79 protein-coding genes, 4 tRNA genes, 6 pseudogenes and 1 riboswitch (1 of these 90 only partly in view) are annotated in these 115,343 nt (G+C 38.8%); of the genes and pseudogenes, 30 read left to right on the forward strand and 59 right to left on the reverse strand.

Features of this window, described 5'->3' with window-relative positions; all coding sequences use genetic code 11:
• Window positions 1-306: 306 nt before the first annotated feature.
• The 6 genes and pseudogenes from AB2N10_RS05685 to dndE all read left to right on the forward strand — a co-directional run bounded on the left by AB2N10_RS05685 (window position 307) and on the right by dndE (window position 7,784).
• Window positions 307-741, forward strand: coding sequence for a hypothetical protein (locus tag AB2N10_RS05685; protein ID WP_369434470.1), 435 nt, complete (start codon window positions 307-309; stop codon window positions 739-741).
• 158 nt (window positions 742-899) lie between these two features.
• Window positions 900-2,346 (forward strand): annotated as a pseudogene (locus AB2N10_RS05690) (DNA phosphorothioation-associated putative methyltransferase).
• Window positions 2,347-2,565: 219 nt separating this feature from the next.
• Window positions 2,566-3,657: a DNA sulfur modification protein DndB gene (gene dndB / locus AB2N10_RS05695; protein WP_354625266.1), complete on the forward strand. Its 1,092-nt coding sequence runs from the start codon at window positions 2,566-2,568 to the stop codon at window positions 3,655-3,657.
• Between the two features lies 1 nt (window position 3,658).
• Window positions 3,659-5,425: a DNA phosphorothioation system sulfurtransferase DndC gene (gene dndC, locus AB2N10_RS05700; RefSeq protein WP_354625265.1), complete on the forward strand. Its 1,767-nt coding sequence runs from the start codon at window positions 3,659-3,661 to the stop codon at window positions 5,423-5,425.
• Window position 5,426: 1 nt separating this feature from the next.
• A complete protein-coding gene (gene dndD / locus AB2N10_RS05705; protein ID WP_369434471.1) occupies window positions 5,427-7,427 on the forward strand; it encodes a DNA sulfur modification protein DndD in 2,001 nt (666 codons plus the stop codon).
• Window positions 7,428-7,433: 6 nt separating this feature from the next.
• Window positions 7,434-7,784, forward strand: coding sequence for a DNA sulfur modification protein DndE (gene dndE, locus AB2N10_RS05710; protein WP_354625263.1), 351 nt, complete (start codon window positions 7,434-7,436; stop codon window positions 7,782-7,784).
• Between the two features lie 4 nt (window positions 7,785-7,788).
• Here dndE and AB2N10_RS05715 read toward each other — a convergent pair whose 3' ends face one another.
• From AB2N10_RS05715 to zipA, 16 genes are all read right to left on the reverse strand, one after another.
• A complete protein-coding gene (locus AB2N10_RS05715; protein ID WP_369434472.1) occupies window positions 7,789-9,036 on the reverse strand; it encodes a hypothetical protein in 1,248 nt (415 codons plus the stop codon).
• Window positions 9,037-11,100, reverse strand: a complete 2,064-nt coding sequence (locus tag AB2N10_RS05720; RefSeq protein ID WP_354625261.1) for a hypothetical protein — start codon at window positions 11,098-11,100, stop codon at window positions 9,037-9,039.
• A gap of 99 nt (window positions 11,101-11,199) precedes the next feature.
• Window positions 11,200-12,333 carry a PIN domain-containing protein gene (locus AB2N10_RS05725; RefSeq protein WP_354625260.1) on the reverse strand — a complete coding sequence of 378 codons (1,134 nt, stop codon included), beginning with the start codon at window positions 12,331-12,333 and terminating at the stop codon, window positions 11,200-11,202.
• Complete coding sequence (gene dptH / locus AB2N10_RS05730; protein WP_354625259.1) at window positions 12,330-17,453, reverse strand: DNA phosphorothioation-dependent restriction protein DptH; 5,124 nt, start codon at window positions 17,451-17,453, stop codon at window positions 12,330-12,332. The genes AB2N10_RS05725 and dptH overlap by 4 nt, the downstream gene beginning before the upstream one ends.
• Window positions 17,434-17,823: a DNA phosphorothioation-dependent restriction protein DptG gene (gene dptG, locus AB2N10_RS05735; RefSeq protein ID WP_369434473.1), complete on the reverse strand. Its 390-nt coding sequence runs from the start codon at window positions 17,821-17,823 to the stop codon at window positions 17,434-17,436. The genes dptH and dptG (AB2N10_RS05735) overlap by 20 nt, the downstream gene beginning before the upstream one ends.
• A 64-nt stretch (window positions 17,824-17,887) precedes the next feature.
• Complete coding sequence (gene dptG / locus AB2N10_RS05740; RefSeq protein WP_369434474.1) at window positions 17,888-18,427, reverse strand: DNA phosphorothioation-dependent restriction protein DptG; 540 nt, start codon at window positions 18,425-18,427, stop codon at window positions 17,888-17,890.
• A complete protein-coding gene (locus AB2N10_RS05745; RefSeq protein WP_369434475.1) occupies window positions 18,393-18,848 on the reverse strand; it encodes a hypothetical protein in 456 nt (151 codons plus the stop codon). Before AB2N10_RS05745 ends, dptG (AB2N10_RS05740) begins: the two co-directional genes overlap by 35 nt.
• Window positions 18,845-20,182, reverse strand: a complete 1,338-nt coding sequence (gene dptF / locus AB2N10_RS05750; RefSeq protein ID WP_369434476.1) for a DNA phosphorothioation-dependent restriction protein DptF — start codon at window positions 20,180-20,182, stop codon at window positions 18,845-18,847. Before dptF ends, AB2N10_RS05745 begins: the two co-directional genes overlap by 4 nt.
• 29 nt (window positions 20,183-20,211) lie before the next feature.
• Entirely contained in the window at window positions 20,212-20,442 is a 231-nt protein-coding gene (locus tag AB2N10_RS05755; RefSeq protein ID WP_369434477.1) for a hypothetical protein, read from the reverse strand.
• A 642-nt stretch (window positions 20,443-21,084) separates the two neighbouring features.
• Window positions 21,085-21,161: transfer RNA gene (locus AB2N10_RS05760), tRNA-Met, on the reverse strand.
• 45 nt (window positions 21,162-21,206) lie between these two features.
• Window positions 21,207-21,283 (reverse strand) — tRNA-Met (locus tag AB2N10_RS05765).
• 45 nt (window positions 21,284-21,328) lie between these two features.
• Window positions 21,329-21,405, reverse strand: a tRNA-Met gene (locus AB2N10_RS05770).
• Between the two features lie 45 nt (window positions 21,406-21,450).
• A tRNA-Met gene (locus AB2N10_RS05775) sits at window positions 21,451-21,527 on the reverse strand.
• A 205-nt stretch (window positions 21,528-21,732) separates the two neighbouring features.
• Window positions 21,733-21,993, reverse strand: a complete 261-nt coding sequence (locus tag AB2N10_RS05780) for a DUF5062 family protein (protein ID WP_354625256.1) — start codon at window positions 21,991-21,993, stop codon at window positions 21,733-21,735.
• 61 nt (window positions 21,994-22,054) lie between these two features.
• Window positions 22,055-24,064: an NAD-dependent DNA ligase LigA gene (gene ligA, locus AB2N10_RS05785; RefSeq protein ID WP_369434478.1), complete on the reverse strand. Its 2,010-nt coding sequence runs from the start codon at window positions 24,062-24,064 to the stop codon at window positions 22,055-22,057.
• A 296-nt stretch (window positions 24,065-24,360) separates the two neighbouring features.
• Window positions 24,361-25,200: a cell division protein ZipA gene (gene zipA / locus AB2N10_RS05790; protein WP_354625255.1), complete on the reverse strand. Its 840-nt coding sequence runs from the start codon at window positions 25,198-25,200 to the stop codon at window positions 24,361-24,363.
• Window positions 25,201-25,634: 434 nt separating this feature from the next.
• Between zipA and cysZ the strand changes: the two genes are divergently transcribed.
• Window positions 25,635-26,399, forward strand: a complete 765-nt coding sequence (cysZ, locus tag AB2N10_RS05795) for a sulfate transporter CysZ (protein WP_354625254.1) — start codon at window positions 25,635-25,637, stop codon at window positions 26,397-26,399.
• A gap of 106 nt (window positions 26,400-26,505) precedes the next feature.
• Here cysZ and AB2N10_RS05800 read toward each other — a convergent pair whose 3' ends face one another.
• Window positions 26,506-27,921 carry an SLC13 family permease gene (locus AB2N10_RS05800; RefSeq protein WP_354625253.1) on the reverse strand — a complete coding sequence of 472 codons (1,416 nt, stop codon included), beginning with the start codon at window positions 27,919-27,921 and terminating at the stop codon, window positions 26,506-26,508.
• A gap of 140 nt (window positions 27,922-28,061) precedes the next feature.
• Complete coding sequence (locus AB2N10_RS05805) at window positions 28,062-28,538, reverse strand: response regulator (RefSeq protein ID WP_354625252.1); 477 nt, start codon at window positions 28,536-28,538, stop codon at window positions 28,062-28,064.
• Between the two features lie 559 nt (window positions 28,539-29,097).
• Here AB2N10_RS05805 and AB2N10_RS05810 point away from each other — a divergent pair.
• Together AB2N10_RS05810 and AB2N10_RS05815 are read left to right on the forward strand one after the other, a co-directional pair.
• Window positions 29,098-30,129, forward strand: a complete 1,032-nt coding sequence (locus tag AB2N10_RS05810) for a spermidine/putrescine ABC transporter substrate-binding protein (RefSeq protein WP_354625251.1) — start codon at window positions 29,098-29,100, stop codon at window positions 30,127-30,129.
• Between the two features lie 7 nt (window positions 30,130-30,136).
• Entirely contained in the window at window positions 30,137-32,521 is a 2,385-nt protein-coding gene (locus AB2N10_RS05815) for an EAL domain-containing protein (protein WP_354625250.1), read from the forward strand.
• Window positions 32,522-32,526: 5 nt separating this feature from the next.
• On the opposite strand, the gene AB2N10_RS05820 is transcribed toward AB2N10_RS05815, so the two are convergent.
• A complete protein-coding gene (locus tag AB2N10_RS05820) occupies window positions 32,527-36,372 on the reverse strand; it encodes a translocation/assembly module TamB domain-containing protein (protein ID WP_369434479.1) in 3,846 nt (1,281 codons plus the stop codon).
• Window positions 36,369-38,078, reverse strand: a complete 1,710-nt coding sequence (locus tag AB2N10_RS05825; RefSeq protein ID WP_369434480.1) for an autotransporter assembly complex family protein — start codon at window positions 38,076-38,078, stop codon at window positions 36,369-36,371. The genes AB2N10_RS05820 and AB2N10_RS05825 overlap by 4 nt, the downstream gene beginning before the upstream one ends.
• Before the next feature lie 265 nt (window positions 38,079-38,343).
• On the opposite strand from AB2N10_RS05825, the gene AB2N10_RS05830 reads away from it, so the two are divergent.
• A complete protein-coding gene (locus AB2N10_RS05830; protein WP_354625245.1) occupies window positions 38,344-38,625 on the forward strand; it encodes a peptidylprolyl isomerase in 282 nt (93 codons plus the stop codon).
• A 66-nt stretch (window positions 38,626-38,691) separates the two neighbouring features.
• Here AB2N10_RS05830 and AB2N10_RS05835 read toward each other — a convergent pair whose 3' ends face one another.
• From AB2N10_RS05835 to AB2N10_RS05850, 4 genes are all read right to left on the reverse strand, one after another.
• Window positions 38,692-39,459 carry an amino acid ABC transporter ATP-binding protein gene (locus AB2N10_RS05835; RefSeq protein ID WP_354625244.1) on the reverse strand — a complete coding sequence of 256 codons (768 nt, stop codon included), beginning with the start codon at window positions 39,457-39,459 and terminating at the stop codon, window positions 38,692-38,694.
• On the reverse strand, window positions 39,459-40,130 hold the full coding sequence (locus AB2N10_RS05840; protein WP_354625243.1) for an amino acid ABC transporter permease: 672 nt from the start codon (window positions 40,128-40,130) through the stop codon (window positions 39,459-39,461). Before AB2N10_RS05840 ends, AB2N10_RS05835 begins: the two co-directional genes overlap by 1 nt.
• A 130-nt stretch (window positions 40,131-40,260) precedes the next feature.
• Window positions 40,261-41,019 (reverse strand): amino acid ABC transporter substrate-binding protein, encoded by a 759-nt coding sequence (locus AB2N10_RS05845; RefSeq protein ID WP_369434481.1) that lies wholly within the window; start codon window positions 41,017-41,019, stop codon window positions 40,261-40,263.
• Window positions 41,020-41,324: 305 nt separating this feature from the next.
• A complete protein-coding gene (locus tag AB2N10_RS05850; RefSeq protein WP_354625241.1) occupies window positions 41,325-41,855 on the reverse strand; it encodes an SCP2 sterol-binding domain-containing protein in 531 nt (176 codons plus the stop codon).
• 172 nt (window positions 41,856-42,027) lie between these two features.
• On the opposite strand from AB2N10_RS05850, the gene AB2N10_RS05855 reads away from it, so the two are divergent.
• From AB2N10_RS05855 to AB2N10_RS05905, 11 genes are all read left to right on the forward strand, one after another.
• Window positions 42,028-43,023 (forward strand): peptidase U32 family protein, encoded by a 996-nt coding sequence (locus tag AB2N10_RS05855; RefSeq protein WP_354625240.1) that lies wholly within the window; start codon window positions 42,028-42,030, stop codon window positions 43,021-43,023.
• 16 nt (window positions 43,024-43,039) lie between these two features.
• Window positions 43,040-43,918 (forward strand): U32 family peptidase, encoded by an 879-nt coding sequence (locus AB2N10_RS05860; RefSeq protein ID WP_354625239.1) that lies wholly within the window; start codon window positions 43,040-43,042, stop codon window positions 43,916-43,918.
• A gap of 240 nt (window positions 43,919-44,158) precedes the next feature.
• Window positions 44,159-44,797, forward strand: a complete 639-nt coding sequence (locus AB2N10_RS05865; protein WP_354625238.1) for a DUF2057 family protein — start codon at window positions 44,159-44,161, stop codon at window positions 44,795-44,797.
• Between the two features lie 455 nt (window positions 44,798-45,252).
• Window positions 45,253-45,510: an HPr family phosphocarrier protein gene (locus AB2N10_RS05870; RefSeq protein ID WP_354625237.1), complete on the forward strand. Its 258-nt coding sequence runs from the start codon at window positions 45,253-45,255 to the stop codon at window positions 45,508-45,510.
• Window positions 45,511-45,569: 59 nt separating this feature from the next.
• Complete coding sequence (gene ptsI, locus AB2N10_RS05875) at window positions 45,570-47,291, forward strand: phosphoenolpyruvate-protein phosphotransferase PtsI (RefSeq protein WP_354625236.1); 1,722 nt, start codon at window positions 45,570-45,572, stop codon at window positions 47,289-47,291.
• Window positions 47,292-47,370: 79 nt separating this feature from the next.
• The gene (crr, locus tag AB2N10_RS05880) at window positions 47,371-47,880 is read left to right on the forward strand and encodes a PTS glucose transporter subunit IIA (RefSeq protein ID WP_354625235.1); all 510 of its coding nucleotides are present in this window, start codon (window positions 47,371-47,373) and stop codon (window positions 47,878-47,880) included.
• A 173-nt stretch (window positions 47,881-48,053) separates the two neighbouring features.
• Window positions 48,054-48,404: an ArsC family reductase gene (locus AB2N10_RS05885; protein ID WP_354625234.1), complete on the forward strand. Its 351-nt coding sequence runs from the start codon at window positions 48,054-48,056 to the stop codon at window positions 48,402-48,404.
• A gap of 9 nt (window positions 48,405-48,413) precedes the next feature.
• A complete protein-coding gene (dapE, locus tag AB2N10_RS05890; protein WP_354625233.1) occupies window positions 48,414-49,547 on the forward strand; it encodes a succinyl-diaminopimelate desuccinylase in 1,134 nt (377 codons plus the stop codon).
• On the forward strand, window positions 49,544-50,221 hold the full coding sequence (locus AB2N10_RS05895) for a M15 family metallopeptidase (RefSeq protein WP_369434482.1): 678 nt from the start codon (window positions 49,544-49,546) through the stop codon (window positions 50,219-50,221). Before dapE ends, AB2N10_RS05895 begins: the two co-directional genes overlap by 4 nt.
• Window positions 50,222-50,223: 2 nt before the next feature.
• Window positions 50,224-50,595, forward strand: a complete 372-nt coding sequence (locus AB2N10_RS05900) for a PilZ domain-containing protein (protein WP_354625231.1) — start codon at window positions 50,224-50,226, stop codon at window positions 50,593-50,595.
• A gap of 32 nt (window positions 50,596-50,627) precedes the next feature.
• On the forward strand, window positions 50,628-52,769 hold the full coding sequence (locus AB2N10_RS05905; RefSeq protein ID WP_369434483.1) for a PilZ domain-containing protein: 2,142 nt from the start codon (window positions 50,628-50,630) through the stop codon (window positions 52,767-52,769).
• A 255-nt stretch (window positions 52,770-53,024) separates the two neighbouring features.
• Here the strand turns inward: AB2N10_RS05905 and glgX are convergent, their stop codons facing one another.
• From glgX to malQ, 3 genes and pseudogenes are all read right to left on the reverse strand, one after another.
• Window positions 53,025-55,133, reverse strand: a complete 2,109-nt coding sequence (gene glgX, locus AB2N10_RS05910) for a glycogen debranching protein GlgX (protein WP_354625229.1) — start codon at window positions 55,131-55,133, stop codon at window positions 53,025-53,027.
• A gap of 4 nt (window positions 55,134-55,137) precedes the next feature.
• Window positions 55,138-57,494, reverse strand: a pseudogene (glgB, locus tag AB2N10_RS05915) (1,4-alpha-glucan branching protein GlgB).
• A 77-nt stretch (window positions 57,495-57,571) separates the two neighbouring features.
• Window positions 57,572-59,763: pseudogene (gene malQ / locus AB2N10_RS05920) on the reverse strand (4-alpha-glucanotransferase).
• Window positions 59,764-60,313: 550 nt separating this feature from the next.
• Between malQ and AB2N10_RS05925 the strand changes: the two are divergent.
• The gene (locus AB2N10_RS05925) at window positions 60,314-61,225 is read left to right on the forward strand and encodes a D-hexose-6-phosphate mutarotase (protein WP_354625227.1); all 912 of its coding nucleotides are present in this window, start codon (window positions 60,314-60,316) and stop codon (window positions 61,223-61,225) included.
• Window positions 61,226-61,290: 65 nt separating this feature from the next.
• Here the strand turns inward: AB2N10_RS05925 and phoU are convergent, their stop codons facing one another.
• The 7 genes from phoU to AB2N10_RS05960 all read right to left on the reverse strand — a co-directional run bounded on the left by phoU (window position 61,291) and on the right by AB2N10_RS05960 (window position 69,594).
• Window positions 61,291-62,010, reverse strand: coding sequence for a phosphate signaling complex protein PhoU (gene phoU, locus AB2N10_RS05930; RefSeq protein WP_354625226.1), 720 nt, complete (start codon window positions 62,008-62,010; stop codon window positions 61,291-61,293).
• A gap of 25 nt (window positions 62,011-62,035) precedes the next feature.
• Window positions 62,036-62,863 carry a phosphate ABC transporter ATP-binding protein PstB gene (gene pstB, locus AB2N10_RS05935; RefSeq protein WP_369434484.1) on the reverse strand — a complete coding sequence of 276 codons (828 nt, stop codon included), beginning with the start codon at window positions 62,861-62,863 and terminating at the stop codon, window positions 62,036-62,038.
• 38 nt (window positions 62,864-62,901) lie between these two features.
• The gene (pstA, locus tag AB2N10_RS05940) at window positions 62,902-64,242 is read right to left on the reverse strand and encodes a phosphate ABC transporter permease PstA (RefSeq protein WP_354625224.1); all 1,341 of its coding nucleotides are present in this window, start codon (window positions 64,240-64,242) and stop codon (window positions 62,902-62,904) included.
• Window positions 64,235-65,623, reverse strand: a complete 1,389-nt coding sequence (gene pstC, locus AB2N10_RS05945) for a phosphate ABC transporter permease subunit PstC (protein WP_354625223.1) — start codon at window positions 65,621-65,623, stop codon at window positions 64,235-64,237. Before pstC ends, pstA begins: the two co-directional genes overlap by 8 nt.
• Before the next feature lie 74 nt (window positions 65,624-65,697).
• Window positions 65,698-66,747, reverse strand: coding sequence for a PstS family phosphate ABC transporter substrate-binding protein (locus tag AB2N10_RS05950; RefSeq protein ID WP_354625222.1), 1,050 nt, complete (start codon window positions 66,745-66,747; stop codon window positions 65,698-65,700).
• A 338-nt stretch (window positions 66,748-67,085) separates the two neighbouring features.
• Window positions 67,086-68,885: an ATP-binding protein gene (locus AB2N10_RS05955; protein ID WP_354625221.1), complete on the reverse strand. Its 1,800-nt coding sequence runs from the start codon at window positions 68,883-68,885 to the stop codon at window positions 67,086-67,088.
• 4 nt (window positions 68,886-68,889) lie between these two features.
• The gene (locus AB2N10_RS05960) at window positions 68,890-69,594 is read right to left on the reverse strand and encodes a response regulator (RefSeq protein WP_354625220.1); all 705 of its coding nucleotides are present in this window, start codon (window positions 69,592-69,594) and stop codon (window positions 68,890-68,892) included.
• A 162-nt stretch (window positions 69,595-69,756) separates the two neighbouring features.
• On the opposite strand from AB2N10_RS05960, the gene AB2N10_RS05965 reads away from it, so the two are divergent.
• Window positions 69,757-70,650, forward strand: coding sequence for a pyridoxal-phosphate dependent enzyme (locus AB2N10_RS05965; protein ID WP_354625319.1), 894 nt, complete (start codon window positions 69,757-69,759; stop codon window positions 70,648-70,650).
• Between the two features lie 84 nt (window positions 70,651-70,734).
• The gene (locus AB2N10_RS05970) at window positions 70,735-71,841 is read left to right on the forward strand and encodes an AI-2E family transporter (protein WP_354625219.1); all 1,107 of its coding nucleotides are present in this window, start codon (window positions 70,735-70,737) and stop codon (window positions 71,839-71,841) included.
• 69 nt (window positions 71,842-71,910) lie between these two features.
• Here AB2N10_RS05970 and AB2N10_RS05975 read toward each other — a convergent pair whose 3' ends face one another.
• Complete coding sequence (locus AB2N10_RS05975) at window positions 71,911-72,768, reverse strand: DnaJ C-terminal domain-containing protein (protein ID WP_354625218.1); 858 nt, start codon at window positions 72,766-72,768, stop codon at window positions 71,911-71,913.
• 41 nt (window positions 72,769-72,809) lie between these two features.
• Window positions 72,810-73,736, reverse strand: a complete 927-nt coding sequence (locus AB2N10_RS05980; protein ID WP_354625217.1) for a M14 family metallocarboxypeptidase — start codon at window positions 73,734-73,736, stop codon at window positions 72,810-72,812.
• A 114-nt stretch (window positions 73,737-73,850) separates the two neighbouring features.
• Between AB2N10_RS05980 and AB2N10_RS05985 the strand changes: the two genes are divergently transcribed.
• Window positions 73,851-74,327, forward strand: a complete 477-nt coding sequence (locus tag AB2N10_RS05985) for an acyl-CoA thioesterase (RefSeq protein WP_354625216.1) — start codon at window positions 73,851-73,853, stop codon at window positions 74,325-74,327.
• Between the two features lie 122 nt (window positions 74,328-74,449).
• On the opposite strand, the gene thiQ is transcribed toward AB2N10_RS05985, so the two are convergent.
• From thiQ to AB2N10_RS06005, 4 genes and pseudogenes are all read right to left on the reverse strand, one after another.
• Window positions 74,450-75,151 carry a thiamine ABC transporter ATP-binding protein gene (gene thiQ, locus AB2N10_RS05990; protein ID WP_354625215.1) on the reverse strand — a complete coding sequence of 234 codons (702 nt, stop codon included), beginning with the start codon at window positions 75,149-75,151 and terminating at the stop codon, window positions 74,450-74,452.
• Between the two features lie 42 nt (window positions 75,152-75,193).
• The gene (thiP, locus tag AB2N10_RS05995; protein WP_369434653.1) at window positions 75,194-76,795 is read right to left on the reverse strand and encodes a thiamine/thiamine pyrophosphate ABC transporter permease ThiP; all 1,602 of its coding nucleotides are present in this window, start codon (window positions 76,793-76,795) and stop codon (window positions 75,194-75,196) included.
• On the reverse strand, window positions 76,791-77,777 hold the full coding sequence (gene thiB / locus AB2N10_RS06000; protein WP_354625214.1) for a thiamine ABC transporter substrate binding subunit: 987 nt from the start codon (window positions 77,775-77,777) through the stop codon (window positions 76,791-76,793). The genes thiP and thiB overlap by 5 nt, the downstream gene beginning before the upstream one ends.
• A gap of 66 nt (window positions 77,778-77,843) precedes the next feature.
• Window positions 77,844-77,949, reverse strand: a riboswitch (TPP riboswitch).
• 63 nt (window positions 77,950-78,012) lie between these two features.
• Window positions 78,013-79,117 (reverse strand): annotated as a pseudogene (locus tag AB2N10_RS06005) (site-2 protease family protein).
• 270 nt (window positions 79,118-79,387) lie between these two features.
• On the opposite strand from AB2N10_RS06005, the gene AB2N10_RS06010 reads away from it, so the two are divergent.
• Both AB2N10_RS06010 and AB2N10_RS06015 read left to right on the forward strand, forming a co-directional pair.
• Complete coding sequence (locus tag AB2N10_RS06010; RefSeq protein ID WP_354625212.1) at window positions 79,388-81,856, forward strand: hypothetical protein; 2,469 nt, start codon at window positions 79,388-79,390, stop codon at window positions 81,854-81,856.
• A 450-nt stretch (window positions 81,857-82,306) separates the two neighbouring features.
• A complete protein-coding gene (locus tag AB2N10_RS06015) occupies window positions 82,307-82,561 on the forward strand; it encodes a hypothetical protein (RefSeq protein ID WP_354625211.1) in 255 nt (84 codons plus the stop codon).
• Between the two features lie 296 nt (window positions 82,562-82,857).
• Here AB2N10_RS06015 and AB2N10_RS06020 read toward each other — a convergent pair whose 3' ends face one another.
• The 4 genes and pseudogenes from AB2N10_RS06020 to AB2N10_RS06035 form a co-directional block, all read right to left on the reverse strand.
• A complete protein-coding gene (locus AB2N10_RS06020) occupies window positions 82,858-83,847 on the reverse strand; it encodes a bile acid:sodium symporter family protein (RefSeq protein ID WP_354625210.1) in 990 nt (329 codons plus the stop codon).
• 346 nt (window positions 83,848-84,193) lie between these two features.
• Window positions 84,194-85,189, reverse strand: a complete 996-nt coding sequence (locus AB2N10_RS06025) for a hypothetical protein (RefSeq protein ID WP_354625209.1) — start codon at window positions 85,187-85,189, stop codon at window positions 84,194-84,196.
• Window positions 85,190-85,281: 92 nt separating this feature from the next.
• Window positions 85,282-85,494: pseudogene (locus tag AB2N10_RS06030) on the reverse strand (hypothetical protein); the annotation flags it as partial.
• 91 nt (window positions 85,495-85,585) lie between these two features.
• The gene (locus tag AB2N10_RS06035; RefSeq protein WP_354625208.1) at window positions 85,586-85,972 is read right to left on the reverse strand and encodes a transposase; all 387 of its coding nucleotides are present in this window, start codon (window positions 85,970-85,972) and stop codon (window positions 85,586-85,588) included.
• Window positions 85,973-86,061: 89 nt separating this feature from the next.
• Here AB2N10_RS06035 and AB2N10_RS06040 point away from each other — a divergent pair, with 89 nt between their 5' ends.
• Both AB2N10_RS06040 and AB2N10_RS06045 read left to right on the forward strand, forming a co-directional pair.
• Entirely contained in the window at window positions 86,062-86,373 is a 312-nt protein-coding gene (locus AB2N10_RS06040) for a tyrosine-type recombinase/integrase (protein WP_354625317.1), read from the forward strand.
• Entirely contained in the window at window positions 86,370-87,419 is a 1,050-nt protein-coding gene (locus AB2N10_RS06045) for a transposase (RefSeq protein WP_354624507.1), read from the forward strand. Before AB2N10_RS06040 ends, AB2N10_RS06045 begins: the two co-directional genes overlap by 4 nt.
• A 271-nt stretch (window positions 87,420-87,690) precedes the next feature.
• Here the strand turns inward: AB2N10_RS06045 and AB2N10_RS06050 are convergent, their stop codons facing one another.
• Both AB2N10_RS06050 and AB2N10_RS06055 read right to left on the reverse strand, forming a co-directional pair.
• Window positions 87,691-87,993, reverse strand: coding sequence for a hypothetical protein (locus tag AB2N10_RS06050; protein ID WP_354625207.1), 303 nt, complete (start codon window positions 87,991-87,993; stop codon window positions 87,691-87,693).
• A gap of 196 nt (window positions 87,994-88,189) precedes the next feature.
• Window positions 88,190-89,722 carry a transposase gene (locus AB2N10_RS06055; protein ID WP_354623034.1) on the reverse strand — a complete coding sequence of 511 codons (1,533 nt, stop codon included), beginning with the start codon at window positions 89,720-89,722 and terminating at the stop codon, window positions 88,190-88,192.
• Window positions 89,723-90,369: 647 nt separating this feature from the next.
• On the opposite strand from AB2N10_RS06055, the gene AB2N10_RS06060 reads away from it, so the two are divergent.
• Window positions 90,370-91,353 (forward strand): integron integrase, encoded by a 984-nt coding sequence (locus AB2N10_RS06060; RefSeq protein WP_369434485.1) that lies wholly within the window; start codon window positions 90,370-90,372, stop codon window positions 91,351-91,353.
• Window positions 91,354-91,355: 2 nt separating this feature from the next.
• Here the strand turns inward: AB2N10_RS06060 and AB2N10_RS06065 are convergent, their stop codons facing one another.
• The 13 genes and pseudogenes from AB2N10_RS06065 to AB2N10_RS06125 all read right to left on the reverse strand — a co-directional run.
• Window positions 91,356-91,991 carry a DUF1294 domain-containing protein gene (locus AB2N10_RS06065; RefSeq protein ID WP_369434486.1) on the reverse strand — a complete coding sequence of 212 codons (636 nt, stop codon included), beginning with the start codon at window positions 91,989-91,991 and terminating at the stop codon, window positions 91,356-91,358.
• A 5-nt stretch (window positions 91,992-91,996) separates the two neighbouring features.
• Entirely contained in the window at window positions 91,997-92,434 is a 438-nt protein-coding gene (locus AB2N10_RS06070) for a VF530 family protein (RefSeq protein WP_354625331.1), read from the reverse strand.
• A gap of 8 nt (window positions 92,435-92,442) precedes the next feature.
• Window positions 92,443-94,056, reverse strand: a complete 1,614-nt coding sequence (locus AB2N10_RS06075; protein ID WP_354625332.1) for a PfaD family polyunsaturated fatty acid/polyketide biosynthesis protein — start codon at window positions 94,054-94,056, stop codon at window positions 92,443-92,445.
• A 24-nt stretch (window positions 94,057-94,080) separates the two neighbouring features.
• Window positions 94,081-99,880 (reverse strand): annotated as a pseudogene (locus AB2N10_RS06080) (beta-ketoacyl synthase N-terminal-like domain-containing protein).
• Window positions 99,881-99,889: 9 nt separating this feature from the next.
• A complete protein-coding gene (locus AB2N10_RS06085; RefSeq protein WP_354625335.1) occupies window positions 99,890-102,307 on the reverse strand; it encodes a PfaB family protein in 2,418 nt (805 codons plus the stop codon).
• Window positions 102,297-103,322 (reverse strand): polyketide synthase dehydratase domain-containing protein, encoded by a 1,026-nt coding sequence (locus tag AB2N10_RS06090; RefSeq protein ID WP_369434487.1) that lies wholly within the window; start codon window positions 103,320-103,322, stop codon window positions 102,297-102,299. The genes AB2N10_RS06085 and AB2N10_RS06090 overlap by 11 nt, the downstream gene beginning before the upstream one ends.
• Window positions 103,282-109,815, reverse strand: coding sequence for an SDR family NAD(P)-dependent oxidoreductase (locus AB2N10_RS06095; RefSeq protein WP_369434488.1), 6,534 nt, complete (start codon window positions 109,813-109,815; stop codon window positions 103,282-103,284). Before AB2N10_RS06095 ends, AB2N10_RS06090 begins: the two co-directional genes overlap by 41 nt.
• 93 nt (window positions 109,816-109,908) lie before the next feature.
• Window positions 109,909-110,727, reverse strand: a complete 819-nt coding sequence (locus AB2N10_RS06100; RefSeq protein ID WP_354625338.1) for a helix-turn-helix domain-containing protein — start codon at window positions 110,725-110,727, stop codon at window positions 109,909-109,911.
• A 213-nt stretch (window positions 110,728-110,940) separates the two neighbouring features.
• On the reverse strand, window positions 110,941-111,201 hold the full coding sequence (locus AB2N10_RS06105; RefSeq protein WP_354625339.1) for a Txe/YoeB family addiction module toxin: 261 nt from the start codon (window positions 111,199-111,201) through the stop codon (window positions 110,941-110,943).
• Window positions 111,198-111,449 (reverse strand): type II toxin-antitoxin system prevent-host-death family antitoxin, encoded by a 252-nt coding sequence (locus AB2N10_RS06110; RefSeq protein WP_354625340.1) that lies wholly within the window; start codon window positions 111,447-111,449, stop codon window positions 111,198-111,200. Before AB2N10_RS06110 ends, AB2N10_RS06105 begins: the two co-directional genes overlap by 4 nt.
• Before the next feature lie 199 nt (window positions 111,450-111,648).
• Window positions 111,649-113,364 (reverse strand): ATP-dependent endonuclease, encoded by a 1,716-nt coding sequence (locus AB2N10_RS06115; protein WP_369434489.1) that lies wholly within the window; start codon window positions 113,362-113,364, stop codon window positions 111,649-111,651.
• Between the two features lie 245 nt (window positions 113,365-113,609).
• Window positions 113,610-114,737 carry a hypothetical protein gene (locus tag AB2N10_RS06120; RefSeq protein ID WP_369434490.1) on the reverse strand — a complete coding sequence of 376 codons (1,128 nt, stop codon included), beginning with the start codon at window positions 114,735-114,737 and terminating at the stop codon, window positions 113,610-113,612.
• Between the two features lie 248 nt (window positions 114,738-114,985).
• A protein-coding gene (locus AB2N10_RS06125; RefSeq protein WP_369434491.1) for a hypothetical protein crosses the window boundary here: on the reverse strand, window positions 114,986-115,343 show its 3' portion. The gene runs 119 nt beyond the window's last position; 358 of the gene's 477 nt are visible here — the last part of the coding sequence; its start codon lies off the right edge, out of view; its stop codon occupies window positions 114,986-114,988.

Consider the following 115,343-nt stretch of genomic DNA (forward strand, 5'->3'; position numbering starts at 1 on the left):
TAACGGAATTGCTAAAACAAACAGAACCGCAAGCGATATTTTCGTTAAGGTGTTGGTAATACCAATTACAGTAAATAGCTGCTCTATAGCACATACTTAATGTAATTGGTATAACCAGATGCACATCATTGCACAATAGGTTATTAATGAGTTACGTTTGCTAACTGTTATTTTTATGGTCGAAACTACCCTATTCGCATCCCCTTTGGAGCAGATAATAAAGGTGATGAAGACGGAAAGTCTTAAAAAGGCGCAACGGGTGATAAAGCAATTGTCTAACGACGAGACTCAATTTATAGGTGACACATGGACGCAAAGCTATTTGCAAAATTAGTTAAAGAGATAAAAACAGGTAAACAATTACCCGATGCACTCTACCTGCATAAAGACGCGTTCTCCGAACTGCCTAACACGTTAAAGGGCTTTATTCCCGCCGTTGCTAAAGCCTTAAGCATCGATGAAAACGATTGGCATTTAGTAAAGTTATTTAAAAAAGACTTTCGCTTATCACTGCTCAGTTATCCCGGGTTTTACACTGATTCCTATCCTGCACTGCACAAAAGTATTAACGTTGATTTAGGTAAGTTGTCTCATCGCATTACCGACTATACAAAATCTGACAATCCACCCATTTTGCATCGTAAAGAAACCATGGTCTTAGAAGATAACCCTCATTACGAACATTTTATTCAATTAACCAACGAGGGGGAAAATGCGGGTTATATGAAAACACGCGCATAATCGGTTTCAAACAATCATGGCTTAACTTAATTAACCGCCATGGTTATGAGCTCGTTGATGGCAGGTTATTTCGTTGTTCCGCAGTTGCACAAACAGAAAGTGAAAACAGTATTGATTGCCACAAAACCGCGATTGTTCGCCATGAACTCTCAGCCCCCATGAAAACGCTCGCTAAAAGTGGATTTTTAGCTGGTGATCACACCGTATTTGATTACGGTTGTGGCCGTGGTGACGACTTAAGAGAGCTAGAAGCACACGGTTTAGATGCAATGGGGTGGGACCCAAACTTTCAGCCAGATAACGACAAAGTCACTTCTGATATTGTAAATATTGGTTTTGTACTCAATGTGATCGAAGATCAAGATGAACGGTTGGCCGCTTTACTCGGCGCTTGGGAGCTAACCGAGCAGTTTTTAGTGGTTTCGGTGATGCTGGCGAACGAAACCTATATAAACCAATTTACCCCCTACAAAGATGGCGTGATCACCTCTGAACACCTTCCAAAAATATTACGCACAAAGTGAAATAAAAAGTTACATCGAGCGCCACTTAGATGAAATGGCTGTGACCGTAGCCCCCGGTATCTTTTATATATTCAAAGACAAAATTGCAGAGCAAAATTACTTACAGAGCCGATATAAACGCCATCACAGTTGGAAACAACTCACCGGACCAGCGCCCGTTGATACACGCCTATTACAAAAAGACAAAGCCAAACTACTAATCACCCAAAACCAAGCGCTTTATAATGACTTTTGGCAACGCTGTTTACAGCTTGGGCGCATTCCAGCGAATGAAGAGTTTATACAAGCAGAACAAGTAAAAGCATTAACAGGCTCATTCAAAAAGACCTTTTCACTGCTTGAAGAGCTTTACGACACTTCAGAATTTGAACAAGCTCAGCATAAACGCAAAGAAGATTTACTCGCCTACTTTGCTATCAGTTTGTTTGAAAAACGCAAACCCTACACCCAACAACCAGAAAACCTAAAGCGCGATATAAAAGCATTGTTTGGCGAATACAAAACGGCAATAAACCTTGCAACAGAGCTACTGTTTGCCATTTCCGATATTGAGTTGATTGAACAGCAATGTATTAAAGCGCACCAAAGCCTACCAGCAAGTGTGATGAACCAAGGCCACTCACTCATATTACACAAACAGTTTTTAAGCGAGTTACCTCTCTTATTACGTGTTTATGTTGATGCAGCATTACAAATGTACGGTGAATTAGATGACGATATCGACCTAGTTAAAATCCATATCACATCAGGTAAAGTCACTCTCACAGGTTATGACGACTTTCAAAACAAAGCAGTTCCCTTCCTAAAAGAGCGCATCAAAATCAAAATGGCTGATCAAGATATCGATTTTTTTGATTACATTAATGAAAATAGAAGACCACCACTGCTTAACAAAGGTGCTTATATTGATGAGAGCTTTGATAATTACAAAAAACAGCTGAGTTTTGATAAGCGGTTAGCCAAATTACTTGGCTTTGAACAAAACGTCGATATTTTAATTTCAAGAGGGACTTTTGAAAACCAATTAGCGATTATAAATAGAACAATTGCAGGATATACTATTAAACAGGGAGCTGTATAAAAACCCACCACGCAACCACATAACGTAACCAAACGGCAGATTTAACGTTTCACTTGACATTTTAATGTCAAATCTTGACGAAAACAGTGCTTTCATCCTTATTTTTTTATAGAATATCTAACTTTCCAGTTATACCAATAACATCTAAACAGCAATTAGTACGTTAAATATAACGCGCTATACTTATTATTACGTCAAACTTAACGTAGGAGGTATATTATGAATAACTCTCAAGATGGTTACTGTTTTTCTTTCCCTGCTGTAAGTGGTATGCAAGCTGGCAAGCCTTTCTACCTTGCGACCTGTCCGTTAAACACTATTCCCAAAATTTTTGTATTCGATGAAGAAGAAGTACCGCCTGAACTACGCGCTCAACGTACTCTGAATAAATCACGTATTCCCGAAATGGCACGTTATCTTGCAGAAAATCGAGATGATTATGTTTTTTCAGCGATTACCGCTTCTGTAGCGTCCTCTATTAAATTCACAGAGGTAGGTCTCTCTGGGTTAGGTACGTTAAGTATTCCAATGGATGCACAAATACTTATCAATGATGGGCAACACAGACGAGCAGCCATAGAAGCCGCTTTAAAAGAAAATCCAGATTTAGGTCACGACAACATTGCGGTTGTCTTTTTTGTTGATGAAGGCTTAAAACGTAGTCAGCAGATGTTTGCAGACTTGAACAAACATGCAGTGAAACCAAGCCCATCACTCGGTGCTTTATATGATCTACGTGATGAAAGTGCTGATTTAGCAAGGTACCAAGCGCAACATATAAAACCCTTCGTTGGTTTTACCGAGATGGAAAAATCTAGCGTTAGCTCTAAAAGTAGCAAGCTGTTTACGCTAAGTAGCTTAAAACAGGCCAACAGAGCGCTAATGGGTAAAGGTATGAAAGATGGTTTCAGTGAAGAAGAGAAAGAGCTATCTAATGAATACTGGCAAGCAGTATTTGATGCGACACCAGAATGGCAGATGGTATTAAACAAAGAGATTTCCCCATCTCAATTCCGTCAGGAGTATGTGCACGCGCATGGCGTAGGTTTGCATGCTTTAGGCTCTCTTGGTTGCGCATTATTAACGGCTAAACCGAATGACTGGCAACAAACAATTAAAAAACTTAAAGACGTTGATTGGCGTAAGTCTAACCCGCAGTGGGCACAACGTAGCATGTTGCATGGCAGACTTAGCAAAGCCTCAACCAATATAATACTCACCACCAATGCGCTAAAAACGGCATTAGGTTTGGCGTTAACGCCCGATGAGCGCACCTTAGAAAACAAACATATAACAAAAACAGAGGCATAACATGGCTGATCTATTTAGAGCCGATGGCCTAGACGAAGAGCAAGTTGACTATATTGAAAACGAATTCTTTGCTGGTTTTAAACGCTATAACAATCACAACTCATTACCAGAGCAGTTAAATCAATATAATGCGCTTGAAGATAATTTAAAAAATACAGTAAGCGCCAACCTATGTAGAGAGTTATTACGTGAAGAGAAAAACCATGATGGCTTTACCTTAAAACACTTTATCAAAGATGTGCAAAACGTCTATTGTGCAGACAACCGCCCGTGGGTGATTGGTTACAGTGGCGGTAAAGACTCATCAGCCGTGGTGACATTAATCTATTTAGCATTATTGGCGCTGGATGAAGATAAACGTACAAAAGAGATTTACGTCGTTGCCTCTGACACATTAGTTGAAACACCACTAGTTATCGACCATGTAAACAAATCATTAGAGAGCATTGCTAATCAAGCTCGACGTGATAACTTACCGATCACTACCCATAAAGTATTACCAAAACCAGATAAAACCTTTTGGGCGTGTTTATTGGGTAAAGGTTACCCAGCGCCAACGCAGAGTTTCCGTTGGTGTACAGAGCGAATGAAGATTGATCCAGTGAGTGACTTTATCACTGATAAAGTCGCAAAATACGATGAAGTGATAGTGGTATTAGGATCTCGTAGTCAAGAAAGTGCCTCACGTGCTCAGGTGATTGCAAAACATAAAATTGAAAATACACGGTTAGCTCGTCATACCACCTTAGCGAATGCATTTATCTATACACCAATCGATACTTGGAGCATGGATGATGTTTGGAAAATCTTACGTGCCTGTAGTTTAGAGGTAACGATCTCCCCTATGGGCATTGGTAAAAAGTGGTTAAATAAATACGATCTAGAGTGGGAAAATCCGTGGGGCTCAAAAAACATGACCCTATGGAATCTATACAAAGATTCATCAGACCAAGGTGAGTGCCCAATGGTCATTGATGATAGCACCCCCTCTTGCGGTAACTCTCGTTTTGGTTGTTGGACATGTACGGTAGTGAACAAAGACCGAGCAATGGAAAGCTTGATTCAAAATGGCGAAGAGTGGATGCGTCCATTACTTGATTTTAGAAACATGCTTTCTGAAACAGGTATTCCTGAGAACAAATCTAAATACCGTAACTTCAAAAGACGTACGGGTAAAGTAAGCTATCAACGTGCTAAGAGTGACGAAGAGTTAACGATTGACCGTGCTCATATTCCTGGCCCATATATGATGAAGTTCCGTAAAGAATGGTTAGCACATCTATTAACCCAAGAGAAACAATTCAACGAAGATGGTTACAAAGTTACCTTAATCACCCAACCTGAACTACATGCAATTCGCCAAGAGTGGTTAAACGACCCCAATGAACCAGATTGGGCTGATTCACTGCCTAAAATCTACCGTAGTATTTATGGTAAAGACTTAGATTGGATAATCAACGACAATAACAACTTTGGTGAAATTGAAGCGCAGATTCTGCATGAATTAGGTGCTGAACATGATGTTTCTGCAGAGATGATTCAAAAGCTACTCGACCTTGAAATCTCATTAGAAGGATTAAGTCGCCGTACTGGTGTGTTTGATAAAATCGGCACCCTACTAAAACAAGACTGGGGCACGCTGGAAGAGATTAAAGAGAAGCATCATAACCTGCAAAGTAAATCAGACTTTGATGTACATAAAGATCAAATCAGCCAATACGAAGCAGAGCTTGCTAAATTAGAACAACAAAGCAAGGTGGATATTTAATATGATCATCAAGAGCCTTATTGTAAATAACTTTCGCGTATTTCGTGGCGTTCACGAAATCGACCTTGCACCACGTACAGAAAAAAAAATAGAATCAGCAAAGCCAATCATTCTGTTTGGTGGTTTAAACGGTGCAGGTAAAACCTCCATATTAAGTGCTGTACGTGTTGCATTGTATGGTCGTATCGCCTTTGGCCGTGGTTTATCGACACCTGAATACCAAAAAGAGCTAGATGCTCTCATTCATCGCGGTGTGGGCGTTTCTGATAACAAATCATCTATCGAGTTAGTATTCAACCATAGCCATAATGGTATTGAAAGCGAATACAAAGTAACCCGCGCTTGGGAGCGCGGTAAAAGAGATAAACTGACGCTTGAACAGAACAGCAAAGAGCTTACCCAATTAAATTACGACCAATGCCAAAGCTTTTTAACCGAGCTTATTCCAACGGGCATTGCAGACCTGTTCTTCTTTGATGGCGAGAAAATTGCAGAGTTAGCAGAAGATGAATCGGGTCAAGTATTACAAACAGCAGTAAGACGTTTACTCGGTATTGATGTGGTTGAGCGTTTACGTAGTGACTTAGCCATTTACCTAAAACGTCATCATGCTGCAGCGATGCCAGCAAATATTCAAACACAAATTGCCAAGCTAGATAAAGCACGATTAAATGCTGAACATGAAGCAGTGGAACTCACTAATCAAGCCTCATTAAGCCGTGCAAAAATAGATTTAGTCGCTAAAGAGATTGATAACGCAGAATCTGAACTGTCATCTCGTGGTGGTGCTTGGGCAAGTAGCCGAGAGCAAGAGAAAGCTAAACAACTAACGCTAGATGCTGAACGCAAACAGCTTGAGAAAACAGTGCGCAGTGAAATAGAGGGTGACCTGCCCTTCTCCTTTGCACCTAAAACACTACAAAAGCTGTTAACGCAACTTAATGAAGAGAAAGCAACTAAACAAGCAAATAGCTTTAACAAAGAGCTAACAGCGTTTATGACCGAGTTAACTTGGAAGCTGAACGCTGAAATGAGTGATGCAACAACTGCTATCGAAACGATTGGAAAATGTTTGCATGATTGGGAATCAAATCAGCATAATACCGAGATAAAACTCGACATCTCAGACCGTGAATTGAGCCAAATAGAAGCGCAAATCAATGTGCAATCTCCCGTTTCGTTTAATCGCTTTGATAAAGCACGCCAACGTTTAGCAGAAGTTGAAGAGGATATTGCAGCCCTGTCAGTCAACATTGCTCGAGCACCAGAGCAAGAGCAACTTGAGATACAGTTGAATAACGTTAAAGCGTTAACTAGCAAACGTACTAAAGCGATTTTAGAGCATAAAGAGAAAACAGAAGCAGCAAAACGTAAATACCGTGAAGCAATTGAACTCGCACGTAAAATTCAGAAACTACACGATAAACACAAAGTTGCCTTTAATGCTGAAGCCTCGTTAAGCAATGCACAAAATGCGCACATCATGTTGGCTGACTTTAGTGAAAAACTTACTGCAGTCCGTGTTAAACAGCTAGAAGCTGAGTTTATCAAAAGCTATCAGAAACTAGCCCGCAAAGACGATTTAAAGCTTTCTGCACGTATTAACACAACAACCTTTGATGTTGAACTGATTGATGACAAAAAGCATGCCATTAGCCGTAAAGCGCTATCAGCGGGTGAAAAGCAGATTTATGCGATTTCTATTCTTGAGGCGCTAGGTAAAACATCGGGTAAAAAACTACCGATTATTATCGATACACCATTAGGTCGTTTAGACTCAAAACACCGAGATAAACTGATTGAGCATTACTTCCCAGAGGCAAGTCATCAGGTGATTATTCTATCAACTGATACCGAGATTGATGAAAGCTACTTTAATAACACCCTCTTTAAAAATGAAATTTCTCACGCCTTTGAAATTCAGTTTGATGGTGCAACCAAATCATCAAGCCTGAAGAGGGGTATTTCTGGGAACAGAAATCAAAAGCTGCATTGGAGGTAAATTAAGATGCTACCCAATAGAATGAACCTAAATAGAACCACTGAAGAGCAGCTAAAGAAACTGAAGCAGTTTACGGGTATTTCACCGAATGTCTCTTCACGTATCGCCTTTTACCGCTCTATCGAGTCTGACTTTAGATACTCAGTGGAATCTGCGAAAAAGCTAGACGGTAGCTTGGTATTAGATAAAGTGACGTGGTTGGGTGATACCCAATTAGTAACTGAGCTGACGTTAAAACTCACCTACCCTGAGTTAGATGAAAAAGAGAAGATGGCCGCCTGGGCGGCACATGTTGAAGATGGGATTGCTTCGTTGAGAAATCATAAAAATTTTGTTCATTTAGCATTAGCTATTTAAAAAATCATAATGTTGAATCTTTTGTTACAGTTAACAAAAGGTTCTCCGTAAATACATTTTTCAATTCCTCACTTACGTTAAAACTACAAAACTCTATCAACTTATCAATAATAACATTCCAATTGTTGTGAACTTGATTACATTCAACTTCAATAGCAGTAATAAACTGCAAAATATTCAATTCTATATCTTCTATTATTTCTAAATTAAAACGTACATCACCATGTGTCAAAATAAAATTATTTCGTAAATTAATTAACCCCTCCAGATACATAGTTAAATTTGATGGTATATTTGAAAATTCTGATGTGTTAATTATTTTTGCCCATTTCCCTCCGAACCCAGGTATGAAGCTACCATTTACTAATAAGGCATCAGGTCTTTTTAATTCCCCTTTTTTATTATAATAGTCATTAATTTCGCCTAAACCAGCATAAATTAGAAAACCATCACAATAAGTTTCTAGATATTTAAAGAAATACATAAATGAGCTAGATATAAAGCCTAAATTTTTCTTTATTTTGGCACATTCAAACAAATAGGATGAGTACAATTTATATACAACTGGATACCCATTTATAAGCTGAATTGAATTTGAATTACTTGGTCTTACAGCATTTACCAAATTAAAGAAATCTAGTTTTTTAATCTTAAAGGTTTCTGAAATAACTATCTGAGATTCAAACATTTCTCTGTATTTTTTCTCCCCTTCGACGAACTCTTTCAAACAAATATTATCAAAACACGTATCATTTTCTCTGTTATGTATTTCTGCTTTATTAAGAAAACTCCCCTTATACATTAACTGCATATTCAGGTTTGCAATATTTTCTAGAGAGTTTAAACATCTAATAATTACTTCCCCAATTTCTATAGGGGCATTCAACCTCCTTATCATCTCCTTGAAATCAGTAAAACAAGATAAAAACTCCATGAAATGTAACTCTTCACCTTCAAGACATCTATTCGAAATTGATGAAAATTCACTCAAAACAGGCATACTGTTTTCATTAATGATATAAACATCCCTAGATATTTCAAACAAACAATATAATATCTCCAGTGAACTCAGTTCTAAATCAGAAGTAATAAATGCAAAGGCATTGCAACCTTCAAGTTTCAAAGTTGAGCGAATGTGCTCAATCTCACTGAAATTTTTAACAATTACATGAAGGTCTTTATAAATAGTGGAAACAATATAAAGTTCAGCAATTGATGATTCCCTTGCATCAAAAAGATATACACAGCTCAATTACTCTTCCTCTGAGCCATTCACAATATAAATTATTTCACTTTCTTTTTGATTTAGGCTGTTTGCAAGCGATTTATCGGCGAATTCCAATTCTTCAGACAGTATTTCAAGCACCAATGCATCAAACTCTTTAGATGCGTCAATCTTGCTTGCACTATCTTTTGCATTCTTCAAATTATTATCTCGTTTTTCTTCTGCAATTAATAGACGCTCCCTTTCAAAACTAGGTATTGAAAAATTAGATTTATATGACTTAACAAAACTATTCTTTTTCTCAATAATCATTTTTTGATAATAAGTACTTAACTCTTTAATACCTAATTTATGTAATACATCTACTATTTCTTCAGAATTTCCCTCAACATTAAAAACTTCACAACAAACTTCATGAGCAGATAAAAATGAAAGCATTAAACGTGACAGTTGCTTTTTACATTCCCTAGTGACTTTTATCCGATTCCCATCAAAAATAGTTCCCTGTACATGAGATTTATTTAAATCAAATAATTTAGCGTTATCTTCTAACGTTTTCTCTAACAACAGAATTAATATGTCAGTTACTTTATTTACTTGCACCCCCCTAGGAATCAATACCTCAAGTAATTTGTACCACGACTCAATAATCGACTTTTGGAAAATTGTTTTTCTTGCAATGCTTGGTAAAACTTTGTTTCTTTTCTCAGAATACGTTTCTTTATATCTAGCTAATAATGCTTTAGCTGATTTTTCTTCACTACTAATTGGATCATTAAATAACAAATGATTTTTTACTAATTCAGCCGATTCCGATAGAGGATCTCTACTTGCAATAACCTTCTCGATCACTGTATCTAAAGTTGACTTAAATAACTCAAAAGATTCCTTATACTGCTTAGTTTCAAAAAATATTTTTATCAATGAATTGGTAATTGTTTCATTCACCAAGCCAGTCAATTTTTTCTTATGCTGAAGCGAAAAATCTCTCCATGGAAAATCTTTAGGCATAGGGTTAATTTGTTCATACTCATCCACCCCAAAATCAAAATTATTGATAGTAGACTTGAGACCAATAACTTCGGCAATTAGGCGAATTCCAGATTGAGATTTAAAAGACTCTTCGAAAGCAGAATTAATAACACCAATACTAGTGATTGTGTGGTCTCTAGTGATTGTTAACGATTCTTTATGGTTTTTTGTATTCCACTCAATGAGAGCAAGCGCATCTTTACCAAGGGTTGTGGACGTTAAAACTTCATTGCAAAAGTCTCTACAAATTATTGAACCTAGAGTATTATCTTGTAATAGTGTTAAAAAATGTCCACTCACTCTTTCAACAGTTGAATTTACATCAACAAATAAACTTCTCATAAAAGTTGATATAGTTGGAGGCGTTGCATCTGAAATAGTTAAAGACTTACATGAATGAGAAGAAAATATTAAGCAAACTGGCAATACAATATTTTTTACTTTGCTGTATTCATGGATTCTTAAATGTTCTAAAGCAAACAATCTATGCTGACCATCTATAACGACTAATTTACCACCTTTAATTTTCTTTTTGGTTAAATTAATCTCAACTTTCGCTTGCCCAAAATCTATATTAGCCTTACTTTTACCCGTTACAACAGTATTAAATTCAATTTCATTTCCTGTATTTGCACCAAAATTAGTGACCTTAAATAAGCCAGGCCACTCTCGAGTTATAACATCTCCAAATTCATCTTTATGCGTAGTTAATTTACTATCTGGGTAATAAGGTAGTAAATCGTTGCTACTATCAGTTTCAACTACTGATACCAATAATGGAGGAAGAAATACAATTTCTTTTTGCGGCGCCCCATCCACAGAAGTTATATACCTACTAATTTCACTTAAAGCTCGTTCCTGATCAATATCTCTTTGTATTAAGTAATCGAAATTTAGACTAGAGCTAACATCTCTAGCTAAAGATATATGTGGAATTTCATCAATCGAAAAAGTTGTCATTAAGTACTCAACAGGTACAGAACCATTACTCTCAAAAACGCCAAAAGCTCCAGACCTTTTAAAATCATAACTATATTCATCTTTATTTATTCTTCTCATGTATATCTCTTTATTTAGTTTTCGTGCATGAAATTAATATTTAGTAGTATTAACACTATAATTTTTTCAATATTGGTCAATAAACACAACCGTAATAAATTACGTATTCTTATTTCTCATTTTATACATACCACTGTCTAGCTTCTCAAAATAGTCATTCTTACCAAGATATGCCACAACATCAGAGCAATGATTGTAAATTGTTCGACGAATTATTACTTCCCAACTAGGAGGGAAATTTCTATCAGAGTTTTCATATATGTATTCATATATTTCTTTAAGAGTTAACGCTCGCTCAAAATGGGAAAATGCGTCAAAGATATCACCTAACCAACTTTTATTATCATTTTTTGTTAACTCTTTAATCTGTATTGTAGTTTGCTTAGAGAGCTGAAGTGTTAACTTATCTTTAAAATGACGCTGAAAATCTTCAAGCTTTAATACGTAAAAATCTTGTCCTGTTTTTAATCTAAATTCAGTTATCAGCTCAGGCCTAACTCTAGAAAACTCTTTAGATACCCAGTCTGGTTTTGCATCTCCTGTTACTAGAATAACGGTTAATTCATCTCGAATGGCTTGATCTATTAACTGATTCCAAAGTATCAAATCACCATATTTACTAGATATTTTGATGCCCGAATAACTACTTACTTGCTCTTTTTGTTCATCTTCAAAACCAGGTGGAATGCCGTATTTATATCTATACAAACCTTCTTCTTCAATACCTTCCATTTCACTCTTTGAGTAAGGGGCACCAACAATTCCATCAAATAACTCATATACATCTTTTATTACACTGTCTGTTTTAAAATTATTTTTTTTGACAGGTAGATGCGCAGTGATAATATTATTAATTTCATCAAACTTCTCACCTAACTCCTCCCTAAGAGGCTGTATTTCACTATTCTGCCCACCAATTTTTGCCAACCCATCGATTTCTTTCTTAAACGATTTAAACTTACTCACCACTTGAGAGTGTATTTTACTAGAGTTTTGAATCGTTACTTTCCTATTCGAATTAAACTCTAAAGCGACTTGATGTGGTAACCAAAGTTTAAAGTAATCGTTCTGTTTAAGGGATTTGAATTGAGATAAAACTTCCTTTACAACTGTAGCTTCGTATCTGTATAAGTTTAAAAGTATATTCGTATCAAAAGCTACTAGCACTTTTTTACTTGTTAATACATTGTTTTCGAGATAATCATCAATGTAGCCAGGGAAGTTATTTTTCATTTAACTAACTCCCAAAACGCTTTGTCTTTAATTTTTGTTATCTTCTTATCACCATCCACGTACAAGCTGTAATGCTTTTCTAATTCGCGGATAGACTTCATTAGGTTTTCTTGTTCTTGCTTATCATCTTTATTAAAAATCGATTTAATATCCTGATTTTTAATCTGTGAAACACGATGTACGATCCAGCTTAAAACATAAGTTGAATAATCATTCTCACTGGTCTTAAAATGGGTGATATCTTGTGTTGATAAAATCACTCCCACCCCATATTCACGCCCCTCTTTTAGAATCTTGCGTAAACTTGGGAAGTTCTGCGACATAAAGTTATCGGCTTCATCCACCAGCACGAGTTTAGTCACTTGGCGGAAGTCCCCCTGCACTTCAGGTTTACCCTTCTTCTGCATTTGCGAATAGAAAAGATCTAGCGTTAACGCCACCACTAGGTTTTGTACCTCTGAAGGATACCCCGCTAATTCAACGATGGTTACACCATCAACGAGTTCATACAAACTTGTGCATTTACTGACATCATCTTCAAATATTTCTAGCTCATTTAAGCTTTCTAACGCTGCATAAAGTGAGTCTTCAGTCGGTTCACTCTCTTCAAACAATGCCCACACATCGGCAATGGTTGGTGCTGATTGTTTCCACGTTGAAGGGTCTGCTTTGTGGATACCAGCAAGTTCATAAGCTTCGCTGATTAACTTACGTAATTTAAGCTGTTGTTTTTGCCCTAAACCAAAGGCTTTTCCCATGGTTTCAGCAAAACCTCGTGCGGTGTGCACAGGCAACATGGGCGTATCACCAAACAAACTTAACGGGTTATAAGGTAATTTATGTAGATTGAATTTTTTACCCTGAGTGGCATCAATAAACTTGTCATCTACATAGTCTGATTTGTAATCAAAAATAAGAATGCCAATCGGTTTGCCATCTACATTTTTATGCTGGTCACGATATAGCTGGGTTACCACCGCTTTGGTACACTGTGTTTTACCCGTGCCCATGGTGCCAATAATACCCGAGTTGGTATTCATGAATTTGGCAGTATTTGTAGGCTCCCAAAAAACAGATTGATCATCACGTACGTTATGGCCAACCAACACCTTCAAGTTACCATTTGGATCATATGTGCCCTTAACCTCTGCGACTTTATCTAACTCATTTTCTAATACAGGCTCAGGTTTTTTGGTGTTGTCATTGGTTATTGAGTCATCTACAAATTCTGTTTTAGTATTCTCATTTTCTTCAGAGTTGCTTGTTTTGGCTTTCACACTGGTAGATTCAGCTAACAGATATTGCTCAGGTATTTTACTTAAGGTATCTGAGCAAGCTTCCGCCATTAATGTAGTTAATGGCGTACTAACTAGGTGATTTAAATTAGCAGTTGGTAGCTGAATTTTAAGAATGTTTTGTACCTCTTCAAAGCTTGCTTCAAAGAAGGTGTCATTCTCTACCATCGCCACTAAAAACCCTTCGGGGTAGTCTTGCAGTTCAGCTAATTGATAATCGCCCTGTAACCACCACTCACGCAGTTCTAATATCGGCTCAAAGTAATCGGCTTGGTACAGGTTATAAAGTTTGTATTTATCTATCTGCATTAATATCTGACGTATAAACAAACCGCGATATAAGTGGCCCGCTAAATCATCTCGCCCTAGAATATCCTGCGTTAAATAGCGTTTTAACTCTTTAGCTTGCTCTACCCCTTTTTTATGGGTTTGTTTAAGCCCAGCTTTTACTTCGAGCGGCAATAGGTAGAGTTGATTCTCTTTAAAACCGACAAACAACACATCATCTGAAATCGCGCCCGATTTATAACCGTGTACATTACGCGAGAAATCACTGTCGTTCATTTTTAAACCGATATTACCTGCAACACGCACCATCTCTGCGACTGACAACGGCACCCAGGTAATATCTGATTTTGCTAATAAGCAGTTAACATATTTATAAGCACCAATTATGCCTTTTTTCTCTTTCCGCTCATTAGTACCAGCGGTGATCATTTTTAGCAACCACTCTCCGTTAAAGGCATTAAACTCTTCAATAATGCCCCCTTGATCTTGCTCTAATACTTTTTTGTACAGGTCAGTCTGTTTGGTTACGGTGATAGCATCGTAGTTGGTTGAGTTAGTGTAGTTATCGGAGTAATGGATCAACACCATATCTTTTGCACTTTCAAAAAAGTCTAAGGTGACCTTGGGGTCAATAATGGTGGTCCAAATAGAGTTATCGTAAGAGCGCTCAAGCAATGTTTTAAAATCATCGCTCACTGCTAGCGCTAACGAGTTTGCCCGCCCATGTTGCACATTGGCTTTACGTGCTGGTTTAATCAAACCATTAAGGCGTTGCGCCATGCTAAGATGTGCATTATGTTCTGTTTCAACATTCTTTAAACCAAAGGCAGTGAAATAACTTTCCTCTTTACTATCAGCAGCTTCACCCGCTAATAAACCATGACAAACCACGCCACTGAGCTCTTCTAATACGTTCACATCTGTTGGCTCTACTTTATGATGATTTCTGAAAAAACTTAGGTGTGCATAGGCTTGAGGGTTGGTTTCACACTCATCGTTACGGAACTTGCTATAGGTTAAACGCGTGCGTAACAGATCGATAATCGTATCGACTTGTTCTTTCAGCGCACCTTTATCTAAACCATAGTGTGATTTTAACTCGTCATAACTGGCTGTTTCTGCAAAGCGGTCAAATTCACAACGTGTTTCTTTATCATCATATAAATTCACATGAATGTGGCAGACTTTGTCTTTTTGCGTTTTAACGTAATCCACCAGCCCCATAAACAGTTCTACATTTTTATGGTTATTGACTGAGTTGATAATCAATGTCGCTTTGCTACCCGCTGTAAACAGAGAGCTAAAAGCATCTTTAAACTCTGTGACTTTATCTTTCACCAGTTTGCGCACGTAGCTATAACTTGTTTCTTGATGAGGGACTAACGCTAACCACATGCAGTTGTCTTTTTCTAACTTGGTAAAAGCAAACTCATGTTTAGGATGGTATACAAATGGTAATAAACCACGTGCATTTAAACGGTCTAACGTTACTTTAGGTAATGTTTTAAAACTGCTGTTATCGTTACAGTTATCGTCAACTATGGCCGTTGCTAGACCCAAATGATAAGCCAATATTAGCGGATGAAATGGCGTTATATATTCATGGCACTCTTCGTTTTCTTGGTATTGCGCGTAACCAATATTAACGAGTAGTTTTTCCGCTTTTGTTAGCATCACATCATAACCAATGGCCGCTATCGCTTGGTTATAATTGGTAACTAATTCAGAGACGATTTCTCTAAACTCATCCCCCCAGCTAGATAGACTTGGCAGTGTTTTATTGCTTGTGCAGTATTCAAATAACTGCAGGTATGCGAGATAAACCTCTGGGTAATCTGCTTCAATCGCTTTTAGATCTACACTCCGTTGAGGTTCAACGTGTTGGTTTAATAATTGTTTATCTAAAAAGTCTGCTTCGCGTTGCAACAGTGTTAAACGTCGCCCTTTCGGCGCGACCTCTTTATTGTCTAACAACACTTTATTTTTATTGCGGTTAAAACACGCGAAGTAATCATCTTTAAATAGCTGAACAAAACGGCCTGTATCTAACATAAGTGGTAAAGAGAGTGAATCTGATGCAACAGCCCCTTCGACATTAAAGGTTAAGCTTCCCGTTGGGCTCGTCACCTCAAAAATTACATCGTTTGATTCATTTGCTAGCGTTTCAAAATCGATCTCTTGGATATCTTCGTTATTAAAGACTTCCCCCGTTTGCGTTAACTTGGCTTTATTGCCCTGCTCAGCAATCACAAAGCTGTTATCTTCAATTTGTAGGGTGATACGTTGTTTATTAGGCTCAACTAAAAAGATATTCTCAAACGCTGGTAGGTAGAAGCTCTCTGCTGTTAATACCAATACACGGAACTTATAACACTCAGTCGTTTTATCTCGTTTTAATACCAAACTGAAGTAGGTTGGCTCGCCAGCAAAAGCACCAGTGACCGTTACTTTACTACGCTTACCACCACTATTATTAGGTTGCTGAATTTCAATACTTGGATCTTTGGTGTGTTGCAGTTTAAGTTGGTTTTTCTCTATTTTTCCACCTATGAAGGTTAATGACAAATCAAAGCTCTGCTGCCCTGGTTGTAGGGGTAAAATAATATGCTGTTCGCGTTTACCCGCATTGTTTTCTGATTTACTTTTCTTAGCAAGTTTATCAACTTGCTGCGAGTCAATTGACTCTAGCTCTAACACATTGCTGACATTACGCTTTTTCTCTTCTAAACAATCGGCAAATGTTAGCTCTGTTTTCCAGTTATCTAATTTTTCATCGGCGAAATGTTTTGCGACAAATTTGTCACTGAAATCATTCTCGGCAAACTTCTCTTCAAGCTCAGTTGAGAAACGTTCAGTTACCGTATTAATGCGATCAAAAAGCTTTTTGTTTTCTTCTAACCGTTTGTTGATTTGCTCTGGTTTTCCGCTCCAATTTAATATTTCAGGATCATCTAATAACCCCAATTCATGGAACTGTAAATCACCATCTAAAATTGCTTTGTAAAGCTCTTCAAAACCAAACATAGTTGCACCATCTTCCACTATCTGTGCAAAACGGTGGTCCAACAAACATTCAGAAACTTTACGATCTTTGGCGTGAGGATCAATCAAGTCTTTCAACGCATCTTTAATTTTTTCAGGGTGCCAAACACTGCCATCTTGAGCGATATCTTCAGCAGAATTAATTAACGTGTCCAACATACTGTTATGAATAACTAATAATGCACAGCCTTTAAAGTCACTTTGCTGACCAGCAACTTTATCACGCAGGTGTGAAATAAAATTCTCTGAATAACCATTGCCATTTTCACTATGCAAAACGGGTAATAGTTTTGTATTGCCACAGGTTAATACATTAATGGTGGTGCCTTTAATGATTATTTGATCATCACTTTTTGCAGTGAATGCATCGTATAAACGTTGGCTATTTTTGTTATCTGGCGATTGGAACTGATAACGGTAACCATGCTGTAGCTTTGTCTCGTTTAACTTTAAAAATTGCTCAGTTAAAAAGAACTCAAATTGTTTTTCTGACATAGACTGCATCTCCACTATCACTCATACGTTCAACATTACCAATACGCTCAAAAAAACAGATTAAGGCTTGTTGGCTCTGTTTATCAAAAAATACGCCTCTTGATTGAAAGGATTTAATTAACTCGTGGAAACGAACTTTTTCTTGCTCACCAATGGCTAAGTTGGTTAATAACAATAGGTAGTCTTGGTTAAAGACCAACACACGACCAGCTCGTCCGCGAGACTGCGCAAAGTGACTGCAGAATTCAGACTCAGTGGCTTTAACGTAGAGTTTGTTTATCTCATGACGTGATTCTTTTGCACCAAACTGCATTCGGCTGAGTTTAAGTAGATCTGCTAACACATCTTGTGGATTTTCACTTCCACTCAAGGTTAGATTTAACTCTCGGCTCTCTTTAAATGCCTGCGCATAGTTTTTGAGTAGAATTGCTGAGCTAGGGGTTTGCTGCAGGTTTTTCTGCTAATACCCATAAAGGTTGAATGGTATTCACTGCATTATCAATTTTTTTCGATTGCAAACTTTCATTCATTGATAGGTAAGGAAAGATATTCCATAACGCCTGATACATCTGATTATAGCCATAGTCTTTTACTAAATAACGCTCATCACTGGCTTTCTCACTGTCTAAAATGTAATAACTTAATTGTGCTTCCGGTTCCCCTTTTTGCCAGCCTTTCAAATTTAAGGCTAACTGTGCCGTGTAGAGATGTGCGTATAAGCGTAAAAACTCTTTGAAAATTGAAAGCAAATATTTAGGCCTTTTGCCTAAGAAACGCAGATCTTGCTGTAGGTGTTTTGCCATAAATGGCAGGTATGGCTCTTCGCTCGCTTCAGAAATAGTAAGCTTACCTTCTATTACCTCTTTGCTTAGCTTCATTAATTTTAATAATTCAGAATAAAGTTCATTCTCTAAGAAGTTGAATTTGTTATTTGGTTTTTTATCGAAGTAGAAGTTTCTGCAGTTGGTTAGCAAACATGCCACCTAAACTTGCATCTCTCGCACTGCCTTTTTCTTTAATGGTTTTGAACAGTAGAAACTCTGGCGATATTTTATAAAGTTGATCATTTTCAAAATACATTTTTTCTAAAACTGGCCAAAATTCACTTTCATCTAACTTAGTTTTGAAGCTCTTTTCACAGCTTGTTTTAAACTTTTCCAGTGCAATTTTAGATTCACTTGTTTCGTCATCTTTTACTGCTTGTTTTTCTTCATCGCTTAGCTTTTCAAGGTGTAGCTCTTTTCGAAATGATGTTTTAACTACATAACCTAGTACACTGTCCCAGTTAAAAATGTCTTTTCTATCTTTGGTATTGATTGGGAAATAGGTTGTTAAGGTATTATTTTTTACCTGCTCTTTAGTCTGAGGTAAATCAGCTCTTAGCATTAAACTCATAATCCACTTACCTCAAAATCTTCATTATCTACATTGGTTATTTTGTATTGTTTGTTACCTTTGCCAACTATGTACAGGGTATCAGAGCTGTTTGCGATCTCTGCAATTTTATCAACCAATTCATCAAGCAACACAACGGTGTTTTTGTCGTGTTTATTAGGACGATATCCCGCAACAATCCGCTGCATTAAATTCAGCAAGTTTATATTTACCTTCAACGCTAAGGTGTTATCACCAGCACGGAAATTAGCAGTAAAGAAAGAGCTGTCTTTTTCGTAGGTGTTATTTATCGCTTTTACATCGACCTTTAGTTCAAGTGATGACGCTAAGAAATAACCATTATGCTCCGAGATAAAGAACTCCCCTTTGGCTAATTTAGGGGCATTACGGTTGTTATATTTATGAATGGCAGTGATTGCCGTTCGACGATAAAACTGACGCAACTTATCCTTTTGCTCTGATGAGTTATCGAAACTAGTATGCAAGTGCCAAACTTGTGAATAATTGTCTATCAGGTGCTCATCAAAATCACCAGCAAACTGTTTATGGTATTCATTGCCGTAGTCAGATTTTCTTAGCATATAAAACAAACGCAAATAGGAGTCTGCATTTGGCACCCTTCGTATACCAAGATCAGTTAATGCTATTTTGTAATCATCAAAATCAGCATCAGGTAGTTGCAAAGAATGAGACAAAATGAATTTATCGATTTTTTGAGTACGTTTAATCGCTGGGTCAAAGTCCGAAATAATATGACTTAGCTCGTTGTCCCCTTTTTTAAATAAGTTATCAAACAGGTAATCAGGGCCAGCGAGCAAATGAAAAATGAAATCTAATAAGGCACGTGCTGTTAAAAATTGGTCTTTCATTAAACGCGCTTTAAATAGAAGGTCAATAATAACGTCTTGCACTTCTTCACGCGCTAGCAATTGATAGTTCGCACAAAGCTTTTTATCTGGGTTTTGTTTTTGTCTCTCGACATCAAAGTATTGACGAATTAAGTTAGCTTCTTGGGCTGTTATTTTCTTTAATAAGTCTTTTGCAAACTTGGAGGTATGACCATCAATCTCTAAAGTAAATTTGGGGTAGTTTTCAAAGTCTAAATAACAATGATTTTCTGGTATATCATCTTTATCATTAGCTAAAAAAGCTTTGATCGACTCAGTAATCTCTGAAATAGCCCCTTCTTCTGCATAATTACCTAACATACCTGTGTTAATGCCGATCACTAGTGGTTTGTTGGTATTTTCAAAATCAGTAAAGAGTTTATTTAGTGTTTCAATAGCTGAATCTTTAGGATGAAAGCTGTGGGTAGCATCTAAGTGGAATTTCACACGTCTAGCGTAGTCTTTGCTGTATTTTGTCAGAATCTTGATTTACCATCGCCACTACTACCACATAAGAAAATTATCTTCTTATCGGTTGAGGATAAGCCAGTTAATTGCTTTACAAAATCCGTTTCAATATCCGTTTTAATATAAAGGTATTTTTTTACTTCATCCAAGTCAGTTGATAACGCAGCCTCTCGTTCTGTTGAGACAGCGTATGGTGATGATTTAGACATCACACTAAGGGCAGTTCGAAAATTAATCAAATGATTTAGTTCCTGTAAGGCGTTATTGTTAGGGATTATATGTTTAGATGATTTTTATGATGGTAACAGATTGATAAATGGCATGATAACGGTAAGTTCAAATTAATGGAATATTAATACCAATTCTATAATTATCTGTTCATTAATCCCTGTTAAAATGAATGCTAGCTTTGTTATTGATTTTGTAATTATACCAATCGGAGTAAATAGCTGATCTATTTTGCTGGTTAAAATAACTTACTTTTATATTATAAGTTTCGTAAAGGGAGCAACTAGTTACTTAAATCAATCCTCGCTAAATAGATCACATCATTAAAGGAATCGTGAAGAAGCTCTCTTGATAGCTATAAGATAGCGCTTTTCATGGCCTACTGGCGACAGTAGATAAATGACTTCGTGATTTTAAAATGAGCTGTGACCGACTATATTGGCGGGGGTGAAAACATTTACGGTAAAATTGGTTGCGAGAGCAGGATTTGAACCTACGACCTTCGCTTGTTTATAAAGAGCGGGCCAGACGATTTATCAATCTACCAATCTACAAATGGCAATAAGCCAAAAGTATATCTATGTCTATTGGTAGTTTTTCTTGGAGGCGTTTTTTGAGGTTTTTCTTGGAAGTGTTTTTAATCATAATTAAGTTGGTTGCGAGAGCAGGATTTGAACCTACGACCTTCGGGTTATGAGCCCGACGAGCTACCAAGCTGCTCCATCTCGCGTCCGTAATTTTTATTGCAACACACTTTTATTGTGTGTAAAAGTGTTGGTTGCGAGAGCAGGATTTGAACCTACGACCTTCGGGTTATGAGCCCGACGAGCTACCAAGCTGCTCCATCTCGCGTCCGTAATTTTTATTGCAACACACTTTTATTGTGTGTAAAAGTGTTGGTTGCGAGAGCAGGATTTGAACCTACGACCTTCGGGTTATGAGCCCGACGAGCTACCAAGCTGCTCCATCTCGCGTCCGTGATTTTTGTTGCAATACACTTTTATTGTGTATAAAAGTGTTGGTTGCGAGAGCAGGATTTGAACCTACGACCTTCGGGTTATGAGCCCGACGAGCTACCAAGCTGCTCCATCTCGCGTCCGTTAATCTTAGCTAGTGACGGGTGCCCCTGTCTAAGTGCGGCAAATGATATAGTGATCACATTATCTTAGCAAGTACTATTTTTAATAATAAATCCATCAGCTTAAATAACAAACAGCATCAGCTTATATTGTTTTAAAATAGAACAAACTGTGTGATTTATCTGCTCATTACTTCATACATAATAAGCTATAATCAATCGCTTATTTTAATAATGAATGATCTTCAGGAAGATGTTTACTAATCCAAAGTACTAATTTGTGTCGGATGTTAGCAGCATCTTCTTGATCTTTTGCCAAGGGCGTTATGAGCTTATCTTGCACTAACAACCTGTATATACACTCATTTTTATCTTTGGCAGAGGTTGTTGCGTCAAAACCAACATATTTACGTTGCAGTGCATAGGCGCTGCCTAATTTGATAGCATGCTGTAGTAGTTGCGATTCATTTTTTATTTTTTTCATACTTACCTCGCGAAATATTTTAGTAATTAGCCACTCTGCATAATGACGCTAATGGCCAATATTATTGGTTAAGTAAAGAAAGCAATGCTGCTTCATCCATAATATGAATGCCTAACTCTTCTGCTTTGGTTAATTTAGAACCCGCAGCCTCTCCGGCAATCACTGTTGTTGTTTTTTTAGAAACACTTCCTGCCACTTTTGCTCCTAATGTTTGTAGTGCACTTTTAATGTCAGCGCGAGATAATTTATTAAACGATCCGGTAATGACAAATGTTTGCCCTAATAATGAAAGTTCACTTTCTTCAACGGTGGCAATCTCAGGCCAATGAATCCCCTGCGTAAGTAGCTGCTCGATCACTTCAATATTATGTTCTTGTCGGAAAAAATAATAAATATGTTTGGCGACTATGTCACCGACATCGGAAACGCGCTGTAAATCTTCAATACTAGCCTCTTGTATTGCTGTGATCGTTTTATAATGGTTGGCTAAATTATTGGCTGTTGCCTCCCCTACTTCTCGTATTCCTAAGGAGTATAAGAATCTGGATAAGGTTGTTTTTTTACTGACTTGTAGGCTGTTGATTAATTTTTTAGCTGAAATATCGCCCATTCTCGGTAATGAAGCTATTTGCTGTTCGCTAAGGGAGAATAGTTGAGCTGGATTTTTCACCATGTTGTGATCAACGAGTAAATCGACGACTTTACTGCCAAGTCCATCAACATTTAATGCTTTACGCGATGCAAAATGTTTAATAGCTTGTTTGCGTTGCGCAGCACAATATAAACCACCAGTGCAGCGGATGGTTGCTTCTCCCTCAATACGCTCTAAGGCGCTTTCACAAACAGGGCAATGTGATGGAAATTTAATGGGTTTACAATTTTCAACCTGGCGTTTTTCAAGTATAACTCGTGCAACTTGTGGAATAACATCTCCCGCACGCCGCACAACAACATGATCACCAATATGTATATCTAAACGGGCAATTTCATCTTTATTGTGCAGCGTCGCATTTGAGATAGTGACGCCACCGACAAATACAGGGGCGAGTTTAGCAACAGGCGTAATTGCACCAGTACGGCCAACTTGAAACTCTACATTTTCAATAACGGTTAACGCCTCTTCCGCGGGAAATTTATAAGCCGTTGCCCAACGTGGCGCTCTTGCCACAAAACCTAATTTGTCCTGTATTGCGATATCATCAACCTTGTAGACAACACCATCAATTTCATAGGGAAGTTGAGTGCGCTTTTGCAAAATGTCATCATAATATTTTTGACATGCAGAAACACCGATGACACGTTGCACTTCACTGGAAACGGGCAAGCCCCACTCCTTTAGCTGTTGCATCCGTTGATATTGGCTATTGGCTAAATCGCCAGAAAACACCCCAACCGAATAACAATAAAAGGATAATGGACGACTTGCAGCTATTTTAGAATCTAGCTGACGTAAACTACCTGCGGCAGCATTACGCGGATTGACGAAGCTTTTTTCTTGTGCCGCTTGCAAACGTGCATTGAGTTTTTCAAAACCGGCCTTAGGCATAAATACCTCACCGCGAACCTCTAAATAAGCAGGAATATTATTACCACGCAATTTCAGTGGTATATTAGCAATCGTACGCACATTTTCCGTTACATTTTCGCCGGTTTGACCATCGCCGCGTGTTGCCGCTTGTATAAATATGCCATCTTCATAAATAATACTCACCGCGAGACCATCGAGTTTAGGCTCAATACAAAAGGCAATATCATTTGTCGCTGACTTTTCTATTGCACGATCAATAAAATCCGAGAGTCCCTGTTCAGTAAAAGTATTATCTAAACTCAGCATGGGCTGTTGATGTGTTACTTGGTCAAACTTGCTAAGTGCAACACCACCGACCTTTTGTGTTGGGGAATTACTTGATATGTATTGTGGGTGTTCATTCTCGAGTTTTTGCAGCTGTTGAAATACACGGTCATATTCACTGTCTGGAACCGTAGGGTTATCAAGTACATAATATTGATAGTTATAATCTTCTAATAATGTGCTTAATGTTGTGATTTCTGTTTTTATAGTCATGCTCATACCAGTTACGACTACCTGTTACTATTTTCATGCGCTAGATGCAATGCCGAATGATACCAATGGGAATAAATAGCTGATCTATTTTACTGGTTAAAATAACTTACTTTTATGTTGTAAGTTTCGCAAAAGGAACAACCATTTGCGTCAACTTACGCCTCAAATTAAGCCATTTTTCCTGCGCAAAATTTAGATCACATGCTTAATCCGATTGGTATAAGTCGTTAAAATAATAACGGGGATCTCTATTTTTTCATAAAAAAACCTCGTTAAACGAGGTTATCAGGGCTTAACGTTTGTTACATATAACGCATTAATCGTTTATGGTAATCTCGAAATTGCTGTTCCGTCATTAATTCTCTATCCGCATTTAACACGATACAATCAAACTCATCGGTCATTTGCTGTACAGCGACTAACATCATGTCGAATGCTTCTTTAATATTGATTTCATCGTTGGGAGCAGTTAAAAAGAAAGAGACTCCCTCTGAATGTAATTGCTTCATTTTGACCGGATCAAAAACACCAGGGGCAACCATATTAGCAATACTAAATAAGATAGGTCCTTTGCCATCAGATTGTAGGTGACGATGAAATATGTTCATTTTACCAAAACGGAAACCAGAGGTTAAGAAAAACTGTAATAGCGTGTGGCCCCGTAAATAGGCATCTTCTTTAGGCACAACATTGAAAATAAAAATATCTTGTATCGCCTCATCGGCATGAACCGCCCCCGGCTGTAGAGAGGGGATTGGTAAGGTATCATCTTCATTAAATACTGGCTGTTGCTCTTCAAGCTTCACATCCGTTGGCTCTTCGCTATCCACTTGCAGCGAATAATGGTCTTTATCAGCGTCTAAATCATTAATAATAAAATCATCCGTGCTGAAGTCGTCATCACCTATATTAACTTTAATTTCTTTCTCGTCTATATCGGGATCATTATCTAAATCAAGTGACACCATCACGTCACCCTCTTCATTAATGGTCTCCCGATTATTTTTTGATAACTGCGCTGCATCCTCACGTCCCTGTTGCAGTAAAGCTTTATCTTTACGATTAAGAAGATAGCCATGAATGAGTACTGCTGCTATTGCAAGCACGCCAATGACTATTAATATAGGTTGAAAATATTGCATTGTTGTTTCTCTTTATTATGGTGTAATTTATATCCATGCTACTTCAACCAGCAAAGTCAGCTAGGACAAAAGTGCCGATATGTTAGGCATAAAATAGCAGTATCGTTATTCAACATAGCGATTATAGAGCAAAGCAGATGGGTGCTATTTTCCTTGCCCGACTGGGCGCTAGCTCAACAAACCGCCCTGCGTTGTCACACTCAAAAAGTGAATAACAATTACTTCATGTTACATCTTACTTTGCTATCAGAGCTCGCGCCTGACAAAGGTTCTGGAAGTAACATGGGTATATAAAGTACCTTGAAACGATCAAAGCGTCTATATTTACAAGTTTATTTTCTTTAAAATGTTAGCTATTTACGCAAAGATCGCTTTTTATACGATAAATTTATTATAACAGAGCTCCATAACTCAATTGCAAAAGGGATATTATATTGAATAAACAAATAATTACGCAGCCACTCTCCGGTATAGAGTACTTGTTAAAAGGCGCTAAATTACTAAGTCATCGCAAATTACGTTTGTTTGTCTTGTTGCCATTAACCATTAATATCTTTATTTTTGCTAGTGCCTTTTGGTTTTTATTTAGCAGTATTACACAATGGGTTGATAGTTACATATCCGGACTCCCTGATTTTTTAAGTTGGTTATCCTATCTATTTTGGCCATTTTTAATTTTTTCAATTTTGTTCGCCTTCTCATTTATTTTTGCCACCATTGCAAATTTAATTGCAGCCCCTTTTAATGGCTTACTGGCTGAAAAAACTGAAATGCTATTGACCAATTCAACGGTAAACGATGATGGTTTAGTAGATGTTATTAAAGATTTACCAAGAATATTTAAACGTGAACTACAGAAACTCGCCTACTTCCTACCGCGAATGCTATTGTGCGCGTTGTTATTCTTTATTCCCGTTGCAGGACAGCTGGTTGCTCCCTTTGTTTGGTTTTTATTTATGGGTTGGATGATGGCTATTCAATATGCTGACTTTCCCTTCGATAATCATAAAATTCCATTTAAAACAATGAAATTAACATTACGAAAACGACTTGCGAAGAATTTAACTTTTGGTATGTTGATTAGTTTTTTTACAACGATTCCGATACTTAATTTTATTATTATGCCTATTGCTGTTTGTGGTGCTACTGCATTTTGGGTCGATGTCTATAAAAAAGAGCTGACTAATATAGATAAATAACTTCCCCCCCTTATGTAACTTCGCTTATTCCTCATTAAGCCTAAGTCTAACGATGGAATGCCACGCCAATAAAGTGGCATTCCATCGTAATAACCTGCTATCACTGCTATAAAAAAGCAAACCATTTCATGATGAATAACATGGCGAACGTAACTAATAACCCAATGCCACCAATAGTTACCCCCACTTTAAGCATTTGCTTATTATCGATTTGACCAGAGGCATACGCCAAAGCATTGGGAGGGGTACTAATAGGTAATGACATCCCTAATGATGCTGCAAATGTCACTGCAATAATCAGCGCCACTTCACCACCAAAAGGTAATAATGAATGCATTGAAGCGCCTAACGCAGCTACCAAGGGTAGTAATAAGTTGGCAGCGGCAGTATGCGACATAAAATTAGCCATCAGTAAACAGGTGCCAGCAGCTCCAACAATAAGTGCTAACGGATGAAATTTCACAAACGGTATCACCGCAATTGCATTCGCAGCCAAGCCCGTTTTATCAATAGCAACACCCAATGCAATACCACCAGAAACAAGCCATAATACATCCCAAGAAATATTTTTTAGATCCTCCTTGGTAATAATCTTAAACATCGAGAAAATAGCAACAGGTAGCATTGCAACGACATAGGAGCTCATACCATGTAAGCTACCGAGCAACCATAATAATATGGTACTTGCAAAAGTAACATAGACCAAAATCGCCTTAGGTGTTTTTAGAAATCGTCCCGAAATATCCAATTTTATGGTTTGCCGTGAAGCTGGGAAAAGAACAATTAATACAAACCAAGCAATGATTAACATAACGACTACAAATGGTACGCCAAAGGACATCCACTTAGCGAAACTAATACTGTTATCTCCGACTAAATACTTGAGTGCAACCGCATTGGGTGGCGTACCAATTGGGGTGCCAATTCCCCCTATATTTGCAGCAACAGGAACAGATAAAGCGAAGGCAACTCGTGCTAAATCCTTTCTTTCAAACAAAGCTAAGACGGGAGTCAGGATAGATAGCATCATTGCAGTAGTCGCAGTATTGCTCATAAACATCGAAAAAATAGCAGTGATCATCATTATGCCAAACATCACATATTTAGGTCGTTCACCGAATGGACGTAATAAAACGCGGGCAAGGTTAATATCTAATCGATATTTGGTCGCTGCCATTGCCAAAAAGAATCCCCCCAAAAATAACATAATAATGGGTGAAGCAAAGGTGGCCATTATTGTATTTTGACTAATAAGTTTTCCCAATACAGCTGGGTCGCCTGAAGTGGCAAACCATAAACCATGATCAGAGACGAGTAGTAATTCTAATACAATGATCAAAACAGATGTCGCGTAAATAGGAATAGGCTCTAAAATCCAACAAAGTGCAGCCATAACAAAAATGGCAAGCACACGTTGTTCTACGAGTGTAAATCCCTCTATAGCAAAGCTATCAGAGGGTAAAAGTAATATTATGAGGGGTAGTATGATAGGTAAAATATACTTTAAATTTTGTTGTATCATGGATAAGCTCCTATACCTAGATAGGAGTTTATTTTCCAATATCAAATAATTATTTTAGTGTTGTAGATCATATGCTTTAACATTACTTCTGATAAATATTCAGAAAGAGTTGATAGATCACGAAATAATTGAAAACAAATCTAATTATTTATTAAACGATATAAGGTAGGCGCATCTAAATTATCACTATAAGGTTCATAATCAATCCCTTTTTCAATTATATACTCGGTTAACAACTCCTTAATTGTTTGGATTAACTCTTCCGGTTGCCAAACTTTCTCTAAAAAATTATCAATTTTGGCATTATTGATCGCTTTTATTGTATCATCCTGTGTTGCTAAACCTGTCAACAGTAACTTTTTCGTCCCCAAAAAGCGCCTATCAGCAGCGACTTTGGTTAACAGCTCGACTCCAGACATCTCAGGCATAACCTGATCTGAGATAATTACCCCTACATATTCCTGTTGAGCATCAAATTCTTCTAACAGTTCCAGACATTCATAGGCAGACTCACACTCTTCAATATTAAAAAGAGATTCGAAAACCTCAAGGTCTCGTCTAACGGCATCTAATACTTCGCGCTCATCATCGACACATATTATGTTAATTTTATCCATATCCACCTTCTGAAATCATTTACAAAATTCTTAAAATTATTTTAGACAATATGGGCTATTTAAGCATTTAAATAATTACCTATCTAAGTGATCAGCACGACAAAAAAGTGTATGCATAGGGCTAAAATCAGAATAAACATCAACACAAAGGCAAGCAAATATAAACTCAAAATGACAATCGTTATTTATGGCCATTTCTATGAGTTCATTACATAGGTGGTCTTATTGGCAACAAAAACAACAAGTAAGCGCTTGCATAAAATACAAAAACCAACACAGAGCAATAGATAAAAAACATTTAGATCAAAAGGATAAAAGATTCGACTAAATATACTCCAATAATCAAGAAAGCGATTACTAACCGTTAATAGTTCACGAAAACATGCACAAAATACAACCTTATTAATCGATACGCTAACAAAGTAAATAAACAGTTCTATGAGAGTGTTAAATAAGAGAAAATTATCTATAGTTGAACATACATCTATATCATTAACTTACTCTCTATCAATATCTTAATTCTATAATTTATATAAACCTTCACAAGGAAGGACAACAAATGAAACATTGCTTAGTCACTCTGCTAACACTATTTTTAGGCTTTCCTGTATTAGCACAAGAGATAAAAATTTACACGTGGGACGCTTTTTTATCTGAAAATGTTGTTAATCAATTTACCAAAAAAACGGGGCATACCGTTACACAGTATTTTTTCGATAATGAGATTGAGCGGAATGCGATATTAATGAGTGGTCAGGGCGATAAGTTTGATCTTATATTAATGGATCATTTACGAGCACAAGAATACGGTAAATTAAATAAGCTCAGATCACTATCCAACTTAAATATTGCTAATCAACAATACAACAGTATTCAGTCACGTAACTCCTGTGGTCAGTATGGTATCCCCTACGCACAGGGCGTAATGGGGATAGTCCATCGTAAGTCGGTCTCGCTTAAACAAATTGACTCTTGGAATGATTTATTAAACCCAGCTCCCGAGCATGTTGGTGGTACAATCATGCATAAAGATGACATTGATACAACCGCCATAGCCCTCATTGCATTAGGGTTAGATCCCTTTACCGAGGATAAAGCTGATTTAAAAAAAGCTTATGATTTACTAACTAAACAATCCGATAAAATCGAACAGTATGCCTACCCCATTAGTTATCTAACTAATGCGACTTCTACAGCGAAGCTTTCTCTTTCATTTGCCTACTCTGGTGACCTTTTTAATATTAAAAAATTGAGTGGCTATGATGACTGGGAATTTGTCATTCCAAAAGAAGGAACAGTACTATTTGTCGACTGTTTTTCATTACCCAAGCTAATGGCAGTCAAAGATGCAACTTTGGCATTTATCTCGTATATCAACAGCCCAGAAATCGCCGCAAAAAATGCCCAAGAAATGTGGTTTGCAACCACGAATGAAGGAGCCCTGCCACTGCTCAGTGATGAGTATAAAAATGATAAAGAACTGATCCAAAATCCTAATCAAATGAGTAAAACATATCAATATAAATCAACATCTAACCCTGCATATATATTACGTAACAAAATGATTTCGATGTTACATACCAAGGAGTAAGGTGCGCATGAAATTAAATAAAAAAATTAAGTATATTATCTTACCAGTGCTAACCTTGCTTTCTATTTTTCTATCGACAATATTTTATATCGCTAATAAACAGTATATTATCGATAATGAAATCGCTTCATTAAACGCACATATTGATCAGTTACTATTGCGTTCGGAATACAAATTTAAATATACAAAGGATTACTTAAGACAAAAAATCGAAAGCAAAGAAGCAACACTTATTTTAAACAGCGTCGAAAACAAACAAGAAATACCGCATACTTATATCGCACAATTTCTAGAACTGTTTCTCAATAACGACTTATCATCGACTCATAGCCTTAACATCATCAATGACTTTTCAATTTATAAAAAAAATAATGAACTTGTTGTACACATCAATACTGAGGACCCGTTTGCTGAGCCCGTATTAAAAACACAGACAAAGCAAATTCTATATAGTGCGAGATCCGATAAGCAACTTTCGCAATATTATTATTTTACTGAAATGTCTCATAATGACGCTGACATTAAATTTTATATGGTACAAATTTTCTCGCCCTATCAACTTATTAGCACCACGCGCTATAATGTTGATGACTCTCTCTATCTGATGCAAACTGTACTCAATACTGATTATCTTACCGATGAACTTAATACAATTGAAAATGATTACCAAGGATTTTTTAGCTATAAGCTAACAACTGAAAAAGCAATTATCGATACATTGTCATTTTCAACAAAAAACTTTACACAGCATAATAAAGGTTCATACCAAGGATCATTCGCTACCCCCCTATTCAATTTCACCTTAACCTTAGATAAAAATTATTTTTCGCAAACGTTAAACGTACTCATATTAACCATCGTTATAGTCAATATCTTCATTCTGATTATTATCTACCTGTTGTTAATGCTGCTTATCAATAAACAGATAATCAAACCAATTACTTCCCTAGCAGAGGCAATAAAAGGGATAGAGAACGTGCACGAGATAGATCTTAAGCCTCTGCACAGTAAGGATGAAGTTGCCGATCTTAATGCAAGTTACATATCGTTAATGCATAAAATTAATACCCTAGCGAACTATGATTCACTAACAGGCCTTCTAAATAGAAGCTCTTTTAACAAAGAGTTGAACACATTATTGGCCAATCAACCAAATCAAGACTGCCTTACTGCACTTTTTTATATCGACTTAGATAATTTTAAGTATGTAAATGATAATTTTGGCCATGAAGTCGGCGATAAATTACTCAATGTATTCAGTTTACGGTTATCGAAAACGCTCAGAATTGCCACTCGTGACCACAGCGTAAGTAAGACCATTATTGCACGATTCGGCGGGGATGAATTTGTTGTTGTGATAACAGAACTTCCCTCTATCGCTGTGATCAAATCAATAGGTAAACGTATTTGTGGTCTTTTTATCGATGGATTTACGATAGGTGAAGACAACTTTGATGTGCATGCGAGTATTGGTATTTCTTATAGCTCAACACATAATCAATCACCCAAAGTGCTTTTAAACCAAGCAGATGTAGCCATGTATATTGCGAAAAAGGAGGGTAAAAATAAATTCACACTGTATTCTCAAGCGATACAAGAGAGGATACAGTTTGAGAAAAACATTGAAGCCTCACTCGTTGAAAGTCTAATTGAAAAAAACTTTTTATTATTATTTATGCCCGCATTTAGTACAGGTAGTTTAAAACTCGAAGGCTATGAGCTACTGATCCGTTGTCCCATGCTAGAAAAATTAAAAATAGGTCCGGATACCTTCATTACGATTGCGGAGAAATCGGATCTGATATTAAAAATTGATTTATGGGTGGTAGAACAAGCATTAAAAATGCTCAGTGAGATTATTCGCGATTATGCTTTTAAAGGCTTTTTTTCTATTAATGTTTCATCAAAATCATTGCGTGATGATTATTTTTATAATTACTTAAAAAAGTTGATTAAAACTTACGATGTGAATGTAAAACAATTGGAAATAGAACTCACGGAAACGTGTCTATTACCCAATGACAAAAAGGCGATTGCAAGTTTAACACAGCTAAAATCGCTCGGTATACGCATCGCATTGGATGATTTCGGTACAGGCTACACTTCATTTAGCCAGCTAGTAAATTACCCTCTAGATACTTTGAAAATAGACCGGTCATTTGTGCAAGCCTTAAATCATGATAATCGCGACGGTAAAAAACCGACTCTCAATATCATCTTTGAGCTTGCAAAGGCCTATGAATTAGATGTCATTGTTGAGGGTATTGAAACCGAAGCTGACTTTAATTACGTACAAAAATTAGGCTGTGATAGTGCGCAGGGGTACTATTTCACTAAACCGATGAGCTGGGATGCAATGCTTGCAAAGCACCATAAATTACAAGATGTTTAAGGTGCCTAATCCCAATCAAATTCATAGTATGCATCGATTGCCTGATACAGCCCACTCGATGCCTCCACAAAAAAACGTTCAAACATTTCATAACGTAGGGCGACCACACTAAAGCTATCAAATACGCCAACACCATAACTGAGTTGAATGTCATCTGTGATATAGCCACTTACATCAACGGATTGTTCATCCCCAGTGCCGCTGCTGGAAAGCGCTAAATCTTGAATACCTAAGTTATTACCAAATCCAGAAAGAATCTCTGAGGAACTTCCTGTGCCAAGGTTTATCAACATGCTGGTCATCTGATTATCCCCAGAACTATCATTACTATTTTGTAAAGATTTACCTCGCGTGACATATGAAAGCGCATCTTGTTGCGACATAACCGGGTCGGAAAAAACAACTAAATCAAAATCGCCGGGCGTACCTGTTACGCGCACCCCTGCCGTTATATTTTTCTGAATTCTATTAGGATCGCGAATAGCTTCTATGGATATATAAGGTGTCTCTGGTGCTCCTTGGAAGGTCACAGTACTATTTTGCAAAACCAGTTGCTGTCCGAGTGAGCGGTAGCTTCCGTCCACCAAATTCAACACTCCATGCATGGTGACATTATTTTGTAATGCTTTGCGTATTAACAAATTACCGGTTACTTTAGTGTTTAAACCAAAGGCATCGATAGTCAGTTTTTCACCGAGGGATAACCCCATGTCTATTTCTATAGGTAGTGATGCAGACTGCTTATCAACTTCCATATCGACAACAATAATATCTTTTGAGGGTGCGATTGCATCGTCTGCTAACTCTTCTATTTTTATACTGCCATGGTCAACATTGATTTGACCTGTTAACTTTAAATAATCAATATAGGAAAGCTTAATATCGGGACTGACGACTAACGAAATATTATCAAAGTCTTCGATAGCCATTTGTTGTGCGTAAAGGTGAACATCACCGACAAGACTTTTTTCCCAATCGAGGTTCCCACTTATATTGACCTGGCCTAAAATCGGGCTATTTTCTTGCTTTTGTTTAAGCTGGTTTTTGGATAACTCACCGGAAAAAAACTCCCCTTGAATAGTGGCTTTCTTCTTATTTAGCTGTATATTACTATTAAATTGATGAATTCTAACGGGTATATCAACGCTGCTGATATCGACATTGCTGATCGTTATTTTACCGTTACTATCTGGTGAATGGAGTGGCCCGGCCAGAGAGACATCCGCATCGATTTTTCCATTAAATTGATCCAAAGCAGGAATAATCGCAGCAAATGGGGCTAAATCAGGTAAAACCAATTTAATTTGTGCTGTAACTTCGGGTGATTTTTGATAGGGAAATAACTTCCCTTTTATTTGCGCATCAATCAGATTATTAGCGAAGATTGAGACATCAACATTACTTGCTTTTTTATCACTCAGTAACTTTATATCGAACTTTTCAACCTGATAGGTCACGGGTGGCTCAAATTCATTATCTAATTTAACACTGACTTGCATATCATTAGATAAAAGATGAATTTCATATAATGGTTTTTTATTTTCAAACCATTTTATTTTAGCCGTTGCTGTAACTGCGCCTGCCATTTTAAAATCATTAGGTAAAAATGGTGCGATATTTTCTAATAAATAGGAGTCTAACTTAAACTCAGTTTCACCATTAGCCCCCACATTTAATTTTTTGAAGCATAGTTTTCCGCTATTATTTTGCAGATCACCGTCAACACTCCAACAGTGAGGGCTAAATATAGCGATATCTTCTTCGATAATAACATTGAGTGGATTGTCTAACCTTAGATTATGATCATAAGTAGTAATGTATGCACTATTTAACGAACTTAGCCATTCACTGTTATTTTGTATTACTGCTATTTGTAAATCGGTAGTGGCAATATCACTGTGCAAGGCGATATTAATCAAATGCTTTTCACTTGTTTTTTGACTCACCGTATTTTCAACGCTGATGGTAATGTTATCAATATTCTCCCCTGCGCTACTCAGTCCACTGAGATTTAATGTCGCATTCATTTTAATCTTATCGGCTAAGGTTGATTTACCGGCCAAATTAAAATGTTTTAAAGCGGTATCTTGATATTTGACCTCATTGCCCTGTAATTTAGCGTCAATATGGAGCAATTGTTGTGAACCACTTAATGTCACACTCCCTTTCATATTGCCCGTACTTTCTGCTAGTAGTTGGCTCAAATCAACAATATCAATATTAACCTGTAAATCACTTTGCTGAGCGTAACGTCCATGCATATTAAAACGGTTACTGCCATTTTTAATCACGACATGTTCAAAAACGACCCCCTGTTTACTGTCACCATTAATAGCCCCCTGTATTGACAAGGGGCGCTCAAATAACTCACCCTTCACATCTAAGGTGGGCATCGAAAATTGCCAGTCTTGACTATTTTCAGTTAATCCAACACGACCGGTTTGGCTTAATTTCCCAGATACAACGCCCTTATATTGGCTATCTAATAGCGATAAATCTAATTTATCGACGCTGAGATCGGCAGCCCATTGCAACTCTTTTTGCCAATTTATATGGCCGTTTAGATCAAGCTCTCCATTTAATGTTTTAACAAGTAAACGGGATATTTGTAATTCGGTTAAATTTCCTGAGCTAGATAAATTAAGCACACCTTTTGGCACACTGTTGATTTCATAATCACCCGTTATGTCTAGCTGATAATGACTAACGTCCCCGCTACTTTTTAGCGTTCCCTGTGTTGAAAGGTAGTCTGCTTTCCCGGTTAATGGCCATTGCAAATTGTGCCAATCCATAGCGAGGGTGTAGGGTAAATTTTCAGCTAATAAACTTGTTTGAGCATTAATATTTGCCCACATCTTGTCACGCAAAGTTAACTTGGCTGACAAATCGGCTAAATCACCATCTAATGCTAAAGTGAATTTTTGACCCGCTAGTAATTGTGTAGGTTGAAGTGATGTTATATTTTTTATGCTACCCGTTGTATGAATAGTAAGCGGATAATGGTCGTTAAAATCAATCTCTCCATTAAGCATTAGATCACTTTCAGGAATATCAAGTTGTAAAGTGGTAATTGATAATTTTGTATCAATAAAAGAGAGGTTGGTTTTCAGTGAATTAACTTTAAATAGCGTCTCGTTGTTTTGTCTAAGTGCAAAATCATCTACCTGTAGTGATGTTACATTCAACGCGATAGGCATGTTGATTTGAATTAAATCACTTTCTGCTAGAAGCGCTGGTAAGGTTGCAGCCTGTGCAACAGGTTCATTGGCACCGGGCTCTGTTGTGCTCATCGGTAAGGTAACGGTTATTCCGTCTAAAACTGCACTTAACGTTAACACATTTTTCTGTGCAGCCGCTTGTAAACTTAAACTATTTAGTTGTATAGATTGGTCATCTATTAACAGATTAATATTCTTTAAATTGACGGCATCAACAATAATATCAAGTGGAAATTGGAATGGGCTGTCAGGCTCAGGAACTTCTTTAGCATCAAGTTCAGAAGGGGGTGATTGCTGAATAATAATTTTTGCATCACTAACCGTTAGCGCTTCGATACAAAGCTTTTTAATTAAGCATGGCCAGCCTAAGCGATAGCTTAAGTTATCAATTTGTATCTGATTTAATGGATCTTCCCAGCGGATATCTGCAAATTTAGGTGCGTTTAAAATACTCCCCTCAAGCAATTGCAGAGAAAGTCTCGGTTCAAATCTTTCGACACCATTAAGCAGTAACACATTGCCGCGATGTGTTAACAGTAACAACATTACCGTGACGAAAAGTACCATGATAAATGCAACGACTAAGCGTAATAAAACTCTACATGAATGATATAAATAAGAGAGTAAACTCATAGCTCAGGCCCAATCATAATGTGCAATGTTATTTTATTTTTTTCTGTATCAAAGGGTTTAGCGAGATAGAGGCGAATGGGACCCACTGGCGAAGCCCATACCACACCAACACCCGCGCTGGTTAATAAATCGGCGGAGAGATCATCCGTTGCATTACCAGCATCACCAAAAAGTGCCGCTTTCCAATTTTCCACAATCGGATAGCGATACTCCAAGCTGCCAACAATTAAGTATTTCCCTCCAACTAAGTAGCCATCGCTATCTTTAGGGGCAATACTTTCGTAATCATAACCACGAATAGTTTGATCCCCCCCTGTAAAGAAACGCATAGAAGAAGGAACATCTTCAATGGACTGTGTATAAATAGCACCAAACTCCGTATTAATAAAAAACTCATGTGTACGGTTTATGCTACGTAATAATTTATATTGCCCATAAACTTTAATTAAATCTTCATCCGATAACCACCATTGATTAGAAAACTCAATAGAGACTAATTTTTTATCCCCCCAATATGGATTCATGCCCCCTCGTTGACGACTTCTACTAAATGTCACCCCCGGTATAATAGAGCGTTTTGAGTATTCTTGCTGCCCTTGCCTACCATATTCATGGTCATATTTAATGAAAGTAGTGAGTTGCCATTGGTTTTGTAATAGCGAATTACGATTAAGACCAAGAAGATATTGCTGAGTATCGGTATCGTTTTGATTTAATTTTTTGTAACCTGCCTGCACGGTATCATAGTTATAAATAGCATCTATCTCAGGAATTTTATAAGTAAAGTTAATTTCTTGCTGTTCTGCAGAAACAATTAAATTACCTTCAATAGAGTGCCCGTAGTCGTTAACCCAAGGTCTGTTCCAACGTAATTTACTACGTATTTCTTGGTCTGTACTGTAACCAAGGCCGACATTAAAGGAGTCCTCTGGTCGCATGGTTGCCTCGACAGTTAACGGAATCAACAACCCTTGCTTGTTTTTTATTTCAGGTACGATAGTTATATTTTTGAAATAACCTGTTTTACTGAGATCTGCATTATATTTACGCAGCTTTTGGTATTCAAATGGCTGACCAACTTTAAATTTTCTTAACGCAATAACTTGCTGTTCAGCAGGTAGAATGGCGCTAAATTTCAACTCACCAAATTGATATCGAGGCCCAGTATTAAACCAAAAATAGACAATAGCACTATTTGTTTTAGCGCTAACTTCAACTGAGGATTTTTCATATTTTGCATCAAAGTAACCTCGTTGACGGGATAAATTGAGTAAACTGCTTTTCGCTGACTCATATTTACCATGATTCAAAAAAGCATTTTCTTTTACATCAAATTCTGTGAGTAACTTTTGAAATGCCTGATCATTTACACCTTCCCCAGTTAATTTCAGGTCGAGTTTTGTAATGCGAGTGCGCTCCCCGGGAATAATGGTGACTTTTACTAGCTGTGATTGTTGTTCTGTTTCAATCTGTATACTGGCATTGTAATAGCCTAATGCGACTAACGCTTCAGTAGTTGATTCTTTCACTTGCTTTATAAAACTAAAATGCTGCAAATTATCAGGTTCATTTAACCCTTTTAAGAAAATTAATACATTTTCAGTTGCATTTTTATTTACGCCATTAATCTCAAAGGAGACTTTGGCAACGGCTATAATATGAAATAACGCAAGGGAAAATAAAATGAGTAATTTTAAAGCTCTCATTAATGTCGAAGACTCTCATTTTTGAAAATGTATCGCCATGATACTTGAAGATGAAAAGTCAGCAAGAAATCGCATCTTCAAGTATCATGGCTATATAACTATTAGAATGGGATATTGTTACCTAAAAATAAACATTTAGCTATCACAACAACGTAATTATCATCCAAGCTAACGGTAAATTAGATTTGCTACACGACCATTTTTAATTTATCGTCTTAATAATCACATATACATTTTTAAAAAACAGTAAATAAAAGGAAATATCATGGCATTAGCAAGCGCAAGACACATACTGGTAAAATCTGAAGAAGATTGTCTTGAATTAAAAAAAGAGATTGAAGCTGGCGCTGATTTCGCAGAACTCGCTAAAAAACATTCCTCTTGCCCTTCTGGCGCACAAGGCGGTGAACTTGGTGAGTTTGGCCCGGGAATGATGGTGCCTGCGTTTGATAAAGTGGTATTTAGTGCACCTGTTGGCGTTGTTCAAGGTCCAGTAAAAACGCAATTTGGCTTTCATCTATTAGAAGTAACAAGCCGAAACGATTAATCATTAGTAATGATCAGCGAGTTGTGATTCATCGCGATGAATCACAACTTTTTATTCACTACGCGCTTATAACATTGCTGCATCAAGCGCCGATACTGGCATTTTAGTCGCACGAGCAACAAACTCTTGAGTACGTTTATGCTGAGGATGTTCAAATATTTGCTCCGGTGAACCTTGCTCTACAATATGCCCTCCTTCCATAAATATCACTCTATCTGCAACTTCTCTAGCAAATTGCATTTCATGGGTAACAACTATCATTGTCTGTTTTTGTTGCGCTAACGATTTCATTACAGCTAACACTTCGTCAACCCATTCAGGATCCAGTGCAGAGGTTGGCTCATCAAATAAAATAACCTCCCCTTTTGCGGCCATTGCACGTGCAATACCAACCCGTTGCTGTTGCCCGCCTGACAATTGCGAGGGATATTGGCCCATCTTTTCTGCTAATCCAACCTGCGTGAGTATTCTTTGCGCTTCTTTAAAGGCGCTCTCCTTAGGCTCTTTCCAGACAGTAATTAAGCTTTCTGCGACATTTTCTAATGCAGTTTTGTTGGCAAATAGAGAATAATTTTGAAAAACAAAACTACTCTGTTTACGCAGTTCAGTTATTTTTTTAGACGTGGCCTGAAGTGCATCAACTTTAACATTGGCAATTTCTATACTGCCAGTTGTCGGTGTTTCTAAATAATTTAAACAGCGTAATAGTGTTGATTTACCAGTTCCGGATGGACCAATAATGACGACTATCTCACCGAGCTTAATGGTAAAATCAATCGAGTCTAAAACAATATTATCACCGAAGTGTTTGCTGAGATTGGTTACATTTATCATTAATATGCCTTACTAAGACGTGTTTCAAGTAAATACTGGATACGTGTAAAAAACATGACAACAGCCCAGTACACCAAGGCAACCGCTAAAAAGCTTTCGAAAAATTTAAAACTAGAAGCCGCCTCCATTTGTGCCTTTGCCATTATTTCTGTCACGCCGAGTGTAAAAGCGAGGGAGGTGCTTTTTATCATATCAATAAAATAGTTCATCAATGAGGGGGTCGCAACGCGAGAGGCCTGTGGCAATATAATTCTTCGCATCGCTTGTAAACGCGTCATGCCTAAGCTTAAACACGCCTCCATTTGGCTTTTATCTATGCCCAGGATTGCTGCACGAATACTTTCCGCCATATAAGCTGAAAAATGTAACGATAGCCCTATTATTGCAGCGCTAAATGCATCCATACCAGAGAAAATAGGCATAAAATAAGGTAGACCGTAATACAGTAGAAAAAGTTGTACTAAGAGCGGTGTACCACGAAAAAAAGAGATATAAAGCGCACAGAGCTGATCTAACAATATTATCTTAAATACGCGGACGATAGCAATCGCGACGGATATGATAAGTGCAAATAAAAATCCCCAAAGTGCCATTTCCATGGTGACACCAAGGTATTTAAGTAAGGTTGGAAGTAATTCCAGCATGTATTCAAAATCTAATAAAATTTGCATTGAAAAGCTCATATTTCGCAACGACAACCTACTGATGAATTGATTGTGATGCGTTAATGTAAATTAGAAAAATAGCCCCTTAATCTCATATTAAGGGGCTATAGAACAAGGTTTATCGTTACTTAATAACTTATTGGGTAATGTCAGCGCCAAACCACTGTATAGATATCTTGGACAAACTACCATCTGCTTGCATACTTGCTAATGCGGCATTAACTTTCTCTTTAATAATAGTTTGCGTTGCAGACTTGACAAATGGCATCGCATTTTCAAAGGTATCGAAAGGTTGGCCAGCCAATTGTAAAGGCAAACCCGATTTTTTGATAAGTTGAACCGATGATAAACAATCCATCACAAAGGCATCCGTTCGACCTAACACCACATCCTGCTCAAAACCTGAATCATAGGTGATTATATTGATTTGCTCAGCGATATCTAATCCACGTAATAACTCTTCAAAATTACTGCCTAGATTAACAGCGACTTTTTTTCCTTTAAGATCATTGACAGATTGAATATCGCTACGCCCTTTTTTAACGACGACTTGAGCACCATCGACGACATAAGGTGTAGAAAATTGGTATTTTTCAAGTCTTGCAGGGGTAATGGTCACTTGATTAGAAATCGTGTCGATATGTCCAGCTTCTAGCATACCAAAAAGACCGGAAAAACTGGCGGTGACAAATTCAACGTTATAGTCGGCACGCTTAGCAATTTCATTCCAGACATCGACTTCAAAACCTTGTAATTTGTCATTTTTTGAAAATGTAAATGGGAAATAACGGCCAGACATACCCACCTTAACGGTTTCCTTGGCAAATGCAGGTGCGGTTACCATTGTTGATATTGCCACAATTGTAGCTGCTAATATTTTAACGTATTTTTTCATTATTTTTCCACTGAGGTTAATATTTTGCGTTATACAAATTCTCAAATTATCTATTCATTATTCCATGGTTGCTAGGGGCTATAGTCCATTTAAGATACAAGCTGAATAGGTCTATTTAACTAAAATAATAAATCAACATCAGGACAATATTCGCGCTATGAATAAAGATTTATTATGCACGAATAGTAATAGATACAAGCAGATGGTTGCAATTAGAATTAGCACTAAAATGCAGATAAATTAGCATTGCTTATAACAAAAAGTAATAACAGTGCTAACTATCTATGAATAATATGTAAGAAAATTTACGCGAGACCATGCGCCAATGCTACCTTTGGATCAATTAATCCCTGCTGAACAAAAGTAGATAAATGAATTAATGCCTTTTTAGCAAGCGGAGGTAGATTATCAAAATCGATATTATCCAGTAAATTTTTTACTTCCAGACCAAGTTCAGTATCCCCTTGAATAGACAAATGTCGCTGGAAAAACAACGTGTCTGGATCTTCTTTACGTCCGGCAATTAATATCAATTGGTTGATATCCGCACTGAAACTCACGTCTTCACTGACTTGCTTTTCTGCAATTATTAATCTGTTTTGTGCAAAACTTAAATACCAGGAAAGTTGTAAATCAGTCACTTCTACTTTCAGCCATTTATCTTCTAAAAAGTCTAGATCACCATCTTCTATTGCTTCAGCAAAAATCGAATCTAATAAAGAGGAAAGTAATTTCTTCTGAATAACAAAGGGGACAAAAGATGCTGGCAATGCGAGAGCCTTGGGCGTATTCATGACCAACTGATGTTGCAAATTTGTGATAATTGATTTAAGCATAAATATCTCTTTATTAAATGATTACTTATTTTAATGAAAGACTCACTTATTATATTGGTTCAAATCAAATTTTACATATATTCATATAATATCTTATCAACCCTGCCCTATATCAATAAAAATAAATGTCAGTTTCTTACAATTCATCTACTTTATTTAGTTAGGAAATGTAATGGAACTCCTTTGCCCTGCAGGTAGTTTACCTGCCTTAAAAACAGCCATTGATTGTGGTGCAGATGCTGTTTATATAGGTTTAAAAGATGATACAAACGCGAGACATTTTGCCGGTTTAAATTTTAATGATAAAAAACTCATTAAAGGGGCACAATACGTTGCAGACCATAATAAACACCTGCATGTTGCCATTAATACCTTTGCTCATCCCGGTGGGGAAAAACGCTGGCAACACGCGGTAGACAAATGCGTTGATTTAGGTGCAAATGCAGCAATCATTGCTGATATTGCAACGCTAGATTATGCCGCCAATAAATATCCACAACTTGACCTACATTTGTCAGTGCAAGCATCGGCAACCAATAGTGCTGCAATCGCGTTCTATAAAGATAATTTTAATATAAAACGAGTTGTTCTTCCTCGCGTGCTCTCCATTGGACAAGTTAAACAGTTATCACGAAATACGGATGTACCGCTGGAAGTCTTTGCCTTTGGCAGTTTATGTATTATGGCAGAAGGACGTTGCTATTTATCTTCATATTTTACAGGGGAGTCCCCCAATACCGTCGGCGCCTGTTCACCAGCAAAATATGTTCGTTGGACAGAAACAGAGCAAGGTCTGGAATCAAGGCTCAATAATATTTTAATTGATCGCTATCAAGCTGGAGAAAAAGCGGGTTACCCGACCTTATGTAAAGGTCGATTTACTGTTTCTGATAATAATTATCACACGCTTGAAGAGCCTACAAGCTTAAATACGTTAGCTATGTTACCTGAGTTAATGCAGGCAAATATCTGCTCAGTAAAAATAGAAGGACGACAACGCAGCCCTGCCTATGTTGAGCAAATTACCCGAGTATGGCGCCAAGCAATAGACACCTATAAAGCAGCCCCAGACAGTTACCAAGTCAAAGATAGTTGGAATTCAATACTTGCCAATGTTTCTGAAGGCAGCCAAACCACGCTTGGTGCATATCATCGTAACTGGCAATAACATTTAAGGAAATAGCGTGAAATTAGCTTTAGGTCCAGTACTCTATTACTGGGAAAAAAAAACATTGGAAGATTACTATCAGCAAATCATTAAAAGTGAAGCTGATATTATTTATTTAGGTGAAACGGTTTGCAGTAAAAGAAGAGAATTAAAAACACGTGAATGGATAGAGCTTGCTAAAGAGTTAGCAAATTCAGGTAAAGAGATCGTTTTATCCACAATGGCTTTATTAGAAGCCCCGTCTGAAATTAAAATCCTGCGCCAATTATGTGAAAATGGTCTGTTTAAAGTGGAAGCAAATGATTTGGGAGCCATTAATATTCTTAGCGAACAGAAAGTTCCTTTCGTGTGCGGCCCTGCAATAAATTGTTATAACGCTGGTACCATTAAACTCTTTGTTAATAAAGGAATGCAACGTTGGGTTATGCCAGTAGAACTATCACGGGACTGGTTAATGAATATTACTAACGATTGCCATGCACTAGGTATTCGTGATCAGTTTGAAGTCGAAGTGTTTTCCCATGGTCACCTTCCTTTGGCCTATTCTGCGCGCTGTTTCACGGCTCGTTCTGAAAACAAAGGCAAAGACGAATGTGAATTGTGTTGCATAAAATATCCCCAAGGGCGCATAGTTACCACGCAAGAAGAACAGCAAATATTCGTATTAAATGGCATTCAAACACAATCAGGCTACTGCTATAACTTAATCAACGATTTACCTTCAATGGAAGGTTTAGTAGATATTGTACGCATAAGTCCATCCAGTGACGATAGCTTACCCGTTTTACAAAACTACAGTGCAATGCTTAATGGTAATGGGAAAAACGTTAAATTAAAGGCGACTGAGTGTAATGGGTTTTGGCATAATATCGCTGGATTAGAGAACGTTATCTAACAAAGTATCCCATGTGACTTCAAGATGCTTTATCTGCTACCAGCTCAGATAGATGCACAAGGGGTAGCATGGGTATAGAAAGGGTCAACACGGAAGGATATTCTCAGCTAATGCGTAATAAGTGAAAATTCACGCTATTTTATTGCCTATTTAGAAAGAAGTTATTGATTAATCGCGTCCCTCATAATATCTTACTAAAACAAGATATTAATCACACTCAGGGTAAAAAAGGATCAGTACATGAAAAAAATATGTTTAATTATGGCATTAGTCTCAACGCCTTTCCTACATGCTGGAGAGTTGGTGAGCACAAATGGCGTTGAAATCCTTGCTGTAGATGGTAAAAAAGTTAAACAACACCTATTCAGTTCAGATAAATTAGAGGTTGATGATGGACCACATCAAGTCGCCGTCATGTACAAAGGGCAATTTAAAAACTCGGATATAATCAGTAGTAAAATTCATATCTTTGATATCGACACACAGGGAGATACTGAAATTAGTATTAAACGTTTTGGCAATTCAATGCAGGCAAAAAATGCAATTAATAAAGGCATTGAGTGGATTGTAAAAAACGATGAGAAAACTACCATGGTTACTAATAGTGACATTATTTCCGGAGAAGGATTATTCCCAAATAGTAATGTTGAGAAATTAATCAGCGACTATAATCAACAGCACAACATTACAGTACAAACAGAGGCAGCTCCAGCAACTCTAGCAATGCCAGCAGCAACTGTACCAGCATTAACAACAACGACCGCAACGACAACTATCAATACTTCTAATACGGCACTATTAATAGAAACATATCAGAAAGCGAGCAAACAAGAGCAAAAAGCATTCAGAATGTGGTTGTTAGAACAAGACATGAAATAAAATTCAACTTGGTGTAGTAATTAATAATTACTACACCAAGCCCCCGTTGCTTCAAATCCTACAAATATTTTCAGGCTATTCCCACAACAAAGACAATTAATACGTGACAAACTGAATAAAACAAGTTAATTTACACTAAAAATTAAGTTGAATGTATTTGTTTGTAATAACAGTATTACCTTTTGTTACGTAACTTTGACGTATTTATTTGACTTAACCAAACGAATTATAGATTATAAATCAGTATTTTAAATACCCCTGTATTTATTGGGCTTGTCCTGATTTTTTGTACGGAAGTGATAATTTGTATAAGTTGATCTATATTAAACTATTGATTAAATTTATACGGTATTTTATCGCTACGAAATATGTTTTTAAAATCCTTGTTACATCTGTTTGATTTATTAAACAGTGTAATTCCATAACCTAAACTTATCGTAAATTAAGGTGTTATTATGTACCAAAAAACAGTAACTATTACGGCTCCAAACGGCCTTCATACTCGTCCTGCTGCTCAATTTGTTAAAGAAGCAAAATCTTTTGCCTCTGATATTACTGTTGAAGTAGGTGATAAGTCTGCAAGCGCTAAAAGTCTCTTTAAATTACAAACATTAGGCCTAACTCAAGGTACATCCGTAAACATCAAAGCTGAAGGCGCTGATGAACAAAAAGCAGTAGATACGTTAGTTGAATTAATGGCTACACTTGTATAGTTATCAATATAGCTACTTCGATCTCCGTTAGTATTTATTAGTATTTTATAGGATTAATTATGATATCAGGTATTCTTGCATCTCCAGGCATAACCTTTGCCAAAGCTTTGTTATTACAGGAAGATGAAATTTCAATCAACAACAGTAAAGTTCAAGATGTTGATAAAGAAATTGCTCGCTTCTTAGCTGGACGTGAAAAAGCGTCAGCTCAGCTCACTATCATCAAACAAAAAGCGTTGGAAACCTTTGGTGAAGAGAAAGAAGCTATCTTCGAAGGGCATATTATGCTTTTAGAAGATGAAGAGTTAGAAGATGATATTGTTGATTTTATAAAATCTAAAAAATGTACAGCTGACTTTGCTATTCATAAGATAGTTGAAGAAAATGCAACGATGCTACAAGAGCTAGAAGATCCGTACCTGCGTGAACGTGCTTCCGATTTTCGTGATATTGGAAGCCGTTTACTTAAAAACGTATTAGGTATTGAAATTGTTAACTTAAGCAACATTGCTGATGAAGTTGTTCTTATTGCTAACGATTTGACCCCTTCTGAGACGGCCCAAATTAACCTTGATAAAGTGCTTGGTTTTATTACTGATATTGGTGGTAGAACGTCGCATACTTCGATCATGGCTCGCTCTCTCGAAATACCTGCAATCGTCGGTACAAATGATATCACTAAACGTGTTAACAACGGTGATATGATTGTGCTAGATGCGATTAATAATAAAATTATTATTAATCCAACTGAAGCCGAGCTTAAAGAAGCTGAAAAAATCAAAGCTGTCTTTTTGGCAGAAAAAGCGGAATTAGCTAAATTAAAAGATTTACCTGCTACAACACTTGATGGGCATCAAGTAGAAGTTTGTGCAAATATAGGCACAGTAAAAGATACTGATGGCGCTAAACGCAATGGCGCTGAAGGTGTTGGACTTTATCGTACTGAATTTCTATTTATGGATAGAGACCAATTACCGACCGAAGACGAGCAATTTGTTGCCTATAAAGATGTGGTAGAGTCGTTAGAAGGTAAAGCTTGTATTATCCGTACTATGGATATCGGTGGCGATAAAGATCTGCCTTACCTAGACTTACCAACGGAAATGAATCCTTTCTTAGGCTGGCGTGCAATTCGTATCTGTTTCGACCGTCCTGAAATAATGAACCCGCAACTACGTGCATTATTAAGAGCATCTGCATTTGGTAAAATCCGAATCATGTTCCCAATGATTATCGCAGTAGAAGAGATCCGCAAGCTCAAAGATATTCTTAACGTACTTAAAGCGGAACTAACAGCAGAAAATAAAGCATTCGATGAAAATATTGAAATTGGTGTGATGATTGAAACACCTGCTGCAGCAGCTATCGCTCACCATTTAATTAAAGAAGTTGAGTTTTTCAGTATCGGAACAAATGACTTAACCCAATATACCCTAGCGGTTGACCGTGGTAATGAGCTTATCTCTGACTTATATAATCCACTTAGCCCTTCTGTGCTAACTATCATTAAAACCGTTATCGATGCTTCTCATGGCGCAGGTAAATGGACGGGCATGTGTGGTGAGTTAGCTGGTGATGAGCGTGCGACCTTACTACTACTGGGTATGGGACTTGATGAATTCTCGATGAGCGCGATTTCTATACCAACGGTTAAAAAAATCATTCGCAATACCAATTTCGCTGACGTAAAAGCGCTGGCAGATAAAGCATTGTCATTGGCTACAGCGGCTGAAATTGAAGCCTTAGTTAATGATTTCAATCAAACTAATGGTATTATTTAATTTTATAAGCAAAGGTTAATTGTCTGATTTAGTTACCTTTGCTATTATCTATTTATTATTAATCATTTGGAGTTAAATCATGGGTTTTTTCAATTCACTAAAAAAAGCCGTATCAGGTAGCGCACCTGTAGAAAATACTATTGATATCATTGCACCACTATCTGGTGAAATTGTTGCAATAGAAGATGTGCCAGATGTTGTTTTTGCAGAAAAAATTGTTGGTGATGGTATAGCAATTCGCCCAACAGGCAATAAAATGGTCGCACCTTGTGATGGTGAGATTGGTAAAATATTCGAAACTAACCATGCATTCTCTTTAGAGTCTGATACGGGCATCGAATTATTTGTTCACTTTGGTATCGATACCGTTGAACTTAAAGGTCAAGGCTTCACTCGTGTAGCGCAAGAAGGCCAAAAAGTTAAAATGGGTGACACTATCATCGAGTTTGATTTAGAGTTTTTACAAGAAAAAGCAAAATCGATATTAACGCCTGTGGTTATTTCAAACATGGACGAAATTAAAGAATTGAAAAAAATGTCAGGTACAGTTGTTGTTGCATCTGATCCGGTTCTTAAAATTATTAAATAATATTTACACCAATAATTATATTATAGAGTCGCTTAGGCGACTCTTATTTTTTCCCCTACTCTCATTAATTTTTGCTTTTTCATTCATCACCTTTTTACTGTAATTACTTTACTTGCTGCTGCTATTCTTTTTATTACTTGTTACAATCATTTCATTTTACAGAAGAATCAGTTATGGCTACCACACTTTTTGGCATCGTTAATTGCGATTCAATAAAAAAAACACAAAAATGGCTTTTACAGAATAATGTTTCATATCAATTTCATGACTACCGTAAAAATGGATTAAGTAAAACGTTACTTGAGAATATACTACAGCACATTAATTGGTCTGAATTATTAAACAAACGCAGTACCAGCTATAGAAATCTAAGTGAGCAACAAAAAGAATCGATTAATGAAGATACAATCATCGATTTGTTTATTGAATTCCCAACATTAATTAAACGCCCATTACTTGTTCATAAAAATAAATACCTTGTAGGTTTCAATATTAATGCCTATGAAAATCTCTTTTCAAAATAAGGAAATATCATGTCAGACAGCCCTGCTTTGGCGCTTTTAAAAGATTTAGTTAATAGACGCTCTATCACACCTAATGATGCAGGTTGCCAACAATTACTGATTTCTCGTTTAGAGAAGTTAGGCTTTATTTGTGAAGTAATGGTGTTTGAAGATACAACAAATCTATGGGCAAGAAGAGGAACAGAAAAACCTCTTTTTTGTTTTGCCGGTCATACAGATGTTGTCCCCCCAGGACCAGAAAGCAATTGGAAGTTTCCTCCTTTTTGCGCGACAGAACACGACGGCTACTTATATGGACGTGGTACAGCTGATATGAAAAGTGGCATTGCCGCTTTTATGATTGCACTTGAACAATTTATTGCCGCACATCAAGATCATAACGGCTCAATCGCATTACTTATAACAAGCGATGAAGAGGGACCATTTATCAATGGCACTACACGTGTCATTGATACTCTCGTTGCTCGCAATGAGCTCATCGATTTTTGTATCGTAGGTGAACCCTCAAGTTCAGTAAATGTTGGTGATACGATTAAAAATGGACGCAGAGGATCGTTAACAGCTGATTTGACTATACATGGTATTCAAGGACATGTTGCCTACCCTCACCTCGTTAATAACCCTATTCATAGCAGTGCGTTGGTATTATCAGACTTGGTAAATATTGAATGGGATAAAGGTAATGAATATTTTCCACCGACAAGCTTTCAAATTACTAACATTAACTCAGGAACAGGTGCAAGCAATGTCGTGCCGGGTGAAACTGTTGTACAGTGTAATTTCAGATATTCAACTGAACTGACTGCCGAGCAAATAATTGAAAAATTTGAAACAACACTTAAAAAACATAAAGCGAAGTATTCATTAAAATGGACCTTTAATGGCTCCCCATTTATTACAGAGCCTGGCTCTTTGACTGAAGCGGTCAGCCTAGCAATTAAAAATACAACGGGACTTGATAGCGAATTATCAACAAGCGGTGGCACATCTGACGCTCGATTTATTGCACCTACTGGTGCTCAAGTTATTGAACTCGGTCCATGTAATGCAACTATTCATAAGGTCGATGAATGTGTCAAAGTCAGTGACCTTGAAAAGCTGGTTACGATATATCATTTATCATTGATAAATTTATTAGCATGATAATCGAGCAATTAACGGGTCAAGTGACTTCTCATTTGAGTGAATTAAAAAATGGTATCTTAATTCATTCGAGTGTTATCCGTGATTTTTCTGCATTACAAAAAGCGGCTAAGCAAGCTAATTTCAATTTGCAAATTGCCAGTGGTTTTCGCAGCTTTGCTAGACAATCGCTCATCTGGAATAATAAATATTCAGGTAAAAGTGAACTACTTGATAAATTAGAGCACCCCATCGACATCAGTACAATCTCTGAATTAGAGAAATTACTCGCGATATTGCATTGGTCAGCTTTACCTGGCACGAGTAGGCATCATTGGGGAACTGACTTTGATCTCTATGACCCAGACCTATTACCAGAAAATGGCAAATTACAGTTAAAAGTAAGTGAATATACTAAAGATTACTTTTTGGAATTTAACGATTGGCTAACGGCTAACATCAACAATTATGGCTTTTATAGGCCATATCAAACATATAATAATGGTGTTGCTAGCGAACCTTGGCATATCAGTTACTTTCCTATTGCTAATAAAGCACTTAAGCAATTAGATCTAGACCACGTTCACCACTTAATAGACAAAAATAACATACTAGGTAAGTCGCTTATTTGCGAGCAATTACCTATGATATATGAGAGATTCATCAGCAATATTAATATTTATAATGGAGTATAACCATGTCTGAAAAGCGTAAATTTTCTCGCGTACATTTCACTGGCCAATGTTTTTTATCAGAGATAATTAATAATGAAGTCGTACAATGGCAGAGTGAACTTTTAGATATATCTTTAAAAGGTGCATTAGTGAAAGCGATCGATGATTTTACCTATAACGTCGACAAAGCCATCAAGTTAAATCTTAACCTAGAAGGCTCTGATGTAACTTTAGAAATATCAGGCGTACTATGCCATCAAGAAAATGGATTTATCGGGATTAAATTCGTCACCTTGGATATAGAAAGTATTACTCATCTAAAACGTTTAATTCAGTTAAATGTTGCAGATTCAGCGATCATGGATAGAGAAATATCTCAGCTCATCAATCCATAAATTAGAGAATATCAAACAGCAAATAATCAAATATGGATTTAACTAAATATAACTCCCAAATAAAAGAACTTATCTCGTTGCGTCATGAACCTGATTTCAACACGTTACTAGATAAAATTTTATTTGGGGAAAGTAACAGTCATAAATTTTTAATTAAGATGGAGCTTAATCGTTTAACGACACCTTGTAAACGAGTCATTGACCTTCGTGATAAAGTGCTAACGGAATGTTCTCCATACGATATAGAAAATATTAAGCATTATTTAACAATTGAAGCGCTTGCTATTTTTAAAAGCAATTTAGAACGTTACGGAGAATATACTATTGGCGTCTTTGAAGCAGTACATCAATATATTTCTGAGAAGAAACAGTTTGAATTGAATGCAAGCACACAAGTTATAAATAGCGATACAAAGAGTAGCATCGAATTATTAACTTTAATAAATAACCGTAAACGTGCGACACCACGGATGTATTTAGTTTCAATGGTAAACATTACATTAAGCGATGGAAAAAGTTTGCAGGCGCAAACCGCTAATATATCCACAACCGGTTTAAAAATAAAATTAACACATTATGTCCCGCTACGTAACGAAGAATTAGTTGAAGTTATGTTCACGGATCTGCGTCACTCTTTTCATGAGCCAGTCTTAAATAGTGCGATTAAATACAAAATCATTAAACAAAAAGAAAAAGAGAGTAAATTCTATCTTTACTTAACATTGTCCGATAACAATGATGACTTTAACCAATTTTTAAAACATTTTATACGTACCCATCATTACAAGTATAAGTTCGATGTTCACTACTATTATCAATTAGTCAAAATTGATGCATTGAAAATAAGTTATTTTAAGCAGTTAAATGCCTTACCGATTTACCTCAACTGTAATGAATATTCACCCATTTTATTTGCATTAAAAAACCATGTTAACAATAACATCCTTCAAGATTGGTTTTGTGATGGTGTAAACCAATTAGAGTTTTTATTTAACGAGCTGCGCTTTACCCAATTATGTGTCTATGCACAAACACGCCCAGCAACCACCTTGTATTCCTTTACTCATCAAGTACAAGGTAAAATATTTTTTATTTCAGCAACTGAAGAAGAGCTCCAACACTCAGGCTTAAAAACTCAGTTTTTACATTATGGCAGCCGCAAAGAAAGTTGGCGCACTTACCATTTTACGCTACAACCTTATCAATATCTTGAAAATAATCATTACCCACAAACAGATCTATTTCCACAACAATTTAAAAACATAACACATCTTGCAACTCTGCTCCCTTTAAATGATTCAACTATTACCTATAATCAACAAATCGACACTAAAGATATTAATAAAATAAATTGTTTTGTTCATAGAATAAATAAAATAAAAGGCTTCGATATTGTTGAGATGTTTACTGAAGAACGACGTATCGAGCCTCGCTATCTATTTAGTTGTAAAGTATTTGCAGTGCTTGAAGGTAAAAAACACAGCGGAACTTTAATTGATTTTTCATTAACAGGATTAAGAATAAAATTAGATAACAACATTGATATTAATGTTAATCACAAACTCACTGTAAATTTATTTGAACTACAGAAAATCGCAACAAATTATTCCTTAGAAAATTTAAAATATAAAGTTGTCCACCTATCTCCTGAAAATACCCTACATTTACAGGTAAACGACAAAGCATCTTCACTTACTACAAAAAATTTCTTTTCATTATTAGTTGAAAATAATAAAGATAAATTAAAGTGCTTACCATTAAATGAGAAACGTACTCCTTCGCAAAAAAGACTACTTGAGCTGAGCGAGTCATTTCTTAATAACGCTATTTTATTCATTCACAATGAAAAGAATTTACCAATAATTAAGTATGCTGCTATTAACCATGTAAAAAGCCCAATAAGTAAATTATTGAACAGACGCAATGGCAAACAATCCCTTTTGCAGGAGCTATTACTCGATAACGATTATTTATATGAGCGACTTATTACCAAGCCTGTAAAAGAAAATGATAGCAGTAACGATTGTATGGTTTACATCAAGGCGTATGAAAGAACGGCATCTGGAAAAGTCAGTGTATGCTCGAGTCTGATTTTAATTCTCCACAGGAAAGGTTACAGTTTATCAAATCAGCAAGCGATAAATACCACTTTTATGCCCTCTACTATCACTTAATAAATATTGATCCTATTAAGCTTGAAGTAAATAGTAATAGTCCAGAATTAAAACTCATTACACAATCATCAAAACATTTGCTTAAGAACTTGAAGGACGAGTTTTCTGAAATTGATACTTTAATTGAGTTAATTGACCGAACAGATCAAGTTTTGCAAAATTTAATAGTTCAGTGAGTGAAATAAAAAACTCCATTAAGTTTTTGATGGTAAGTTCATCAACTTAATGGAGAATTAGTAATAGCGCTATTCTTTTTTACTTTTGGATATGACGTACAGACTTTAAAAGCGTCAAAGAACGCGCATTTAGTTGTATGTTATCCTTTATATATTTTTGTTTATCCGCCGGTTCAGGTGAAGTGCAAGCGGTATTAATCTTTACTTTCCACGCATGTCCAACTGCTAAACTTGGCAAATTGCAGCCTATTTGATACGTTGAGGCATTGAAAACTAAAAACCATCGCTCTCCTGTTTGTTCTGCTTCATGTAATTCTAAAGCCAGTGCTTGTGAATTAGAAGCATGCCAATCAGATTCACTCATTACATAACCATCGGGATGATACCATCTAACCAGATCTGAGTTTTCACAACGGCCAATACAATCATCACTTAAAGCTAGGTGCCCAAATAAACGTGATTCACTCCGTATCTTTATGATCTTACTCGTAAATTCAAGTAACGCTTGATCCGCTTTCGACAAATCCCAATTTAGCCAACTAATTTTATTATCTTGGCAATAGGCATTATTATTACCCGATTGCGTATTCCCCATCTCATCACCCGCTAAAAAATGTGGTGTGCCTTGAGATAATATTAAACTAGTGATCAAATTCCGTTTTTGCTGCTCGCGTAGTTGATTAATTCGCTCATTGTCAGTTTTACCTTCCGCCCCATAATTATAAGATAAATTATGTCCATGCCCATCGCGATTATTTTCACAATTATCAAGGTTATGACGAGAATTATATGAAACTAAATCATGCAAAGTAAATCCATCGTGGTAACTGATGAAATTAACACTCGTTGAGTTTGAACGAAAACGTTTCGCGAAAACATCACGTGATCCTAATAAACGCGTAGCTAATTCAGCGACATGCCCAGTATCACCACGCCAGAATGAACGCAGTGTATCTCTATAACGATCATTACACTCTAACCAGTTATTTGGAAATCCACCTAAGCAATAACCACCAGGACCAATATCCCAAGGCTCTGCAATTAGTTTAACATTACTTAAAACAGGATCTTGTAGGATCGCTTTAAAAAATGCACTTTGACTATTAAAGGCTCCATTTTCACGGGCAAGTGTTGTTGCCAAATCAAAACGGAAACCATCAACTTGCATTTCTGTAACCCAATAACGTAACGAGTCAAGTACCAGTTTCAATGTCCACGAATAATCCATATTAACGGTATTACCACAACCAGAATGGTTACTATATTGCGTGTAATTTTTATCATCAATGTAGTTATCATTCTCAAAACTATAGTAATTGCGATTATCAAAACCTTTCAAGCTGAGAATGAGTCCATCATTACCTGATTCAGCAGTATGGTTATAGACAACGTCTAAAATGACTTCAATACCTGCCTCATGCAGCTCTCGTACCATGGTCTTAAATTCGTTAACTGCATCATATTGTGCATAACGGCAATCAGGCGCAAAAAAACAAATTGGGTTATATCCCCAATAATTGGTCAGTTGCAAATCTTTCAAACGCGTTTCACTAGTAAAGCTAAAAATTGGCATTATTTGTAAACTAGTGATCCCGAGTTTTTTGTAATGTGCAATGCTAGCAGGATCTGATAGCCCTAAATACTTACCTCGCTTTTCAAGCGGCACGTTGTTATTAAGTTGACTAAATCCTTTTACATGAACTTCATAAAGAATACGGTCATACTCTTCAATGGCAGGTTTGCTTACCCCCTGCCAATCAAAGGCATCGTCCACGACGACAGATTTAACAACTTGTGAATCATCATCGTCGCTTTGAGCTTGTTGAAAACTATGCTGCACACCGCTTAGCGCTTTAGCATAGGGATCAATTAACAAATTATTGCTGTTAAATAATAAACCAATTTCCGGTTGAAAATCTCCGTATACACGGTATCCGTAACGTTGCCCTGCTTTGACATCATTAACAAAAATGCTCCAAAGATGTCCCTGCTTTACATCTAAAGGGTATCTAGCAATCTCTTTTTCATAGGCATTGAAAAGACATAATTCAACACGATATGCACCTAGACTATAGACTGAAAAATTACACCCATCCGCGGTCAACTTGGTGCCAAGCGGATGGAATTGCGGCTTCCCTATAGAAAATGGATGATCATGTCTATCAAGTATAAGCAATTTATCGATCAATTATTTATCCTTTTTTGGTTAAATATACCGTTGATAACGGAGGTAAATTTAATATAAATGAGTATGGTTTTCCTTGCCATTCCTGTTCTTCAGCAACAAAAACGCCTAATTTGTCACCCATAATAAAATTACTACCCCAATAATAGTGGCTATCGGTATTTAAAATAACTTCATAATCCCCTAGTTCATCAACGGAACTCGATATGCTTCTCGAGGTACTGGTGTGAAATTGGATAAACAGATAATAGTTTTATCTTGTTTTAAATTATGGCGTACAAAAGAAAAAACACTATTCTCACCATCACTATGATCCAACCAAGCAAAACCTTCTGCCTGATAATCGCCTTCATAGAAAGCGGCATTGTTTTTGTAAAGGTGATTTAAATCAGCAACCAACTTCTGTTGCCCTTTGTGTTTTTCATATTGTAACAGATCCCAATCGAGACCTGTGTTATGGTTCCATTCACGTACTTGCGCAAATTCAGTCCCCATAAAATTAAGCTTTTTACCCGGATGCGCATACATAAAGCCCATATATGCACGTAAATTAGCGGCTGTTTGCCACTCATCACCCGGCATTTTATCAAGCATACTCTTCTTACCATGTACAACTTCATCGTGTGAAATCGGTAATACGAAGTGCTCATTATAATGGTAAACCATTGAGAATGTCATTTCATGATGATGATATTTTCTATACATAGGATCTTCTTGCATATAACTTAAAGTATCATGCATCCAGCCCATATTCCATTTAAAGCCAAAACCTAGACCACCATCGAAGGTTGGTTTAGAGACTCCAGCAAAGGCGGTAGACTCTTCAGCGATAGTCATCGCATTAGGATATTGGCGATAAACTTCTTCATTAAACCATTTTAGCAAACTGATCGCTTCATAGTTATGATTACCGCCATCAACGTTTGGCACCCACTCCCCTTCGTTGCGCGAATAATCCCAATAAAGCATAGAGGCGACGGCATCTACACGCAGTCCATCTACATGGAACTTATCAAGCCAAATAAGTGCACTTGCGACAAGAAATTGACGTACATTATCGCGACCGAAATCGTAGATGTAAGAATTCCAATCGGGATGCCAACCACGGCGAGGATCTTCATACTCATATAAAGGAGTGCCATCGAAACGAGCAAGACCATGAGGGTCTGATGGGAAATGTGCAGGCACCCAATCGACAATAATACCAATACCCGCTTGGTGACATTTATCAATAAAGAATTTTAAATCATCAGCATTGCCAAAACGACTCGTTGCGGCAAATAAACCTACTGGTTGGTAGCCCCAAGAGCCATCAAATGGAAACTCAGAAATAGGCATAACTTCAAGATGTGTATAACCCATTTCAATAATATAGGGGATTAGTTCGTCAGCAAGCTCCCGGTAAGTAAGCATCCGTTCAACGCCATCTTCCTGTTTACGCTTCCAAGACCCTAAGTGGACTTCATAAATACTCATTGCAGAAAAGCGTTTATCACCGCTTTGTGATGCTTGCCACGCTTGGTCATTCCACTGATAAGCATCGTGATCAACAACGATTGATGCATGAGATGGATATTGTTCCGCTTGGAATCCGACAGGATCCGCTTTATGCGGCAAACGATTGCCAAGGCCATCTTTTAATTCATACTTATACGCACAACCAACATGTAAATCTGGTACAAATAATACCCAATGACCACACCAGCTACGTTGCATCGGCTGGCGCTGACCATCCCAATGGTTAATTTGCGTTATTAAACTGACACTCATCGCATTAGGAGCATAAACGATAAAGCGCACCCCTTTCACCTGTTGGTCACCACAATTAACCGTTTTTAATTGTGCTCCTAAGGTTTGATAAACATTTTGTGGGGCTTCATGCAATGTAGACAACCCATCAAAAGCAATATCATGAAATTGGTACGGATCAATAAAACGGTAAGAGGCATCTTTATAGATTGCATTTAATTCATAATTAAATTTTTCTACAAGCTCAGGAAATTCTAATTCAAATAAGCCTGTATCATCGATGCGCTTTAGTGTTGATTTAACAGTATCGGAACCTAAGTCATATAACTCAACGTCTAGTGCATCTGGTAACCAAACACGTAAAAGAAAACCTTTCTTATTCGGATTAGCGATTAAACCTAATTGTTCAAATGGATTTGATAACTTGGCTTCTTTGAGTAGGGAAATTAACGCTGTTTTATCTATATGACCGATAGGCTTTTCAACGGTAGTTTTTTTGACTGCTGTTTTTTTTACTGCGGATTTTTTAACTACGGGTTTCTTAGTCGCTACTTTAGTTGGCTTTACTACTTTAGACGGTTTTTTTTTCGTTGGTTTAGCTACTTTTTCATTCATACAATCTAGGATCCCATAAGTTATTTAATATCACTAAAGCAAATGCTACCTAAAAATTAGGTAGCATACTCTCTCTTTTATCTATGTCTCGCATTGGTTAAGTTTTCACACAATACTTTTATACCATCATTATTAAATAATTGTTCTAAAGTTTGTGATAACTTACGTTGCCAATTACGATACTCATCGCTCGTACCTGGTACGTTAACAGGTTGGTCCATCTGCAAAAAGTCTTCTAATTGTAGACTTAATAACGCTGAACTACCTGTTGCAAGATGTGTTTGCAATGCAAAATTGAGTGTTTGATCCATTCCAACATATAGTGCATCGCGCGGGTAATCCGCAGGCAAACTACCATGACCATGTAAACTATCTAATATTTTTTGTTTACAGATCAAACGGTCATTCAGTAATGTTTCATAAATAGCTTGATCAGGGTAAAGACCTAATTGACGTCCTAAATGCAAATCTTCACAATGCCAAAAGCCTTTGATTGTCGGCATATCATGCGTTGATAGGGTTGCCATCGCCTGTCCTGCATAATGTTCAGGAGAAATATAGCCACCATCTTCAGCTTGCTCAAAAAAGAACACTTTATATGAGTAAACACCCGCTTCTTTTAGTAGAACATCAATACCATCAGGTACTGTCCCTAAATCTTCACCGATAACAAGACATTCATTACGTACACTTTCTAATGCAAGCAGGTTGAGCATATCTTCAACTTGATAATAGATATATGCACCTTTATCTGCACTTGCCCCCTCTGGTACCCACCATAATCGCAATAATGCCATAACATGGTCAATACGCAATGCACCACAATGACTCATATTTGACTTTAATAAATCAATAAATGGTTGATATGCAGTTTCCTGTAATTGGTCGGGTGCAATGGCGGCAAACCCCAGCTTTGACCTAGAGGACCAAGAATATCGGGTGGAGCACCAACACTAATGTGTTCACAATATAGTGAATGATTAGCCCAAATTTCAGAACTACTCACACCAACACCGACAGCTAAGTCACGATAGATGCCTAAGGTCATTCCTAAAGACTTAGCGACTTTATCAGCCTCTTCTAATTGTAATTCAGCAACCCACTGTGTATAGCACCAAAATAATACTTCAGCTTCATTTTCTTTGATCCAGGTTTGCGCTGCTTCATTCTGGAAAGCTTGGAATGCTTCAGGCCACACAGGCCAGCCCCAAGAATTAGCATCTTTTTCTAAGAAATAGAATTGCAATGCGTCATAACTTGCTTGCTGAATCAGTGATTCACCTTTTTCGTCGACATATTGTGTAAATGCATTCAAACGGACAGCACTTTCAGCGCTTTGATCGTTAAGGGTTGCAAAAAGGTCACGCAGAGCAGACAGTTTTAATGCTGTTACTTCTTCGTAATTTACCCAATCGGTGTTACGTAATGCGGTAAGTTTTTGTTTAAAATCGTCACTTGATACTTTTGTTTTTAATGCAGAATTACGCGTGAACTCATCAACAGCCGTTATATCCGTGTATAAGATATTTAACCATTTTCTTGATGATGGACTATATGGGCTGACATTACTTGGTTGTGATGGAGACAATGCATGAATTGGATTTAGACCAATAAATTCTCCCCCATTTTCTTTTGTTTTAGCAAGTAATAATTTCAAATCAGAGAAATCACCGATACCCCAGTTTGCTTCACTTTTTAAGCAATATAGCTGGACACTAGTACCCCATAATTTTTCACCTTGCTCAATCGCTTTTGGTGTATAGCAGCTTTTTGGTGTAACAATGAATGACATCGTCGCCATTGCTTCATCAATATTCGCTTCAAACAGCGATAATGAGTGGTAACCAAATGGAAGGTCAACCGCTAAAGTTACTGAGTAACATTGGTACTCTATATCTGATATAATTTTAGTTGCTACAAGCGGAAAATTAGTCGCACAAATTTGATGAACAGATTCGCTTTTATCTTCAAGTATAAACTTGCAGGTTATTTCTTGAGCCGCTAGGTCAATCGGCAAACGAACTTCAATGACATATTCACTATTTTTCTGACAAACAATCACGGGCGATAATGGCGATAACCAATGTCTTTTCTCATGTTCGTTGTAGTGGGACATTAATTGAGCATCATCTGAGGAATCAAATCCCATTTTATCAATAATGCTACGTATATTTTCCTCTGTCACCTGTGCTGGATTTCCCCATGCATCAACAAAGTTAGGATTAATACTTTTTAATCCCATAAACATATCTAAAGTAGAAGTGGTCATAAAACACCTTATTTTAATTTTTTAAAATATTACAAAGCTTTAATATGGACCATTAAATAAATCACTTAGTTAAACAGTAATTTATAAATAATGAATCTATATATCAGATATTAACATCCTGTAAATTCAACCTATAGAACAGAATATATAAATATAATTATCTCTAAAATAGATTTCGAGATAAAACTAATCATTAGCCTTAAACTAAATCAATATATTAATGTTATTGATATAGCAATCTATAGTCACGTTCTTTTTTTTATGTATACGTTACCAATCAAATTCATTATTATGTTTTTACTTTATATCAAAGTTAATACAACATAATTTGTGAGCTTGCGGTTTAAGATAATATAAAAAAGATTGTTTTTTACACTGTAAGAAAATTGGATAAGTACTTTTAGTTTTCCTCAATATATAAAAATTATCACGAGTATAGTATTGATGTTTTGATTTAACCCGTTAATTCTAACTAAATATGGTTATACTAAAATAAGAGTATGTTTTAGTTTCCAGCTGATTTTATTAAAAAAGATTTTAGGAGCAATATATGATTTCTCAGCTCAGTTTAAATAAATCTAAACAACTATCGACTTCTGTAAGTTTGCAGACTGATGAACAAGGTGCTGAATACTTAGTGGTTGAGCATGCCAAGTTAGAGGCTAGTTTCTCATTATTTGGTGCGCATCTATTGCATTTTAAGTTAATGGGGCAAGAACCCATTATATGGTTAAGTGATAACGCCGTTTTTAATACCCAAAATGCCATTCGCGGCGGTGTACCTATATGTTGGCCTTGGTTTGGCCCAGCAAATAAATCATTAGGTGATAACTTACCATCCCATGGTTTTGCTCGTAATAGTTTTTGGTCTATTGGAAATGTTACCGAATTACCTCATAACGCAGGTGTCGAGATAACATTTTTATTAAAAGAAAATGAACAAACATTAAAACTTTGGCCTTTCCATTTTGAACTCTGCTTGACAGCCACGTTAACCGATACCTTAAAACTTGATTTGCAATGTACTAATACTGGCAAACACCCCTTTGCAATGACCGCTGCTCTTCATACCTATTTTAATATTAGTAGCCCTAACCAATGCTCTATTGTTGGACTTGGTGAGGCCTACGTGGATAAATTGAATAAAAACGACTTACAGGTATTTACTGGCGATTTAAAGATCAGTGGCGCAATAGACCGAATTTATAGTAAAGCAAAGGATGTAATCTTTATTGAAGACCACGCATTTAATCGTAGGATTGCGATTACTAATACGGGTAATGATTCTGACGTTGTATGGACACCATGGATCGCTGGCGCTAAATCATTCTCAGATATGTCAGATGATGGGTACCTGACAATGGTTTGTGTTGAATCGACTATTACGAATACCAATAGTGTTAAATTAGCACCAAGTGAATCACATCATTTAATTACTGACATTACCTCTATTCCACAATAATTAATTGTTCAATATTAGGAAGCCTATCACTAATGTTAGGCATCCTATTTAAATAGAAAAAAAATTTACAACTCAGATAAGGTTTGCTTTATCTGATCCGTACTAGCATGGCGTATATCCTTACCTTTTACTAAAAAGATAACATGCTCGCTAACATTTTTAGAGTGATCGCCAATACGCTCTAATGCTCGGGCACACCATGTAATACGTAATGAGTTTTTCACCTCGCGTGGATCTTCCATCATTTTGGTGATTAACAATCTTGATATATTGTCAAACTCCTCATCGATATTTTTATCCTGCTCTAAGGCGCGTAATGCAGCATCAACATTTAACGTGGCGTAAGCTAAAAGTGATAAACGTAGATTAGTAATAACATGTTCACCAAGATGCTTTAATTCGTTAAATTGACGAATATTTTTGTCTGAGTTAATTATTTTTAGTGCATTTTTGCCTAATTTTATTGCCTCATCGCCAATTCTTTCGATATCGGTGATGGTTTTGATCACACATAAAATCAGGCGTAAATCACTCGCTGTTGGCTGCCGCGTTGCTAATATATGGGTACAGGCAACATCAATTTTAATTTCTAATTGATTTACTTTTTTATCATTTGCGATAACTTGCTCAGCAAGTTCGGCATTGAGGTTTAAGAGGCATTCTAAACCATCTTCTACCTGCTTAAAAACCAATTCACCCATTTCAGTTAGCATAGAGCGTATCTGTTCAAGTTCTTGGTTATAGCGCTTTGATATATGGCTTGTGATATTTAAATCTGTTTTCATTTTTTACTCCTGTTAGTCAGCCTAATTAACCAAAACGGCCAGTGATATAATTCTCTGTTAGTTTGTGTACGGGGTTAGTAAAGATTTGATCCGTAGAGCCAACTTCAATTAAATGTCCCATGTGAAAATAGGCGGTCGTTTGCGAAATACGAGCGGCTTGTTGCATTGAATGGGTAACAATTGCAATGGTATAACGCTCCTTTAATTCATCAATCAACTCTTCGATAATCGCAGTTGCAATCGGATCTAATGCCGAAGCAGGTTCATCCATAAGAATAACTTCAGGGCTAACTGCTATCGTTCTTGCGATACATAAACGTTGTTGCTGCCCGCCCGAAAGCCCCGTTCCCGATGAGTTTAAACGATCTTTGACTTCGTTAAATAAGCCTGCTTTTTGCAAACTTGTAATTACAATTTCATCAAGGTCGGCTTTATTCGCAGCTAAGCCATGGATTCGGGGGCCATAGGCGACATTGTCATAAATAGATTTTGGAAAGGGGTTAGGTTTTTGAAATACCATACCCACACGTGCGCGTAATAACACAGGATCCATATCCTTATGGTAGATATCATCGCCATCTAATAATAAACTTCCTGTCACTTTACAGATATCGATGGTGTCATTCATCCGGTTTAAACAACGTAAAAAGGTAGATTTTCCGCAGCCCGATGGGCCAATCAAAGCCGTTACCTGATTACGTGCTAAATCTAAATTTACATTGCGAATCGCTTGTTTATCACTGTAATAAACATCAACATTGCGCATCGACATCTTTGCATCATCAGCAAATACGTTGCCAACTGTTTGCGTTATCTCTATACCATTGATCGTTGTTTTATTTGCTGTTGTCATTTTGTTCTCACTTACTATAAATAGGGTCTTGCTTAAAATTATTTGCCAATTTTTTCAAATTTCTTACGCAGTAGCGAGGCACTTAAATTCATTACCAATAAGAAAGCTAACAGTACTAAAATTGCGGCTGATGTTTTTGCTAAAAAAGCATGTTCAGGACTATCGGCCCAGAGGTATATTTGTACCGGCATAACCGTCGCTGCATCAGTGAAGCTCCCGGGCACATCAACAATAAAAGCAACCATACCAATCATCAGCAAAGGCGCCGTTTCACCAAGAGCTTGGGCTAAGCCGATGATGGTGCCGGTCAAAATACCGGGCATAGCGATTGGTAAAACATGCCCTAGCGTCACTTGCATTTGTGAAGCGCCTATGCCAATTGCTGCTTCACGTATTGAGTTTGGCACGGCTTTAATTGAAGCTCGACTGGCAATTATGATTGTCGGTAATGTCATTAAACTAAGGACGATACCGCCAATTAAGGGCGCCGATCTCGGTAATCCAAAGATATTAATCAACACAGCCAACCCCAGTAAACCAAAGACTATCGATGGTACTGCCGCAAGATTGTTGATATTAACCTCAATAAGATCCGTCCAACGATTTTTAGGTGCAAACTCTTCCAGATACAGAGCGGCGGCAACACCAATGGGAAAGGAAATAACTAACGTCACTAACATGGTTAAAAATGTACCGCTTAACGCGCCTCTTATACCAGCAAGCTCAGGTTCACGAGAATCACCATTAGTAAAAAATAACGTATTAAAGCGTGTTTCAATATCGCCTTTTTTATGAAGTGTATCTAGCCACATCGCTTGCTGTTCAGAGACCCGTCCAGCGCCTTCATTATCAATGTAATCACTTTTTAAGTAGGTATCGATGTCATCGTCGGCAAGAAACCATATTGGTAGAGTTTTGCCCACCAGAGAGGGATCTGCCAATACTTTATCTCGTAAATCAAACTCAGCGTTTGAACTCAATAATTGCGCCAATTGTCGTCTATCTCTGCGCGAGCTAACTTCAGGAAATTGCTTATACAATGCCTTTCGCACCACGCTGATATAATTCGCTTTTGCTAAGTCATCGCTGCTGATAGGCTCATTAGCACTATTGCTAAGCTCCAGTAATTCAGGGCTCAACTCTACCTCTATTTTGATCCAATTTTGATAAAATGCTGGATAGGCTTTTGCGGTGATATCGACGAATAAAATAACCACCATTAAAAATCCAAATGCGATTGCACAACGCCCCATCCAACGAAAACGAATTTCTTTCGCATTACGTTTACGAAGACTATTTCTAATTCGATCCGTATTACTTAGTTGCGTATTCTCTGACATAGAATTTATCTCTTGTTGTTTATTGATGTGCTTAGTCATATTGTTCTCTATATTTTCTGACCACTTTCAAAGCAATAATATTAAGTAATAAAGTAGTGACAAACAGCATCAAACCTAATGCAAATGCAGCGAGTGTTTTCGGGCTATCAAACTCTTGATCCCCTGTTAATAGCGTAACAATTTGTACCGTGACTGTGGTGACTGAAGCCAGTGGATTGGCCGTTAAATTTGCAGCCATCCCAGCTGCCATTACCACGATCATGGTTTCACCAATGGCACGAGAAATCGCTAATAACATCGCCCCAATAATGCCTGGCAAAGCGGCAGGTAATAACACTTTTTTAATGGTTTCAGATTTAGTCGCGCCCATTCCTAACGACCCCTCTTTAAGTGAAGTAGGAACGGCATTAATTGCATCATCGGAAAGTGAAGAGACAAAAGGTATAATCATCACCCCCATTACCACGCCTGCTGCCAAAGCACTTTCTGAGGCGACATTTAAACCGATAGATTCACCCATCCCACGAATAAAGGGGGCAACCGTTAATGCGGCGAAAAAACCATAAACCACGGTAGGAATCCCCGCTAACACCTCTAACATCGGCTTAGCAATGGTACGCAGTCTTTTACTCGCGTATTGTGAAAGATAGATAGCGGTTAATAGACCAATTGGCGCAGCAATGGTCATTGCAATCACGGTAATTAACATCGTGCCTGCAAATAACGGCACTGCTCCAAAGGCTCCCGAGGACCCGACTTGATCACTTCGCATTGCCATTTGTGGGCTCCACGTTGTACCAAATAAAAAGTCGAGACTAGAAACTGATTTAAAGAATTGCATGGACTCAAATAAGACCGACATAACGATGCCAAGTGTCGTAAAAATAGCGACGATAGAGCAACATAAAAATAACAGCTTAATAATGCGTTCTGAAAAGGCACGTGCAGTGAAGGTTTTACTGAAACGAGACATGACCAACATCGTACTTGCCACTGCTGTGACTAATATTAAGGCATACTTTAAGATATTGGCTTTGTCGTGTAGTTGCTGAAGGTAGATAGCAGTTTCTTGCTTTGCCGATAGGCTATCTAAATTAACAATCTGGGATGATGCCATAATACGAATATCATTAAGGTACAGACCTAACTCATCCGGTTTTAATGCTTGCACTGACTTGGGTAATGATTCAACCAATAAGCTCTGAATAACATTAGGCTCAATAATTCCCCATAAAAATAGTAAAAACAGTGCTGGTAGCCCACAACAAAATGCAGTTAACAAACCAAATTGCTGTGGAAGAGAATGCATATTCTTTATCTGACTTACACCACCAGCTACCTTAATGGAACGTTGCATGCCATACCAATAACTCCCGAGTGCGAGTATTGCTATTATAAAAATTAATGTTGTTGAGGTCATAAAAGGCCCTATTAAATTAAAACGATAAAAGGTAGCCCAAAATGGGCTACCTCATTTTTACTAATATTTATCTCTTATAGCATTAGTTTTTTCAGTGATTGTACATCGCTACGTAAAGCGTTTAGTTTATCTGTAGACAAAGGAATTAATCCTTTATCCGTTAAATATCCTTCCGAACCCATCGATGCTTTACTTGTAAATTCATCCAAGTACTCTTTGATACCAGGGATTTTACCGATATGTGAATTTTTAACATAGAAGTAGAGTGGGCGTGATACTGAATAGCTTCCATCAGCAATATGTTCAAATGTCGGCACATTACCTTCAATATATGAACCTTGAATTTTATCTGCATTTTGGTCAAGGAAACTAAACCCAAAGATACCTAACGCTTTTGGATTAGCTACCAACTTTTGAATTATGAGGTTATCATTCTCACCCGCTTCAATGTAGGCATGGTCTTCACGTACTGAATGACAAATCTGTTTAAAACGAGACTTATCCGATTTCTTAAGTGCTTTAATCCATGAGTATTGTTTACACCCTTCTTCCATCACCAACTCAACAAACGCATCTCGGGTGCCCGATGTTGGCGGTGGTCCTAACACTTCGATTTTAAAGTCTGGTAATGAGGCATTAACATCCTTCCAAGTTTTATAGGGATTAGGAATAAGTTTTTCACTGCCATCTGTCGCAGGGACTTCACTTGCTAGCGCTAGGAATAACTCTTGGCGAGTTAATTTCATCTGCTCTGCAGATTTACTATTAGCAACAACGATACCATCAAAACCAATCAACACTTCGGTGATATCACTAACACCATTTTTAACACACATGTCAAATTCGCTTTTTTTCATTCGACGTGACGCATTTGCCATATCAGGTGTATCAATACCATTGCCAGCACAAAATAATTTCATGCCGCCGCCAGTACCTGTAGATTCAATTTTTGGGGTTTTTAAGCCAGTTTTTTTACCAAAACGTTCAGCAACAACCGTTGAAAATGGATATACAGTTGATGATCCAACAACACTAATTACATCACGGGTTGATGCGTATGCTACTGATGATAAAGATGAAACAGTAAAAGTTAATGCTAATGTATTGAGTAATAATTTATTCATTTTCCTGACACTCCTTAGTTGGGTTGCAAGGATTATCAGGCAGTAATGTTAAGATTAGATTAAGATAAAATTAAAATTACTTATATTCAGCAGGTTAATAAAGAAATTATAACTGTAAAGAAAGTATCATTAAGGTGAGAAGTGCAATTATACCAATTCCTGTAAGTATGCGATCTAAATTTTGCGCAGGAAAAACAGCTTAATTCAAAGCGTAATTTGACGTAAATAGATCAGCTATTTATCGGAATTGGTATTATTAGTCGTTTCTACTTATAGCCGAGTTAACGACTAACAAAGTAGATTAAGGTCAAATGGCTATATCAGCTTCATTAACAGGATTAGCGCAGAGGGAATGTGACGGTAAATGTTGACCCATGTACTGGTTGACTATCCACATTAATGGTTCCGTGATGTTTCTCGACAATATTTTTAACTATCGACAAGCCAAGACCAGTACCGCCTAAATCCCGTGAACGCGCCTTATCAATACGATAAAAGCGTTCAAAAATGCGCAATTGATCTGCTTTACTAATACCGATACCCGTATCTCTGACAATTAACTGTGCTTCTCCGTTACACGCTTTTAACTTGACTTGTACCAGACCACCTTCAGGTGTGTATTTAATTGCATTATCAATTAAATTATCAATAAGCTGTTGTATCTCTTGCTGATCCCCATTGATACTCACACTTTTATCGCCTAACTGATGTGAAAGTAATATATTTTTATCTTGGCTGATAACCATTGCATTTTTTATCGCTTGTTTAACACTTATCCGTAAATCAATCACTTCAAATGGTGATCCATATTGATAGTCATCTAAACGCGATAAACTCATTAAATCTGTCACCAAAGCAGTTAAGCGAATCGTTTGCGCTTTAATTTTATCCATAAATCGAATACGTGTATTTTCAGGCATCTCTTGATCATCAATAATAGTTTCAATCAAACCTCGAATGGCCGTGATCGGTGTTTTTAACTCATGGGATGCATTGGCAACGAAATCTCGGCGTACTCGTTCTAAATAAGCAAGTTCAGAAATATCATGGAACACCACAACAGCCCCTGCCGATTCCCCTAAATCATCATTTAATGCAGCAACATAAACATCAACGACAGCGGCATTAACACTTTTATTCTCATTTTTAATTTGAATTTTAACCACATCTTGTAATGAGATTGCTGACTTAACTGCATTTATTATATCGGGAACATTAATCTGCTGAGCTAGTGGCTGCTTTATGGATGTTGTCATAGATAGTTTAAACATATTTGCAGCTGCTTGATTGATGTGGATGATATTCATGTGTTCATTGACATAAATAACCCCTTCCACCAGCCCTGCGAAAATCATCGCAAGGCGATTTCTTTCCGTAACAATCTGCTTGATGCGTAACTCGGAACTGCGCGCCATACGATTAAAAGCGCGTGCTAAAGTGCCTATTTCATCCTTTTGATTAGTCACGATGCGCTTACTGTAATCACCTTTTGAAATAGCTTGTGCCACCGCGGTAATTTTCACTAATGGGCCAGAAAATCGCTTAACGAAATAGTAACCTAATATCAAAGCGACAATTGCAGAAAATAAAGCACTTAACGCCACCGCAATACGAAGTTGTGACAATTTGGTATCAATAATCGTTAACGGTAAAGAGACGCGAACATAGCCATTTATCTTATCTTTATCTATCACAGGTAACGCCAGATAAAACATATTTTGACGCAATGTTTTACTAAAACGTGTTTTTGCTTCAATGTGATTTTTCCGAGCCGCGATAATTTCACTTCGGTTGAGATGGTTGTCCATAGTATCGGGGGACTGTTGTGAATCAGCAATCACCCTTCCCTGCGCATTAATCAGTGTCAGTCTACTTTGTGTTTTTTCTCCCAAGTCGAGGTACATTCGATTAATACTAGTTTCGCTCACTACATTAGTTGGCAGTAAAAATGATTTTGACAACTCCGTTAAAAATTGCGCACGAATGTATAGCGAATGCTGAATCTCTTGCAAGGTACTTTCAGTTGTTTGACGACTAATTAGCAGACTCACAATTAACGTTAATGTCAGAATAATCACCACATAACCGGCAAATAAACGGCGTAACAGACTTGGCTTAAACAGTGCAGTTTTGAACATTTATTTACTCGCTATCCTTAAAGCTATAACCAACGCCGCGTATGGTTTCAATGAATTGATGTTGTTCACCAATTTTTTTACGAATAGAGCGCACATGAACATCGATATTACGGTCAACAACAATGACGTCAGTCGAATATGCATTATTCATTAATTGCTCTCGGGAAAACACTCGTCCAGGATGCGAGGCTAAAAAATGCAACAGGCGAAATTCCGTGGCCGTTAATTTTACTTTTTCACCGAGATAGGTGACCTTATGTTTATCACTATCAATGACTAATCCTGCTACAGCGATACAATCTTGCGTGTTACTACTTGATTTTTCGACACGATGCTGGCCTCGACGTAGGGTTGACTTTATACGTGCGATCAACTCCTTCGGGCTAAAGGGCTTACTGACATAATCGTCTGCGCCTAAGCCAAGCCCAAGGACAATATCGCTCTCTTCACTCTTTGCGGTTACCATGATGATGGGAATATTAGCAGTTTCAGTTTGCGAACGTAGCTGTTTGCAAATATCTAACCCATCCATGCCGGGTAACATCAAATCAAGTAATGCGATATCGGGCAAATGGTCTCTAATTAATTGCAATCCTTGGATCCCATTACTTGCACTAACAACATCAAATCCCTCGCGTTGTAAATTGTAGGTAAGAATTTCCAATATATCGGCTTCATCCTCTACCACCACTATTTTTTGGTCAGCCATAATTATCCTATATAAATATATTTACCTAGGATAATACAGTTATATAAAGAAAATATTAAGAAATATGAATTAACAAAAATACCATTTACAATAATAACTTATCCACAAACAAGGGAAATTATGCACGAACAGCCTATCAGTCACATTTTGGCGACCTCACCAATGCAGTTGGTTAGCTTGGAAGGTTTTGATTTTTATATCAAACGCGATGATCTACTTAATCAACATTTTTCGGGTAACAAAGCGCGCAAATTCAGCTATTTCTTAGAAAATAATTTTTCAGCTATTAAGCGCATTATTGGCCACGGCTCTGCACAGGCAAACTCCCTCTACTCCTTAGCGGCACTGGCAAAAATAAAAGGCTGGCAATTAGACTTTTATGTCAGCCATATTGCACCATGGCTAAAAGAAAATCCGAATGGAAATTATCGTGCGGCACTTGCACTGGGCGCGAATGTCATCGAAGTCGATAAGCGTGAACTGCAACAATATGCCAACCTTGACTGTATGATGCGAGCACAATACGCTCACTTAAATGAAGAGACGCTATTTGTTCCCGAGGGGGGACGTTGCCAGCAAGCAAAACAAGGTGTCGGCAAACTTGCACAGGAGATAAACACTTTTTGTCGCGAACACAAACTCAACGATCCTTTGGTCATGTTACCCTCTGGTACTGGTACTACCTCTCTCTTTTTGCAAGCCGCATTACCTTATCAAGTCGTCACTTGTGCCTGCGTCGGCGATACAGACTATTTACGCAGTCAATTTGCAGAGCTAGAAGTCAATTGCGAATACTGGCCAACTATTTTACAAACCGAGAAAAAATATCACTTTGGCAAACTGTACCCCGAATTTTATACTATGTGGCAAAAAGCTAAACAACAAACTGGCATTGAATTTGATTTATTATATGACCCACTAGGGTGGTTAACACTGTTGGATTATTTACATGAGCATGGGCAAAACCGACCGGTTATTTATATACACCAAGGTGGACTCGTTGGTAATGAAAGCATGCTACCACGCTATACAAGAAAATACCCTGCAGGTAGATAACCGTAAAATATTTTACCAATATTAGGCATTCATTTAATATGCTGATATTGTGCACCGAAAAACAACAATCATAGGAGATAATAAGTGCCATACTTTGATTTAAAAGAGAAACGAATTGCGTTTCACGTGATAGATTTAGCCATTAAGCTGGTTGTATTATACGCCATCGCGGCATGGTGCTTTGGGATCATATCCCCTTTTATTTCGCCAATACTGTGGGCGATGATAATCGCTGTGGCGATATACCCCTTGCACCAAAAATTAACGAAACTCTTCAATGGTAAGGAAGGACGCGCTGCAACTTGTTTTGCCTTAATCACGATTACGCTTATCATGATCCCAACTGTTTTAGCCACGGGCTCTATATTTGATTCGATTAAATCGATATCTACCCTATTAATTAATGGTAATTTACAAGTACCAGCCCCGAGTCAATCAATAGCCGAATGGCCACTTGTTGGCGATAAAGTCTATGATTTTTGGCTACTTGCTTCGCAAAATTTAGAATCGGCTTTAATTAAAATCGAGCCGCAACTCGGTCAGCTAGGCAAACAATTGATTGGCTTAACAGTCAGTGGTGGTCTGGTTATTTTACAATTTATATTTGCAGTGATTGTAGCAGCGATGCTACTCGCTCATTCTAAATCGGCTCAGTCTGCCGCTAAACAAATTGCCAACCGCCTTGCTGGCGAACAGGGCCATAATTACGTAGCACTGGCAGCGGCGACCATCAAAAGTGTTGCCCAAGGGGTACTTGGCATTGCCTGTATTCAAGCGATCTTTGCGGCATTAGGCTTAGTTATCATGGGCGTCCCCTTTGCAGGAGTTTGGACCCTTATCGTTTTATTCCTTGCTATAGTGCAGTTACCGCCAATCCTTATATTAGGCCCAATCATCGCCTATGTGTTTTCCGTTTCACCGGGAACAGAAGCGGTTATTTTTGCAGTTTGGTGTGTGATCGTCAGTGGCAGTGATACTTTCTTAAAACCCTTATTGCTTGGACGGGGTGTCGATGTACCAATGATTGTTATCTTAATGGGCGCTATCGGCGGCATGTTAATGTCTGGGATTATTGGTTTATTTGTCGGCGCAGTGGTCTTGAGTGTTGGCTATAAGCTACTACTTGAATGGTTATCGCATTACAAATCTGAGAGTGAAAAAATTGCATCGCTAAGTGAAATCGAAAAATAACGGTTAATCTCTACGTCTATTATAGACACTTAATCTATTCTTGATAAGTGTCTATATCTTTACCAATAATTATTGGAAAGTCTCCGCAAGTTGACGAATCAACTCCTCTTGTTGTGCCGTTAATGTCTCGGGCGTCTCGACCACCACTTCATATATTAAGTCCCCGACTAGATGACTTTTCATCGGTTTAACCCCTTTACCTTTAATACGGAACTTTTTCCCTGTCTGTGTCCCCTTGGGTATTTTAAGGTTAATATACCCATCAAGAGTTGGCGCTTTTAATGTCCCCCCTAGTGCGGCCGTAGGGAAGCTCATCTTAACGAAACAGTGCAGATCGGCACCATTGCGTTGAAAATCAGGATCTTGATTAATTGATATCTGAATTAACAGATCCCCCTTGGGCCCACCAAAGACCCCCTCTTCGCCTTTACCTGTTATTCTAACACTTTGCCCTTCATCAATGCCCTGTGGAATAGTGACTTTTAATGCCTTATCGGTATTAGGGAATTTAACTTCTTTTTGACAACCATTAATAGCCTCACGCAGCGATAGATTAATCCGATAGCGTAAATCCGCTCCTTTTTCGGCTCTTGGTCGATGCTGATCCCTAAACATATTGGCAAAAAAATCGTTAAAATCACCCTGTCCATTTTGGAAGCCCCCCATATCGGATTGGTTAAATCCATGACCATGTGAGCGGAACTGATTCCCCTGAAAGCCAAAATCGTCATACTCTTGGCGCTTGTCTTCGTCGGACAAGATTTCATAGGCCGCTTGCGCTTCCTTAAATTTTTCTTCTAACTGCGTGTTACCCTTGGTACGATCAGGGTGATATTGCATAGCCAACTTTTTGTAGGCTTTTTTGATCTCTTTATGGGTTGCATTTTTATCAACCCCTAACACTTCATAATAATCACGTTTAGTCATTATATTTTCCTTAATTACAAGACCGACTCTTGCGTATTTTTTTATTTTATTAAGTAATCAAGAGCTGACGTAATAGCGGCAACTTGTGCATCGATGCATATTGCAGGGGAGGCTGTTGCACTATCGGGATAAACTTCCGTTGTCGTACAGTAGGGGGCGTCACTAAATCCAGCACACAACCCTAGTTTTTTACAAGCATAGTTTATTACACCATATTGGGTAGTAGGCTCACCGATAATCAAACCGTCTTTGTCCGCGGCTGCAATATGGGTAATACTTTTAACACCTTGAATAATCGCCGCCTGAAAAGCATCTACTGGTTTTTCACTATCTCCAACTAAATAAAAGCCATCAGGGATATCCCAAATACTGTGTTGCACCGCATCCCGTGCCGACAAAGCGGGTCTAAAAACGGTGTTATCGGTATCGGTTGTTTCATGCAAATCGATATGCGCGGTGATGCTGCTTTCCATTGCAACGAGATAATCCATCAGGGCTTGCGATTCTTGACAATCACTACTTTGACAAAATGAACGGTTAGGATCAAGCGCCATAGGATTCCAACGATTAATTGTTTCATATCCCCAAGGACTAACACAGGGGGCAATGATAAAATTAAAATGAGGAGTGTAAGTCAATAGGCTAGTTTCAATAAATTTCAGTGCCCCTAATACGCCACTAGTTTCATAACCATGAACGCCACCTGTAATTAAAATAGTGGCTTTATCACCGTGCCATTGCGCACTTTTAACAATATAGAGTGGGTAGCGTAAATCATCATAGGAAAGTGTCCCATACTGCTCACAAACAAATTGCTTATCGGCTATTGCAGCCATTATTTTTAACTTATCTACAACATCACTTTGGTATGAACGTTGGATTTGCTGCTGTTGCAACCAAGCTTCGCGCTCTACTTGGCCCCACTTTTGAGAACTACTTATTTTTTTTTCTTGTTTTGCGCTTTTCATATAACGACCTGCTGTGTTTATAAATTCTGATGTATAAAACGCTAAACAACGGATTAACAATGCGTTAACATCTATACTATCTATTATTCAATCATATACGGAGTGTAAAATAGAATGGACAAACAACAAAGAGATATCACCTTGCGATTTCTAGCTGAGCCGCAGGATGTTAATTTTGGTGGTAAAGTGCATGGTGGTGCGGTTATGAAATGGATTGATTTAGCAGCCTATGCTTGTGCCGCGGGATGGAGTGGCAGATATTGTGTCACCGCCTATGCAGGCGGAATCCGTTTTGTTTCACCAATTCAAGTTGGCAGTTTGGTAGAGGTAAATGCAAAAATTGTTTATACAGGTAATTCATCTATGCACATTGCCATCAAAGTTTGTGCTTGCGATCCTAAATTATTAAATCGCAGTTTAACAACACATTGTATCGTTGTGATGGTTGCTGTTGATGAAACAGGCAACACAGCCAAAGTACCCCAATGGTCTCCTGTGAGTGATGATGATAAACGACAACATGAAGCGATCATTAAATTGATGGAAATGCGCAAAACAATAGGGGAAGAGATGCAAGCTTTTGTTAATTAATATATATATTAACAAGGCAACATGGCGTTCAAAATTTTACATCTAAGAGATTTATTAGCTATCCAGCAAGCTACTTGTATTAGGAATAAGAGGTAGGTAAACACACCTATCCTTTTATTTTACTAACTCACTTGCAAATATTTTTGGATGGCAAGATTACTATTGTTCTCATTTAACATGGCGATTTTATCCATGCTCATAACTTGCCCGTCTTCAATAAAAATGTAATCATCGGCAATCGCTAAAGCATCGCCAATATGGTGAGTCACCATTACGATAGTGGTATGGTTTATCTCAGCTAAATTTTTAACTATCGCGACCATCTCAGACCTCAACATCGGATCTAATGCTGAAAAAGGCTCATCTAATAACAATAATGGTTTATCTTGCACAAAGCAGCGCGCTAATGCTACGCGCTGTTTCTGTCCACCAGATAGTTCATCGGGAAAACGTTCTAAAAGCGTATCTATAGATAACTTTCCAGCAATCGCGACGATACGCGCTTTATGCAGTGCCGTCAGTCGCAAACGGACATCTAAACCGAGTCCAATATTATCAAGCACCGATAGATGCGAAAATAGATTCTGCTCTTGAAATAAAATGGATAAGGGGCGTAAATGGGGAGGCGTTGTATTAACCGTTTTACCTGATAGCTCAATCGTGCCACTACTCGGTTCAATAAATCCAGCGGCTAAATTAAGTAAGGTACTTTTACCCGCCCCGCTTCCCCCTAGTACAGCAACGATTCGCCCCTTTGCAAGGGTAAAGTCAAAATGAAAAGTTTGCTGTTCATAATAATAGGTTACATTGTTGAATTTAATCATAAAATTAGCCTGAGTATGAAATGCGAATTGGTGATATTTTCATTATTTTTTTAACGACAATTTTTCTATCACTGAAAAAACACCCACACTGATTAATAATAAAAACAAGGCAATGACTGCAGCCGATTGCATCTGATAGCTGCCTAATAATTGCAATAAATACAAAGGCAGTGTTTTAAAATCTTGGCTGCCAAAGAGCGCGATTGCACTTAGGTCACCAATGGATAATACAAAACTAATGGAAAAAGCATGAATAAATGGCCTTTTGATCGCTCGCCACTCGATAATTTTAAATCGCGACCAGCCATCAATACCTAAACTTGCACAGAGCATGTCATATTGCTGCGCAATTTGAAACATCGGCTGTGCTAATGTTTTTAACGCATAGGGAAGCGCCATTAACGCATTAACCAGCATCACAACAATAATCGCTAAACTAAACATATCACTACTATTACGTAATAGTAAAAATAACCCCGTGCTGATCACGATCCCCGGGGTAACAAGGATTAAACTCGCTATCATCTCAATTTTATCGGCGCGTTTATTTAACCCCCTAGTGCGCCAAAAACGGCTACAAATTAAAATAAAGGTAGCCGCGAATAACGCTAAAAATGCAGCAAATAGAGCAATTATTAGGGAGTTAAATAGCGCTTTCCAAAACTGAGTATCGCTAATAACATGAAGGATTTGGTGATTCAAACCACTGATCACGACCATTAGAAGTGGTGGCACGACTAACAATATAACGGCAACGATCCAAAAGCGATCCCAGTATTTAGATGAACAGGTATCATTAAATAACTGTATTGCGAGGTTGTCACCACGATTACTCAATGGTAATGGTCGTGAAATGCGTTGTACAAACAGTAAAATGACACTGCATAGAAGTATTTGCCATAACGCCAGTAATGCCCCTGCTTGTAAATCGAAATCAAATTTAATCGCTTGATAAATGGCTAGCTCTATTGTCGTTGATTTAGGGCCACCGCCTAATGCCATGACCGTCGCGAAACTGGTAAAGCAGAGCATAAAGACTAATCCAGCGACGTGGGGAAGTTGCTGACGCATGGTTGGCCACTCTACAATACGAAACTTCTGCCAATTAAAAAGCCCTAAATGGGCAGCTAATTTATGTTGCTGTATGGGGATAGAATGCAGTGATTGTAATAATAATCGCGTGGCAAAGGGTAAATTAAAAAACAGATGAGCCAGTAAAATGCCATTGAGCCCATAAATCGAAAACGGTAAACGTTGATCGATATGCTGTAACAGGCTTGCCAATAATCCACTATTGCCATAAATAGCTAGTATGCCAAACACCCCGACCAACACAGGCAGCACCAACGTCGTTGCAAACAATTTTAATAATAATGATTTACCAAAAAAATGACGCCGTGATAACGCATGCGAGACGGGAATAGCCAAACCGACACTCAATAGCGTTGATAAAAATGCCTGATAAAAACTAAAAGCGGTGATATGGCGGTAATAGGCATCAACAAATAAGACGCTAATATTTATATCTAAGGGATAGAATAATAATGCCGACACCGCGGTGACGATAAAAGTGAATACAAGCCCAGCAATGAAAAGGCCGGGCCATGTTTTATGGTGAATTAAAATAACAGATAACCGCTTAATTGATTAACGCATTTTGCCATTCTCGAATCCATAATTTACGGTTTTCTTCAATTGCTTCGCCAGAAAGTGATAAGGATTTAGTTGGCACCATGAGTTGACTAAACTCGCTTGGTAACGCTACGTTGGTAACCGGATACATCCAGTTGCCCGTTGCAATAACTGATTGGAATGGTTCACTGAGTATAAATGCCATAAACTGTTCAGCCAATACCGGGTTATGTGTGCTTTTCACTTTAGCTGCCACTTCGATTTGCATGTAATGCCCTTCAGCAAAATCAGCACTCACATACTGATCGTTCTGCTCGGCAATGAGATGATAGGCGGGTGATGTCGTATAGGAGAGCACCATATCGGCTTCACCATTTAAAAACATATTATAAGCTTCTGACCACCCCTTGGTTACCGTGACGGTTTTTTTCGCAAGCTTAGACCATGCAGCGGCTGCTTTATCGCCATAAATCGATTTAACCCATAGCATTAACCCTTGACCCGGTGTTGAAGTGCGTGGATCTTGATAGATAATACGCAGCTTATTTTCACTATCGACCAGCTCCGCCAAGCTTTTTGGTGGATTTTGCATTTTTTGTTTATCATAAACAAAGGCGAAGTAACCATAATCAAAGGGTACAAAGGTTTTATCTGACCAACCACCCGGTACAATCACGTCAGCACTATCGACCTGATGTTCCATTAATAGCCCTGTTTGCTTGGCTGCTGCAATTAAACTGTCATCTAACCCTAAGATAATGTCTGCCTTGCTATTCTTTCCCTCTAAACGTAACCGATTCAAAATAGAAACGCCATCATCAACGGTTACAAACTGCAATTCACAGTCACATTGCTTTTCAAATGCGCTTTTTATTTTAGGGCCGGGACCCCAATCTGAAGCAAATGAATCATAGGTATAAACAACTAATTTATCAGCGATTGCTGGCATTGCGAACAGGGTTGAAATCGCCATTAAGGCAAGTGTTTTTTTCACTATACACTCCATATATTGTGTGGAATAGATAGGGAATGAGGGAGGTCAAAAAGTCGTCACTAAGCACTCAAGGAACAGCTCATTTCCTACGCCAGTATTATCTGGATCAGGTCTACGGGTTTTATCATAAAGGATAATCTCAGCCTGTTAACAAGCCCCCCGATGAGAATCGCTATTATATACCTTAAGTCGATAAATAATAGCAATCGCGCTGATTTTATTCTGCTTTAACGTTTTAGCTGCCCAATATTTGTAATGGTAAGGATAAAATCGGGTCATTATCATTGGCAAAATAGAAGATAATGGCAATTAACCCACCCACCGTGAGTAAATACCACAATGTTGAAACGACTTGTCCATAGTTATCAAGGGGCAATAAATTTGTTTGCCAGCGACTACGCCATTCAAAGACGATTTCCAAACAGCCAATAGCTAATAGAAACCCCAGTAAAGTTAAACCAAGGCTGTAGCTGATATAAATGCCTAACCCTGCACCAACTGCACAGGCAAACACCCCTACTTTGCTATGCATTGAGAAACTAATGCTTTTTAATATATGCCCGCCGTCTAAGGGTAAAATGGGCAGCAGATTAAATAGATTGAGTAAGGCATTAAAAACGGCTAAACCTGCAAAAAAGGGGCTATCCGTTAACCAATAAACAACCACGCAGACACAGGACAAAATCAAGCCAAATGTAGGCCCCATAATGGAGATAACCACGTCTTGCCAACGCGTATTAATTTTACTATCACTGACCGCCAATCCACCAACAAAGGGGATTAAATAGATCCCCTTGGTTGGCATGGAAAAATATTTCATCGCACGAATATGACCATATTCATGAAAGACTAAACAAGCCAGTAACGCGAGTGCAAATTGAAATGAGAAAAACCAACTGTATGCAGCCAAACTCGCACCAGCTAATATCACTTTGATCATCTTTGCACTTTTAAAAAGCTTTAGCGCCAGAGAGACCATCCCAACGACACTGATTTTTTTGCTAGTATCATCGACACTAACGGGGGGTTGCTGTTCAATGTCTTTGCTGTCACGTTGCCCGCTAAGAACAACCTCATCATTAACGACTAACTGATATTTTAAAGAAGAACGGCTGCCAACTTAAATCGATATCTAAACGATAATTAATCACTTCAGTAGACGCATCACTATCTTGCACTGTTTGCTGCAATTGAAAGTGGTGACATAATAGACCTTTGTGATTTGCATTGGCCGTTACTTGAGAAACAATTTGGTCTCCCCAATAGAGTTGTTGCCAACCAGCAGGCGACGCTTCTAAGCGCAATGTTTGACCTAAATGTTGTAATTGTAAAAGTTGCACAGATAATCCCTATTAAAGCGTAATATCGTGAATTATGCCGACATAAAATCCCCCTGTCACCTCAAGATGGTTATCTGGTGCTTGGCTACTGACGCTCGCGGCTGACAACGTATCGGTATAACAAAGCAACATTGAAAAATCTGCTTAATATCAAATATACGAGTGGCAGTGATTGTAAACAATGACGCTTTTACATACATTAGCCAATTACATGGTTATATATTCTGAAAAACTCCTTTAGAATTGCGGACTTCAATATTAAGTAACATTATGAATAAAATAACTACCAATACCGATATCAGTGATTTTTCTGACGTCATAATGGAGCTCAGACACAAATTCAATGCCGCAACGTTAGAGGATGATATTACTCACCTTACACCGCAAGTTTCCCCCTCAACTCGCTTTTTAATCAAAATGGAAATAATGAACCTTTCCCGAAAGGTTTCCCATGTCATTGATTTGAGAAATTTATTTCAAAAAAACTGTAAAGAATTCACCTTTCAAGGCGTGTTACATTATTTAGATGATGTGAGTAAAAAAGAGTTCATTAACGAAGTTAATAACTACAGTGGCACTTATACGCTCGGTGTTTATAAACAAATAAGCAAAAAAGCAAAGCAAAGGTACAGAGCAAACCCCAATGAAGGGAAGTTTCCAAAAACCAATGCGATTCATCTCACTGGTTTTTATCAGCGAAGAGAAGAACGACTCTATTTTATTCGTAAAATAAGTCTTTTCTTCAATAGCCCGGAAAAGATGAGCAAAACCGCCTTTGAACATTTTGCTATCGAAGGTATTACAACGGACATTTCTTCCAGTGGTTTAGCAATTAAAGTGCTGACACAAAAAGTGATCCGCAAAAATGGTTTAGTACATGTTTGGATCCATGGTATCGAAAATGAATATACTTTTCGTGGCCGTGTTATTGTTACCTATGAGATAAAAAATAGTTATAAAAAAAATGAATATACTTACCTAAATCTCAACTATCACAATGAACAGTTTTGTAACACGGCAGAGCAATTTTTCAGCTATGCCAATAACTACCTGCAAACGCAAAAAAAACGTAATAATATCTCCGTTGAAAACACCATCAATGCGATTGCTATCAAAGCCTCTGAACAATTTGTGATTTCACGTTTAAATTCATTAGCAGTTTTTTTAATTCATAAAAATGGTACTTGGCTGCCCTATGCGCAATTTAAAACACTCGGTAATCAAGATATTGGCCGTTTTGGCAAAAATAGAAATAATAAAGATTTTTTACATTCATGCTGCGCATTACCCTATATACAAGCCGAATTAATAACGGGTAAACGATTTAGCTATTATATTGTTGTTATACCTATCTCTGACAATCAAAGTAAAACACGCTATATTGCATTACCACATAATTTACTTTTGGCTAACTCTGCTCTTAAAGAGCGCGCACAGCTGGCTTTACAGAACAATCAATTGTTGTGCTATCGGATTGATGGCAACACAGTAGAGCCCGATTCTCAATGCTATGTACCAAGCTCACTACCTTCAACGGCGGGCGATGCTTTTACTGTCAACAATGAAGATACGCTTGAACGAGCAAAGGCGCTGGCAAAGGGGCTAACTAGAATGGTCACGATCACTGACCTTACTGACTCAATTCGCTTTTTACATCTATTTGATGACGATACCGATACCGATGTTAACAAACAAGCGATTAATTTTTCGAGCTTTGTTTTAAAAAAACCAACGCTGCATCAAGAGATACTGAGTATCTATGCTGAAACCAATGACTTGAGAAAAGAAGACCGCTTTATCACTGAACTTTGCTTCCATTTACAAATGCGATCATTTCAACAAAATCAGTTTGTTAGTGGATCTACTGTCAATATATCTTGCTGTGGTTTAAAAATACAACTGTCACCCAATTTTAGTTTAAATAGTGGCGATAGGGTCCATTTACACTTCCCTGACCTGCAAAAAAATGAAAAAGGCAATAAAAAATTTCACCCTTATTATGTCGTTGGCAAAGAGAGTAATCACCAATATAGATTGTCTCTTGATGGTAAAGTAGATGCGCACACAGGTCGTAAATTACTTAATACCTATATCAACAGTCACCGTGAAGATTTACCCGTGCTAGGTTATGGAGAAGATATCGCAGGCTTATCACGTGTACTACGCAATATATTCTCAAATAATCTCCATTTGCCCCATGGCATCACTGCCAAACATACCTCGGGGTCATATATAAAAGAGATGGCTCTTTCCGCTAACTCATCCTTACCAACCTTTGCTGAAGAGCCTCAGGTTGAGTTACTCAATTTAATGAACAATAATGCATTTCGTCAGGCTATCGTGCAACAAATTGAATTAACACCCCAACACTCCCCCTATCACAATTTATATTTTGTAGTGATGCCACGAACTCGTACAAACGGTGATAAATACTTTTTTGTCAAACAGATTGAAGAGGATGAAAAACACGACGAGTTACGTAAACTATTATCCGTTCTGGGCTGTATTGGCAACCCTAGAATAGTTCGAATAAACGGTACCGCAAAAGGCCACGTTTTCGACAAATATTTCATAGATGAAAAAAACTATATGGAGTGTTATGCGGCAATAAAGTTAAAACCTGTTATCGACCAATTACAAGATACACTCGCTATTTTTAACATCATGGATATTACCGACATGATAACTCATCAAACATACGCACCACACAATATCGTTGTAGCCAATGCTGACTGCTAAAAGCTCTTACCAATCCATAACAGCTCTATCTTATTTTGGTTATATTCATTCGCGGTTGATGATAATTTTCTCGCGTAAACCAATAGAATAAAAAAGCAATCGAATCCATCACAGCCCTGCCAGCCCAGCCAGAATGTTGGGCAATACAGATCCCAAATAAACGCCCCTATAAAGGCCATTGTATCGCCAAAAAAATTATCGCTATGTTAGCTGCCGTTTCGCTAATCGAAAGCCCTTACTATCCACTTATCTCCACGCCCTTCCCAAGGAACGGGATACACTAATTTCGTTACTCATTAACATGCTTTAAAAAGAAGTAAAAATATGTAATGGAATGAATAATTAGTGGTTTTCTATTTCACCATGATGTGATCTAACTTACTGTTATAAAAATTTTATTTTGTATTATATCTGTTTTAAAACAGAGTCATAATAAAAGGGATGCCAGTTATGTCAGTTACAAAACATAAAGCAGTAAAACACAGTGGTCGTACAAAAAAGAGTCCTGCTTATTCTTCTTTGTTAACACGTTACCCACGTTTATTTTTAGCTATCGGTCTGCTGCTCTTACTGACAGGCGTATTACTTTTAAGCGTCGGTTATGTTGGCAATGCAAAAATTGGTTTAGCGATGATGGCATTTTTCATTGGCATTTGTTTAGTACTGTTCAGCAGATCCCCATCTCCCAAAATCAAGCAGCGATAATATTTCGCAGCACAAGATGCTATAAATTATAAATTGTCCACATTAGTTGCTGGGCAAAGAGCCGATAAATGACGAGCGATAGCAACAGTGGTTTTGTCATTTATCCTATTACCTTCTTTCACCCAACCAGCCAATCGAGCCAATCGAGGACATCCATATCTTTGATTCTGTTAAAAATTTTATTTTGTATTATATCTGCTTTAAAACAGAGTCATAATAAAAAGGATATCAGTTACAAAACACAAAACGACCAAATTGATGGCCGTTTTTTAATCCCTTACAATAATAACTTGTAACTATGCCTGTGCTTGTTCACTTTGCAGCGCATAACGATTAGCAAGAATGGCACAATAGAAGATCTGAATGGGGTGATAGAGCATAATCGGTAACAGAATCATACCTAAATTAGGATCAGAGCCAAAAATAACCGTTGCCATTGGAATACCCGCAGCAAGTGTTTTTTTCGTACCACAGAACACTGTCGCAACTTCATCTGGCAGCGAAAATTGACTACGACGCGCTCCCCACTGCACCAAATGCACCATCACTAACAACACAATCGAACAGATAATCACTGAGCTGACAAGCATCTGAATCGAGAACGATTGCCAGATACGATTAGCGACTGAATCACAGAATGCATTGTAAACAATCAGTAAGATGACATATTTATCGACTTTATTAACCACTGCTTTATGTTTTTCAGCAAAGCTTAGCAACAATGGACGCGCCATCTGCCCCAAAATCATCGGCAATAATAACAACTTTGAAATTGAGATAATCGAGGCCATCAAATCTAATTCAGCACCTTCAAATCCCATAAACAGCTGAATTAATAGTGGCGTAATAAAAACTCCCAGAATGCTCGACAGGGAAGCGTTAAAAATGGCGCCGGGTACATTACCTTTACCAATACTAGTCATCGCTACTGAAGAAGAGATAGTACTAGGCAAAACAAATAGATAACAGAATCCAAACGCCAGTGCTGCTGGCATATAAGCTAACAACAGATCTCCAAAAACAACCCAAAGAAGTGGATAAGCAATAAAAGTCGCGGCCTGAATGTAAATGTGTAAACGCCAATTGGTAATACCCGCTTTAATTGCAGCGGGTGATAAACCTAAACCATGTAAGAAAAAAACGATTGCAACCCCTACCGCAGTTAGTTTTTCGAGATGGATCAAGCCACCACTTTTTCCTACTCCGGGCGATATCGTTGCGAGAACAATCGCAATAAGCATGCCGACTAAAAACCACTCTTTTTTAAGTTTACCAATAACATTCATTTTTAATAATTTAACCTTAAAATGTTTATACCAATCACCTATGGGTGCTATGCGTATTATAACGGATAATTGCTAATCATTTAAAAACTATCATCATTACTTCGCTACTTAAAAAAAACGAGTAAAAACGAGGAGAAAAACGAGGACATCCATATCTTTTCATTTATAAAATATAATAGCCATTCTTTTTAAAAATAATCTTAATCAGCGCTTTGCTGTATTTAAATAGTTAAATTCCCACACTTGATACTCAATTCAATCTGTTTAATCAAATTTTATTAAAATCAACGCACAAAACACCCTTAACGCAGTGTTAATAGTTAATAAAAAATAAATCATGGGGGAGTTAATGCAACATACAACTTAGTTTGTTTTGCCCAGATACCCAACAGCGACCAGTGTGTTCGGCAAACAAGGCAAGCTCTTCAAGTGAGCCCACTGCACCATGGTAATCTTTACCAAAACTCACCGCTAAGGACAACCAGGTATCACTCTCTAAGCCAAGGCTGCTTAATAAGCTTGGCAGTTGGCTCGAAATCACGCCGCGCTTATCCTCTCGAATCGCTCGTCCAGTCCAATCAACAAGCTCTAAATAATCGAGTAAGGCATAGGGTATACCTTCTTGGGAGGTATCACATTCTGCCGCTACAAAACCAAATAAGGGTTTACGGCTATCATGGTTATGCAACACTTCATCGTGACTACATTTACTGTGGATACGCTCAAATATGGAGGTAAATTCCGATGTTTCCACACTTTCTGACATTTTTGCCCGCACGGGGTTTAAATCAACATAAGCCATGCAAGTTAATAGGGCCTTTTCATCCAGCAACGCTTGCGACTTAAAGCGCCCTTCCCAAAAACGCCCTTTACAGTTATCTTCGGCGTTCGCTTTGCGGGCAATAAATTCATTTAATGCCCGCATGAACCAAGATATATCAAGCAGGCGATGACGCCATTTGCTGATTATCTCAAGCGCCACCTCTATTTGACCTGCGCAAGTCAGCTCCCCTTTGCGCCATCGCGAAACTATTTCTGAGCCAGAATAAAGTTGATACCAACGTCGGCAAACTTCTTCATCGCTACAGGCGCTAATCTCGGCTTCATTAGCATGTAAAACAAGGTGATAGTGATTAGACATAATCGAATAAGCGCAAACATCAATGGCAAAGATATCACTTAATTGCCGAATGCGATCGACCATCCATTGCCGGCGATGTGAATAGTTTTTACCGCTGTAATTATCTTCGCCACACAAAAATGCACGGCGAACACATCGAGAAATGCAATGATAATAAGGCGTGTCCACAAGAGAAATTAACGAAGCACGTGATTGTGTCATACCAAACCCCACAACTGTAAACAAAAACACTGTTTATATAGTAGGTTCAATATTCAATTTAGTCAAAAAGGTATGGGTGTCCTGCATTAATAGTGATTAGACATAATCGAATAAGCGCAAACATCAATGGCAAAGATATCACTTAATTGCCGAATGCGATCGACCATCCATTGCCGGCGATGTGAATAGTTTTTACCGCTGTAATTATCTTCGCCACACAAAAATGCACGGCGAACACATCGAGAAATGCAATGATAATAAGGCGTGTCCACAAGAGAAATTAACGAAGCACGTGATTGTGTCATACCAAACCCCACAACTGTAAATAAAAACACTGCTTATATAGTAGGTACAATATTCAATTTAGTCAAAAAGGTGTGGGTGTCCTACACTACTTTATTTGATGATTATCTCAAGCGCCACCTCTATTTGACCTGCGCAAGTCAGCTCCCCTTTACGCCATCGAGAAACTATTTCTGAGCCAGAATAAAGTTGATACCAACGTCGGCAAACTTCTTCATCGCTGCAGGCGCTAATCTCGGCTTCATTAGCATGTAAAACAAGGTGATAGTGATTAGACATAATCGAATAAGCGCAAACATCAATGGCAAAGATATCACTTAATTGCCGAATGCGATCGACCATCCATTGCCGGCGATGTGAATAGTTTTTACCGCTGTAATTATCTTCGCCACACAAAAATGCACGGCGAACACATCGAGAAATGCAATGATAATAAGGTGTGTCCACAAGAGAAATTAACGAAGCACGTGATTGTGTCATACCAAACCCCACAACTGTAAACAAAAACACTGTTTATATAGTAGGTACAATATTCCATTTAGTCAAAAAGGTGTGGGTGTCCTGCATTAATATTATTTCCTCGTTTTGGTCAAAACAAACATGTACCCATGGATAAAGGAAGCGTCCAAAAAGCCTTGAAGAAAGTAATGGCTGAGTTAGGGATTAAGAAAAATATAAGTCCACATTCACTGCGACATTGCTTTGCAACACACTTGTTAGAGCAAGGTATTGACCTACGCTCTCTGCAAATATTATTAGGCCATCATAGCCTCAATACCACAGCAAAATACACACAACTCACCACGCTTAAACAAAAAGACAATGTGGCAGCCCTTAACCAACTAACCGATAAATTACCGATTCAATGGGAGGCTTTATGAGCCAATTTATTGCATTACTTGAACGCTACCATGAGCAACTAGAGCAACAATATGGTGGATTATTAAATCAAGATATTCGCCGCGCCATTACCGATATGTTGCACTGTAAAAATGATACAACCCGCACCACACAATGGCACTGCGGACACTGTCAGCATGACCAACAACATCCCGCATCCTGTGGAAACCGAAGTTGCCCACAATGTTTGCATCAAACCACATCGAATTGGCTAGCCAAACAAACTAATAAATTACTACCTGTGCACTATTTTATGGTCACGTTTACCTTACCCTATCAATTTAGAGCCCTTGCTCATAAAAAACCGAAGGCGCTATATAAATTGATGTTTCAAGTAACATCAAACATATTAAAAGACTTTGCCTCACGACAGAATAAAGGTGACTTAGGTTTTACCAGCGTATTACACACACATAATCGTAAAAGAGAATGTCATCCTCATCTACATATCATCGTGCCCAGTGGAAGCTATGATGCAACGAACAAGCAGTGGCATAAAAATGATAAGAAATATCTCTTTAATGAATTGGCACTCGCCAAGGTATGGCGAGCAAGAGTGATTGATGCAATCAATCACCACCCCGAGTTAGCTATGCCCAATGATATTGCTAAAAAATGGGTCGTTGATTGTCGCAAGGTCGGATTTGGTTTGTCATCATTCCAGTATTTATCTCGTTACCTGTACCGTGGCGTGTTACCCGATAAAGACATTATTAATGTCAGCGAAAAAACAGTGACCTTTAGATATAAAGAAGGAGGAACAGATATTATCAAAAAGCGAACATTACCCGTACTTAAATTCTTATGGTTAATCTTACAACATGTATTACCAAAAGGCCTGCAGCGCGTTCGTGATTACGGTTTCTTGAGAGGTAATGCTAAACAACTTCGCTTGCAAATCATGCTGATACTAGGGAGTCATTTAAGCACGGTGGCAATAACACCAAAACGAAAAAAAACCGTCTACATCTGCCCATGTTGTCAGCATGAAATGAGTTTTGTAGGTATAAAGCGACTGAGAAATTAGCGTGTTATCACGCGTGATCTTCTACGAAGAATTCATAACAGAAAGCGAATAAAAAGAGGTGTATTGGCATTCAACCAAAAAAGATAACAGATTGATATAATTGAACTATCAATTGTATATTAGCGAAACTCGCCTAAAGAAAAGTGACAAATTAAATTTAGCCTTCAGCAAAATCCACTATTTACTATAAAGAGAAGCAATTCCCAATCGGGCTTGTTCAACACCCGAATAAGGTGTCGGCTGCGCAACACCTATTCTTGTTTGTTAGGCATTATTTCTCACGACTTCTATATTTTTTAAATGTATAAAGCATTTCCGCTAAAGACAGATAAAATAAAGCACTAGCGATAAGAACATTGAACGACGCAGTAATCCAAAACCCTTTAGGATCTACTTTCTCAGAAATGTTAACACTGTCTGTATATACCGAAAATTTAGAAAACATTTCTCCATTCATTATCCCTTTTAACAGAACAAATGAAATATAAAGCCCTAGAGAAAATACAATTGTACTAAGAATTAATCTAAATACTTTACCTCTATCTTCTGGAATTTTCATTGGAGATGATTTCATTGTTTAATGCCTAACGAGGCTGTAGAATTTCTCATTTTCAGCCTGATTATTTTAAATAAAAAACACAATAATTCATAATTTATTGATATTCAATTAAATATTCTGTTTTTAATAACTGACTGATTAAATTGAGTGATATATCGCTGAATTGGCTTAATTAGGCGGGGGTATTCGATGTTAAGGCATCGCCCTTGGGTTAATGCAGGCTGTTTTTTAACTTCTCAATATTATGCACTAAACAGTACATCTGCCATTGCGCATTCACTTTCTCTTGCCCGCGCAGCGTGAATTTATTCATCCCTTTATTGACCGTAATATTGCCAAATACCGGCTCTATTGCACCTAACCGTTTACTGTATTGTCGCCGTCCGGGGCTACTGTCTATTTTCACCCGCATTTTATCGCTATAAGATATAGGTTTGGTGCTTTTATTGATTTCAAACTGGACTTGTCTGCCTTGTTTAGTCGGCGCGTTGCGCATGCATTGCTTTTGTAGTACGCAGGCCCGGCAATCCTTTAAATAACCTGAGAAACGAACGTATTGCCGACCTGCCGTTTCAACATTTTTAACACTTAACCACATTTCATTACCTGCTGGGCAGCGGCAACTTGAGACCGTTTCATCAAAGTAAAAATCGTGACTAGTAAATAGTCGCGCTCTGCCTTTACTGCGTTTTAATCGCCGTTTTTCTTGTTCTGTTTGATAGGTTTGACTGGTTTGGAATAAAGGATTGCGGCTTCTAAATGCGGTATCTGCTATATAAGTATCTAACCCTGTCGTGGCCATGAACTCAAGGTTCACTTCACTGTGGAAACCACTGTCAGCACTGAACTTGGCATCTTTAAAGGTATCGGGTGTACCTAGCTTCGTAAGTTGTTCTTGCAACTGCTTAACCGCGGGCTTCAATGTCTGCTGCTCACCTACCGAGCCCCATGCCTGCGCTTGCACTATGATTTGGTGTTTATCATCATTGATAGCAATACCGTTATAACCTTGAATCGTCCCTTTACTGGTGGTCATCTTGGCGCTATCTGGGTCGGTGATATTGCTTTTTACTGGTTTATTTCGACTACCTATTTTCTCTTTATTACTCGCAAGGAACGCACTAATTTTATTGGCACTTTCATCTAATTTTTGTTTCTGTTTTAGGTCATGTTGGCGTTCATCTTCATTAAGACCGTCTTGTGCCTGATGTCTTGCAATAATGCGTTGGCTAGCACGTTGCAACTTGCGTTGTTTGCGTTCAAGCTCTGCAAATGTACCACTCCACTCTTTACTCGCATTGCTGCTTATCTTGCAACCATCAATCGCAAACATGTGACGACCTATCAACCCTTCTTTATCGCATATCATTAAGACTTGGGTAAAAAGCGGCTCGATTTTATCTTTCATTTTGGAGATAAAGTTGGCGATTGACGTGTAATGTGGCTGTACATCACCCGATAAACTCATGAAGGTGATATTACGCTCACACGCGTCTGCGATACGGCGACTACTAACAAGGCCACGAGAGTAACCGAACAAGATGATTTTTAGCATAACAGAAGGTGGATAAGCAGCTGCACCGCCATTGTCATTATTGTACCAATCATCAAAGGTGCTTAAATCAAGGTGCTTATCAACGATATGGGAAAGTGCGTACTCAAATGTACCGGGGAGAATTTGCTGTGCAAAGTCAATCGGGATGAATTTACTTTGACAAGATAGGTCTGGTTTGTAATTAGCCATGACGTTTCACTCTGAGCGAATAATAACTATTAGATCACAGCCGATCAGCGCATGCAAGTACATTTTTTATACAATTTTCATTAAATGAAAAACAACGTAAAAACGGTCTTTTTGGAGAAATTCTACAGCCTCAACAGCTTTATAAGTGGCATGATGTAATGCACCGCGCCACTTATCTTATTTAAAATGATCATCACAATATCTATTAATCATCATTTAATCAATCAGTTCGCTAACTATTTGTAAAAACTTTGATTTGAGATAGGTATGACACTGCCACCTATCACCTTTTTGAAATCATGCCCTAACCCACTAATTTATAAAGCAAATTAGAATATTAACAAATATAACCTGCACGGTGACGTAAAACTCAGTGCCACTTATCTCATTTTTCAAAACCATAAAAAAAGATAAATAATCATTAAATTCAATTGGTTAATTCTGCTTTATAACATACTGCTATTTGAGATAGGTATGACACTGCCACCTATCACCTTTTGAAATAATGACCTCACCATCTAATTTATATAGCAAATTAGAATGTTAACAAATATAACCTGCACGGCGACGTAAAATATTGGATAAATTCGTAAACCCGCACCATACTACTGTGTATAAATACATATTTATTTTTTGAGGAGAAATTTATGTATGATGTTCGTCCTCCGATCGCGGCTAATTCCCCCCGTTTTATGGATCAATTTCGTATCTTTATTCGCAGTCGTCATTACGCCTTTAAAACGGAAAAAACCTATTGTTTTTGGATATTAAGTTTTATTCGTTTTCATCAGCTTAAACACCCGAAAGAGATGGCTAATGCTGAGATTGAAGCTTTTTTAGAATATCAATCAGTTACCCGTAACGTCAGTAGTAATACACAGAAAACAGCACTGAATGCATTAATATTTATGTATCGAGAATTTTTAAGGATTGATATTAAAGGGTTAAAATTCAGTTATGCCGTTAAACCAAGGCAGCTTCCAACGGTTTTTACGCATACAGAAGCCCAACATGTTATTACGCAACTTAATGATAAAGCAAAGTTAGCGGCTCAATTAATGTATGGTTGTGGTTTGCGTATATCTGAAGCAACGAGATTGCGCATTAAAGATATCGATTTTACTGCAAAATGCATTTTGGTTCGCGAAACTAAAGGGGATAAATCAAGACGGACACTATTACCGCAAGCGTTGTTCGCCCCACTTCGTTGCGAAATAGAATCGAGTTTACTATTACATCAACAAGATCTGCTAAATGGGTTTGGTAGTGTCTATCTACCCAATGGATTAGCAAGAAAATATCCAAATGCTGAATTTGAAGATAAATGGCAGTATCTATTTCCTGCCAGTACCTTATCAATTGATCCGCGCACTAATATTACCCGAAGACATCATATCTCTGAGCAATCTGTACAGCGCAGTGTCAAACAGGCCATCAACAAAATGGGGTTGATGAAAAAAGCAGGTTGTCATACTTTTAGGCACAGTTTTGCAACGCGTTTATTAGAAGCAGGCACCGATTTACGTAATATTCAAGAGTTGCTAGGACACAGTGATATTAGCACTACGCAAATTTATTTACATGTTGTCGGCTTACATGAGCGCGGAATTGTTAGCCCTATTGATCAGTGAAACTATATCGCCGCTATGAGTGGCATTAGCACCTTATTCACAAAGTGAATCCCTATATCAGACTGCAAGTAAACTAAAGCAGTGAGATTAAGTATGACCGTGAACCAATAAGTGATTTTAAATTCACGCTTACTGGATTTATGACGTAATATTTTTTGCGCAATAAAGGCGCCAGGCCAACCACCTATTAATGCAAAAAGATGTAACGTGCTTTCCTGAATTCTCCATCGTCCTGCTTGTGCGGCGGACTTATCTCTGGCATAGGCAATAAAGGCAACAACACTCATACAGAGGTATATTCCACCAATAAAAGGGGCCAATTTTCCAAGTAAGATAACAGCCAGCAAGGTTAAACTAAAAACAGTCGTAAAATAGGTCGCAAAGGCACTTTGTTGACTCTTTTTATTCGTGCGATTGGCATTCACGTTTGCACGCGCAAAGGTTATATTGAACGCACGAAAGCGATTATTTTTCTCTTTAACTAATTCGTAGACAATCAGCTCGCCATCCGTAGGACGACGATCGCGCGCAGTAAATGCTTTAATATGCACAAATGCGCGTTCGCCCCCACCATTAGGTTGCACAAAACCATACCCTTTGTCGTCATTCCAATTAACAATTTTGCCTTGATAATTCATCGCAATTATTGATTCCACGGATTACTGGGATCGTAGGGCGGCTCTTGTTGCTGTTTTTCTGATTTATTAGCCACGCCCAACATGCCATCATCACTGAGTCGTTCGATTTGTGCTATCACCTCTGCCGTAATTTCTGCTGGCTCAGTGCCTTGTTGCAGTTGCTCTAGGGGGATGTGACGATCCCGCGGAGGAATGGCTAACTGTTTATCATCGGGATAGGGAAAATGTTTATATTGATAGAGATAAAAGTTCTCCACTTTTATCCTTGCCCACTCATTGACACGCAAAAATTTAGCAGTCGATTTCATGCCCGTATGAAATTGAAAACGGTTAATTTGCAACGCTTCACTTAATAGCTGCCAACCATAATGGTCAGAAATTTCAGTTAGTAGCTGTTCGAGCTTTAGCCCATATAATGGGTTATTCGATTTAGTGGCTGACATTGGCGACCTTATAGTGTGGAAAACGGTGTGTCGGGGCGATAACTGAGTAAATGACTCGGTAATGAGACACCCTGCATTTTTAATAGATTTATACGTTGTAAATAGGCCGCGCCTGTCAATAAATGTAGCGCAACATCAACGGCGCGTCGCTCGCTGTATGTGGCTAAATAGGTTCCTTTGACCCAGCTATTAAAGGCGCCTAAACTTGGGCCAGCCCAAATTTGGTAATCCATTTCTCGTCCTTTTTCCCCGATATTTGACCAACGTGAAGAGAGCCCTAAATACCAGCGGAAAATCAGTGCCATTTTACGTTTCGGATTATGCTGCGCACGCGCCAACATCTCCGGATCGCGCTCATGGAAGAAAGCAACGGTGGTAGCCCAGACATCATCTAAATTTTGTCGAAAAATTTGTTTCTCTATTTTTTCTCGCTCAACGGCGGGGATCTCTTCAATCGCATTGTAATTACTGTAAAGCTCATAGAGTTTATTGGCGCGCATGGCAAACATACTGCCCCGTTTCACCACCTGTAATTTAACGCCCATTTCAAACATATCTGCTGCCGGAGCCATAGTGACATCAGCCATTTCAACATTGGCTAATAGTTGTCGTGTATGCTGCGAAGCCCCCGCTTCGATACAGGCTTGGTTAACCGAGCCAAGGACGATATATGCCGCGCCCATGTTAAATGCCGCAAGCGCCGCTTCAGGTGTACCAATCCCCCCTCCTGCACCAACGCGTAACGGGGTTTTATAGTTGTATTGGGCTTGTATTTCATCACGTAGGGCGATAATCGACGGTAATAGTGTCAAAAATGGGCGATTATCGGTGTGCCCGCCAGAATCCGCTTCCGCGGTAATATCATCGGCCATCGGTACACTTAGTGCTAGTTGTGCCTGTAATGGGGTTATCTTCCCCTGCGCAAGCAGTTTATCTAAGAGCTTTTGTGGTGCTGGCGACATGAATTTACTGGCGACTTCAGTACGCGATACTTTAGCAATGACCTTATTAGCAATATGCACAGAGCCATCTGCCTGTTGCGATAATCCTGCCACACGGTAATGAACGATATGCTCGGTAAGGGCTAAATAGGCAGAAGCTTCAACGGTATCAACGCCCAATTTTAAAAAACGCTCGACAGCACCCGACTCAAGCGCTTCTTCACTCGGGGAGTGAATCAAATTAACGGCAAAGGGGCCATTTGGTAAGGCCGCTTGAATCCGTTTAATCGACGCTTCAATCACATCGGGCACTAATCCTGCTGCACCAAAGGAGCATAAAAAACCTGCTTTACCAAGGGCAATCACTAACTCAACGGAGGCGATGCCATTCGCCATTGCACCACCGTGATAGGCATAGTTCACCTTGTGCTGTTGTTTAAAGGCAGGATCGCCTAAATCTTCTGGTAAGACGGCCTGTGCAAAGGCCAATACGGCTTGCCCCCCTACTGCAATGGTCTGTTGTGCCACGCCAATCTGACCATTAATTTGCGCAAGGTAAAGGGGTTTGCTGCAATCCATTAGTGCCTGTTTAATGGCGCGATCGTCGCAGCTAAGCGCAGCTGAATCGACTTGCCAAGCCCAATCGATTTGATTTTTATTATTAAACGTTAACAGTGACATAATTTTTCCAAAGTTTGCGTGCAATTACGCTTCAATAATACTCAGTACAATATCTTTAACTTGATAGATGCGTAAACCATCTTTACTTAAGTTAGCATCCCCGATCAGGCGTATTTCCTGCGCATCGTGAATAATCGCCGTGATATGCACATCTAAACTCATCTGTTTATTGAGCGGGGTAATTTGTCCACGGTATTTCCACTCAACCTTACTCACTGGTGCGATAAAACGGGGATTATTAAACTGCGCGCCTAAACCGTTTTTCAATGCATAAACCTGCAATAACTCGATAATCGCCTCAACCCCTAAGGAGCCGGGCATAACCGGATCTTGATGGAAATGGTAGCGGAAAAACCAATCGCTAGCATCAATGGTACGCTCCCCATAAATATAGGCGACACCCGCTTTACCACCGCCTTCGACAATGGCAACGTGGTCGACAAAATGCAGTTGCCCACCCGCCAAACGGTAATGGGGCTGCGTCGCTGGCGCATGGAATAGTGGCATCGCGGCATCGCTTAAATCAAAGCGTTCAATTTGTGCGGCGGGTATGTTGTTATCAACAAACCAAGCGTGACTGATTTGACCGTTATCGATACCCAGCTGATTGGTTAAGGATTCAGCACTAAAGTAGCCAAACACCGCGCTGCCTTGGTAAAAGGTTTCTCCCTCTACGAGCAAATCAAAGGTAAAACTTTGGATGATCGCCCCACCTGCCATGCTGGTTGATAATAACAGCGATTTGTTAACGATGGTTTTACCACGTAGATCAATCTGTTTTATCAGATCACCACTGCCATCTAGATTACGGAAAAAGAGATTTTTTTCTGGGTATTTTAAGGTGCTGCCCATGTAGCCAGAGATAAAGCCATTGGGTTGCAGTGCGATTTCCATGATGATTGAATATGGGATCCAGTTATCAATGCTGTTTTTACTAAAATACCACGCATCTTCTGGGACATAATATTCAGAGGTACAACTCGCTGGGTTTTTAAAATCTAACCGTTTACCTTGTACATCCACAACCTGCGTCACCACCTGTAGATCACCACAGGGGGTGCGCGGTGGAATACGCTGTTTACCCGGCTCATTATAAATATCAAAATCAGGGCCAAAACAGTTGCTGATATTACCGGTTGCAAACTCAAAAAGATGCCACGGTGTAAAGGGGGCGCTATCTGGCACGCGATTTTGCCCTTTAACATAGGGGGCGGCAAAATGTTTAATTGGGATAACGCCTTTATTTTGTGGCGCACTGAAATCCGACTCAACGCGCATTAATGGCCGATGAGGGTGTTTAAAGGGATTAATGCCACGCTCATCAACAGTGGCATGATTATCATGAATGAGGACATCTTCGAGTTCATGCAGCGCATCACTATCGAGTTCCCCGATGTGATTTTCTAGCTCATTGAGGGCCTGCTCCACACTGACACTGGGAGCTTTTAACGGCGGCGCTTTTTTTATCAGTCGCACATTATTCGGCAACGTAACGGGATAGGGAGAATGACTATCCTGCTCTTTAATTTCAACGCAAAGATTTTTAAAGTCCACCACCACTTTACCATCGAGTAAAATATCGATGTTTGCTTTCATAAAGGGACGCGGTGACATGCCGATTTCCGTCACTTCCATACGGTAGGTCAGGGTATTGTGTTGTGGCAGTACTTGACCACGGCAACGTACGGTTTGCTGCTCACCGGCCATCGGCTGAAAACGGGCGTTATTGACATCACGATTCATACCAAGCCAAAGCATGTAGAACATCACCAACTGTCCGCATCCTTCCGACATTAACGACCCTGCCATCACTTGGTCACCCTGAAAGTGGCACGGGAAATACCAATGGTCTGGCGCGAGATCTTTCTGACCTTCTAATACGCCGAGCCCCCAGTGTCCACCGTGGGGATCGATTTTTGTCACCCGTTCAATCATTAGGAATTTTTGTGACGAAAATTTGAGTGACGGATTACGCCCCTGTTGATCATATTGTTCACCGAAACAGGCCGCCACATCGCCATCGACAAGGTGCAACATTTGCGTTAAGCCATACTGTTGAGCCGTGCTGTTAATCAATGGCTGAAAGTCGTGCTTTTTGGCATTGGCAAATTGCGCTTTATCTTTATCGTTATGGATCACCCCTTTGCCATCGGCAAGCTCTTCATCGGTAAAGAAACCCGCACAACCGTTACGCATGATCAGGACTTTTTTATCACCAACAAAACAGTCGTAGTGGAAGAAAAACAGCAATTGCTCACCATTTTTCGCATAGGAGTCGATATGAATTTCATAACGCAGGGTTTCACCACCAAAGGCCATCTCTTCTAAAAAGGTTAATTGGCAATCAAGTAAACGATAAACACGTTCACTTTTATTTTGAAAATCGATACCGATATAAGCGATCAGCATTAAGTCGCACTGCCCTGATTCAACGGCGACCGACCAAGGTATTTGCCCGTCAATTAAAAATGGCGCATCAACGGGAATATCATACTCCGTCACCATTGACGATTGACGATATTCATTGATAGTAGCATCCAAGGCGGTGACACGCGAAACTAATAGATAATCCGTGGTAGGAAGGCGCACACGGCGCGCATAGTTATCAATCACGGCATAATCAGGGCCAAAAACATGGCTGATTTTTCCCTCGGCAAACTCCACTAAATCGGCACTATCGAAAATCACCCGCTGCGGTTTGTTATAACATTCACGTAATTGCAGTGGCGGATAGTGGTAGCCCTGCGCCCCTTTTATTGCAAACAGTGGCGCGCTATGTTGCCCCTCCTGTGCAGTCTCAGAGAGTGGCTGTGAATTTACGTTAATCGGTTGTTCGCTCAGCAACTGCGTCTGTAATGTAATCAGCTTGGCAATTTGTCTTTGCGCCGCTAAACGATTTCGCAAAAAAGCTTGGTGGGTTTGCGTTTGCTGAGAGATATCACCACGGCTAAAGGGCTTCATTGTAACTCCAGTTGGCATTTTTATCTCTTCACTTAACTCGGTTTTGTCTGTTTCGGGCACTTGCAGTAATCCTAAATTTATTGGCGTACTCAGAGGTGCTAAACATTGCCCCTGAATCTGTTTTTTGATTGTGCTAAACAGTGGATTGTTCGCCTGTTCAATAATGGTTTGCTGAATATCACGCCCCCCTAAATGAATCGCTTTGATTAGCGAGGGAGAGTGATTAGGCGAAGGCATGACAGCGCTTTGTTGCGCGGTTGCACTGGAGGCCAAGAGCAAATGCGCACAGCTTAAATCTTGTCCTAAGCCATTGATCGCACAAAAAGTTGGCGCTGTTTTTTTATCTAAAAATAGCGCAGTTTTAAGCACACTAAACATGCCTGAAGCATTATAAAGATGGCCTATTTGGCTTTTAACACTGGCAATTTTCGCTGTGGGGTAACGTTTCGCAAAGGCGCTTTTCTCCGCTTGATTCTCACGTTCAACGCCACTGGCAAAGGCCTCAACATAGCTAATTTGCTGTGCAGTAATATTTGCCAACGCACAGGCTTGTTCACTGGCTTTGATAATCGCATCACTGTCCACACCGTCAGCAAAAGCTGAGTGCATTAATGGTGGCATAAGATGTTTGTCCATTGAGTGCCGATTGCGCTTTAACAACAAAAGCCCCTGCGCCTTCACCAACTAACCAACCCTTTGCCTGTAAGATATCAGCAGCCACATTGGCATCACCACAGAGCGGAGCAAAACGTTGACGAAGAGAGACATTCTCTAAGGAGCCAGCAAGATCCACACTGGCGATGATCACGGCTTCGACCGCAGTGGTTTGCATGAGATTTTCAGCAACCTCGATACAGCGGTAAACGGAATTTTCTTCACTGGAAATAGTAAAGGCAGGGCCAGAAAAATCCCATAACGCCGAAATCCGAGAAGCCATAATATTACCAATAAAACTGGTGTATTGGTTTAACTGGGCAGGAGATCCTAAACTTTGCTTGGCAATGGCGATGAGTTCCTGTTGCTGCTGTGGGGTTAAATGTATCCCCTGCTCCTGCAAACTTTGCGCAATTTGCGTTGCTAAATTAACGCGTCCTCGATATTGATGCAGGTCTAACTCCACCCCCATCGCAACCAACACGGCAACATTGCTGCCAACACGTAGTCCTGCATCCTTGGCGGCATTGTCAGCGACTTTCATCATCATAAGCTGCTGTGGAATAAGACAATCGCGCTCATTGGGCGGAATTTTAAAGCGAAGGAAGTCAATATCAAAACTGTCCACATAGGCCCCTTTCGGTGCACCTTGCAGATTTAAGGTCGCGAGCAAGTTGGCATTTTTCTCCATCCCCAGCCAACGCTGTGCAGGTAATTCAGTAAAGAGATTGCCCTCGCAATCCATCAACTCTTTAAATTGCGCAAGGTTTTTTACTGAGCCAACTAAACAATCCATACCGATAATCGCTAGGGGTTCTCGCGCTTTAACTTGCTGCGCCTTGGCTACAAAAGGGGTATTTCCCGGCTGTAAAATAAGATGGGCATTACTGCCACCAAAGCCGAATACACTCACGCCTGCGGTCGGGATATTCGCCTTACATGGCCAAGGTGTGGTTTCCGTTGGGATCTGCGCGGCCGTAAAATAGCCTAATTTGCTGCTGATGGGGTTTTGTAAACTGATCGTTGCAGGAATAATCCCTTCGTTTAACGCCCAAATTGCTTTACACATGCCCGGCATGCCCGCAGCCGTCAAAAGATGCCCAAGGTTCGATTTAGCAGAACCGAGCAAGGGCTTATTATCGTAACGGCTAAAGAAGCTTTCCATTGAGCTTAACTCAACTTTATCGCCCTTGGGTGTCCCCGTGGCATGACACTCGATGTAATCGACATCACGCGGGCTCACCTGTGCATCATCATAGGCGCGTTGATAAGCTAAGATCTGCCCCTTACTATTAGGGCTTAAAACAAATTCCCCTTTACCATCATTAGATAATGCTCCCCCTTTTATAATGGCATGAATTTTATCGCCATCGCGTAGCGCATCACGGTGGCGTTTTAACACCATCATCCCAGCACCTTGTGCTGCGAATAACCCCTGCGATGCTTTGTCAAAGGGGGCATGGTTATTATTACCCGGGAAAGCTTGGAAAATTGAAAAACCCATATTGACAAACAGCGAATCCGCCGCCGATACCGCGCCCGCCAGCATCATATCGGCTTTGCCCGTATAGAGATAATCACAGGCAAGCTTGACGCTATAACAGGATGATGCACAGGCGGCATCGAGTGAAAAATGGCTGCCACCAAGCCCTGCCGCTTTTGCCAATAAGGCCGACGGATAACCAGCAATTAAACCATTCTCAGCAGGTACGGCTTTAGCTTGCGTGAAGTTAGCCAGCTTGAAGTTATCTGCACTTAACTGTTGTAAGGCTTGCTCGACAACATGATGGTAAAGGGGTAAGAAAAGGTGATTTGAGCTTTGCGTTGGAAAGGAAAGATTACCCAAAATCACGCCACATTGTTGCAGTTGTGGTGCGCCCCAGTAACCCGCATCTTGTAATGCTTGTTCTGTAACATACAGCGCCCATTTATTGAGCGCATCTAATTGGTCAAGATAACCGCTATCTAAGCCACTTGCCGAGAAGGGATCGGCATTAAAAATAAAATCACGGATATAGCCGCCCGACATACAGTAAAACTTATCGCTCTCGCCTTTTTTACCGTAATATGCCGTCGGTTGCGCATCTAACTCGGTCGCAGAAATCGTTGTTCGGTTATCTTTTTTAGCCAATAATTGCTGCCAAAATTGATCTGGCTGCGTTGATCCCGGAAATAGATTTGCAATACCAACAACGGCGATATCTTCCATATAATTCTCTTAATATTTTTGTAATGGTTGAATGACTGAGCCATAAAAAAAACTGTCGACATTAATCTTGATGCCAAGGCTGAGTAATTTTGCAATTGCACGCATTAGAGTGAGTTGTTCACTCGCTCCTTTCGCATTCACGGAAACGGCTAAATAGTCGTTAACCTTGGCGTGCTGACATATTTTATCTGTCCAGTTCGTTAATGAACTGCCAGCCCCCATCTCCACAAACACGCGACAGCCTTGTTGATAGAGGGTATTAATTAAACGCGGAAAATCCACCTGTTCACAGAGGCATTTACTAATGCTCATTGCAATCGCTTTGCTGTGTTGCGGTACGGGCAGATAATAGGCGCTGGAATACATTTTACAGTTTTTCTTGTGCGCTACATCGAGCGTATATAAACGTTGCATATTGTCATACTCGCTATAGGCAGGTGGACAATGGATGGCATTCGCCACCTGCAATGCAATAGCGCGTTGCCCTAAACGTTGGCAAACTGCGCGGCAATCTTCGGGATAACCTGCGATAACAAGACTATCGGGGCTGTTAATAATGGTGATATAAACACGATCCGTCACTAATAATACCTGTTCGACTTGTTCGACGTTTGCTTTGACACTGTAACTTTCCCATATCGGAGTATCGCCAACATCGCTTAGTTGCCAATGTTCACGAATGGCGGCTAACTCCCCTGCTAAACGCTGTTTAAAGGTTGTGCTATGGTGCAAACGCTGGCTCATTAACTGTGGATTTTGCCAACAATCGAGTGCCGTAAACATACTCACTTCGCCCATACTATAGCCGCAGGAAAAGTCAGGCTGAACAGTAAAGACCTGTGTGAATATTTTACTGACCATTGACGCATAGGCGATACCACACTGAGCGATATTAGCGAGTTCATTACGCAGCGCTAAATCGTACTCCTGTCGCTGCTTAAAAGTTAAAGGGGTGAGCGATCGCGGATAGAGAAGCCGTTCCTGCAAGGTGGCGCCGAGATCATCGACCATCGCCGTAACCATTGGGTATATTTGCGGAAAAAGCTGTAATAATTGACGCCCTAAACCTAAATAACTCGCCCCAATACCGGGATAGGTAAAAGCGATTTTTTGCGCGTTATGGATAGGCTGTGCGCTAAAATAACTGCCCTTCGGGGTTTTCCACTCGCGATGATGCGCAAATGCTTCGCCCACACCATCAACAGCAAGGGTTAATTCTTTGTGTAGCGCAGCCTTACTTTGTGCAACCAACACTAATTTATACCGACCTTGCTGGCTATTTTCATAGAGAGATCGCGCTAGCGTTTTCAAGTTATATGCATCAAGGCCGTCGATAAGGGAGATGATCTGCTTTGTTAATTGCGCCTCGCTATCGGCGCTAATAATAAACAGCGATAGATCACTATGGGCATTAAAACCATTAGTGCGCACACCTTGATGGTCATTTTCTTTTAACAATAGGTGACTGTATTGCGTTGATGAAAGACAACTGTAAGCCATATAACGCGGAGATTTATCTGCATTTGCAAAGGCGGTGGCAGGCGCATTAAAAATATAAAAAGGGGAATCTAGCCATGCGCTCAATTGTGCCGCAATAGGTGCACTCCACTCTTTTATAGCGGGTCGATAACGTAGTTGCAGCGCTAATACACAATGCAATAGGCCAAATAGTTGTGATAACGCACCATTGTCACCCAAGACACTTTTACTACAGGTTATGCCCGTGTGTAAGGTTGTACCATTTGTATAGCCCTTGATAACTCCCGTCGCTTCTAATTGTGCGAAAGGCGATTGTGCAGGGGCAGTCACTTCTATTGCGCTAACTTGTTCGCGACTTATCTGCGCCTGTTGCAATGATTGTTTAATAATCTCATCAAGAGGCTTAGTAAGATCACGGCTACTGACCGCCGCGGCAATAACGCCATATTGATAGGCGTTAAGGCGTGCAGCAAGGTCAAGGCTGGAGAGTAGTAACGCACAAAAACCGAGACTCGCCCCATACCCAGTAAAATCATCGGCAAAACTGATCGTTGCTTTCTCTTGCTGAACACTATTTACGGCATCCATATTCGCAGCAATCAATAATACCGCTAGCGGTTGCTGCTCTATTAACCCTTGCGCAGCGTGTAACGCATCGCCTAAATTGGCCAGGTTCTGGCTGCTCGCATATTCTCTTGCATCACTAATCACCAGATCACCAATAACGATAATGGCGACTTGTTTAGCTGTGATCCTACCCTGCTGTAAAACTCGCGTGATAGCACTATGGCATAAATCACCAACATCTCGCGGCACATCTGCGATGGGGCGTTGACAATCGCCATTGTATAAAGCCGTTGCGACCTGATCAATACAGGGCAAATCAGGCGTACAAGCATCGCAACCGATGATTGCCATATGACGAGTGAGGCAATAATTATCTGTCATGGTTTACATCGTTTTTTACAGTCGCCGCTGTAAATAGATTGTTTAAATTTTCACTGCAAGTGACCGTTACTCCTCGTACCTCTGCCAATATTTTTTTATCGGCGGCAATTAAACAAACATCACCAACTACCTTGCTGCCCTGCTGCTCGGTGATGGTTAATAGTAAATAAAATGGTTGCCCGAGTGTAACTTCATCATAGACAGTCCAGCTTAGGGTCGCAGAAGGTAAACTGCCTAAACCGAGTTGTTGACGCACCCAAACTAGCATTGCTTGATACACCAAATCATTAGCAAAAATATTACTAGTGTGTAACGCAAATTCGCCGCTTAAATCGCTAACCATCGCATCAATTTGGCAACTTAAAATTAGGCCATTTTGATCACACTGATTGACTGCTTGAATACCCTGCAAACTTGGGCCATGAAATAATGTCCCATTCCGGTAAAGTTGCGTCGCTGACGACTGTTTATCAATAATCAAATCGGGTAGTTGAGCGTTATATGTCAACAACGGTAACCGTTTTTTAGCCAACAGGAGTATTGCTGCATAGTTGAATACCACCTTACCAGCGCCATTGTCACTGCAAATTTTAGCTGCAATAGTCAACTGGTCGGGCGTTTCCTGCTGCCATGTTAGTTCGATAATATAATCGCCACTTTCATTACCATCAAAAACAATCCCCTTAAATAGTTGATAATTTTGCAAACCTAAATAGTAATAATCAGGGTAAGTTTGCAAGGCTGTCTCAACCATCATGGCAATGGCACAAACGGTTGGAAAAACCGCATTACCAGCAATTTGATGATCCTTTAAAAAAGCATTGTTAGCCGCTAAAAGAGATTTAGTGAAGCGACTAACTAAGGGCTTTTTTGCGCTATTTTCCTGATTATTGGCAGGTTCACCGCCCATGTCATTACCCACTAAAATCTGCACACAGCGGTTGCTGTCGGCTGCCATTTCGCTGGCAAATAACTCAGCCCCGGCATCCAGTGGAATATATAACACCGCGATCATTAAACATGCGTTTTAGTTCAGCCGTAACCATTCCGCCATCCCAAGGGCCCCAATTAAAACTTAACACCTGCGCCGTTGGATGTAAGGCTTTAAAACGGTAAGCGGTTTTATTAAGAATATCGTTGGCAATGGCATAATCGGACTGTCCGGGATTACCGTAAAAACCAGCCGCCGAGGAGAATAAAACCAAGTGTTGTAGTTTATCCTCATCACAGCAAGCGAGTAACGAAAGTAACCCATCTATTTTTGTACGGTATACCGCATCAAAATCCGCCAAGGTTTTTTGCTCAATCAATTTATCCGCTAACACGCCAGCACCGTGAATAATACCGCTAATATCCCCCCAAAGATCGGTAATAGGTGAAACGGCATCCATTACGCTGTGCGCATCTGTGACATCGGCACTAACATACTCCGCCAAGCCGCCTGCATCGTCAATCGCCTGTAAGGTCTGTTTTATTTCGCGGTTGGCAAGAATAGGTTTTACCAGCGCTGCCACACTGTTCGGTGTTGCTTTTTCACCCGTGGCAATAATAGCTTGCATCGCCGCTTTTTTCAGTTCGACCTCATCCAAAACGTCGTTAGCCCAAGTAGGCTCTTCACTCTGATAGTGCGAACGTCCTAGGAGGATAAATTTTGCTCGATACTTTTGCGCAAGGCGAATAACACAGTGTGCGGTCACCCCCTTCGCTCCACCACTGACTAAAAAAAGTGAATTTTGATCAATACTATTACCTGAGTTTAATGCATAACTGTCAGTCGACTCTGCCACTAAGGTTAAACGGCCATTATGGTTGAATCCGACCTCAACATGGCTGCAATCACTATCATTAAGTTCTTCAATAATCAGTTTGGCAACTTTATCGCCACTAAACTTCGTTGCGATATCAATGGCACGACAAAATACCCTTGGCCATTCATGGTTAAGGGTTTTGACTAAACCTGTTAATCCACTTTGCACAAGGTCGGCATCTAATTCATTTTCATCAACGCCGAAAGCACCGCCCTGACGCGTTAAAACGACAAATGAAGACCGGGTATCATTATGATTGTTTTGCGCTAATCCTGATAATTTTGCTAATAAGAAAGCAAGTTGTAATCCCTGTTTACTCTTTTCTGGATACTCAAGCCCTGCAATTGCTTGCTTAGGGTGCAGATAGATAACACTCGTCCAACTCGTTTGGGTTGCTAAAATGGCACTGACCTCTTGCTCACTTAACTCTTCCAAGGGCATAACAATGACCTTATCGACGAAGGATTTTGTACTTGTCGCTTTAACCCACGCAGGTTGTAAGAGCGTTACCGCCCAACCAAGTTGCGTTAATTGCTCCGCTAAACGCACGGTACAACCTTCGCCATCATCCACCAATAACAGGTTTTCTCCGTTGACATTGCTCTCTATTTTATTCACGGGAGCAAGGTGTTTAACGGTAACAATCGCACTCGGCGCTGGCTGAAAATCATTTACACGGCGATCAAGCTGCTCATCAATCTTTGCTAGCAATGGTTGTTTGGGCGTATCACCTGCACCACTTACAGCTGCCATGTAAGCAACGATATCAGCCAGCGTGCGCTGTTCGGCTAACGCTTCTGCATTGAGCTCAGGGAGATCCGTTATTTCATCCTGCACTGCGCCCAATATTTCTACACGTTTGATGGAATCGATGCCTAAATCCGCTTCCATATCCATACTTAGCTCTAACATCTCTACGGGATACCCCGTTTTATCGGCGACCACAGAAAGCATGACAGATTGGATTTTATCGCTATCAATTGATGCCGCTGTTTGTGGTGCAGCTACCGTTGCATTCACAGCAACGCTGCCTGCACATTGGTTCATGTAGGCAACAATTTCAGCCAGTGTGCGCAGCTCTGCTAACGCTTCTGCATTGAGCTCAGGGAGATCCGTTATTTCATCCTGCACTGCGCCTAATATTTCTACACGTTTGATGGAATCGATGCCTAAATCCGCTTCCATATCCATACTTAGCTCTAACATCTCTACGGGATACCCCGTTTTATCGGCGACCACAGAAAGCATGACAGATTGGATTTTATCGCTATCAATTGATGCCGCTGTTTGTGGTGCAGCTACCGTTGCATTCACAGCAACGCTGCCTGCACATTGGTTCATGTAGGCAACAATTTCAGCCAGTGTGCGCAGCTCTGCTAACGCTTCTGCATTGAGCTCAGGGAGATCCGTTATTTCATCCTGTACTGCACCTAATATTTCTACACGTTTGATGGAATCGATGCCTAAGTCCGCTTCCATATCCATACTTAGTTCAAGCATTTCTACGGGATATCCGGTTTTATCGGCAACCACGGCGAGCATGACAGATTGGATTTTATCGCTATCAATTGCTGTCGCTGTTTGTGGTGCTGCTACCGTTGCATTCACAGCAATAGTGCCTGCACATTGGTTCATGTAATCAACAATTTCAGCCAGTGTGCGCAGCTCCGCTAAGGCTTCTGCATTGAGCTCAGGGAGATCCGCTATTTCATCCTGCACTGCGCCTAATATTTCCACGCGCTTAATGGAATCGATGCCTAAATCCGCTTCCATATCCATACTTAATTCTAACATCTCTACGGGATAACCCGTTTTATCGGCGACCACGGCAAGCATGACAGATTGGATTTTATCGCTATCAATTGATGCTGCTGTTTGTGGTGCTGCTACCGTTGCATTCACAGCAACAGTGCCTGCACATTCGTTCATGTAGTCAACAATTTCAGCCAGTGTGCGCAGCTCCGCTAACGCTTCGGGATTAAGCTCAGGGAGATCCGTTATTTCATCCTGTACTGCCCCTAATATTTCTACACGTTTGATGGAATCGATGCCTAAGTCCGCTTCCATATCCATACTTAGCTCTAACATTTCTACGGGATAACCGGTTTTATCGGCGACCACGGCGAGCATCACATTTTCTATCGCTTTTGTATCAATGACTGGAGCCACTGGCTCGGCAACGACAGGTGTAACGGTCGGCGTGACATTGATTATGGTGCTATGGGTTTTCGCCAATTGCTCTGCAATTGAGAGCGTAGCACTATTATTAACAACTGGTTCGACAGAATGTACTTTCGCGCTAGTTGAATTAACCGTGTGGGCTACGCCGATGTTATCACTCGCAGTGACGCTTGGTAATTCCGCCAACACCTTCTGCATGTTCTCTGTCTGACTATTTAAGTAACTTTCATGCACACGTAGCGTTTCAGACTGATATTGATGATACATAGAGAGCGTTTTATCTAAACTCTCGGGGAGTGCTTGCGTTCCACTTTGGATCAATAAAAGATCTTGATAGGTTTTTGCATACTCCTGTGGACCTTGCATAAACTCTTGATGTACGTCTAATAATTGGCTCTGTTGATGGATCAGCGCAGCCACACTTTGCTCAACCGATTTAACTAACTCACTGTTATTAGCATGAGTCGTCTCCGAGGTTTCAAAGGGTGTACCATCTGCATTGACATAAACAATTTTTTCAACGACTTTTTCTACAATAACTTCCTTAACGACAACCTTTTCCTGTTGCGCTGCAGAAGTGATTTGCCAGCCATCATTTAAGGCATCGCTGAATGCTTGTTTCGCTTTCGGGCTAACATAAGCCGCACCACTTAATTTCATCGCTAATGGTGATTTTTTAGGGGCAACAGTTGGGCGAGCAACTGCATTATATGGGTCAATCGTGGTCAGTGGCAGCCCTAATACAGCCATTTGCAATGCCGCTAAACGTAATTGCAAATCGGCAGATTGTTTAGGGTTACTATTAATCGCGATGGTTGTCACATCATCTTTATCGGCAAGAATATTATCGACTAATCGGCTCAACACATTTTTAGGCCCAAACTCGACAAAAATACGTCCACCCGCGCTGTAAATATTATCTATCTCTTCCTTAAATCGCACTGATTGTAGTATATGATTTTTTAGACTCTGTTTAATTGCATCGCCATCGTTTTCGTGCAGCTGCGCAGTGCCATTACTAAATACGGGAATGACAGGAGAATGAAACTCAACGCTATCGATGACTTCGGCAAAGGGTTGTTGGGCATGGTTAACTAACTGCGTATGAAAAGCACCAGAAACAGGGAGTGCCACCACTTTAAAGCCTTGTGCCTGTAGTGCGCTTGTTGCGCTGGCGATCTGCGCCGTTGCGCCCGCTACGACAACTTGATTATTGGCGTTGTAATTAGCAATGGTAATATCGGCAAATGCCTTTATCGCATCGGCAATGAGATCCGGATCTCCCACGACCGCGATCATGGTGCCTGCATCAAAATCATTATCGAGCGGCGCAGCCATCGCTTCACCTCGACTGCGTGCCAAACGCATATAATCAGCATCACTGACGACACCCGCCGCCCACAGTGCCGTTAATTCACCGAAACTGTGTCCTGCTGCAAAATCACTTTTAAAACCCGCTTGTTGCATGGTTTTATAAAGCCCCATACTGAATGCGCCAATGGCAGGTTGAGCAAACTGCGTTTGTTGTAACAGGCGCTGTTGCTCCTGACGTTGTTGCTCACTAAACACAGGAATAGGATACAAACAATGGGAAAGCTCTTCCCTGCCTGCTTGGCTAAATGCTTTATCCATCTCGGCCATGGTCGCTAACATAGGGGGAAAATTACAAACTAATTCACGCCCCATATTTAGGTACTGCGACCCTTGACCAGAGAAAAGAGAGACCACTTTGCCTGCACTTTCAAGAGCCGATTCACGGTAGTAAATTCCCGTTGGCAAACTCCACGCTTGGCTATTATCCGTGGCAAAACGTTTTACTATTTGTTCAATCGCGGCTTTAGCTTGCTGACTATTTTTTGCAGCAAAACCACAACGAGCTAATTCTTGCGCAGGTGTTGTGCAAGGATTTTCCTCTACTAAGGCATTAAACACAAATTGTGCAGCATCTTGATCTGTATCGAGTTTTTTAGCCCATTGCGTTAATTTACTAATCAATGCAGCTCTACTTTGCGCACTCACTAATATCGTTTCAGGCACCACATTTAAACGGTATGGTTCTGTTTGTGTTGCACGGTACTCTTCTAATACAAAATGGAAATTCGTGCCGCCAAAGCCAAACGAACTAATACCAGCACGACGTTTAACACCGTCAACGCGAGGCATCCATGGGCGCGTCTCATTATTGATATATAGTGGCGTATTTTCGATATTAAGGTTTTGATTGGGTTTATCAACATTAATGGTCGCGGGCAACACTTTATGGTGAAGCGCGAGTGCGGCTTTAATTAAACCAGCAGTACCTGCCGCTGCCTTAGTGTGACCAACCTGTGACTTTACTGATCCTAACGCGATGTGCTGTTTGTGCTCATTATTCTCACTAAAGAGCAGATTTAATCCGCTAAATTCGGCGGCATCACCTGCTTTAGTGCCCGTTCCATGCGCCTCAATTAAGCCACAGGTTTTGGCATCAAAACCAGCATCGGCGTAGGCACGTTTTAATGCTTTCAACTGCCCTTCTGGTCGTGGTGCATAGATAGATTTAAAACGTCCATCGGAGGAGCTACCAATGCCTTTAATGACAGCATAAATTTTATCACCGTCGCGCTCAGCATCCGCTAAACGTTTCAACGCGACCATGCCAACCCCTTCACCAATCATCATGCCATTGGATTTTTCATCGAAGGGACGAATATCATCGCCATCGGTAAAGGCTGGCGTTTTTGAGAAAGACATATACATAAATGGCGAGTTATCACAGCAGATACCGCCAGAAATCATCATTTCCGAGCGATGCTCCAATAGGTCTGAAACAGCCATTTTTATCGCAGCTAATGAACCAGCACAGGCCGCATCAACGACACAGTTAGTACCGCCAAGATTAAAGCGGTTAGCAATACGCCCTGCGATAACATTACCCAACATGCCCGGAAATGAATTCTCTTCCCACGGAATATAGGCTTTCTTAAATTTATCAATAATGATTTCACGATCCGCGCCATTAACGCCAGAAGCCGCCAACACTTTATCTAAAACAGGACCTTGCAAGCGAGACATCAATTGCCCGCCCTGTTTCTGACCGCCGCCAACGCCTAATATAATGCCCATTTTATCGCGGTCGAAACTCGCTTCATCGGCAATTCCCGCATCGGCTAAGACATCGCGTGCCACGACTAACGACATCAACTGGGTAATATCCGTTAGTTCTAAAATATTCGGCGGCAGACCAAATTCCATTGGGTCAAAATCAATTTCAGGTAAAAAACCACCGCGCTTACAATAGCTTTTATCCGCTTCCTTTTTATCACTGGAGTAATAATCATCGATTGCCCAACGGTCTTCTGGCACATCTTGAATACCATTCACCGACTCGACAATATTATCCCAAAATTGGGAAAGGTTTTTACTCTCTGCAAAAACCGAGGCCATACCAACAATTGCTATCGGCGTCTCTTGTAAACGAGAATGAAACTGCTCATCAACAAGGGACGCGCTATTGTTCGTATTTTCTGTGTTTGACATGCTATTACTCCAGTTAGGATGCATTGCGTTATGCTTGATTTGTCTGCCCCTTATCGGGTTCAGAGCAAGCTAACGGCTTAAAATTTAATCTATTTATTCTTTATCGAGCAAACTAAAACGGCTGATAAACTCCGTATAGTTAGCCACTAATACGCGGCGAATATGAAAAGGTGCCTTATGTAAAACGTGCTTCATATAGCGTCTCGCAGCATTTTTCTCACCGTCACTATAGAGATCGACATAAACCCACTTTCCTTCGGGATCATTGGCAACTAACAATCGATATTGCGGCTCGTTGCTGGAAAACGTTGGTAAAACAGTCACATTAACCTGTACCACATCTAAATTGCTTAAGGGCGTTGATTTCGCATGCAATGCATATTCAGCCAACTCACTGGTTTGCTGTGTTAATAAGGGCTTTGCCGCACTTTTATTACGCACCTGATTTAGCACATCAGACATCGCCTGTGGGGAAATGGGCGCAGTGATCACCGTGTTCGATTCATTCTCTGCGATATCAACCACCACGAAATCATCACTCAGCTCATCTGTCGGTAAGGGATCCATATCCGCAAGCTTTGATACACCATGCCGCTTTAAACAACGTTGCAATCCTGCACGAGAGGTATCTTCATTAATAAAGTGCTTACATACACTTAATAACTCATCCAACGACAGTTTTAAACGGGTACGCAAATGGACAACCGCGAACTCCTGCGCCGCACTTAATGTGGTGTGTAACTGTTTGGGAATGTGTGAGGCATCATGATTATCGCTACGTTTACGCCATTTACGCACGGTCGCTTCTGATATTTTCAATAGGCGCGCTAAAACCGCCGTAGGAAGATCGGATTGATGTATAAAAGCTCGCATTTCAGGTGTTGTAGTGGCGTTTTTATGCTGTTTAGACATTTAAATTTAATATATGTATGACGTGATAATCGATTGCGAGCTAATATACACAGGTATCACCCCCTATACAATCAGCCGATACTTAGATTTTAAATATTTTTAATAAATAGTGAGTTAGCATCTGTTATATGAACAATTTACCTTCATTAACTTGCTTTAATTTGTAGGAGCGATGACTGCTATAAAAAATAGATTAAAGGATTGGCATCACCGTTATGTGCCGTAATGATATCGGAGCTGTGCAATTAGAATGGTGTTATCTTGATGCTTATAAACGATGCGATGTTCATCGTTTATTCGGCGAGACCAATACCCAGATAATCCATGCTTTAAAGGCTCAGGTTTACCAATACCTTCGTGGGGAGTTCTTTGAATATCTTTAATAAGTAAGTTAATACGTTTTACTATTTTCTTATCGGTGGTTTGCCAATAAATGTATTGTTCCCAAGCTTTAGTTGAAAATGTTAGCTTCATTCTATTAGCTCCCTTTCAGTTCCATTGCCAGCCTCAAGTTCGGCAATAGACTCTAAAAGGTTTCTAGCGTTTGCAGGGGATCTAAGTAAATACGTTGTTTCTTGCATTGCGTTATAGTCTTCTAATGAGATCATAACAACAGGATCTTCACTTTTACGGGTAATAATAATTGGTGCGTGATCATTACAGACCTGCGCCATTGTATTGGCTAAATTTGCTCTAGCGGCTGTATAACTTATTGCATCCATATATAACTCCAAAGCGCTCATGTACGTTAATTGGTACAGTATAGAGTGTTGTCACATAACAAACAAGGATAGGCTTCTCGGGGTTTAGATCGGCGTTGGTATATCAGGGACATCCGAATATTTTATCCAAGTGTTTTATTGATTTACATCAATAAAACACTTGAATGTCCCCGATTACCATTACCATCAAAATGCCTTGTTATGTGCTTTCCTCTGTAACTAAACTAAGGAATTTTTCACATCGAAGTGAATCAGATACATTTAAAATGTCATTTGGATTCTTCTTCAATTCATTTTGAATATATTGTTTTGTTTTTCCAAGTAACTCTTTTCCAGGAGTAAACTCTTCACTGTAAGCTTCATACCATTCTTTCGCGAGATTACTTACTGTTGCAATATCAGTCTTATTAGATTTATTTAGGCTTAACTCCTGACGCTCTCTAAGTATAAAGTTAGATAATTTTCGAATCGCCTCTTCTTTAAGTTCCTCGATAAAGAGTGAATACTTGGCATTCGCGTCCTCAATTGACACACCATAAATTTGATTCAAATGAGACGGAACACAGAAATAATTTTCAACTTCTTGATATTTGGTCATGAAGAACAGCAACTCTCTTTTAGCACAGTCCTCAGCAAGTTTAAGTACCTCACGATCTGTATCAAGTTTTTGATCTCTATCTATATGAACAATGACTTTAACACCAGGAATTTGTTTCCTTACGAATCCTTGCAATATTTTTGCAAAATCGACCTTTGTACAGCCTTCATATGAATGTAATACAAACTCACTTTCGCTTAATCCATTAGCGATTAAGAATTTTTTAAGAAAGTGTTTCTTTTCTGAAACGTTATCAACTTTATCTTCGGTTACAATAATGTATTTAAGTTCTTTCTTAGAGAACAAGTAGTCTGCGTCTGCAGCCCCAATATCTAATAGTATATTACTCCCTTTGACTCCTGATATTGCATTCCCATTTTGAAAATGAACTACATTTGCTTTGTCTTCCAATGATTCGAGTATATATCTAGAGTGAGTAGAAAATACCACTTTTAATTCAGGGTTTTCACTCGTTCGTTTAACCAATTCGTTTGAAAGTAGTTTTTGCTTAGTTGGGTGGATATGAGAATCAGGCTCATCTAACAAAATAATCTTAGGATCGAAATATTCTATATATGCAAATATTTGTACAATTTGGAGTAAACCTGTTCCTACCGAATCAAGAGGCAACTTGACACTGTCACTGATTACATAAACATTTATAAATTCAGAAGCATGTTCATCAAATTCAACTTTTATATCTATTTTTTCATAAATTGAATTTACAGAGTCCTTAAACGATTCCCACTTTTGAGAGTCGTTGCTAATTGTGTATAAAATATTTCGTAGATAGTTATTGCTGTCTCCACGTGTAGCTGATTTTTTAACTGCTATTGGAACTTCATATTTTTCTAGAATTGGAATGCCTGCAATACCAGGAACATAAACACAATATGGCTTTTCAATTTCGCTTAACAAGTCACCAAGCTTCTTCCCCGTTAACATTGTGGTAAAACCACCATTTTTTCCTCGGGATATCTGTACAGTAGAAGTAACACCATTATTGAAAATAAACTCAATCCAACGTCTATCTTCTCTTCTTCTAGCACCAGCTAGAGGTTTACCGTGATACAAATATGCGATGTCATTTGTAGGTGTATACAAATATTCGCTAGAGTCTAATGATAGTGTCTTAGTTTTATCCTTGATCCAATTACCTTTTTTAAGTTTCAAGGTTTGGCAACTAGAAACAGCAAATTGAATCCCTTGAATAAAGCTACTTTTTCCCGAATTATTAGTCCCGATAAATATATTTAACGGTTCCAAATCGACAGAAACATCATTAATTTTTTTAAACTTCTTGATTTGTATTTTCATTTTCTAAACATTACTCTCTGAAGATACACTGGCACATAACGAAGCTGTAGAATTTCTTTTTTTCAGCCTGATTGTTTTAAATAAAAGACACAATAATTCATAATTTATTGATATTCAATTAAATATTCTGTTTTTAATAACGGACTGCTTACTAATCGGGGACATCCAAACCTTTTTATTGATCACGAAAAATCTGGGATACCCACAACTTTCAGTAATATTAACCAGTAAAATGGAGCTACTATTTAATCGTAGGCGCCACACTTTCTACAATACTTTCCATGTATATAGGTTTTTTTATTACAATGCCCACATAACTTAAATTGCATAAAACCACATATTGGGCAAGCATTATTACCGCTTGGTAAATGGGCAGCACAATGTTGGCATTGTCCTTTAATAATACGTCGTTGAATGATTTTTTCAGGTGAAAATATTTTTTTCTGCATAAAGTAAATCAAAGCCATCGCAACCAAAACAGCAGCACCCATCATGACGTAATGCCATATTGCCACAAGCTTTAATGACTCGAGTAATGCAAATATATGCTTTAAAAGCTTTTTGGGCAGAATATCGTAAACCAACGTTATCAGCTTAAATATAACTGGTATAAATACGACAACTAGCAGATGAGATGAAACTAAACTTTGATATGGCCTGCTCGCGACGATACTTTTGGAATTCCATAGATAGAAGATGATGACAAGTGGCAGCAAAAGAATCATCTCCATCGCCAAACGCTTTGCTGGATACCAAAAATTTAAATCGCGTAATTCCTGTAAAAGGATATCCCTGTTGTTAGTAGACGAGTTGTCAATCACATTAAAAAACTCAATAACATGTTGATTCTGCATAAGCAGTGAAACCGATGCGGACTCATCATTTGCTAGGGTGTTAAGTTTTTTCGTTAAATGTACTACCTGATTTTTTAGCGAGACGGTGTTTTCTTTTACACTATTGTTATCAGCTATCTCCTCTAAAAGAGATGTATCATATGCCCCCTTTACACGATCAAGCTCAGATTTAACCTCAACGGATTGCTGTCTCAGTTTAAGCAATAGATTTAAGCTGCTAGACAACGTTTTGTTCGCTTCAATTACATCCAATCGCGTTGCTATCGACTGACAGATAGGATGAATTTCTTGATCTCTGTGTTTTTCATCTATGTAAGTGTAATTACCTCGATCTCTTGCTACCATTTTTGCTGTGTGAATAAGTCTATTACTCTCATTCCACGCTTCATCAATCACAATATCTCGGCAATACTGAGGGACATATTCGTAGGGTGTTGTTAATTGACTTGTGTGGTCATCTAAGCCTTGAAAAATTGACATTAAAATGAATAAATCAAGAAACAGTACAATTACTAACACACTCTTCCCTATCGGTTGATTATTTAGGCTAGTCAGTGCGCACTTAACTTTATTCACTCTATTTCTTATATTTATCAGCATGATACTTCCTTGTATAGCAAAAAACTGTTGAGCTTATGAGATAGGATACTGGCACCACTTAAAGATTTTGGCCAGTCTTGTACTGCATTTGCTAGTCAATGAGAGTTTATAAAGAAGTTGCTCCCGATTACTGTGGCATTGCGAAAGTTTTCTCTTCGTTCAACCAATTACTCAACCTCATGCACCTGAATACACTTGTTGTTAATATCGTAAGCCAAACACGCCCAAGTTGAACCGTTAATTTTGATCGCCTTTGGGGCTTTTTTTAGGTCAAACAGACAACGCAGTGGCACTGTATCGTTATCGCATTCATTCGGCTTTTTGTCGGTATAATTAATCACTGCAACAGAATCACAGAGCCCATCCTCATTATATTTGGAACAAAACCACTCTTGATTGTTCCAGACTATTTTATCTGGATTCCACGCCCTATTTTTATTAAAAACGCAAGGGCAAGGAACATCGCCGGTTTTCCCAACCATGTTCTTATCTTTAGCGTTAGCAAAAAAACTAGAAAAAGAAATT

It is taken from the genome of Psychromonas sp. MME1 (assembly GCF_041080865.1).
Classification (GTDB): Bacteria; Pseudomonadota; Gammaproteobacteria; order Enterobacterales; family Psychromonadaceae; genus Psychromonas.

Excerpts from the sequence above, each read along its gene's own strand:
- pstA (WP_354625224.1), bottom strand. The coding sequence starts at position 64,242 with ATGACTAAGCACATCAATAAACAACAAGAGATAAATTCTATGTCAGAG.
- dptH (WP_354625259.1), bottom strand. The coding sequence starts at position 17,453 with ATGTCAGAAAAACAATTTGAGTTCTTTTTAACTGAGCAATTTTTAAAG.
- AB2N10_RS05745 (WP_369434475.1), bottom strand. The coding sequence starts at position 18,848 with ATGAGTTTAATGCTAAGAGCTGATTTACCTCAGACTAAAGAGCAGGTA.
- AB2N10_RS05950 (WP_354625222.1), bottom strand. The coding sequence starts at position 66,747 with ATGAATAAATTATTACTCAATACATTAGCATTAACTTTTACTGTTTCA.
- AB2N10_RS05830 (WP_354625245.1), top strand. The coding sequence starts at position 38,344 with ATGGCATTAGCAAGCGCAAGACACATACTGGTAAAATCTGAAGAAGAT.
- AB2N10_RS05985 (WP_354625216.1), top strand. The coding sequence starts at position 73,851 with ATGGACAAACAACAAAGAGATATCACCTTGCGATTTCTAGCTGAGCCG.
- AB2N10_RS05780 (WP_354625256.1), bottom strand. The coding sequence starts at position 21,993 with ATGAAAAAAATAAAAAATGAATCGCAACTACTACAGCATGCTATCAAA.
- pstB (WP_369434484.1), bottom strand. The coding sequence starts at position 62,863 with ATGACAACAGCAAATAAAACAACGATCAATGGTATAGAGATAACGCAA.
- AB2N10_RS06010 (WP_354625212.1), top strand. The coding sequence starts at position 79,388 with ATGAATAAAATAACTACCAATACCGATATCAGTGATTTTTCTGACGTC.
- AB2N10_RS05905 (WP_369434483.1), top strand. The coding sequence starts at position 50,628 with ATGGATTTAACTAAATATAACTCCCAAATAAAAGAACTTATCTCGTTG.
- phoU (WP_354625226.1), bottom strand. The coding sequence starts at position 62,010 with ATGAAAACAGATTTAAATATCACAAGCCATATATCAAAGCGCTATAAC.
- AB2N10_RS05975 (WP_354625218.1), bottom strand. The coding sequence starts at position 72,768 with ATGACTAAACGTGATTATTATGAAGTGTTAGGGGTTGATAAAAATGCA.
- AB2N10_RS06020 (WP_354625210.1), bottom strand. The coding sequence starts at position 83,847 with ATGAATGTTATTGGTAAACTTAAAAAAGAGTGGTTTTTAGTCGGCATG.
- ptsI (WP_354625236.1), top strand. The coding sequence starts at position 45,570 with ATGATATCAGGTATTCTTGCATCTCCAGGCATAACCTTTGCCAAAGCT.
- AB2N10_RS05685 (WP_369434470.1), top strand. The coding sequence starts at position 307 with ATGGACGCAAAGCTATTTGCAAAATTAGTTAAAGAGATAAAAACAGGT.
- dndC (WP_354625265.1), top strand. The coding sequence starts at position 3,659 with ATGGCTGATCTATTTAGAGCCGATGGCCTAGACGAAGAGCAAGTTGAC.
- AB2N10_RS05835 (WP_354625244.1), bottom strand. The coding sequence starts at position 39,459 with ATGATAAATGTAACCAATCTCAGCAAACACTTCGGTGATAATATTGTT.
- AB2N10_RS06115 (WP_369434489.1), bottom strand. The coding sequence starts at position 113,364 with ATGAAAATACAAATCAAGAAGTTTAAAAAAATTAATGATGTTTCTGTC.
- AB2N10_RS06070 (WP_354625331.1), bottom strand. The coding sequence starts at position 92,434 with ATGTCAGCCACTAAATCGAATAACCCATTATATGGGCTAAAGCTCGAA.
- AB2N10_RS06045 (WP_354624507.1), top strand. The coding sequence starts at position 86,370 with ATGAGCCAATTTATTGCATTACTTGAACGCTACCATGAGCAACTAGAG.
- AB2N10_RS06095 (WP_369434488.1), bottom strand. The coding sequence starts at position 109,815 with ATGTCAAACACAGAAAATACGAACAATAGCGCGTCCCTTGTTGATGAG.
- AB2N10_RS05725 (WP_354625260.1), bottom strand. The coding sequence starts at position 12,333 with ATGAAAAATAACTTCCCTGGCTACATTGATGATTATCTCGAAAACAAT.
- AB2N10_RS05900 (WP_354625231.1), top strand. The coding sequence starts at position 50,224 with ATGTCTGAAAAGCGTAAATTTTCTCGCGTACATTTCACTGGCCAATGT.
- AB2N10_RS05960 (WP_354625220.1), bottom strand. The coding sequence starts at position 69,594 with ATGGCTGACCAAAAAATAGTGGTGGTAGAGGATGAAGCCGATATATTG.
- AB2N10_RS06025 (WP_354625209.1), bottom strand. The coding sequence starts at position 85,189 with ATGACACAATCACGTGCTTCGTTAATTTCTCTTGTGGACACGCCTTAT.
- AB2N10_RS06085 (WP_354625335.1), bottom strand. The coding sequence starts at position 102,307 with ATGACAGATAATTATTGCCTCACTCGTCATATGGCAATCATCGGTTGC.
- AB2N10_RS05800 (WP_354625253.1), bottom strand. The coding sequence starts at position 27,921 with ATGATACAACAAAATTTAAAGTATATTTTACCTATCATACTACCCCTC.
- AB2N10_RS05870 (WP_354625237.1), top strand. The coding sequence starts at position 45,253 with ATGTACCAAAAAACAGTAACTATTACGGCTCCAAACGGCCTTCATACT.
- AB2N10_RS05840 (WP_354625243.1), bottom strand. The coding sequence starts at position 40,130 with ATGCAAATTTTATTAGATTTTGAATACATGCTGGAATTACTTCCAACC.
- AB2N10_RS06050 (WP_354625207.1), bottom strand. The coding sequence starts at position 87,993 with ATGAAATCATCTCCAATGAAAATTCCAGAAGATAGAGGTAAAGTATTT.
- AB2N10_RS05965 (WP_354625319.1), top strand. The coding sequence starts at position 69,757 with ATGCAGTTGGTTAGCTTGGAAGGTTTTGATTTTTATATCAAACGCGAT.
- AB2N10_RS06090 (WP_369434487.1), bottom strand. The coding sequence starts at position 103,322 with ATGATCGCGGTGTTATATATTCCACTGGATGCCGGGGCTGAGTTATTT.
- AB2N10_RS06035 (WP_354625208.1), bottom strand. The coding sequence starts at position 85,972 with ATGACACAATCACGTGCTTCGTTAATTTCTCTTGTGGACACACCTTAT.
- dapE (WP_354625233.1), top strand. The coding sequence starts at position 48,414 with ATGTCAGACAGCCCTGCTTTGGCGCTTTTAAAAGATTTAGTTAATAGA.
- AB2N10_RS05865 (WP_354625238.1), top strand. The coding sequence starts at position 44,159 with ATGAAAAAAATATGTTTAATTATGGCATTAGTCTCAACGCCTTTCCTA.
- AB2N10_RS05815 (WP_354625250.1), top strand. The coding sequence starts at position 30,137 with ATGAAATTAAATAAAAAAATTAAGTATATTATCTTACCAGTGCTAACC.
- AB2N10_RS06075 (WP_354625332.1), bottom strand. The coding sequence starts at position 94,056 with ATGTCACTGTTAACGTTTAATAATAAAAATCAAATCGATTGGGCTTGG.
- AB2N10_RS05925 (WP_354625227.1), top strand. The coding sequence starts at position 60,314 with ATGATTTCTCAGCTCAGTTTAAATAAATCTAAACAACTATCGACTTCT.
- dndB (WP_354625266.1), top strand. The coding sequence starts at position 2,566 with ATGAATAACTCTCAAGATGGTTACTGTTTTTCTTTCCCTGCTGTAAGT.
- AB2N10_RS06065 (WP_369434486.1), bottom strand. The coding sequence starts at position 91,991 with ATGAATTATCAAGGCAAAATTGTTAATTGGAATGACGACAAAGGGTAT.
- AB2N10_RS06055 (WP_354623034.1), bottom strand. The coding sequence starts at position 89,722 with ATGGCTAATTACAAACCAGACCTATCTTGTCAAAGTAAATTCATCCCG.
- dndD (WP_369434471.1), top strand. The coding sequence starts at position 5,427 with ATGATCATCAAGAGCCTTATTGTAAATAACTTTCGCGTATTTCGTGGC.
- AB2N10_RS05720 (WP_354625261.1), bottom strand. The coding sequence starts at position 11,100 with ATGAGAAGAATAAATAAAGATGAATATAGTTATGATTTTAAAAGGTCT.
- AB2N10_RS05855 (WP_354625240.1), top strand. The coding sequence starts at position 42,028 with ATGGAACTCCTTTGCCCTGCAGGTAGTTTACCTGCCTTAAAAACAGCC.
- crr (WP_354625235.1), top strand. The coding sequence starts at position 47,371 with ATGGGTTTTTTCAATTCACTAAAAAAAGCCGTATCAGGTAGCGCACCT.
- AB2N10_RS06015 (WP_354625211.1), top strand. The coding sequence starts at position 82,307 with ATGTCAGTTACAAAACATAAAGCAGTAAAACACAGTGGTCGTACAAAA.
- zipA (WP_354625255.1), bottom strand. The coding sequence starts at position 25,200 with ATGCAATATTTTCAACCTATATTAATAGTCATTGGCGTGCTTGCAATA.
- AB2N10_RS05820 (WP_369434479.1), bottom strand. The coding sequence starts at position 36,372 with ATGAGTTTACTCTCTTATTTATATCATTCATGTAGAGTTTTATTACGC.
- AB2N10_RS05825 (WP_369434480.1), bottom strand. The coding sequence starts at position 38,078 with ATGAGAGCTTTAAAATTACTCATTTTATTTTCCCTTGCGTTATTTCAT.
- AB2N10_RS06105 (WP_354625339.1), bottom strand. The coding sequence starts at position 111,201 with ATGAAGCTAACATTTTCAACTAAAGCTTGGGAACAATACATTTATTGG.
- AB2N10_RS05810 (WP_354625251.1), top strand. The coding sequence starts at position 29,098 with ATGAAACATTGCTTAGTCACTCTGCTAACACTATTTTTAGGCTTTCCT.
- ligA (WP_369434478.1), bottom strand. The coding sequence starts at position 24,064 with ATGAGCATGACTATAAAAACAGAAATCACAACATTAAGCACATTATTA.
- dndE (WP_354625263.1), top strand. The coding sequence starts at position 7,434 with ATGCTACCCAATAGAATGAACCTAAATAGAACCACTGAAGAGCAGCTA.
- AB2N10_RS05885 (WP_354625234.1), top strand. The coding sequence starts at position 48,054 with ATGGCTACCACACTTTTTGGCATCGTTAATTGCGATTCAATAAAAAAA.
- AB2N10_RS06060 (WP_369434485.1), top strand. The coding sequence starts at position 90,370 with ATGTATGATGTTCGTCCTCCGATCGCGGCTAATTCCCCCCGTTTTATG.
- AB2N10_RS06110 (WP_354625340.1), bottom strand. The coding sequence starts at position 111,449 with ATGGATGCAATAAGTTATACAGCCGCTAGAGCAAATTTAGCCAATACA.
- pstC (WP_354625223.1), bottom strand. The coding sequence starts at position 65,623 with ATGACCTCAACAACATTAATTTTTATAATAGCAATACTCGCACTCGGG.
- AB2N10_RS06100 (WP_354625338.1), bottom strand. The coding sequence starts at position 110,727 with ATGTCTAAACAGCATAAAAACGCCACTACAACACCTGAAATGCGAGCT.
- AB2N10_RS05895 (WP_369434482.1), top strand. The coding sequence starts at position 49,544 with ATGATAATCGAGCAATTAACGGGTCAAGTGACTTCTCATTTGAGTGAA.
- AB2N10_RS05980 (WP_354625217.1), bottom strand. The coding sequence starts at position 73,736 with ATGAAAAGCGCAAAACAAGAAAAAAAAATAAGTAGTTCTCAAAAGTGG.
- AB2N10_RS05955 (WP_354625221.1), bottom strand. The coding sequence starts at position 68,885 with ATGTTCAAAACTGCACTGTTTAAGCCAAGTCTGTTACGCCGTTTATTT.
- thiQ (WP_354625215.1), bottom strand. The coding sequence starts at position 75,151 with ATGATTAAATTCAACAATGTAACCTATTATTATGAACAGCAAACTTTT.
- AB2N10_RS05805 (WP_354625252.1), bottom strand. The coding sequence starts at position 28,538 with ATGGATAAAATTAACATAATATGTGTCGATGATGAGCGCGAAGTATTA.
- AB2N10_RS05850 (WP_354625241.1), bottom strand. The coding sequence starts at position 41,855 with ATGCTTAAATCAATTATCACAAATTTGCAACATCAGTTGGTCATGAAT.
- AB2N10_RS05845 (WP_369434481.1), bottom strand. The coding sequence starts at position 41,019 with ATGAAAAAATACGTTAAAATATTAGCAGCTACAATTGTGGCAATATCA.